The 99,765-nt window shown below is 59.5% G+C and carries 103 protein-coding genes and 1 pseudogene; 49 read left to right on the forward strand and 55 right to left on the reverse strand.

The features are described 5' to 3' along the window. From E4O98_RS00380 to E4O98_RS00400, 5 genes and pseudogenes are all read left to right on the forward strand, one after another. Nucleotides 1–311, forward strand: a 311-nt coding sequence (locus E4O98_RS00380) for a ribonucleotide-diphosphate reductase subunit beta (RefSeq protein ID WP_186562978.1), incomplete at its 5' end; no start/stop codon positions are given. A 74-nt stretch (nt 312–385) separates the two neighbouring features. After that, nucleotides 386–547 (forward strand): annotated as a pseudogene (locus tag E4O98_RS00385) (HNH endonuclease); the annotation flags it as partial. A 72-nt stretch (nt 548–619) separates the two neighbouring features. Then, nucleotides 620–1,267: an HAD-IB family hydrolase gene (locus tag E4O98_RS00390; RefSeq protein WP_228308870.1), complete on the forward strand. Its 648-nt coding sequence runs from the start codon at nt 620–622 to the stop codon at nt 1,265–1,267. A 252-nt stretch (nt 1,268–1,519) separates the two neighbouring features. Beyond that, nucleotides 1,520–2,467, forward strand: coding sequence for a hypothetical protein (locus tag E4O98_RS00395; RefSeq protein ID WP_248133900.1), 948 nt, complete (start codon nt 1,520–1,522; stop codon nt 2,465–2,467). A 106-nt stretch (nt 2,468–2,573) separates the two neighbouring features. After that, nucleotides 2,574–2,954, forward strand: coding sequence for a helix-turn-helix transcriptional regulator (locus tag E4O98_RS00400; RefSeq protein ID WP_032803685.1), 381 nt, complete (start codon nt 2,574–2,576; stop codon nt 2,952–2,954). Here the strand turns inward: E4O98_RS00400 and E4O98_RS00405 are convergent. The 4 genes from E4O98_RS00405 to E4O98_RS00420 form a co-directional block, all read right to left on the reverse strand. Further along, nucleotides 2,884–3,441, reverse strand: a complete 558-nt coding sequence (locus E4O98_RS00405) for an AAA family ATPase (RefSeq protein WP_032879814.1) — start codon at nt 3,439–3,441, stop codon at nt 2,884–2,886. The two genes, E4O98_RS00400 and E4O98_RS00405, sit on opposite strands and share 71 nt — an antisense overlap. Before the next feature lie 96 nt (nt 3,442–3,537). Beyond that, the gene (locus E4O98_RS00410) at nt 3,538–5,040 is read right to left on the reverse strand and encodes an amidase family protein (protein WP_032879813.1); all 1,503 of its coding nucleotides are present in this window, start codon (nt 5,038–5,040) and stop codon (nt 3,538–3,540) included. 100 nt (nt 5,041–5,140) lie between these two features. Next, entirely contained in the window at nt 5,141–5,647 is a 507-nt protein-coding gene (locus E4O98_RS00415) for a hypothetical protein (protein ID WP_248133902.1), read from the reverse strand. Between the two features lie 327 nt (nt 5,648–5,974). Beyond that, nucleotides 5,975–7,033: an MBL fold metallo-hydrolase gene (locus tag E4O98_RS00420; RefSeq protein ID WP_078822123.1), complete on the reverse strand. Its 1,059-nt coding sequence runs from the start codon at nt 7,031–7,033 to the stop codon at nt 5,975–5,977. Between the two features lie 122 nt (nt 7,034–7,155). Here E4O98_RS00420 and E4O98_RS00425 point away from each other — a divergent pair, with 122 nt between their 5' ends. From E4O98_RS00425 to E4O98_RS00440, 4 genes are all read left to right on the forward strand, one after another. Continuing rightward, nucleotides 7,156–7,806 (forward strand): TetR/AcrR family transcriptional regulator, encoded by a 651-nt coding sequence (locus E4O98_RS00425; protein ID WP_032879809.1) that lies wholly within the window; start codon nt 7,156–7,158, stop codon nt 7,804–7,806. Nucleotides 7,807–7,972: 166 nt separating this feature from the next. Beyond that, a complete protein-coding gene (locus tag E4O98_RS00430; RefSeq protein WP_248133904.1) occupies nt 7,973–9,082 on the forward strand; it encodes a diguanylate cyclase in 1,110 nt (369 codons plus the stop codon). A 211-nt stretch (nt 9,083–9,293) separates the two neighbouring features. Beyond that, nucleotides 9,294–10,613, forward strand: a complete 1,320-nt coding sequence (locus tag E4O98_RS00435) for a PAS domain-containing methyl-accepting chemotaxis protein (protein WP_078822126.1) — start codon at nt 9,294–9,296, stop codon at nt 10,611–10,613. A gap of 76 nt (nt 10,614–10,689) precedes the next feature. Then, a complete protein-coding gene (locus E4O98_RS00440; RefSeq protein WP_032879806.1) occupies nt 10,690–11,208 on the forward strand; it encodes a DUF1003 domain-containing protein in 519 nt (172 codons plus the stop codon). Here the strand turns inward: E4O98_RS00440 and E4O98_RS00445 are convergent. Further along, nucleotides 11,205–12,089 carry a LysR family transcriptional regulator gene (locus E4O98_RS00445; protein WP_248133388.1) on the reverse strand — a complete coding sequence of 295 codons (885 nt, stop codon included), beginning with the start codon at nt 12,087–12,089 and terminating at the stop codon, nt 11,205–11,207. The two genes, E4O98_RS00440 and E4O98_RS00445, sit on opposite strands and share 4 nt — an antisense overlap. A gap of 80 nt (nt 12,090–12,169) precedes the next feature. On the opposite strand from E4O98_RS00445, the gene E4O98_RS00450 reads away from it, so the two are divergent. Together E4O98_RS00450 and E4O98_RS00455 are read left to right on the forward strand one after the other, a co-directional pair. After that, the gene (locus E4O98_RS00450; protein WP_032881250.1) at nt 12,170–12,877 is read left to right on the forward strand and encodes a CTP synthase; all 708 of its coding nucleotides are present in this window, start codon (nt 12,170–12,172) and stop codon (nt 12,875–12,877) included. Continuing rightward, nucleotides 12,874–13,194 carry an antibiotic biosynthesis monooxygenase gene (locus E4O98_RS00455; protein ID WP_032879804.1) on the forward strand — a complete coding sequence of 107 codons (321 nt, stop codon included), beginning with the start codon at nt 12,874–12,876 and terminating at the stop codon, nt 13,192–13,194. Before E4O98_RS00450 ends, E4O98_RS00455 begins: the two co-directional genes overlap by 4 nt. Nucleotides 13,195–13,240: 46 nt before the next feature. On the opposite strand, the gene E4O98_RS00460 is transcribed toward E4O98_RS00455, so the two are convergent. After that, nucleotides 13,241–13,564: a DUF2025 family protein gene (locus E4O98_RS00460; RefSeq protein ID WP_005790675.1), complete on the reverse strand. Its 324-nt coding sequence runs from the start codon at nt 13,562–13,564 to the stop codon at nt 13,241–13,243. A 232-nt stretch (nt 13,565–13,796) separates the two neighbouring features. Here E4O98_RS00460 and E4O98_RS00465 point away from each other — a divergent pair, with 232 nt between their 5' ends. From E4O98_RS00465 to E4O98_RS00480, 4 genes are all read left to right on the forward strand, one after another. Beyond that, complete coding sequence (locus tag E4O98_RS00465) at nt 13,797–14,924, forward strand: glycerophosphodiester phosphodiesterase (protein ID WP_032879803.1); 1,128 nt, start codon at nt 13,797–13,799, stop codon at nt 14,922–14,924. A gap of 90 nt (nt 14,925–15,014) precedes the next feature. Continuing rightward, nucleotides 15,015–15,329: a PepSY domain-containing protein gene (locus E4O98_RS00470; RefSeq protein ID WP_032879802.1), complete on the forward strand. Its 315-nt coding sequence runs from the start codon at nt 15,015–15,017 to the stop codon at nt 15,327–15,329. Between the two features lie 145 nt (nt 15,330–15,474). Next, nucleotides 15,475–16,497, forward strand: coding sequence for a transporter (locus E4O98_RS00475; protein ID WP_032879801.1), 1,023 nt, complete (start codon nt 15,475–15,477; stop codon nt 16,495–16,497). Nucleotides 16,498–16,670: 173 nt separating this feature from the next. Continuing rightward, on the forward strand, nt 16,671–18,284 hold the full coding sequence (locus E4O98_RS00480) for an inorganic phosphate transporter (protein WP_248133906.1): 1,614 nt from the start codon (nt 16,671–16,673) through the stop codon (nt 18,282–18,284). Nucleotides 18,285–18,342: 58 nt separating this feature from the next. Here E4O98_RS00480 and E4O98_RS00485 read toward each other — a convergent pair whose 3' ends face one another. From E4O98_RS00485 to E4O98_RS00495, 3 genes are read right to left on the reverse strand one after another with little or no spacing between them, the layout of a single operon-like run. After that, on the reverse strand, nt 18,343–19,317 hold the full coding sequence (locus tag E4O98_RS00485) for a biotin-dependent carboxyltransferase family protein (RefSeq protein WP_148852583.1): 975 nt from the start codon (nt 19,315–19,317) through the stop codon (nt 18,343–18,345). Further along, a complete protein-coding gene (locus E4O98_RS00490) occupies nt 19,314–20,192 on the reverse strand; it encodes an allophanate hydrolase subunit 1 (protein ID WP_248133909.1) in 879 nt (292 codons plus the stop codon). The genes E4O98_RS00485 and E4O98_RS00490 overlap by 4 nt, the downstream gene beginning before the upstream one ends. A gap of 56 nt (nt 20,193–20,248) precedes the next feature. After that, entirely contained in the window at nt 20,249–21,007 is a 759-nt protein-coding gene (locus E4O98_RS00495) for a 5-oxoprolinase subunit PxpA (protein WP_032879797.1), read from the reverse strand. 105 nt (nt 21,008–21,112) lie between these two features. Here E4O98_RS00495 and E4O98_RS00500 point away from each other — a divergent pair, with 105 nt between their 5' ends. Further along, nucleotides 21,113–22,030, forward strand: coding sequence for a LysR family transcriptional regulator (locus E4O98_RS00500; RefSeq protein ID WP_078822133.1), 918 nt, complete (start codon nt 21,113–21,115; stop codon nt 22,028–22,030). Here E4O98_RS00500 and E4O98_RS00505 read toward each other — a convergent pair. Beyond that, nucleotides 22,027–22,923, reverse strand: coding sequence for a LysR family transcriptional regulator (locus E4O98_RS00505; RefSeq protein WP_248133911.1), 897 nt, complete (start codon nt 22,921–22,923; stop codon nt 22,027–22,029). The two genes, E4O98_RS00500 and E4O98_RS00505, sit on opposite strands and share 4 nt — an antisense overlap. A gap of 106 nt (nt 22,924–23,029) precedes the next feature. Here E4O98_RS00505 and E4O98_RS00510 point away from each other — a divergent pair, with 106 nt between their 5' ends. Then, nucleotides 23,030–23,788, forward strand: coding sequence for an SDR family oxidoreductase (locus E4O98_RS00510; RefSeq protein WP_228308879.1), 759 nt, complete (start codon nt 23,030–23,032; stop codon nt 23,786–23,788). 8 nt (nt 23,789–23,796) lie between these two features. On the opposite strand, the gene E4O98_RS00515 is transcribed toward E4O98_RS00510, so the two are convergent. Further along, nucleotides 23,797–24,234 (reverse strand): multidrug/biocide efflux PACE transporter, encoded by a 438-nt coding sequence (locus E4O98_RS00515; protein ID WP_248133913.1) that lies wholly within the window; start codon nt 24,232–24,234, stop codon nt 23,797–23,799. Nucleotides 24,235–24,321: 87 nt separating this feature from the next. Here E4O98_RS00515 and E4O98_RS00520 point away from each other — a divergent pair, with 87 nt between their 5' ends. Then, nucleotides 24,322–25,176, forward strand: coding sequence for a LysR family transcriptional regulator (locus E4O98_RS00520; protein WP_248133915.1), 855 nt, complete (start codon nt 24,322–24,324; stop codon nt 25,174–25,176). Between the two features lie 21 nt (nt 25,177–25,197). On the opposite strand, the gene E4O98_RS00525 is transcribed toward E4O98_RS00520, so the two are convergent. Genes E4O98_RS00525 through E4O98_RS00535 form a run of 3 tightly spaced genes read right to left on the reverse strand, consistent with a single transcriptional unit; the run spans nt 25,198 to nt 27,236 of the window. Beyond that, the gene (locus E4O98_RS00525) at nt 25,198–26,427 is read right to left on the reverse strand and encodes an RNA polymerase sigma factor (RefSeq protein WP_248133916.1); all 1,230 of its coding nucleotides are present in this window, start codon (nt 26,425–26,427) and stop codon (nt 25,198–25,200) included. Next, complete coding sequence (locus E4O98_RS00530) at nt 26,424–26,774, reverse strand: YciI family protein (RefSeq protein WP_228308881.1); 351 nt, start codon at nt 26,772–26,774, stop codon at nt 26,424–26,426. The genes E4O98_RS00525 and E4O98_RS00530 overlap by 4 nt, the downstream gene beginning before the upstream one ends. Before the next feature lie 42 nt (nt 26,775–26,816). Continuing rightward, nucleotides 26,817–27,236 carry a nuclear transport factor 2 family protein gene (locus tag E4O98_RS00535; RefSeq protein WP_248133918.1) on the reverse strand — a complete coding sequence of 140 codons (420 nt, stop codon included), beginning with the start codon at nt 27,234–27,236 and terminating at the stop codon, nt 26,817–26,819. Between the two features lie 145 nt (nt 27,237–27,381). Here E4O98_RS00535 and E4O98_RS00540 point away from each other — a divergent pair, with 145 nt between their 5' ends. Then, nucleotides 27,382–27,873: a GNAT family N-acetyltransferase gene (locus E4O98_RS00540; protein WP_032879790.1), complete on the forward strand. Its 492-nt coding sequence runs from the start codon at nt 27,382–27,384 to the stop codon at nt 27,871–27,873. 66 nt (nt 27,874–27,939) lie between these two features. On the opposite strand, the gene E4O98_RS00545 is transcribed toward E4O98_RS00540, so the two are convergent. Continuing rightward, nucleotides 27,940–28,422, reverse strand: coding sequence for a GyrI-like domain-containing protein (locus tag E4O98_RS00545; RefSeq protein WP_148852586.1), 483 nt, complete (start codon nt 28,420–28,422; stop codon nt 27,940–27,942). Nucleotides 28,423–28,618: 196 nt separating this feature from the next. On the opposite strand from E4O98_RS00545, the gene alaC reads away from it, so the two are divergent. Next, on the forward strand, nt 28,619–29,836 hold the full coding sequence (gene alaC, locus E4O98_RS00550) for an alanine transaminase (RefSeq protein ID WP_032879786.1): 1,218 nt from the start codon (nt 28,619–28,621) through the stop codon (nt 29,834–29,836). A 138-nt stretch (nt 29,837–29,974) separates the two neighbouring features. On the opposite strand, the gene E4O98_RS00555 is transcribed toward alaC, so the two are convergent. Both E4O98_RS00555 and E4O98_RS00560 read right to left on the reverse strand, forming a co-directional pair. Then, nucleotides 29,975–31,327, reverse strand: a complete 1,353-nt coding sequence (locus E4O98_RS00555) for a GntP family permease (protein ID WP_005790708.1) — start codon at nt 31,325–31,327, stop codon at nt 29,975–29,977. A gap of 84 nt (nt 31,328–31,411) precedes the next feature. Then, nucleotides 31,412–31,945, reverse strand: coding sequence for a gluconokinase (locus E4O98_RS00560; RefSeq protein ID WP_032879784.1), 534 nt, complete (start codon nt 31,943–31,945; stop codon nt 31,412–31,414). A 212-nt stretch (nt 31,946–32,157) separates the two neighbouring features. Between E4O98_RS00560 and E4O98_RS00565 the strand changes: the two genes are divergently transcribed. The 5 genes from E4O98_RS00565 (at nt 32,158) to E4O98_RS00585 (ending at nt 36,979) form a co-directional block, all read left to right on the forward strand. Continuing rightward, entirely contained in the window at nt 32,158–33,189 is a 1,032-nt protein-coding gene (locus tag E4O98_RS00565) for a LacI family DNA-binding transcriptional regulator (RefSeq protein ID WP_248133950.1), read from the forward strand. Nucleotides 33,190–33,547: 358 nt separating this feature from the next. After that, entirely contained in the window at nt 33,548–34,180 is a 633-nt protein-coding gene (locus tag E4O98_RS00570; RefSeq protein WP_248133920.1) for a glutathione S-transferase, read from the forward strand. 15 nt (nt 34,181–34,195) lie between these two features. After that, on the forward strand, nt 34,196–34,933 hold the full coding sequence (locus E4O98_RS00575; RefSeq protein WP_032879781.1) for an NAD(P)-dependent oxidoreductase: 738 nt from the start codon (nt 34,196–34,198) through the stop codon (nt 34,931–34,933). Between the two features lie 9 nt (nt 34,934–34,942). Beyond that, nucleotides 34,943–36,352, forward strand: coding sequence for an MFS transporter (locus E4O98_RS00580; RefSeq protein ID WP_223017839.1), 1,410 nt, complete (start codon nt 34,943–34,945; stop codon nt 36,350–36,352). Between the two features lie 132 nt (nt 36,353–36,484). After that, nucleotides 36,485–36,979: a hypothetical protein gene (locus E4O98_RS00585; protein WP_248133922.1), complete on the forward strand. Its 495-nt coding sequence runs from the start codon at nt 36,485–36,487 to the stop codon at nt 36,977–36,979. Between the two features lie 84 nt (nt 36,980–37,063). On the opposite strand, the gene E4O98_RS00590 is transcribed toward E4O98_RS00585, so the two are convergent. From E4O98_RS00590 to E4O98_RS00610, 5 genes are all read right to left on the reverse strand, one after another. After that, nucleotides 37,064–38,383, reverse strand: a complete 1,320-nt coding sequence (locus E4O98_RS00590) for a PAS domain-containing methyl-accepting chemotaxis protein (protein WP_078822307.1) — start codon at nt 38,381–38,383, stop codon at nt 37,064–37,066. Nucleotides 38,384–38,619: 236 nt separating this feature from the next. After that, nucleotides 38,620–39,561: an aliphatic sulfonate ABC transporter substrate-binding protein gene (locus tag E4O98_RS00595; RefSeq protein ID WP_248133924.1), complete on the reverse strand. Its 942-nt coding sequence runs from the start codon at nt 39,559–39,561 to the stop codon at nt 38,620–38,622. 62 nt (nt 39,562–39,623) lie between these two features. Further along, nucleotides 39,624–40,133: a sigma-70 family RNA polymerase sigma factor gene (locus E4O98_RS00600; RefSeq protein ID WP_032879778.1), complete on the reverse strand. Its 510-nt coding sequence runs from the start codon at nt 40,131–40,133 to the stop codon at nt 39,624–39,626. 108 nt (nt 40,134–40,241) lie between these two features. Next, nucleotides 40,242–41,033, reverse strand: coding sequence for a PhnD/SsuA/transferrin family substrate-binding protein (locus E4O98_RS00605; protein WP_032879776.1), 792 nt, complete (start codon nt 41,031–41,033; stop codon nt 40,242–40,244). Between the two features lie 9 nt (nt 41,034–41,042). Then, on the reverse strand, nt 41,043–41,972 hold the full coding sequence (locus E4O98_RS00610) for a fatty acid desaturase (protein ID WP_248133926.1): 930 nt from the start codon (nt 41,970–41,972) through the stop codon (nt 41,043–41,045). A gap of 300 nt (nt 41,973–42,272) precedes the next feature. On the opposite strand from E4O98_RS00610, the gene E4O98_RS00615 reads away from it, so the two are divergent. Continuing rightward, complete coding sequence (locus tag E4O98_RS00615; RefSeq protein WP_248133928.1) at nt 42,273–42,686, forward strand: GNAT family N-acetyltransferase; 414 nt, start codon at nt 42,273–42,275, stop codon at nt 42,684–42,686. Between the two features lie 130 nt (nt 42,687–42,816). Here the strand turns inward: E4O98_RS00615 and def are convergent, their stop codons facing one another. The 3 genes from def to E4O98_RS00630 all read right to left on the reverse strand — a co-directional run bounded on the left by def (nt 42,817) and on the right by E4O98_RS00630 (nt 44,674). After that, nucleotides 42,817–43,356: a peptide deformylase gene (gene def, locus E4O98_RS00620; protein WP_005790734.1), complete on the reverse strand. Its 540-nt coding sequence runs from the start codon at nt 43,354–43,356 to the stop codon at nt 42,817–42,819. Further along, nucleotides 43,353–44,309: a YihY/virulence factor BrkB family protein gene (locus tag E4O98_RS00625; protein ID WP_078822151.1), complete on the reverse strand. Its 957-nt coding sequence runs from the start codon at nt 44,307–44,309 to the stop codon at nt 43,353–43,355. The genes def and E4O98_RS00625 overlap by 4 nt, the downstream gene beginning before the upstream one ends. Nucleotides 44,310–44,488: 179 nt before the next feature. Next, nucleotides 44,489–44,674 carry a CsbD family protein gene (locus E4O98_RS00630; RefSeq protein WP_032879770.1) on the reverse strand — a complete coding sequence of 62 codons (186 nt, stop codon included), beginning with the start codon at nt 44,672–44,674 and terminating at the stop codon, nt 44,489–44,491. A gap of 197 nt (nt 44,675–44,871) precedes the next feature. On the opposite strand from E4O98_RS00630, the gene E4O98_RS00635 reads away from it, so the two are divergent. Further along, nucleotides 44,872–45,249, forward strand: a complete 378-nt coding sequence (locus tag E4O98_RS00635; protein WP_005790741.1) for a hypothetical protein — start codon at nt 44,872–44,874, stop codon at nt 45,247–45,249. Nucleotides 45,250–45,310: 61 nt separating this feature from the next. Here E4O98_RS00635 and E4O98_RS00640 read toward each other — a convergent pair whose 3' ends face one another. The 7 genes from E4O98_RS00640 to fadD2 all read right to left on the reverse strand — a co-directional run bounded on the left by E4O98_RS00640 (nt 45,311) and on the right by fadD2 (nt 55,472). After that, nucleotides 45,311–46,498: a multidrug effflux MFS transporter gene (locus tag E4O98_RS00640; RefSeq protein WP_103734755.1), complete on the reverse strand. Its 1,188-nt coding sequence runs from the start codon at nt 46,496–46,498 to the stop codon at nt 45,311–45,313. Nucleotides 46,499–46,508: 10 nt separating this feature from the next. After that, on the reverse strand, nt 46,509–48,239 hold the full coding sequence (locus E4O98_RS00645) for a thiamine pyrophosphate-binding protein (protein ID WP_032879769.1): 1,731 nt from the start codon (nt 48,237–48,239) through the stop codon (nt 46,509–46,511). A 14-nt stretch (nt 48,240–48,253) separates the two neighbouring features. After that, nucleotides 48,254–49,033 carry a phytanoyl-CoA dioxygenase family protein gene (locus E4O98_RS00650; RefSeq protein ID WP_148852596.1) on the reverse strand — a complete coding sequence of 260 codons (780 nt, stop codon included), beginning with the start codon at nt 49,031–49,033 and terminating at the stop codon, nt 48,254–48,256. Between the two features lie 64 nt (nt 49,034–49,097). Then, a complete protein-coding gene (aroA, locus tag E4O98_RS00655) occupies nt 49,098–50,450 on the reverse strand; it encodes a 3-phosphoshikimate 1-carboxyvinyltransferase (protein ID WP_248133930.1) in 1,353 nt (450 codons plus the stop codon). A 299-nt stretch (nt 50,451–50,749) separates the two neighbouring features. Then, nucleotides 50,750–51,538 carry an SDR family oxidoreductase gene (locus E4O98_RS00660; protein ID WP_103734752.1) on the reverse strand — a complete coding sequence of 263 codons (789 nt, stop codon included), beginning with the start codon at nt 51,536–51,538 and terminating at the stop codon, nt 50,750–50,752. Nucleotides 51,539–51,710: 172 nt separating this feature from the next. Continuing rightward, the gene (gene fadD1, locus E4O98_RS00665) at nt 51,711–53,402 is read right to left on the reverse strand and encodes a long-chain-fatty-acid--CoA ligase FadD1 (protein WP_005790755.1); all 1,692 of its coding nucleotides are present in this window, start codon (nt 53,400–53,402) and stop codon (nt 51,711–51,713) included. Between the two features lie 381 nt (nt 53,403–53,783). After that, complete coding sequence (gene fadD2 / locus E4O98_RS00670) at nt 53,784–55,472, reverse strand: long-chain-fatty-acid--CoA ligase FadD2 (protein ID WP_032879763.1); 1,689 nt, start codon at nt 55,470–55,472, stop codon at nt 53,784–53,786. Between the two features lie 210 nt (nt 55,473–55,682). Between fadD2 and E4O98_RS00675 the strand changes: the two genes are divergently transcribed. Both E4O98_RS00675 and E4O98_RS00680 read left to right on the forward strand, forming a co-directional pair. Further along, complete coding sequence (locus E4O98_RS00675) at nt 55,683–56,627, forward strand: alpha/beta hydrolase (protein ID WP_248129196.1); 945 nt, start codon at nt 55,683–55,685, stop codon at nt 56,625–56,627. A 56-nt stretch (nt 56,628–56,683) separates the two neighbouring features. Continuing rightward, the gene (locus E4O98_RS00680) at nt 56,684–57,154 is read left to right on the forward strand and encodes a MaoC family dehydratase (RefSeq protein WP_003193747.1); all 471 of its coding nucleotides are present in this window, start codon (nt 56,684–56,686) and stop codon (nt 57,152–57,154) included. 144 nt (nt 57,155–57,298) lie between these two features. Here the strand turns inward: E4O98_RS00680 and E4O98_RS00685 are convergent, their stop codons facing one another. Then, on the reverse strand, nt 57,299–57,766 hold the full coding sequence (locus E4O98_RS00685) for a PA2169 family four-helix-bundle protein (RefSeq protein ID WP_003175720.1): 468 nt from the start codon (nt 57,764–57,766) through the stop codon (nt 57,299–57,301). 204 nt (nt 57,767–57,970) lie between these two features. Here E4O98_RS00685 and E4O98_RS00690 point away from each other — a divergent pair, with 204 nt between their 5' ends. Continuing rightward, nucleotides 57,971–58,207 (forward strand): DUF3820 family protein, encoded by a 237-nt coding sequence (locus tag E4O98_RS00690; protein WP_005790761.1) that lies wholly within the window; start codon nt 57,971–57,973, stop codon nt 58,205–58,207. A gap of 10 nt (nt 58,208–58,217) precedes the next feature. Continuing rightward, complete coding sequence (locus tag E4O98_RS00695; protein WP_248092670.1) at nt 58,218–59,393, forward strand: aminotransferase class V-fold PLP-dependent enzyme; 1,176 nt, start codon at nt 58,218–58,220, stop codon at nt 59,391–59,393. A gap of 202 nt (nt 59,394–59,595) precedes the next feature. Here the strand turns inward: E4O98_RS00695 and E4O98_RS00700 are convergent, their stop codons facing one another. The 3 genes from E4O98_RS00700 to zwf are packed head-to-tail and all read right to left on the reverse strand — an operon-like array spanning nt 59,596 to nt 62,445. Continuing rightward, on the reverse strand, nt 59,596–60,261 hold the full coding sequence (locus tag E4O98_RS00700; protein ID WP_032803689.1) for a bifunctional 4-hydroxy-2-oxoglutarate aldolase/2-dehydro-3-deoxy-phosphogluconate aldolase: 666 nt from the start codon (nt 60,259–60,261) through the stop codon (nt 59,596–59,598). A gap of 17 nt (nt 60,262–60,278) precedes the next feature. After that, a complete protein-coding gene (gene pgl, locus E4O98_RS00705; protein ID WP_032879760.1) occupies nt 60,279–60,992 on the reverse strand; it encodes a 6-phosphogluconolactonase in 714 nt (237 codons plus the stop codon). Then, entirely contained in the window at nt 60,979–62,445 is a 1,467-nt protein-coding gene (gene zwf, locus E4O98_RS00710; RefSeq protein WP_032879759.1) for a glucose-6-phosphate dehydrogenase, read from the reverse strand. Before zwf ends, pgl begins: the two co-directional genes overlap by 14 nt. Before the next feature lie 219 nt (nt 62,446–62,664). On the opposite strand from zwf, the gene E4O98_RS00715 reads away from it, so the two are divergent. After that, nucleotides 62,665–63,525, forward strand: a complete 861-nt coding sequence (locus E4O98_RS00715; protein ID WP_169856377.1) for a MurR/RpiR family transcriptional regulator — start codon at nt 62,665–62,667, stop codon at nt 63,523–63,525. 121 nt (nt 63,526–63,646) lie between these two features. Here E4O98_RS00715 and E4O98_RS00720 read toward each other — a convergent pair whose 3' ends face one another. From E4O98_RS00720 to E4O98_RS00765, 10 genes are all read right to left on the reverse strand, one after another. Continuing rightward, entirely contained in the window at nt 63,647–64,492 is an 846-nt protein-coding gene (locus tag E4O98_RS00720; RefSeq protein WP_005790774.1) for a D-hexose-6-phosphate mutarotase, read from the reverse strand. Nucleotides 64,493–64,590: 98 nt separating this feature from the next. Beyond that, entirely contained in the window at nt 64,591–65,940 is a 1,350-nt protein-coding gene (locus tag E4O98_RS00725; RefSeq protein WP_078822158.1) for a carbohydrate porin, read from the reverse strand. 137 nt (nt 65,941–66,077) lie between these two features. Continuing rightward, nucleotides 66,078–67,241, reverse strand: a complete 1,164-nt coding sequence (gene ugpC / locus E4O98_RS00730) for a sn-glycerol-3-phosphate ABC transporter ATP-binding protein UgpC (protein WP_103734747.1) — start codon at nt 67,239–67,241, stop codon at nt 66,078–66,080. A 2-nt stretch (nt 67,242–67,243) separates the two neighbouring features. Beyond that, nucleotides 67,244–68,089: a carbohydrate ABC transporter permease gene (locus tag E4O98_RS00735; RefSeq protein WP_005790778.1), complete on the reverse strand. Its 846-nt coding sequence runs from the start codon at nt 68,087–68,089 to the stop codon at nt 67,244–67,246. After that, on the reverse strand, nt 68,082–68,990 hold the full coding sequence (locus E4O98_RS00740) for a sugar ABC transporter permease (protein ID WP_248133932.1): 909 nt from the start codon (nt 68,988–68,990) through the stop codon (nt 68,082–68,084). The genes E4O98_RS00735 and E4O98_RS00740 overlap by 8 nt, the downstream gene beginning before the upstream one ends. Before the next feature lie 166 nt (nt 68,991–69,156). Then, complete coding sequence (locus tag E4O98_RS00745) at nt 69,157–70,443, reverse strand: ABC transporter substrate-binding protein (protein ID WP_032879756.1); 1,287 nt, start codon at nt 70,441–70,443, stop codon at nt 69,157–69,159. A gap of 104 nt (nt 70,444–70,547) precedes the next feature. After that, complete coding sequence (locus tag E4O98_RS00750) at nt 70,548–71,807, reverse strand: AGE family epimerase/isomerase (RefSeq protein ID WP_248133934.1); 1,260 nt, start codon at nt 71,805–71,807, stop codon at nt 70,548–70,550. 185 nt (nt 71,808–71,992) lie between these two features. Further along, the gene (locus E4O98_RS00755; RefSeq protein ID WP_032879754.1) at nt 71,993–72,817 is read right to left on the reverse strand and encodes an ATPase; all 825 of its coding nucleotides are present in this window, start codon (nt 72,815–72,817) and stop codon (nt 71,993–71,995) included. Between the two features lie 126 nt (nt 72,818–72,943). Continuing rightward, complete coding sequence (locus E4O98_RS00760; RefSeq protein WP_032879753.1) at nt 72,944–73,942, reverse strand: NAD-dependent epimerase/dehydratase family protein; 999 nt, start codon at nt 73,940–73,942, stop codon at nt 72,944–72,946. A 52-nt stretch (nt 73,943–73,994) separates the two neighbouring features. Continuing rightward, complete coding sequence (locus E4O98_RS00765) at nt 73,995–74,888, reverse strand: LysR family transcriptional regulator ArgP (protein ID WP_032879751.1); 894 nt, start codon at nt 74,886–74,888, stop codon at nt 73,995–73,997. 100 nt (nt 74,889–74,988) lie between these two features. Between E4O98_RS00765 and E4O98_RS00770 the strand changes: the two genes are divergently transcribed. From E4O98_RS00770 to E4O98_RS00795, 6 genes are all read left to right on the forward strand, one after another. After that, nucleotides 74,989–75,588 (forward strand): LysE/ArgO family amino acid transporter, encoded by a 600-nt coding sequence (locus E4O98_RS00770; RefSeq protein WP_032879749.1) that lies wholly within the window; start codon nt 74,989–74,991, stop codon nt 75,586–75,588. A gap of 178 nt (nt 75,589–75,766) precedes the next feature. Further along, nucleotides 75,767–76,363 carry a Fe-Mn family superoxide dismutase gene (locus tag E4O98_RS00775; RefSeq protein ID WP_003212997.1) on the forward strand — a complete coding sequence of 199 codons (597 nt, stop codon included), beginning with the start codon at nt 75,767–75,769 and terminating at the stop codon, nt 76,361–76,363. 150 nt (nt 76,364–76,513) lie between these two features. Beyond that, nucleotides 76,514–76,723, forward strand: coding sequence for a hypothetical protein (locus tag E4O98_RS00780; RefSeq protein WP_146097885.1), 210 nt, complete (start codon nt 76,514–76,516; stop codon nt 76,721–76,723). A gap of 229 nt (nt 76,724–76,952) precedes the next feature. After that, nucleotides 76,953–79,004, forward strand: a complete 2,052-nt coding sequence (locus tag E4O98_RS00785; RefSeq protein WP_248133936.1) for a GGDEF domain-containing phosphodiesterase — start codon at nt 76,953–76,955, stop codon at nt 79,002–79,004. A gap of 126 nt (nt 79,005–79,130) precedes the next feature. After that, a complete protein-coding gene (locus tag E4O98_RS00790; RefSeq protein WP_032879743.1) occupies nt 79,131–80,459 on the forward strand; it encodes an imelysin family protein in 1,329 nt (442 codons plus the stop codon). A 220-nt stretch (nt 80,460–80,679) separates the two neighbouring features. Continuing rightward, on the forward strand, nt 80,680–82,134 hold the full coding sequence (locus E4O98_RS00795) for a TrkH family potassium uptake protein (RefSeq protein WP_032879741.1): 1,455 nt from the start codon (nt 80,680–80,682) through the stop codon (nt 82,132–82,134). Here E4O98_RS00795 and E4O98_RS00800 read toward each other — a convergent pair. After that, nucleotides 82,091–83,149 (reverse strand): AraC family transcriptional regulator, encoded by a 1,059-nt coding sequence (locus tag E4O98_RS00800; RefSeq protein WP_248133938.1) that lies wholly within the window; start codon nt 83,147–83,149, stop codon nt 82,091–82,093. The genes E4O98_RS00795 and E4O98_RS00800 overlap by 44 nt on opposite strands. Before the next feature lie 161 nt (nt 83,150–83,310). On the opposite strand from E4O98_RS00800, the gene E4O98_RS00805 reads away from it, so the two are divergent. From E4O98_RS00805 to E4O98_RS00815, 3 genes are all read left to right on the forward strand, one after another. Then, nucleotides 83,311–83,622 carry a DUF962 domain-containing protein gene (locus E4O98_RS00805; RefSeq protein ID WP_103734741.1) on the forward strand — a complete coding sequence of 104 codons (312 nt, stop codon included), beginning with the start codon at nt 83,311–83,313 and terminating at the stop codon, nt 83,620–83,622. A gap of 433 nt (nt 83,623–84,055) precedes the next feature. Next, complete coding sequence (locus tag E4O98_RS00810) at nt 84,056–84,238, forward strand: hypothetical protein (protein ID WP_032879737.1); 183 nt, start codon at nt 84,056–84,058, stop codon at nt 84,236–84,238. A gap of 103 nt (nt 84,239–84,341) precedes the next feature. Beyond that, the gene (locus E4O98_RS00815; RefSeq protein WP_005790807.1) at nt 84,342–85,538 is read left to right on the forward strand and encodes an MFS transporter; all 1,197 of its coding nucleotides are present in this window, start codon (nt 84,342–84,344) and stop codon (nt 85,536–85,538) included. Here the strand turns inward: E4O98_RS00815 and arfB are convergent. Next, nucleotides 85,535–85,948 (reverse strand): alternative ribosome rescue aminoacyl-tRNA hydrolase ArfB, encoded by a 414-nt coding sequence (gene arfB / locus E4O98_RS00820; RefSeq protein WP_003193787.1) that lies wholly within the window; start codon nt 85,946–85,948, stop codon nt 85,535–85,537. The two genes, E4O98_RS00815 and arfB, sit on opposite strands and share 4 nt — an antisense overlap. A 109-nt stretch (nt 85,949–86,057) precedes the next feature. Next, a complete protein-coding gene (locus tag E4O98_RS00825) occupies nt 86,058–87,476 on the reverse strand; it encodes an amino acid permease (protein ID WP_032879735.1) in 1,419 nt (472 codons plus the stop codon). A gap of 647 nt (nt 87,477–88,123) precedes the next feature. Here E4O98_RS00825 and E4O98_RS00830 point away from each other — a divergent pair. Next, entirely contained in the window at nt 88,124–88,261 is a 138-nt protein-coding gene (locus E4O98_RS00830; RefSeq protein ID WP_003237751.1) for a hypothetical protein, read from the forward strand. A 73-nt stretch (nt 88,262–88,334) separates the two neighbouring features. Next, nucleotides 88,335–89,294, forward strand: coding sequence for a hypothetical protein (locus E4O98_RS00835; protein ID WP_032879733.1), 960 nt, complete (start codon nt 88,335–88,337; stop codon nt 89,292–89,294). Nucleotides 89,295–89,485: 191 nt separating this feature from the next. Here the strand turns inward: E4O98_RS00835 and rluB are convergent, their stop codons facing one another. From rluB to E4O98_RS00865, 6 genes are all read right to left on the reverse strand, one after another. After that, on the reverse strand, nt 89,486–90,706 hold the full coding sequence (gene rluB / locus E4O98_RS00840) for a 23S rRNA pseudouridine(2605) synthase RluB (protein ID WP_005790814.1): 1,221 nt from the start codon (nt 90,704–90,706) through the stop codon (nt 89,486–89,488). A gap of 144 nt (nt 90,707–90,850) precedes the next feature. Then, nucleotides 90,851–91,042: a DUF1289 domain-containing protein gene (locus tag E4O98_RS00845; RefSeq protein WP_032879732.1), complete on the reverse strand. Its 192-nt coding sequence runs from the start codon at nt 91,040–91,042 to the stop codon at nt 90,851–90,853. Nucleotides 91,043–91,171: 129 nt separating this feature from the next. Next, a complete protein-coding gene (gene scpB / locus E4O98_RS00850) occupies nt 91,172–92,086 on the reverse strand; it encodes an SMC-Scp complex subunit ScpB (RefSeq protein WP_032879731.1) in 915 nt (304 codons plus the stop codon). A 12-nt stretch (nt 92,087–92,098) separates the two neighbouring features. Continuing rightward, entirely contained in the window at nt 92,099–92,797 is a 699-nt protein-coding gene (locus E4O98_RS00855) for a ScpA family protein (protein ID WP_164365898.1), read from the reverse strand. Nucleotides 92,798–92,917: 120 nt separating this feature from the next. Further along, nucleotides 92,918–93,547, reverse strand: a complete 630-nt coding sequence (locus E4O98_RS00860) for an L-threonylcarbamoyladenylate synthase (protein ID WP_003193796.1) — start codon at nt 93,545–93,547, stop codon at nt 92,918–92,920. 13 nt (nt 93,548–93,560) lie between these two features. Beyond that, the gene (locus tag E4O98_RS00865; protein ID WP_032879730.1) at nt 93,561–94,424 is read right to left on the reverse strand and encodes a PHP domain-containing protein; all 864 of its coding nucleotides are present in this window, start codon (nt 94,422–94,424) and stop codon (nt 93,561–93,563) included. Nucleotides 94,425–94,511: 87 nt separating this feature from the next. Here E4O98_RS00865 and E4O98_RS00870 point away from each other — a divergent pair, with 87 nt between their 5' ends. The 6 genes from E4O98_RS00870 (at nt 94,512) to E4O98_RS00895 (ending at nt 99,548) form a co-directional block, all read left to right on the forward strand. Then, nucleotides 94,512–95,108, forward strand: a complete 597-nt coding sequence (locus E4O98_RS00870) for a septation protein A (RefSeq protein WP_005790819.1) — start codon at nt 94,512–94,514, stop codon at nt 95,106–95,108. 1 nt (nt 95,109) lies between these two features. Then, nucleotides 95,110–95,409 carry a YciI family protein gene (locus E4O98_RS00875; protein ID WP_005790820.1) on the forward strand — a complete coding sequence of 100 codons (300 nt, stop codon included), beginning with the start codon at nt 95,110–95,112 and terminating at the stop codon, nt 95,407–95,409. 100 nt (nt 95,410–95,509) lie between these two features. Then, the gene (locus tag E4O98_RS00880) at nt 95,510–96,187 is read left to right on the forward strand and encodes a response regulator transcription factor (RefSeq protein WP_032879729.1); all 678 of its coding nucleotides are present in this window, start codon (nt 95,510–95,512) and stop codon (nt 96,185–96,187) included. A 103-nt stretch (nt 96,188–96,290) separates the two neighbouring features. Next, the gene (locus E4O98_RS00885) at nt 96,291–96,749 is read left to right on the forward strand and encodes an LTXXQ domain protein (protein WP_248133940.1); all 459 of its coding nucleotides are present in this window, start codon (nt 96,291–96,293) and stop codon (nt 96,747–96,749) included. A 65-nt stretch (nt 96,750–96,814) separates the two neighbouring features. Continuing rightward, nucleotides 96,815–98,158, forward strand: coding sequence for a HAMP domain-containing sensor histidine kinase (locus tag E4O98_RS00890; protein WP_248133942.1), 1,344 nt, complete (start codon nt 96,815–96,817; stop codon nt 98,156–98,158). A gap of 40 nt (nt 98,159–98,198) precedes the next feature. Further along, complete coding sequence (locus E4O98_RS00895; protein WP_248133944.1) at nt 98,199–99,548, forward strand: CoA transferase; 1,350 nt, start codon at nt 98,199–98,201, stop codon at nt 99,546–99,548. Nucleotides 99,549–99,765 lie beyond the last annotated feature (217 nt).

The following is a 99,765-nucleotide window of genomic DNA, read 5'->3' on the forward strand; positions in this document are numbered from 1 at the left end:
CGCACTTGTGGGATGCCGAGATGAAGGAAGAAGCGACCCAGATGATTCTGCAAGGGACTCAGTTGGAGATCGAGTACGCTCGCGACACCATGCCTCGCGGCGTGCTGGGCATGAACGCGGCGATGATGGAGGATTACCTCAAGTTCATCGCCAACCGTCGCCTGTCGCAGATTGGCTTGAAGGAAGAGTACCCAGGCACGACTAACCCGTTCCCGTGGATGAGCGAGATCATGGACTTGAAGAAAGAGAAGAATTTCTTCGAGACCCGTGTGATCGAGTATCAAACAGGTGGTGCGCTGAGCTGGGATTGATCCCTAAGCCAAGCAACACGATGAAGCCCTGACTTGTTCAGGGCTTTTTAATGCACGGTGAATTGCCACTTTTTGAAGCACATCGCGTCAAGCACCTTGCCCAGAAGGGTTCGGATCGCACCACCAATGCTGTAGCCTTGTGCCCCAACTGCCATCAGCGTTGTCACCGGTCGAGTGATCGGGACGCTTTCACCGAAGGGCTTTACGCCAAAATCGGAAGATTGGCACGGGAGTAGACTCCTGCTGTCACACCTGATGCACGCACAAAAAATACTAGATAGGACCGAGGCCAACCCGTGAACCCAGACATGCTCGAAGCCGGCCCCATCGACGCCAAAGTACTCTCCGTCTTTGACTTCGACGGCACCCTCACCCACCACGACAGTTTCGTGCCCTTCCTCAAGTTTGCCTTTGGCCCCGGTGAGTTTTATGGCCGGATGGTCAAGCTGGCGGTGCCTGGGCTGCGCTTCTTGGTGCGGCAGATCAGCCGGGATGAGTTGAAGGCGCAGTTGATTCGCACCTTTATGACCGGGGTGCAGAAGACGTGGGTGCAGCAGAAGGCCGAGGAGTATTGCCAGCGTAATTGGGCGCGGTTGATGCGCCCGGCGGGCGTGCTGTCGGTGGAGCAGGAGTTGGGCTCGGGGGCGGTGGTGACGTTGTGCTCGGCGTCGCCGGCGTTGGTGTTGCAGCCATTTGCCGATCGGCTTGGGATCAAGTTGATCGGGACTGAGCTTGAGGTGGTCGACGGGGTGTTGACCGGCAAGCTCACCGGGAATAATTGCCGTTGTGAGAACAAGGTGCTGCGGCTTGAGGCGGTGTATGGGGATTTGGGCGAGTATCGGCTGCGGGCCTGGGGCGATACGCGGGGGGATAGGGAATTGTTGGCGGCGGCGCAGGATGCGCATTTTCGGCACTTTCATGCGAAGAAGAAACGGCGGGCTCGGTTGCAGCGGTGATGCGGGTGGGTGGGGTTGGCGGAGGGGACCGAGGCGATCCCTTCGCAGCCTCGCTGGGGCTCGACAGCTCCCACATTTGATCCGTGCATCTTAGTGGAATGGTGTTTACGTCGTGGTTTTGAGGCCTACGCCGAGAGCCGTTGCAGACGCTTTTACCGTCAGGCTTCTTGAGCGGACGACGCGTTGCAGGTTCTTGCTGATATTTACACAGGATCCGGCTATTAATAGCCAAATTCCCACGGACCGAGCCCCATGAAATTCGACACGGCCTACAGCCTGGCTCTCGATGACAAGTTGTCGATCTACGACGTACGAGAGCTGAATTTCGACGAAACCGCTGACTTCGATTCCGACAAGGACCGCTTCCTCTGCCCCAACGACGCGTGCCGCGCAGCGTTCGACGCCGGCAATGTGTTGAGCACCTTCAACGCCAAGAACGTCAATTACCTGCGCACCCCACACTTCAAGAACAAACCCGGCACCCGGCATATCGAAGGCTGTCGCTATGCCAGCAGCCAAAAGACCGCGGCCGGTGAAAGTGAGGGCGAGCGCGAGGACAACTTCCCATCGGAATTGGTACTGACACGCCGTCAGTACGAACGTAAAACACCTGCTGCCGGCATCGATGGAGGCGCCCCACAAGAGCCAACGAAAACGCCTTCAAATCGCGTTGAGAAATCCCATGTCAGCAGCGACACAACCCCGGACAAAACCAGCGTGTTCGCCCATCCGGTGGAATGCTATGTGTCGAACATCGATGACAAGGACAAGCTCAAGGCCATGCCCTTGAAGATTGGTGAGCACACGGCGACTTACTGGTCGTTCTTCAAGAAAATCGAATACCTGCAAGACAACAAGGGCCTGATCTACTGGGGCAAGATCAAGGAAATCAAAGACTACACCAGCAGCTTTCGCATCGATTTCGAAAAGAAAGTGTGGCTCGACAAGAAGCCTTATTCGGTCAACGTCTACCTGAACAAAAAGCTCATCGAAAGCTACCGCAAGCGCACGGTTTTCCTGGAGCAGATCAAGGCAGCGGCCAGCAGCGAGCGACCGCTGTATTGTTTCTTCTACGGAGTGACACCGGAACTCAAGCAGGTGCCCAGCAAGAAAAACCCCGAGCAAACGTTCGGGGTATTCAGTGCGAATATCGAGAACCTGGATCATCTGATTATCCGGGAGGCGTCGGGAATGGAATAACTGGGCGTTGAAACAGCGACGAAAAAATCCAGATGATGAGCGGTACAAACAACTGTACAAAAACACAGTATAGTTGCGCCTCCCCCGTCGAACCTGGAGAACCCCCATGTCCTCTCTGGCAATGAGCTCTTTCGTAGAACAGCAGATCGTCCTGCACCAATTCACCGCCAAACACTGCGCACAGGCCCGCGTTATGCTGGGCTGGAGCCGGGAACATTTGGCTCGCCAGGCGGGCGTGGCGGTAGAGGCGATTCAACAATTGGAGGCCCACGGCGAAGTCGACGATGAAACCCGCCTGATCCTGGCGTTTTGCCTGGAGGCGCAAGGGCTGGTGTTCTTCCCGGGGTTTGCGCCGGGGTGGGGCATGAGTGTGCGCCGGTTTGACACCGTAACCGCCGAGCCCACAGCACCAGGCCTCATTTCTCGGTTGATGGGTTCAACAACGGCGTCAGTTGATTCACCAACTCCTCAACCGAATGGTGCGTAGCGTCCAGCCGGATCACCGGGCAGCTCAACGGTTTCAACCAGGTTTCATGCCGACGCAGGCTACGTAGGCTGTGATTGCCAGTATCGTAGCGTGCGGCCCAGGTGAGAAAGGCGACACTGTTTTGATGGCGGCTGCCACCTTCCAGAATCTGCTCCCCGTAGCGCTGCGCTTCTCGCAGGCGCAGGCGTTGCAGGCGCACTTGCGGTTCTACGCGCAGGAACACCACATGGGTGAATAGCGGGATCATCGCGTCGCCCCAGCCGCAGAGTGACCCCGACAATACCCAGCCTTGATGGCCGGCGGTGTGTTCCTGCAGCAGGCGGAGGCGTTCGTCCCGGAGCCGGGCGATGGAAAAGGGTTCGAGGGTTTGCTGCCAGTAATAGAAATCGGAGTCGAAACAGGCAATATTCAGGTGCTCGGCCAATACCTTGCCCAAGGTAGTGCAACCGGTGCCCGCTGCGCCGAGGATATGAATTCTGTATGCCATGGCGTCCCTCCATGGCATTGAGTGTAAACCGTGAAGTTTCAGGCCGGCAGGTTCAGTGCCCGGCACTCCTTTTGCGATGCAAAATGACCTGACCGATCAAAGCCCAGGCTTGGTTGCCGTTTGTGCGGCCTGCTCATACCCGTGGGCCACCGCCAACAACGTGGGCTCGCTCCAACGGGTGCCGAAGAAGTGGGCGGCCGTGGGTAAACCGTCTTCGTTCGTGCCGGAGGGTACGGTGATACCTGGGTAGCCGGCCGCTGCTACGCCGAAGTAACTGTTGGTATCAAAATCCGACACTATGGCGTCCAGTTTATAAGTCTTGATCGGCTCATCCACGCTGCTGCGAAAATCCTCGATCAGTTTTTCCCACGCCCTTTCGCGCTGTTCTGGCGCCAGTGTGGAGGCATTGATCTGCTTGAGCAGGGGCTGATGATCGGTATCTGTGCCGTCACGGTCTTCGTTGAACTTGATCAGCTCAGCCAGTGACTTGACTGGCAATCCCGTGCGCTTGGCCAAGTAGCCATTCAACTCTTCGTTTACATCCGATAACAACAGTTCTTCATAGCGTGACTCATCTGCCATACGCAGGTTAATCGGCACTAAAACCGCCCCTTGTGCCTCAAGCACCTCCAGTGCTTTGCTGAATTGCGCACTATTTTCCACAGCCTGAACTTCACCGTTTGCAGAAAACGTCTTGGGATATCCAATACGCTTGCCCTTCAACGCACCAGGTACCAATAACTGCGTGTAATCAACCCCTTCTGGAGCGCCCACGCTCGCCGGATCGTGGAGGTCGCGGCCAGACATGGCGTTGAGCATCAGCGCCGCATCGAACACCGACCGTGCCATCGGGCCCGGTGTGTCCTGGTGCTGGCTAGCCGGGATAATGCCATTGCGGTCCAACAAACCGACGCTGGGCTTGAGCCCAACCACACCATTGAATGCTGCGGGCACGATAATCGAGCCGTTGGTTTCGGCCCCCACCGCCAAGGGGGCCAACCCTGCGGCGACGGCTGCGGCCGAGCCGGAACTGGAACCACCCACCTGCGCGTCCGGATGATGTGGGTTGCGAGTCTGACCACCGCGGGTACTCCAGCCATCGGGAGCGCCGCGAAAACCGGCCAGCTCCGTCATGTTGGTTTTACCGAGAATCACGGCGCCCTGGCTGATCAGGTATTCAACTAATGGAGCGTTTTTACCCGCCGCCTCCCCTACCAGAGCAAAGGCACCTGCACTGGTTTGCATGCCTGCAGTCTCAATGGTGTCTTTGAGCAAGATAGGTATTCCGTGCAGTGGTCCGCGCACCTTGCCATTGGCCCGTTCCTGGTCCAGCGTGCGGGCGCTTTCAAGCGCTTGCGGGTTGAGTTCAATAACAGAACTCAGCTGCGGATCCAGCGTGCGGATGCGCTCCTGAAAATAATTGACCAGCCCTTGCGAGGTGATGCCTCCCGGTCGCGACATCTGCTCAGCCAGTTCGCGCACACTGGCATATTCCGTCCCGGCGGGGATAGGTTTTGAAATCGCTGGCGACGATTGAACAGGCAAAGTGTTATGTGCGTAGTTAACAAAAAAACTTACACCAGAGCCGATACCAAACATGAAATATCTCCTGCGAGAGGAAGAAATGGCGAAGGATCCCGATTGACCCAGGTGCCAGTCTAAAAACTCCCCTCCCGCCAAGAAGCGCGACATCGGTAGTTCATCCTGTTGGATTGTTCAGCACCTCCTGTACTCCCAGACGTCGAGCACTGCGGTATCCCAGTACGAGTGCCGTAAGGGAATCCTTCGACCACCGCGCACCGTAGAACCACAACACTGCACCATCCTCAAGCGGTTCGTTAAGCCTTGGGTAGCCACTCCAGCATGCGTCGTGGAAGGCGGCGTTCTGGCTATCGGTCACCAGAGCGTCCAGTTGGTACGCGCGCACAAGCTCATCGATTTCATTGCCGCCAGGGCGCGGATCATCGGCGTGGCGCGCAGGCACCGGCACCAAGTTGGTTCCGGCCCGGCGCAGAACATCCAACGCGCGCAAGAATGCCACCCCGTGTTCGATCGGTGTTTGATCATGCCCCCACCGCTGGGCGAACCCCACGCGCCTGCCGCTCAACGTCGAGGCAGCGCTGAAAGTGCTGTTGTTCTGTACCAGCGGCACCTCGACCATCACCGGCCCTGAGGGCTCCAGGCCGCTCAAGGCAATCAACGACAACGAGGGATCGCGCGTAGGTTTCAGGGGAAGAGCCGGTGCGTTATAGCCGGGGATTGGTATGCTGGTGGCCAAAGCAGGATCGGCACCAAAAGCGATGCTGCGTGAGTTTGTAGGGCCAGTAGCAGGATGGATACTCGCAGCGGGCTCCTCGAGACCCGGCGCCAATTGCTTGGATGGGCACGCCATGCCGACTCGCCAATATTTGCTACATTCACTTTCCATCGGAACTACCCCGAAAATAGATTCTCGGAGATCATCGCACCCTTGACTGGCGCCTGTCGCAGCCTTGAAACAGCTTGAAAACTCCTTTTTCCGCGGCCATCGCTGTCAGCTGGCGAGGCGCTCCTGCGTACCCTCAGTCTCCACCTCCAACCACCACGCATGGCCGCGCTCGGGCTGGTTCAAGCGAAACGCCTGCCCCATCGCCGGGGTGGTGATCGATACATTGCGCTCCCAGGCCAGGGCCATGATGCGGTCGAAGGGTTCGTGCCAGGCATGGAATGCCAGATCGAAGGTGCCGTTGTGAATGGGCAACAACCAGCGCCCTTTGAGATCGATATGCGCCTGCAAGGTTTGCTCCGGTTGCATGTGCACATGGGGCCAATCGACGTTGTAGGCGCCGGTCTCCATCAGGGTCAGGTCAAACGGGCCATACTGCTCGCCAATGCGCTTGAAACCATCGAAATAGCCAGTGTCGCCACTGAAGAAGATGCGCCGCGCATCGTCGATCATCACCCAGGAACACCACAGGGTCTGGTTGCTATCAAACAGGCCGCGTCCGGAAAAATGCTGTGCCGGGGTAGCGATAAAACGAATGCCATCGACTTCCGTGCCCTGCCACCAATCCAGCTGACGGACTTTATTGGCATCGATCCCCCATTTGATCAGCGTCTCGCCCACGCCCAGGGGCGCCAGGAAGTAGCGGGTCTTACCAGCCAGTTGCACCACAGCCTCGTGGTCAAGATGGTCATAGTGGTTGTGGGAAAGAATCACCGCCTCCAGCGGTGGCAACGCTTCAAGGCTGATAGGTGGGGCGTGGAAACGCTTGGGGCCTGCCCAACTGAACGGTGACGCGCGCTCGGCGAATACCGGATCGGTGACCCAGAATTTACCGCGCATCTTCAGCAGTACCGTCGAATGCCCAAGGCGGAACACCGTGTGGTCGGGTGCCGCCAACAACTGCTCGCGTGTCAGTGGCTGCACCGGGATCGGCCCCACTGGCCGCGTAGTGCGTGGTTTGTTGAACAGCATGTTCCAGAAAATGCGCAAGGTTTTGCCAAAACCGCCGTGTTGCACCGGGGCGTCATTGGTGAAGTGCCCCTGGTCCTGCCCGGCAGGCTGGAGCGCTGCAGGCGCAGGGTCGACACGGGTTGAAATCGTGGCCATTACCGAGTGACTCCTACAGTACGAAGAAGAATTACACTGCACAGTGTAGTTTCTACATTGCAACAAAATCCGGAGCAAGTAAACTGCTGAGTGTAATTTCCTGATTGAGTCGAATGCCATCCATGACTGCCCCCAAGCGCCTCACCGAGCGTAAACGCGATGCCATCGTGGCGGCGGCGATTGCCGAATTTCGCGAGAACGGTTTCGAGGTCACCAGCATGGACAAAGTTGCCGCCACCGCCGGCGTTTCCAAGCGCACGGTGTACAACCACTTTCCCAGCAAGGAAGAGCTGTTCGCCGAGATCCTGAGCCAACTGTGGGCCAGCAGCGTTGCCCAACTGGACGTGAACTACGCCAGCGACCAGCCGCTGCGCGATCAACTGCGCAAGTTGCTGGAAGCAAAAATGAAGATGATGTCGGACGCCAACTTCCTCGACCTGGCGCGCGTGGCCATTGCTGCCACCATCCATTCGCCCGAACGTGCGCAAGATATGGTCAATCGCCTCAGCGCACGGGAAGAAGGTTTTACCCAATGGGTGCGCGCTGCCCAGGAAGACGGCCGCCTCAACTGTACCGATCCAGCTTTCGCGGCTCACCAGATCCAGAGCCTGCTCAAGGCCTTTGCCTTCTGGCCGCAAATCACGCTCGGCCAGCCCACCCTCGATGTGGCCGCCCAGGCCAACGTCATCGAATCTGCAATCGACCTGTTCCTCGCCGGCTACGAAGTGCGCACCCCGCCCCTGCATCAGGACCTGTTGCCGGGGCGACATTAAAGGTCGCTTTTGGCGCATTCACCCGCTGTTTTGCGCAAATGGCCTGAAAGGACACTGATTATTCCTACAGGAATAATCGACAATATCGGCCGCTATTATCCGATCATCGACGCCGACCGTTGACGCACGCTGTCGCACCTGCAAAAAACACCTGACCCAGGACACTATGGAAAACAGACGAGGCAAAGGGCTTTCATTTGCCAGACGTATCTACAAGCCAAGGATCATCGGCCTGGGTATCGGTAGCATCAGCGTAATCGGCGCGTTGTATCCCTTGTCAATGCCAGGCTGGGTATGGGCGTTGTTGTTGTTCAATGGCCTTGCCTGGCCGCACGTGGCTTATCTGATCTCGACCCATTCGCCGTTTCCCTATCAGGCCGAACGGCGCAACCTGCTGTATGACTCATTGTCGGGCGGTTTCTGGGCAGCGGCCACCCAGTTTTCGCCACTGACGGCCGTCACCATTCTGTCGATGATGGCCATGAATAACGTCGCTGCCGGTGGCACACGCTTGCTCCTGCATGGGCTGCTCGCACAAGCCGCCGGCATCGCGATAGCCTGGAGCCTGTTCGGGGTCAAGTTCGATTCCAGCGTCAGCCTTTCCGAGGTCTACACCTGCTTGCCGATGCTGACGCTCTACCCGATGGCCATCGGCATGGTCTGTTATCAGTTGGCAATCAAACTGTCGCAACATAAACGCGCCCTCAGCGCCCTGAGCCGTATCGACAGCCTGACCGGCCTGCTCAACCATGGCTCATGGAAAGACCTGCTGAACCTCAAGTTCCATAAGTGCCAACAGCAACAAAGCCAGGCGACCATTGCCCTGATCGATATCGACCACTTCAAGCGTATCAACGATATGCACGGCCATACCGTCGGGGATGCGGTACTGCGCCAGTTGAGCCAGGAATTACGCCAGCACCTGCGCGAAGAAGACCTCGCCGGCCGCTACGGAGGTGACGAGTTCTGTGTGATCCTTCCGAAAATGCCCTTGCAAGATGCTGCGCGACTCATGGAACAGATGCGCGAAAAATTCAGTAACTACCGCACTGCGCACATCCCCGAATTACGCGTGAGCCTGAGCATCGGCCTGGCGGATTTTCAACCGGCCTTCAAGGATGCGGTCATGTGGCTCAACGCTGCGGATCGCGCGCTGTACGCTGCCAAGAACAGCGGCCGCAACCGCGTCAGGACCAGCGATCGAAGATCGCCTGTTCAGCCGCAGTTGTCTGATAACACCTCGTCCGAATCTTCGTCGGCGAGGCTGCCGCAATAGCATAATGCCGCCATTGGTCGGCTACCCGAAAATGCCCCTGCTCAAGCAGCGAACTTCTGGGCCGGCCGATCACTCTGAACCCCTTGTTCCACCCCCTCTGTCAGCATCAGGAAGCTGGCAATGAGCAAGTCAACCGTAAGGCCTGGGGCCCTACGGGGTCAGGCGCAAATACATGGATACCGCATATGCTTGCATGCCCGAGCCCTCTAACATGCTATTTAACACCCACAAGAAAACCATCAGCACCCTGCAACACAGCATTGCCCAACAGGCCAGCCTGCTGGATGCCATCGAGCGCTCCATGGCCGTCATCGAATTCGACCTGCAAGGCACTGTGCTGCGGGCCAATGAGAACTTCTTCAAGACCATGGGTTACCGCGCCGAACAGGTCCTGGGCCAGTCCCACCGGATGTTCTGCACCCCCGCGTTCGCCCGCAGCGCCGAGTACAACCAACTGTGGACGCAGCTGCGCAACGGCCAATTTCAGTCAGGCACCTTTGAGCGGGTGGGTGCCAAGGGTGATTCGGTGTGGCTGGAAGCCAGCTACAACCCGGTACGCGATGAAGCCGGTCACGTGACCAAAGTGGTGAAGTACGCCATGGATGTCACCCCACGCCTGCAAGCTGAAAGTGAAGCCAACGCCAAGCTGCAAGCCATCGACCGCGCCATGGCGATGATCGAGTTCAACCTCGATGGCACCATTATCACAGCCAACGCAAACTTCCTGCAGCGCATGGGGTACAGCCTGACGCAGATCCAGGGCAAGCATCACCGCCTGTTCTGCACACCCGAACTGGCCAACAGTGCAGCCTACAGCGAGTTCTGGAAACGCTTGAACCAGGGCGAGCTGTTCAATGGCCAGTTCGAGCGGGTGGATAAAAACGGCCAGGTGGTGTGGCTGGAAGCCAACTACAACCCGGTGTACGACGCCAGCGGGCGCCTGTGCAAAGTGGTGAAGTTCGCCTCCGATGTTACCGCCCGGGTACAACAACATGCCACCGAGGCGCAGAGCGCGGCCCAGGCTTATCACCTGTCATTGAGCACCCAGGAGATGGCCGAAAAAGGCGCCGAAGTGATCCAGAAAACCGCCACCGGTATGCGCGAAATTGCTCGGGATATCGACACATCCTCGCAACTGATCGCCAAGCTCGGCGAGCGCTCGCAGCAGATCACCGCCATCGTCAACACCATTCGCGGCATCGCCGACCAGACCAACCTGCTGGCTCTCAACGCCGCCATCGAAGCCGCACGCGCCGGCGAGCAGGGCCGTGGCTTTGCCGTGGTTGCCGATGAAGTGCGGCAGTTGGCGGCGCGCACCAGCGGCTCCACCGCCGAAATTTCCGGCATGATCGCCATGATCCAGGACGAAACCCGCCAAGCCATCGACAGCATGGACGCCACCCGCGACCGTGCCGCCCACGGCGTAGAACTGGCCAACCAGGCGGGCACAGTGATCCTGCAGATTCGCGAAGGCACCGGCGAAGCGGTCCAGGCGGTGAGCGCGTTCGCCAACGACCGGGGCAATCGCTGACCGGTTCTTCATGTCGGTGGCTGGTGGGCTCGGTCTATAGTGTTGGTTGTCTTTACGCTAAGCACTCGAGCCCGCCATGACCCCAGACAAACCCGAATCCGCCCCCACTGACCACTTGCGTTTCCACCGCGGTCACGCGCACCTGGCGCCGACCTTTGGCAACGACACCTTTGCCCTCAAAGCCGAGGCCTTCGCACGCTTTTTTGGTACCCCGACCTTCCTGGGCGCACAAACCGCGATCGTCGTGTTGTGGGTGGTGTTGAATGTGACCGGCGTCACCCACTTCGACGTCTACCCGTTCATCCTGCTCAACCTGGCCTTCAGCCTGCAATCGGCTTATGCCGCGCCGCTGATCCTGCTGGCCCAGACGCGCCAGGCTGCGCGGGATAAAGCTCAGTCCGACGCCGACGCACAGCATCGCGAAGCCCTCGCCACCGCCAACACCGAACGCCAGGCCCAGGCGGCCCAGACCACCAAGCAATTGATGGAACTGCTGGAGCAGAATACCCGGCTGACGGAAATGACCAAGCAACTGACCGAGCGCATCGAGACCCTGACGTGCGAAATGCATGCGCAGTTTGTGCGTAAAGCCTAACTTCGCCGCCCGCGCACATGCCGCCCCAGTTCATCAAACAGCGTGACCACCGAGCGCAATGCTCGGCAATCAGGCCGTGTCAACAGCCACAGCGCGGTGTCGTGCCCTACCAATGCAGGGCTCAGTGCTTGCAAGCCTTCGCCCATTAGAAAATCCGGCAACGCCGCCACACCCAACCCGGCGCGCACCAGTTCAGTCACCGACTGCATGCTGTTGCAGCAATAACTGGGACGCACACCTGGCAAATGTTCACGGCGCCAGGCTACCGTGGGGTGGTCGGGCAAAAAGTCGTCCGGAGCGATCCAGGCCAGGTCGGCCAGCGCCTGGCCTGCATGCCGATGAGCATAGTCGGCACTGGCGTACACTTGGTACGCAACAGTTCCCAGGCAACGTCCGACCAGATGCTCCGGCGGTTTGCTGGTCAGGCGCAGGGCAATATCCGCATCACGACGGCTGAGGTTGGCGAAGTCATTGGACGTGCTCAGTTCCAGGACCAGTGCTGGATAGGCCGGCATGAACTGCGCCAGGGCCGGCAGCAGCAACCCTTGCAACACCGAGTCGGTGCAGGTCAAGCGCACGGTGCCGCTGATCACTTCTCCACCCTGCTCCACACCAATGCGCGCAGCCTCCAATGCGAGTTCTGCGCGTTCGGCCTGTTGCGCCAGGTTGCTCGCCAGGCTGGTGGGCAAGTATCCGGCGCGGCTTTTTTCAAATAAGGTCTGGCCCAGGGCCGACTCCAACCGCCGCACCGCACGGAACACCGTAGACACGTCCACCCGCAGCAACGCTGCTGCCCGCGCCAGGGTGCCGCCACGCACCAGGGCAAGGATCAATGACAGGTCGGGGTAGTCAAGTTGATAGTGCGTGACTGCATTGAGCATGTGCGTAAATGCCAATATTGATTGCGCGAACGCCAATTTATAGTGGGTATCAGCACACCACAAGCCATGGGACATACACGATGACAGCCCCCGCCCTGCACCTCGCCCTGGTCGGCGACTACAACCCTGATGTGATCGCCCACCAGGCTATCCCGCTGGCGCTACAGCAGGCCGCCGCCGCCCTGGGTCTGAGCGTCCAGGTGCAATGGCTCGACACCGACACACTCACCTGCACCTCTGCCCTGCACGGTTTTGACGGCTTCTGGTGCGTCCCCGCCAGCCCCTATCGCGACACCGAGGGCGCACTGCGGGCAATCCGTTTTGCTCGTGAGCAAAGACGCCCTTTCCTCGGCACATGCGGTGGTTTTCAACATGCTGTATTGGAATATGCCCGTAACGTACTGGGTTGGGCCGATGCAGAGCATGGCGAGTTGGCTCCAGACGCTGAACGCGCCGTCATCACGCCCCTGAGCTGCTCCCTGGTAGAAGTGAACGACACCGTGCGCCTGGCCCCTTACACCCGTATTGCCCAAGCCTACGCCAGCGTGGATATCCACGAAGGCTATCGATGCCGCTACGGCATCAACCCCACGTTTGCTGGCGCACTGCTTGAAGGCAACCTGATTCCCACCGGCCACGATTCAGCGGGCGATCTGCGCGCCGTGGAGTTGCTCGACCATCCGTTCTTCGTCGCCACCCTGTTCCAGCCTGAACGCGCTGCGCTGAACGGCATCACCCCGCCCTTGGCACTGGCCCTGCTCAAAGCGTGTCGAGGGGCATTGGTATGATCGCCAAGACACCGGCCCCGCCTTATTACGCGGTGATTTTCAGCTCACTGCGTACCGATGGCGACCAGGGTTATGGCGAGGCCGCCTCGCGGATGCTGGCACTGGCGGCGGAACAACCTGGGTTTCTCGGGGTGGAGTCGGCGCGAGAAGATGGGTTGGGGATCACAGTGTCCTACTGGACCAGCGAAGCGGCGATCCTGGCCTGGAAACAGCAGGCCGAGCATCGGCAGGCGCGTGAGCGAGGGCGGGCCACTTGGTACACAGCGTTTCACACGCGGGTATGCAAGGTAGAGCGGGCGTACACCTACCCTCGTTGAAACACTACCCCTCATTTGACCCTCACCGACCAGAAAAAGCTGCGGGCTAGCTCACCAAACTGCGCAACGCACTGATCTGCGGGATCTCCACCCGGCGCATATACACCCGCAACGGTTCGGTGATGTTGATGCGGTCATCGATGTTCTGGTCCAGCAGCAACTGTATGCGTTCGCGGCACAGGGTCATGGTGTGGTCGGCGGCCGGTAGCCAGACGAATTCGGCGGTGGGAATGATGCCGTCATCGGCCACGTCCATGCCGAAGGCATCTTCGCTGAAACGCACGATGTACTGGCCGGTCTTGCGATTGAGGCCGACAAAACCCTGGAGTTGGTCGGCGGCCTGGCAGATAAGTTCTGAAGTGATGCGCATGGTAAACCTCACTGAAAAGTCCCATAGGGACTGGAAAGATGGTTTACACGCGTGGCAAAAAATACTGCCCTCTGACGGGGCAGCTATGGCCAAGAATACTGCAATGCAGCACAAAAAAACCGACAAAATTGGCTCGCGCGCACGTTAATGTCGGTTTGGTGATAGCGCCTTTCGCAATCAATTGTTAAAAAGGACACCTTCTCAAAGTTACCTCCACGAAAGGACTTCGCATATGCCTGTCACGTTTACCAAGAGCGCCTTGCTGCTGGCGTTGATGCTCGGCCTTGGCCAGGCACAGGCTGCCGACCCGGTCAGCCCGGCTGAATTGGCAACAAACGAAGGCATACCCTACCCTGCCGTGATCGCTCACCGTGGTGCTTCCTACGACGCACCTGAATCCACCGCCGCCGCCTACAAGGTTGCACGCGACCTGGGGGCCGACTACCTGGAACTGGACCTGCAACGCAGCAAGGACGGCGTGCTGTTCGCCCTGCACGACAACAACCTGCAGCGCACCACCGACGTGGCCACCAAGTTCCCCGAGCGCAAAGACGCGCCTGCCAACGAGTTCACCTGGAAAGAACTGCAAACCCTCGACGCCGGCAGCTGGTTCAACGCAGCCTACCCGGACCGCGCGCGCCCAGGCTTCGTTGGCCTGAAGATCCTGAGCCTGGACGACATCATCAAGATCGCCGAAGGCAACCCCTCGCACAAACCCGGCCTGTACATCGAGACCAAGGAGCCCAAGCAGTTCCCAGGGATCGAAGCCGACCTGAAAAACAAGCTGCTGGACAAGGGCTGGCTGAGTTCCGCCGGCTCCAAGCTGGGCAAGAGCAACACCGGCGTCGGCCAAGGCCGTGGCCGCGTGGTGCTGCAAACCTTTGAAGTTGCAAGCCTGCAAGAGTTGCAGAAAGAAATGCCCAACACACCGAAGATCCTGCTGTTGTGGGTGGGTGAAGGCAGTATCGAGCCCAAATCCAAAGTCACCTTCGCCGAGTCCGGTGAAACAACCAAGGCTGCCTACTACGCCAAGCAAGAACCGAAAGACGCCGCCGAATTCGAAAAATGGGTCGACCAGGCCAAAAGCCTTGGCGCCATCGGCACCGGCCCGTCGGCTGAACTGACCGACCACGGCGACCAGAGCTACACCGACCTGGTGAAGCCTGAAATGAACAAGCTGACCCACGACAAGGGCCTGTTGGTGCATGTGTACACCGTGGATGAGCCGGTGGATTTCGAGAAAGTCATGAAGGCCGGCGTCGATGGCATCTTCACCAACCGTGCCGCCGAGCTGCTGAAGTTCTACAAACGCTGGCCGTCGTCCAGTGTTCAGGACCTGCTCAACGACCATAAGTACTAAGGGCATTGGTGTCAGTGAGCCATTAAGGATGAGTTAAGTTGCGCCGGTTAATCTGGCGCCACTTAAACAGTTCACCCAAGAGGACACACCATGAAAACTTTGACTGCCCTGTTCGCTGCCACCGCCCTGACCCTGACTGCCGGTCTGGCCCAGGCGGATGTTCGTCCGGATCACATTGAAGGCCTGCTCAAGTCCGGCGCTGTGATGTCTTTCGACAAGCTCAACGCAGCAGCCGTGGCAACTCACCCTGGTGCTTCGATCACTGACACCGAACTGGACACCAAACACGGCGTCGCCGACCAGTATGTCTACGAAGTGGACCTGACCGATACCACCGGCAAGCGCTTTGAAGTGAAGCTCGACGCCAAGACCGGTGCTGTACTGGAAAACAAGCAAGACACCTGAGTTGCATCCCCAAAAAACGCGCCACCTTCGAGTGGCGCGTTTTTTTATGCGCGCCTCAAACCGTCACATAACCGTCATACCGCCTTGCAATGATTCGCCTAGGAACCTGTGAAACGTCCTACAGGCCCTTTCTCTGCGAGCCGCCATGAATCACAGCATCGACCACGCCCATCAGGACCCCGACCTGTTTGGCCTGCTTTACGGTTTCCGCTTTCGCCCCGGCGAAAAAGGCCAGCAGATTGACTCAGCCACCGCCCTCGCCGCCTTGCAGCAGCCACAAGATCCGGAAGAGTTTCTGTGGCTGCACTTGAACCTCGCCCACGCCGCGTGCGAGCGCTGGATGCAGGCGCATTTGTCGCTGCCGGAGGAATTTTTTGAAGCGCTGCATGAAGGCTCGCGCTCCACACGCATCGAACATGTGGACTCGGCCTTGTTGGCGGTGGTCAACGATGTGGTGTTCAACTTCAGCAGCATGGTGTCGTCGGATATTTCCACACTGTGGGTATGCGCGCGCAGCCGCTTGCTGATCAGTGCGCGCCTGCAACCACTGCATTCGGTGGATAAATTGCGCTCGTCGGTAAAAGCCGGTGAACACTTTCGCTCGCCCCTGGAACTGCTGGTGCATTTGCTGCGCGACCAGGGCGAAGTGCTGACCCAGATCGTGCGCAAGACCAGTATCAGCGTCGACCATATCGAAGATCAGTTGCTGTCTTCGCGCCTATCCACCAATCGCGCCGAACTGGGCGCTGCACGCCGTGTATTGGTGCGCCTGCAACGCCTGCTGGCGCTGGAACCGGGCTCGCTGCTGCGCCTGCTCAACCGTCCGCCGCAATGGCTACAAAAGGAAGACGTGAAGGAGTTGCGCAAATCCACCGAGGAGTTTGCGCTGATCATCAACGACCTGACGGCCCTGGGCGAACGCATCAAGCTGTTGCAGGAGGAAATCGCCGCCAACCTCAATGAACAAAGTAACCGCACGTTGTTCACCCTGACGGTGGTAACGGTGCTGGCGCTGCCGATCAATATCATCGCCGGCTTTTTTGGCATGAATGTGGGTGGGGTGCCGCTGTCCCAAGACCCGGAAGGTTTCTGGATATTGGTGGCGCTGGTCGCGACTTTTACCTTGATTGCTGGGCGGTGGGCGTTCCGAAAGCGCAAGGACTACTAACATTGAAATGCAATCAAACTGTGGGAGGGGGCTTGCTCCCTCCCACATTTAAACCGCACTGATTTGTAGACCGGCGGCACACGAGATTGCGCCAAACACTGATCTGTCGCAGCACCCTTGTAACATTCTGCAATGATCATTAAGGCCATCCTCCTCACACTGGATGCTCCGGCATGGCCACCCCTTCCCTGACTGCCTCCCCCCACGCTTCACCCTCCTCCCAACCCCGGCTGGACACAAAACCAGGCTTGTTGACGGTGATCATGTTCTTCGCCGTACTTGCGATGGGCCTGCTGTTCACCGCCTACAGCCTGATGCACGACATGCACGAAATGGGCGCCAAGCTCACCACCTGGACGCCATTCCTATTGCTCGGCGTGGCGTTGTTGATCGCTCTGGGGTTTGAGTTTGTCAACGGCTTCCATGACACCGCCAACGCAGTGGCGACGGTGATCTACACCAACTCGCTGCCACCGCATTTTGCGGTGGTGTGGTCGGGCTTTTTCAATTTCCTCGGCGTGTTGCTTTCCAGTGGCGCGGTGGCGTTCGGCATCATTGCCCTGCTACCGGTGGAGCTGATTTTGCAGGTCGGTTCATCGGCCGGGTTCTCCATGATCTTCGCCTTGCTGATCGCCGCGATCCTGTGGAACCTGGGCACCTGGTGGCTGGGCTTGCCAGCCTCGTCGTCTCATACCCTGATCGGCTCGATCATTGGCGTAGGCGTAGCCAATGCCCTGATGCACGGACGTGACGGCACCAGCGGTGTGGATTGGAGCCAGGCGATCAAGATTGGTTATGCCTTGTTGCTGTCGCCGCTGATTGGCTTTGCGTTTGCCGCCTTGCTGTTGCTGGCCCTGCGCGTCTTTGTCAAAAACCGCGCGCTGTACAAGGCACCCAAAGGCGACACGCCGCCGCCCTGGTGGATTCGCGGGATGCTGATTGTTACTTGCACCGGCGTGTCGTTCGCCCACGGTTCCAACGATGGGCAAAAGGGCATGGGCCTGATCATGCTGATCCTGGTGGGCACCTTGCCGATGGCCTACGCGCTGAACCGCACCATGCCTGCCGATCAGTCGCTGCAATTTGCCGCCGTCGCTGAAGTGACCCAGGCTGCCTTGGTCAAAGCAGCGCCGCAGCCGGCACCGGGCGATTCACGTGCCACCTTGTCGACCTACGTTCGCACCAAAGAGGCCACGCCGGAACTGGTGCCCGCACTCGCCGCCATCACCGGCCATATCGGCGAAGAAGTGAAAAGCTATGGTTCCCTCGCCGCCGTACCGGCCGAAGCCGTCGGCAACGTGCGTAACGACATGTACCTGACCAGCGAAACCATCCGCCTGATGGACAAAGGCAAGGTCGGCAACTTCGACGCCGACACCCAGGGCAAGCTGCAACTGTTCAAGCAACAGATCGACAACGCCACGCGCTTTATACCGCTGTGGGTGAAGATCGCCGTGGCCATTGCCCTTGGCCTGGGCACCATGGTCGGCTGGAAGCGCATCGTGGTGACGGTGGGCGAAAAAATCGGCAAGACTCACCTGACTTACGCTCAAGGCGCTTCGGCCGAAACGGTGGCGATGCTGACCATCGGCGCGGCGGATATGTTCGGGCTGCCGGTGTCGACCACCCATGTATTGTCCTCGGGTGTAGCCGGGACCATGGTCGCCAATGGCGGGGGGTTGAAGATGAGGACCATCCGCAATTTGTTGATGGCGTGGGTGTTGACCTTGCCGGCGGCGATTTTACTGTCGGGTAGCCTCTACTGGCTTTTTACCCAATTGTTCTGACACACAGAAAATCAAAATGTGGGAGCAAGCCCCCTCCCACATTTGGTTTTGTGTTTCTTCAGGGTGTGAAGAGTCCGGCCATGGCCTTCAAGCGCTTTTTGTAGACCCGCCGCGCCTCCAGCGCTTGCTCCAATGTCACCGCCACAAACCCCGCCCGTTGGTTGGGCTGCATCTGCCCGATCAAGTCCAGGTCGGCGCTGATCACCGTGCCGATCATCGCGTAGCCACCGCCCGACACCGCATCGCGATGCAGCACAATCGGTTCCAACCCCGCCGGTACCTGAATCGAACCAATCGGGTAGCAACTGTCGACGATGTTGGAGGGGTCGGAGCCCGCGCCAAACGGCTGTTCCCGCGGCTGGAAGCTCAATGCGCTGCCGCCCTTGAAGCGATAGCCGATGCGATCGGCCTCGGAGCCCACCGTCCACGGCTCGGCAAAAAAGCTGCTTTTTGCCGCGTCGGTCAAGCGCTCGTAGTACAGCCCCGGCACTACGCGCAACGTGACATCACCGCCCACCGAACGACGCAACGCCATCGGCAAGCTGTTGCCCGCACGCCCCGCACCGCTGGCCGTCCCGATAGGCAACAGATCGCCCTCCTGCAAGCGCCTCCCGTGAAACCCACCGAGAGCACCAAGGGTGTAGGTGGAGCGGCTGCCAAGCACCAACGGCACGTCGATGCCCCCGGCAACGGCGAGGTAAGTCCGCGCGCCGGCCACGGGAAACTCAAAGCGCAGCACCTGCCCGGCGCGCACGGCGAAGGCGGTGTCCTGATGCACCACTTCGCCGTCCAGGCGCGGCGACATCAAGGCGCCGCTCAACGCTATCAGCGCGTCGTGATGGAACTCCAGCTCAGGCCCGATCAGCGTGCATTCCAGGCCAGCCGCGCCCACTGGATTGCCGACCAGATGGTTGGCTGCACTCAGCGCGTATTGGTCCAGCGCCCCCGATGGCGGAATGCCCAGGTGGTAATAACCTTCGCGCCCCAGGTCCTGCACGGAGGTGGCGAGGCCGGGTTTGAGCACCTTGATCATGCCAGCGCCTCCTGCAGGGTTTGCGGATAGCCAATGGGATCGGCGAGAAAGGCATCGAGGGAAAATTCGACCGGGCGAATGCGCAAGTCGAAACGCCCGGCTTCCACCTCGGCGACGGCCAGGTCGTAAGCCTCCCGGTCCATCGGCTTGAACTGCACGATGTCGCCAGGACGGAAGAACACCATGTGCTCCTTGAGGTAGGCCAACTGCTGCTGCGGGTCGTAGATCGGTGCCGGGGTCACGCCGAACATCTGGTAACCGCCGGCACCGCGAACCGAATAGATACACCCAAAGCAGCCGCCATGGCCCAGGGTCAGTTTCGGCGTGTCGGTGCGCGGCCGCAGGTACTTGGGCACCTGCAATTGCCGTTCGCACTCGACCATCTGGAACATGAACGGCAGCCCCGCGACAAAGCCGACCATCGACACAAACCAGGGTGCGCCACTGTGGGCGGCGATAAACGCGTCCACGTCGGCCAGGCCGTTGATACGGGCGGCGTATTCAAGGTCAGTGCCGCCGGGGTCCTGGTGACGGTCACGAAAACGCATCAGGGTTTCGTGGGTCCAGGGGTCGTTATAGAGCACCGGGATCTCGATGATGCGCGTGTGCAGCGTGCGCTCGGCCACCGCCTGGGCTTCGGCGCTTTGCACCGCGTCGAGCAGCACGTGAGGCGCGATGCGGTCGGGGTCGAAGCGAATCTGGAAGGATGCATTGGCCAGGCACACATCCAGCACGCCTTCCAGCGCCAGGCGTTCCACGGCGCGGGTCACCGCCATGCCCTTGAAAAAAGCCTCCAGGGACATGCTGTCGCTGACCTCGGCAAACAGGTGTTCATCACCGCCGAAGCTGTAGCGGATGGGGGACGTTTCAGCCATGTCTGTTCCTCTTGGAATCATTGTAGAAAGGCAGGCAAAAAAGTGAGGTAAGGCTCTTATTGGGGGGGCCGGACTTCAATACCGGCCTGGTCCAACGCTTCGCGGGTGGCTTGCACCAAGTCCAGGGCGCCAGGGGTATCGCTGTGCAGGCAGATGGAATCGAATTCAATCACCAGGTCTTCGCCTTCCACGGTACGTACCAGCCCGCTCTGACAAGCGCGCAGGACACGGGCTGCAACGGTGGCAGCGTCCAGTGCACGCACATTGCGGGTGAACACGATGGAGCCGCTCAGATCGTACTCACGGTCGGCATAGAACTCGCGCACGACCGGCTGTCCCAGTTCCTTGGCAATGCGCCAGATCACCGAATTGGGCATGCAGTACAGCAACAGCGTCGGCTCGATGATTTGCAGGTTTTGCACCAATAGCCGCGCAGCCTCTTCATCGCGGGCCAGGTGCATGTAGAGCGCGCCGTGGGGCTTGATATGTTGCAAGGTCAGGCCTTGGGCGCGGGCCATTTCACGCAGCGCGCCAAGCTGGTAGAGCATATCGTCCACCAGCTCTTGGGCCGGTGCATGGATATGCCGACGACCGAAGCCCACCAGGTCGCGAAAACCCGGATGAGCGCCGATAGCCACCCCCAATTGCTTGGCGCGCTCGACAGTGCGGCGCATGGTGCCGGGGTCGCCGGCGTGAAAGCCGGTGGCGATATTGGCCGAGCTGATGTGAGCCATCAGCTCTGCGTCGACGCCGTCGCCGATAGTCCAGGGGCCGAAGCTTTCGCCCATGTCCGAATTGAAATCCACTGCCCGCATCAAGATTGCTCCGCCATAAGTGATGCCAGGAAAGTAGGCTCGGGCTTGACCCCTTGGGAAGATCTATTATCAGATAGCCCATCTTCTGAAAATCAGATACTGACCATGTCCCTTACCTTGCGCCAGGTTCGCTACTTCGTCGCCACCGCTGAAATCGGCCAGATTTCCCAGGCAGCGATTCACCTGAATATTTCCCAGTCGGCGGTGACCACGGCGATCAAGGAGCTGGAAGCCATGCTCGGCGTGCAGTTGTTCGTGCGCTCGGCCCAGGGCATGAACCTCACCGACGCCGGTCGACATTTTCTCAACCGCGCCTATGTGGTTGTGCGCAGCGTGGAAGACGCCCTGAACAGCCCGCTGCCGGATTACCGCGCCAGCGGCGTGCTACGGGTGGCGGCGAGCTACACAGTGCTGGGTTATTTCCTGCCGCACCATTTGCAGCGCATGGAGCATTGGCATCCGGACGTGACTATCGAGGTGTTCGAGCAGGAACGTCAGGCCATCGAACAGGGCCTGCTCGATGGCCAGTTCGACATGGCCGTGGTGCTTACCGCCAACCTCACCCACGCGGATATCGTCTCTGAAATCCTGTTCAACTCCGAACGCCGCCTGTGGCTGCCCAGCCATCACCCATTGTGTGAACGCGGAGCCGTCAGCCTGGCGGACGTGGCGCAAGAGCCCTACATCCTGCTGACCGTCGATGAAGCCGAACACAGTGCCATGCGCTATTGGGAACAGGCCGGGCAAACCCCCAGGGTGCGGCTGCGCACCAGCTCGGTGGAAGCGGTGCGCAGCATGGTTGCCAATGGCAGCGGCGTGGCGATTCTGTCGGATCTGGTGCACCGGCCCTGGTCGCTGGAAGGCAAGCGCATCGAAACCCTGACCGTCACCGACCCGGTCACGCCCATGAGCGTCGGCCTGGCCTGGCACCGCGAGCGCGCGTTTACCCCGGCGATGCAAGCCTTCCGCGATTACTTCCACGATGCGTTCCTGGCGCCGCAGCAGTTGTCGGCGCGCCGTTAAAGATGGGCTTGCAGGGTGGCGGTCAACCAGTCCATGAACACCCGCACCCGCAGCGGTAAATGCCGCTGGCCGGCGTACAGTAAATACACGTCCAGAGGCGGTGCCTGGTAATCCGGCAGCACCGCTACCAACTCGCCACTGGCCAATAAATCGCGGATCCCGAGTTGGGGCACTTGGGTAATGCCAAAACCCGCCAGGCACGCCGACTGATACGCATCGGTGCTGTTGACGGTCACCCTTCCTGCCATCGGCAAACGTTGCACCTTGTTGCCCACCAGGTATTCGAACCCTGCCGAGCGTGCGCCCAGGGGCCGCACGTAATGTACCAATTGGTGATTCGCCAGGTCAGCCAATGTCGCAGGCATGCCGTAACGGTGCAGATACGCCGGGCTCACGCAGTTGACCATCGGCATGCTGCACACCCGTCGCGCCACCACTGTTTGGTCGGGCTGGGCACCGACGCGCACGACACAATCGAAACCTTCCGCGATCAGGTCCACCTGGCGGTCCGAGCCGCTGATCTCGATGTCGATCAGGGGGTGGCGAGTCATGAACGTGGGCAAGTTCGGCACGATCAAACCCCGCGCCATGACATTGGGCATATCCACCCGTATGCGCCCGGCCAGTTGGGTTTCATCCTGGCGAAACAACCCTTCCAGTTCTTCCATATGCGCCAGCAGATCCTTGCTGCGCTCATACAACACACGCCCGTCTTGGGTCGCCTGCACCTTGCGCGTGGTGCGTTGCAACAGCTGTGCGCCGAGCAACTCCTCCAACGCCTGCACATGCTCGGATACCGTAGAGCGTGGCAAACCCAGGCTTTGGCCGGCCTGGGTAAAGCTCGATAACTCAGTGACGCGTACGAAGGTGCGCAGCAGCTCAAGCTTGTTCATTGGATTGTTCGCCTTATCCGGCCAGTGATTCCGATATCAGCCTGTTTATCACGTCATGACCGGACAAATACACTCAGTTCCACTAACTATCACTGAGGACTGCACCATGACCCGTAAAATCGCACTCATCACCGGCGCCAGCCGTGGCCTGGGCAAAAGCGCTGCGCTGCACCTGGCTGCGCAAGGCGTAGACATTATCGGCACCTACCACAGCGCCGCAGGCGAGGCCCAAGCCGTAGTTGCCCAAGTGGAGGCATTGGGTGGCCGCGCCGCCATGCTGCAACTGGACGTGAGCCAGAGCGCAAGCTTCGATGGGTTCGTCGGCCAGGTCGGCGCGTTGCTCAAGGATATTTTCGCTCAGGATCATTTCAATTTTCTGATCAATAACGCAGGCATCGCTGCCCACGCCAGCTTCGCCGAGACCACCGAAGCCCAGTTCGACCAGTTGGTGGCGATCCACGTCAAGGCGCCGTTTTTTCTCACGCAAAAACTGCTGCCGTTGATCAGCGATGGCGGACGCATCATTAACATATCCAGCGGCCTGGCGCGGTTCAGCCTGCCGGGGTATGCAGCCTATGCGTCGATGAAGGGAGCGGTCGAAGTGCTGTCGCGCTACCAGGCCAAAGAGCTGGGCCCACGCGGTATTACCGTGAACACCCTGGCACCGGGCGCGATTGCCACCGACTTCGGCGGCGGCGCGGTGCGCGACAACAGCGATGTGAATGCCATGGTCGCCAATAACACGGCCTTGGGCCGCGCCGGTTTGCCGGACGACATTGGCGGGGCGATTTCGACATTGCTGGCCGATGGCAGCCATTGGATCACCGGCCAGCGGATCGAGGCGTCGGGCGGGATGTTCCTGTAGGCGCCCACCTACAGGGCTACTGGGGTTTTATCGACGATTTTCTCGCGCAACACGTCATAACCCCAGTGGTACACATAGGTGTACGGCAGGAAGAACAGCAGCACACCAATGTCGAGGATGAACGCCTCCAACAGGCTGATCTTCATCAAGGTCGCAATCAACGGCACTGCCAGCAGGATCAGGCCGCCCTCGAACAACAGCGCGTGCAGCACCCGGGGCCAGCCACTGTTGGCCAGTTGCAGGTGTGTTTTGAGGCGGTCGAACAGGCTGTTGAAAACCACGTTCCAGCTCAGGGCCAGCAGGCTGATGCCCAGGGTCACTGCGCCCATCTCCAGTGCCGGCCTGCCGGTGATCCACACCAACAGCGGCGTACAGATCAACAAGGCCAAGCCTTCAAAACCCAGGGCTTGGAAAACACGTTCAGTAATCGACTTGGTAGGGTTCATGACCCGGCTCCGTGAATGACGATGGTTGCCATGATCAGGCTTTGTCTCGATACTTCATAACCAATAACCATCGAGCAAGGCGATAGTATGGCCTCCCACGAAGTGCTCCAGGCGTTTGTCCAGGCCGCTACCCAAGGCTCGTTTTCCGCCGCTGCGCGCAAGCTGGGCAAAAGCCAGTCGACTGTCAGCGCGGCGGTGGCCAGCCTTGAGATTGACCTGGACGTTGTGCTGTTTGATCGCAGCAGCCGCAAACCCACCTTGACTGCGGCGGGGCAGGTACTGCTGCAACGGGCCGAACAGGTGCTGGAGGCCAGCAGTCGCCTGGAGTTGGCCGCCAGTCAGCTATCCCAAGGGTTGGAGCCGAAGTTGAGTATCGCCATGTCCGATACTTACCAATCGGATCGATTCGAAATCGCCCTCACAGCCTTCGAGCAACGCTATCCGGACCTTGAGCTGGAATGCCTGATCGCCGAATGCGAAGACCTGATCGCGCTGGTACAAAGCGGCCGGGCACAGATTGCGTTTATCGAGAAACAAGAGATTTACCCGCCGGATCTAACCTTCTCCTGCGTGGAAGAACGCACGGAAATCGCGCTGTTCGTTTCGCCTAAACACCCATTGGCTGGCCTGGACAGGGTGCTTGCGCACGTCTTGCAGCAACACCGGGAACTGCGCTTGGCGAGCATCATCAACCCCAATGAAAACCGCAGCACTCAGCGTGTGTGGTCGGCACCGAGTTACCTGATGTTGATGGAGATGGCGCAACTGGGTTTTGGCTGGGCACCGATTCCACGCTGGCTGGTGGAACGTTTTGGCGGCAATCAGTTGGTCGAACTCAAGGTTCGCAGTTGGCCGCGCTCGGTGGCGGTGGATGCGTTGTGGTCACGCCAACACCCACCGGGGCCTGCTGGGAGTTGGTTGCTGGGCAAGATGCTCGACTGAGCCCCTCCCACATTTGGATAGTCATTGTCTGGGGGAATTGAGTTCGGCGAGGCGGCGCATGATGAAGCGCTTTTCCGGGACTTGTTGGGTCAGCGACAGGGCTTTTTCGTAAGCTGCACGGGCCTCTTCAACCCGTCCCAACTGCCGGCAAAACTCCCCGCGGGCTGAATGCGCCAAGTGGTAATCGTGCAAGTCACCGCGTTGCAAAATGCCCTCCACCAGCGCCAACCCCACCAATGGCCCCTGCTCCATCGCCACCGCAACTGCCCGGTTCAATTCGATCACCGGCGAGGGTACCGCTCTGAGCAGTACATCGTAGAGCCCGATAATCTGTCGCCAATCGGTTTCCCCGGCGCAGGCAGCCTCGGAGTGCACCGCCGCAATCGCCGCCTGCAAGCAATACGGCCCGAAGCACCGGGTGCTCAGCGCCTGCTCCACCAGGTTGCAGCCTTCAGCTATCAACGATGTATCCCACAGCCCACGGTCCTGAGCATCCAGCAGCACCAGTTCGCCGTTGGCCGAGGTGCGTGCGGGCCTTCGCGACTCATGCAACAGCATCAACGCCAACAAGCCCATGACCTCCGGCTCCGGCAGCAATTGCATCAGCAAACGGCACAGGCGAATGGCCTCCAGGGTCAAGTCTTCGCACGTCAGGTCCGCCCCAGTGGAGGCCGTGTAGCCCTCGTTGAACACCAGGTAAATCACGCGCAACACGCTATCCAATCGCTCGGGCAATTCGGCTCGGGACGGCACTTGGTAAGGAATTTTCGCATCGCGGATCTTGCCCTTGGCGCGCACGATGCGCTGGGCGATGGTGGCAGGTGTGGCCAGGAACGCGTGGGCGATTTGCTCGGTGCTGAGGTCGCAGATCTCACGCAGGGTCAGCGCGGCCTGGGCATCAGGGGCCAGCGCCGGATGGCAGCAGGTGAAGATCAGGCGCAGGCGGTCATCTTCCACGTCGTCATCGCTCCAGTCAGCTGCCTGCAGCGTGTCGGCCTGCTCTTGCAGCAACGGGGTAAACCGCGCCTGGCGACGCAGGCGATCGATGGCTTTGAAGCGGCCGGTCGATACCAGCCAGGCCCGTGGGTTATCCGGTATGCCGTCCTCGGGCCAGCGCTGCACGGCGACAAAAAACGCCTCATGCAGCGCCTCCTCGGCCAGGTCGAAATCACCCAGCACGCGAATCAGCGTGGCAAGCACACGCCGTGACTCACTGCGGTAAATGGCTTCGACCTGACCACTGAGCGTCATTGCGGCAGGTTCAGTTCGCGCACCGGGCGCACTTCCACACTGCCGACCCGGGCCGCCGGAATGCCACCCGCCACCTGGATCGCTTCGTTAAGGTCCCTGGCGTCGATCAGGTAGAACCCGGCGAGCTGCTCCTTGGTTTCGGCAAACGGCCCGTCGGTGATCGACAACTTGCCATTGCGCATACGCACGGTGGTGGCGGTGGCCACCGGCTCCAGCGGCTCGGCGGCCAGCATTCGTCCGCTGGCCTGGATCGCTTCGGCGTAAGCAAAACACTCCGAGTCGTGCGGGCTGTCGGCCGAGGTGTGCAACACCTGTTCGTCGCTGTAGATCAGGCACAGGTATTTCATGGCGTTCTCCGTGTTCGGATGACTGACTATAGTTCGCGGCGCTCAGGGTTCCAGGTCAAACAGCGCCGTGCCGCTTTGCATATCAAAGGGCGCCGACCAGTGTTCATGCACCACTTTCCATTGGCCATTGATGCGCTGGTACCCAGCGGTCACGCGCATCCAGCAGGCTTTCACCTCACCATCGGGCCCGGCACCGCCGCAGTGGGCCAGCCAGTGAGCGAACGCGCTGTCTGGCGCTTGGACGATATGCAGTTCATGAAACTCGAAGATACCGGGGCCGGGGCAATGCTTCATACATTCTTCCCAGTGCGCGTGGTAGGCCGCCCTGCCTTTGAATTGCAAAGCGGTTACGGCATCGAACGAGACGATATCGTCGGCGTAAAAGCTGACAATCTTGTCGATATCGCGACTGACGACGGCTTGTTTCCATTGCTCGATCAGGTGGTTGATGGCAGTGCTCATGGCGATGACTCCTTGGGGTGGAAAATCACGTAGGACACTCTTAGTCGAATGGCCTTCGTGCCAATCGACACACCACGGAAAAATAATTTCCCATAGGTCAAACCCGATAAACTGAGCCCTTCTTTGCAGCCGTTCGGATAGCCCGATGCAAACCCGCCTTGTTGCCTACGAGGCGCTCAATGCTGTGCAACAACAGCAAGTGGGCGCCATCGAAGTTCATCCTGAACAATTGCCGTTTAGCGGAGATATCTACTGCGCCCTTAATACCTTGCTGGCCAACCCAAGCCCTGGGGTCAAAGGCTTTGCGTTTTTGGCAGACGACATTCCCGTGGCCTTCCTGCTGCTCAAGCGCCCCCCCTGCCTGCCCCATTGGGCCGATGAACACAGCGCCACGCTGCATGCGTTGCAGGTGGATCGCAGTCAGCAGGGGCTTGGGTTCGGCAAGGCGTGTTTACAGGCACTACCGGCCATCGCGCTCGCGGCATGGCCGCAGATCAAAGGGTTGGAGTTGTCTGTGGACACGCACAACCTGGCGGCGATGGGGCTGTATCTCGGGGCGGGATGGGTGGACAGCGGCGAGGCCTACAAGGGACGGGTCGGGTATGAGCGCCGGTTGCGCTGGATATTCAGTTCATAACGGTAATGTCACGTAAACAGGACTTTCACGCGCGCCTGTCGTGTTTACGTGACATCGAATGCGGAGTCAGCCCCGCTCTCCAACCGGTAGCCAGATTTCCACCGTCCCCGTGCCCTTCCTCCCATCGAAATCTGCGCTATAGCGCTCGAAATCCGCCCCCATCACCTTGTAGCCCGAATGCGGCAGCCATTCGAACATGATGCGTTCGTAGGTTTGCTCAAGCGCCTGCACCGGCCCGTAATGGGGGAACACGGCATAGTTGAGCGGGGGGATTTCGATGAACTCGAAGTTGCTGGGCACATCGCCCTTGGTCGGGACTTCAACCCCCGCCATGTAATCGAATTCGCCTTGATGGGGGTTGTGGCATACCCCATAGGTCACCCCACCCACGCGCTTCTTGATGTCCTTGATGCAGGTGTCGAACAACTCCCACAACCGTGGGATATCGCCCACGGTGGCCTTCGAATAACGCCCTTGCACACCGGCGATCACCAGCGCTTTGCCGGCTTCCATGCGTGGCTCCAACGGTTGTTTTGTCTGCTGATCCATACGAACAGTCTCCTTCTTATGAGGGAACAAACCCGCATCGAGTATAGGGGCATATCCGCGCCACACTCCATGTAGAAATTTTTCCTACGCATCTGGACAACTTGCCATCATCGCCCGTATTGTCAGCCTCGCAGGCCACCGCAGTGGCCGACGTCGCTCGGACGGTTCCGGGCGCTTACGTACTCTCGAGGCAACAATGGCCGACCAAGGTTCGCCGCGCCGCTTTGCGCGCATAGATCGACTCCCCCCTTACGTTTTCAATATCACTGCCGAGCTGAAGATGGCTGCGCGTCGGCGCGGCGAAGACATCATCGACTTGAGCATGGGTAACCCCGACGGCGCCACGCCACCGCACATTGTGGAAAAAATGGTCACCGTCGCCCAGCGTGAAGACACCCACGGCTACTCCACCTCCAAAGGCATTCCACGCCTGCGCCGGGCGATTTCGCGCTGGTACAAGGACCGTTATGAAGTGGATATCGACCCCGAGTCGGAAGCCATCGTCACCATCGGTTCCAAAGAGGGTCTGGCGCACCTGATGCTGGCCACCCTGGACCAGGGCGACACCGTGCTGGTGCCCAACCCCAGCTACCCGATTCACATCTACGGTGCGGTGATTGCCGGTGCCCAGGTACGTTCGGTGCCGCTGGTGCCGGGCGTGGACTTTTTCGCCGAGCTGGAACGGGCAATTCGCGGCTCGATCCCCAAGCCAAAGATGATGATCCTGGGCTTCCCGTCCAACCCCACTGCGCAGTGCGTGGAGCTGGATTTCTTCGAGCGAGTGATCGCCCTGGCCAAGCAATACGACGTGCTGGTGGTGCACGACCTGGCCTACGCCGATATCGTCTACGACGGCTGGAAAGCCCCCTCGATCATGCAGGTACCCGGCGCCAAGGACATCGCGGTGGAGTTTTTTACCCTGTCCAAGAGCTACAACATGGCCGGCTGGCGCATCGGGTTCATGGTGGGCAACCCCGAACTGGTCAACGCCCTGGCGCGGATCAAGAGCTACCACGACTACGGCACCTTCACACCGCTGCAAGTCGCGGCGATTGCTGCGCTGGAAGGCGATCAGCAGTGCGTCAAAGACATCGCCGAGCAGTACCGCCAGCGCCGCAACGTGCTGGTCAAGGGCCTGCATGAGCTGGGCTGGATGGTGGAGAACCCCAAGGCGTCGATGTACGTCTGGGCAAAAATCCCCGAACAGTATGCCGCCATGGGCTCGCTGGAATTTGCCAAGAAGTTGCTGCTGGAGGCGAAGGTGTGTGTGTCGCCGGGGATTGGTTTTGGCGAGTATGGCGATGATCACGTACGCTTTGCGCTGATCGAAAACCAAGACCGGATTCGCCAGGCGGTGCGCGGGATTCGTGGCATGTTCAGGGCGGATGGGCTAGTACCCAAAGCCAGCGTCTAACTCGGTCAAAATGTGGGAGGGGGCTTGCTCCCGATAGCAGTGGTTCAGTCGATACATCTGGTGACTGATCCACCGCCATCGGGAGCAAGCCCCCTCCCACATTTGATTGGGTTTTCACCCCAGACTGTGCGGTGTGGCTTACACCACCAACGACAGCAACATGATGAAGATCAGCGCCACGATCGACAGGATGGTCTCCATCGCCGTCCAGGTCTTGAACGTCTCGGCCACGGTCATGTTGAAGTACTGCTTGACCAGCCAGAACCCCGCATCGTTGACGTGCGACAAGATCAACGAACCCGCGCCCGTCGCCAGCACCAGCAACTCGCGGTTGACGCCCGGAATCATGCCGACCACCGGCACCACAATGCCTGCACCGGTAATGGTCGCGACCGTCGCTGAACCGGTGGCGATACGAATCACCGCCGCCACCAGCCACGCCAGCAGGATCGGGTTGATCTGTGCGTTCACTGCCATATGACCGATCACATCACCCACGCCGCTGGTCACCAGCATCTGCTTGAAGCCACCACCGGCACCGATGATCAGGATGATCGCGGCGGTCGGCGCCAGGCTGGCGTCGAGCAGCTTGAGGATCTGCTTGGAATGGATGCCCTGGCGATGGCCAAAGGTGTAGAGCGACAGCAGCAACGCCAGCAGCAAGGCGGTGATCGGGTGGCCGATCATGTCCATCCAGTTGCGCACCACGTTGCCTTCGGCAAAGGCGATGTCGGCAAAGGTTTTGAGCAGCATCAGGAACACCGGCAAGAGCACGGTGACCAGGGTGATGCCAAAGCTTGGCAGCGACTTGTTATCCGTCTCGCGGGCCAATTGATCGACCAGTTCCTGGGACGGGTTGCCCGGAATGTACTTGGCGATAAATGTACCGAAGATCGGGCCGGCGATGATGGCGGTTGGCAGTGCGACGATCAGGCCGTACAGAATGGTTTTGCCGATATCTGCGCCAAACACGCCGATCGCCAGCAGCGGGCCCGGGTGCGGTGGCACCAGGCCGTGTACCGCCGACAGGCCGGCGAGCAACGGGATGCCGATCTTGATCAGCGACACGCCGGTACGCCGTGCCACGATAAACACCAGCGGGATCAGCAGCACAAAGCCGATCTCGAAGAACAGCGGGATGCCCACCAGGAACGCGGCGAACATCATGGCCCACTGGACCTTCTCTTTGCCGAAGGCGCGGATCAGGGTCTGGGCGATCTGATCGGCACCGCCGGATTCGGCCATCATCTTGCCGAGCATCGTGCCCAGCGCGAGGATAATGCCGACAAAGCCGAGCACGCCGCCGAAACCGTCCTGGAACGCCTTGATGATCTTGTCCACGGGCATGCCCGAGGTCAGGCCGAGGAAACCGGCCGCGATGATCAGTGCAATGAACGGGTGCACCTTGAACTTGGTGATCAGAACGATCAACCCGATGATAGTGACCACTGCATCTAGCAGCAGGTAAGACTCGTGGGACATGCCAAACATGGGGGGTCTCTCCTGTTTGTTGTTGTTATTAAAGCGGGTGTTGAATTTCCTGCCGGGGATAGCGCTATCTTTTCCGGCAAAAAATTAATGAGTTGGTTCAAAGCCGTGCTTAAGCCACCAGGCGTTGGTCTGCTCGGCCAGTTCCTCGACGCTGTCTTCACTGGCGTTGAGCGCCAGGGTCAGCGGCTCGCCCTTGGGCGACTCCAGGGTGGCGAACTGGCTGTCGATCAGGCTGGCCGGCATGAAATGGCCGGGCCGGTGGGACACGCGGTCGGCGGCCACTTCGCGGGTCAGCTCCAGGAAGACAAAGCCCAGGCCCGGCGCGGCTTCGCGCAGGTGGTCGCGGTATTTCTTTTTCAGGGCTGAACAGGTGAGCACAGGATGCTCGCCCGCTGTGAGCGACCGGCGCAGTTCATCGCACAGGATGTCGAGCCAGCCGGCGCGATCGTCGTCGTTAAGGGGGTGGCCGGCGCTCATCTTTTCGATGTTGGCGGCGGGGTGAAAGCTGTCGCCTTCAATGGCAGTGGCGCCGTTCAGGCGGCACAGGGCTTCGCTGACGCTGGACTTGCCACAGCCGGAAACACCCATGATGACCAGGGCGGTAACAGGTTGACTCATGAAACACCTCAGGACGCAGATAGCGCTACCTTTGCACAGCATAAGGCTAGTGCAAAAACAGGCTTTTCCCGCGCCGACTTGTCATTTTTATGGAGTGACGCGTGCATCTGCTCCAATCATTCGAACCGGATCAGGCAACCCTAGGTTCAATAATTTGCAGCCCTTTGGAGACAGCGCTACCTTAGTGCCTCGATTTTTGTTTGGCAAGCCGCCTGATGACCTCCAAGAACGATAAAAATACCCGCACGACGGGCCGCCCTACCCTCAATGAAGTTGCACGCCTGGCCGGGGTCAGCCCAATCACCGCCTCCCGCGCCTTGCGCGGTATCAGCACCGTGGCCACCGAACTGGTGGAAAAAGTCCAGCAGGCCGCCGCCGAACTCAGCTACGTGGTCACCCCCGCCGCTCGCGCCCTGGCGTCGGCCCAGAGCCAATCGGTGGTGGTGCTGGTGCCGTCGCTGTCCAACTTGTTGTTTATCGAAACACTGGAAGCCATCCATCAGGTACTGCGGCCCAAGGGCTTTGAAGTGCTGATCGGCAACTCCCATTATTCGCGCGATGAAGAAGAAAACCTGTTGCGCAACTACATGTCTTACCAGCCACGGGGGTTGCTGTTGACCGGATTCGACCGCACCGAAAGCGCGCGACGAATGGTCGAGACCAGCAATGTGCCGTGCGTGTACATGATGGATCTGGACCCCAATGCCGGGGTGAACTGCGTGGGTTTCTCACAGTTGGCAGCAGGCGAGACGGCAGCGGCACATTTACTGTCCCGGGGGCGCAAGCGCCTGGCCTACATCGGCGCGCAGTTGGATCAGCGCACGTTGTTGCGCGGTGAAGGTTTCCGCCGCGCCTTGCAGCAGGCGGGCATGTACGACCCAGCGCTGGAACTATTGACGCCACGGCCCTCTTCCGTGGGCCTGGGCGGCGAACTGTTCCTGCAATTGCTGGCAGCGCATCCGGATGTGGATGCGATCTTCTTCGGCAACGATGACCTGGCCCAGGGCGCACTGCTTGAAGCCATGCGTCACGGCATCAAGGTGCCGGAGCGTGTCGCGGTGCTGGGCTTCAACGACTTGCCCGCGTCGGCATTCATGGTGCCGCGCCTGAGCAGCATCAGCACGCCACGAGAAGCCATTGGCCGCAGGGCGGCGGAGCATTTGTTGACCATCATGGCGGGCAACAAGATCGCCAAGCCGGTGGTGGATATGGGGTTTGAGTTGCAGGTGCGGGAGAGCACCTGACCCGCTCGTTCCCACGCTCTGCGTGGGAACGATCAGAAGTCTGCCTGTGTTAATGGCGGCTGTGCGTAGGGCACTTTCGGGTGCGCCGGCTTTGAGTGTCCACCGGTCTACTAACCTGCGTACAGCTGCCACCCTCATTTAACTCGCTGCTCGGCAAGGCCATGGACCAGCACACACCACGCTGCTGAGACCTTACTCGGTCCAAATGTGGGAGGGGGCTTGCTCCCGATTGCAGTGGGTCAGCTATCTGTAAGTTGACTGACCCACCGCTATCGGGAGCAAGCCCCCTCCCACATTTTTTAACCGTGCCCACTTTACCCCTGCTAGATTGACCACTTTCCATCGCCAGGGAAGCACCATGGGACATTCACTGAAAATCTTGGGCCGCACGTCCTCCATCAACGTGCGCAAAGTGTTGTGGACCTGCCAGGAACTGGGCATCGACTACGTGCGTGAAGACTGGGGCATCGGCTTCAAGCCCACCCAGTCCACCGAGTTCCTCGCTCTGAACCCCAACGCGCAGATACCTGTGCTGATCGACGACCACGGCGTGCTGTGGGAGTCCAACACCATCTGTCGCTACCTCGTCGGCCTGTACCAACGCCACGACCTGCTGCCTGTCGAGCCCGCCCCCCGGGCGCGTGTCGAGCAATGGATCGACTGGCAAGCCGTGGAACTCAATCGCGCCTGGAGCGACGCTTTCACCGCATTGGTACGCAACAACCCCGACGGCCTCGACGCGGCGCAAATCGCCGCCGCGGTGCAGCTATGGAACGACAAGATGGGCATTCTCGAACAGCAGTTGGCCAAGACCGGTGCCTATGTGGCCGGCGAGGAATTCACCCTCGCCGATATCTTGATCGGCCTCTCGGTACACCGCTGGCAGGCAACGCCCATGCAGCGTCCGCCCTACCCCGCCATTGCCGCCTACTATCAGCGGCTCAGCCAGCACGCCGGTTTCAAGACCTTCGCCCTCGACGGCCACAACTAAGCACAGGGACCCCACGTGAACGGACTCAACGTACTACTCACCGGCGCCTGCGGCAGAATCGGCAAGACATTTTTCCAGGCCTCGCAAGACCGCTACCGCTTCACGCTCACTGACCGCATCGCGCCGGATTTCGACCTGGGTGGACACCGTTTCGTACACGCCGACCTCAGCGATAAATCCAGCCTGGCGACCCTGCTCGAAGGCATCGACGTAATCGTGCACCTGTCGGGTATCCCCCACGCCAGTGCCTCATTCAACGAATTGCTGCCCAACAACATACTCGCTACCACCTACCTGTTCGAAGCTGCCGTGGCCGCCGGCGTGCAGCGCCTGGTATTTGCCAGCAGCGCGCAAACCATCGAAGGCTACCCGGTGGATCGCCAGATCACCCCCGGTATGCCGGTGATGCCCGCCAATATGTATGGCGTGAGCAAATGCTATGGCGAGGCGTTGTGTGGCTACTACGCAGCCAAGACGCCGCTGTCGACCATCGCCCTGCGCATCGGCGCTTTTGAATTCCCCGAAACCCACGACCTGAACAACGCCCGCGACCTCAGCGCGTGGCTCAGCCCGCGGGATGCCGTGCAACTGCTGCAACGCTCAGTGGAAACCGTCGGCGTGAAGCACCTGATCGCCCACGGTATTTCCAACAACCGCTTCAAGCGTCTGGATTTGAGCGAAACCACACGTGTGCTGGGCTACCAACCGCTGGATGATGCGTTCCAGGTATTTGAAATCCCCATCACTTACTGAGTTTTCACCATGCCCGCCCAATCCACCACCGACGGTATCGACCCGCTCCGCGCCGCCCATATCAGCGCGCGCATCGATCGCCTGCCCGCCGTGGCCACCATCTGGCGCCTGGTGGCGCTGCTGTCCATCGGTGGTTTTTTCGAGCTGTATGACCTGTTCCAGACCGCCTATATCAGCCCCGGCCTGATCAGCGACGGCATTTTTAATACCGGCAGCCAGGGCGTGTTTGGCTTCTCGGACCAGGCTGCGTTCGCCTCGGCAACCTTCCTCGGCCTGTTCCTCGGCGCCAGCCTGCTCAGCCCCATCGCCGACCGCTACGGGCGCCGGGCGATCTTCACCTTTGCATTGATCTGGTACACCGTCGCCACAGTGCTGATGGGTATTCAAACCTCCGCCCTCGGCATCATCTGCATGCGCTTTGTGGTGGGCATCGGCCTGGGCATCGAACTGGTGACTATCGATGCCTACCTCTCGGAACTGGTGCCCAAGCGCATGCGCAGTTCGGCGTTTGCCTTTGCGTTTTTCATTCAGTTTCTGTCGGTGCCCGCCGTGGCCTTGATGTCGTGGTGGCTGGTGCCCCAGGCGCCGTTCGGCATCTCCGGCTGGCGCTGGGTGGTGTTGAGCAGCGCGGTGTTTGCGCTGTTTATCTGGCAATTGCGCAAGCGCCTGCCTGAATCGCCGCGTTGGCTGGCACAGAAGGGCCGTTTCGAAGAAGCCGGTGCGATCATGGACAACCTGGAAACACGCTGCCTGAAAGATCACGGCAAGCCCTTGGATGAGCCGCAACCCGAAGCCGTCAGCGTTCAAGGCAGCGGCCGTTTTGCCGATATCTGGCAACCGCCCTACCGTCGCCGCGCCTTGATGCTGATTGTGTTCCATGTGTTCCAGGCCATCGGTTTTTTCGGCTTCGGCAATTGGTTGCCGGCGCTGCTGTCGGGCCAGGGTGTCAGCGTGACCCACAGCTTGATGTACGCCTTTATCATCACCCTCGCCTACCCGCTGGGGCCGTTGCTGTTTGTGAAGGTGGCCAACCGCTTTGAAAACAAATGGCAGATTGTCGGTTCCGCCATGGGCGCGGTGATTTTCGGTAGCCTGTTCGCCCTGCAAACCAGCGCACTGGGGCTGATTTTCTGCGGGGTGATGATCACCTTCTGCAATGCCTGGCTGAGTTTCAGTTATCACTCGTACCAGAGCGAATTGTTCCCCACCAATATCCGCGCACGGGCCGTGGGGTTCTGCTATTCGTTCAGCCGCCTATCTACGGTGTTCAGCAGCCTGTTGATCGGCTTTATCCTCGAACACCTGGGCACGCCAGGGGTGTTGGCGTTTATCGCCAGCAGCATGCTGATCGTGATGATTACCATCAGCTGGTTCGGGCCGCGTACGCGTAACCTCGCGCTGGAAAATATCGCCCACTGACGGCAATGCTTGGCCGCCTGCGGCAGAGTGCTTGCCGCAACGGCCACACGACCCCCAGTAAATAGAGGGTATCGCAACCGGCACACTATTTGCTCCAGCTGTGGAACCGAACATTTACACAGGTGACCGATCATGCTGGTTAACAACAACACCCAAGCCATGTCGACCGTCCAACAGATCAAGCGACCCGATATGGACCCCGCCAACGCCGCCGCCAGCGCGTTGTACAGCGGCGCCCTGCAGGCTGCGCAGCAGAGCATCACGGTGCCATCTGCGCAGAAGGAACTGGACAAGGCCAGTGATCGCATTGACGAAGCGTTCGCCAAGACCCGTGTGCAACTGCAAGCCACGGCGTCCAGCGACGTGCCGGCATCCAGCGCTGCCGGCTCAGCCCGCAGTGAGTTCACCGATTACATGACCAAGACCCCGGCCGAGCGCATTCGCGATCAATTGCTCAAAGAACGGGGCCTGACGTTGGAAGAACTGAACGCCCTGCCGGTGGAAGAGCAAAACGCCTTTGCCAAGCAAGTGTCCGAGCGGCTTCAGCAGCAGCAACAGCAGCAGGTAGCAGCAAAGACGGTTGACCCACAGGCGCAGACGGTGAAAGAGACCCTGGCTGCTATCTAAGCTGCACAGTAGACCAATGCCATCAGGGGCAAGCCCCCTCCCACATTTGGATCTCCTTTGACATGGGATCAGCAGAGTTTTCGACTATTGCAGTTGCAGCGTCGAATTGAACTGACTGATTGCATCCACCACATGCCGCGAGCCTTCCTGAATTTCAAGAATCACCTGCCCCGCTTCGTTGGCCAGTTCCACCCCAAGCCCCGTGCGGCTCAAGCTCGACTGCATGCTCGTCACCGCACTCAATGACAGGTCGTGGTTCTTGCGCACCACATCCACTATCTCCACCGTCGCCTGGCTGGTGCGGGCCGCGAGGCTGCGCACTTCATCGGCCACCACAGCGAACCCGCGTCCATGCTCGCCGGCTCGCGCCGCTTCAATCGCGGCGTTGAGCGCCAGCATATTGGTTTGTTCGGCAATGCTGCGGATGGTCTGCACGATGGCGCCGATGATGTCGGACTGTTTGTTGACCGCATCGATGCTGTGGGCAGCCTGGTTCAAGTCGCTGGAGATGGCCTCGATGATCTGTACCGTTTGCTGCACCACCTGCGAGCCCTTGCGGGCGCAGGCGTCGTTTTGTACGGAGGTGGCGTGGGCCGAATCAGCGGCGGTGCGCAGGGTGGTGACCTGGTCGGTGATGTCGCTGGCAAATTTCACCACTTTGTACAGGCGCCCATTGGTATCGAATATCGGGTTGTAGGACGCCTCCAGAAACAAGGTCTTGCCGTATTTGTTTTTACGCTCGAAGCGATGGGAGTGGTATTCGCCGCGATTGAGGGAGGCCCAGAATGCCTTGTAGGCCGGCGACTCCACTTCACTGCGATGACAGAACATGCTGTGGTGCTGGCCGATGATTTCCTCCCGTGAGTACTGCACGGTACGCAGGAAATTGTCGTTGGCATTCAGGATCTGGCCCTGGGGCGTGAACTCGATTACCGCCATGGAACGGCCAATGGCGTCGATCAGGCTCTGGTTTTCGTGTTCATGGTGCACCCGTGCAGAAATATCCGACGCCACTTTGATCACACTGCGTACCTGGTTGTCGCTGTCCAGCACCGGCATGTAGCTGGCTTCAAGCCATACCTCTTCACCGCGCTTGTTCAAACGCATGAAGGTGCCACTGAGCGCCTCGCCCCGCGCCAGGTCACGCCACAACTTGCTGTATTCGTCGGTGTGGGTGTAGGCCTCATCGCAGAAAATGCGGTGATGTTTACCGCGGATCTCATCGACGCTGTAACCCATGCTCTTGCAGAAATTTTCGTTGGCTTCGAGGATCACGCCTGTGCGATCAAACTCGATCATCGCCATGGAACGGCTGATGGCTGCGAGCTTGGCATTGGCTTCGGTGAGGGCACAGGAAAAACGCTGGATTTCTTGCAGGTCGGATTTGTGCTGGCGGTTGAACATGGTCAGATCACCCTTGAGTCCCGGCGCCTGAACGACGCATTCCATTCTTGTGTAGGTAAACCTTCACGGGGAAATAACCATTCAAAACGCTTTATAGGCCAAGCATCATTAACGGTCCTGGGTGAGCATAGACAGGGGTTGGCGCTATGCAAGGCCACTAATCAGCCAGCATTGCCAACCGGGCGCTGGCGGCGCGCACCCCATGTTCTGAAATGCGCTCAATCGATGAGAGGGGCTTATTCGGGCTTGAAGACAATCTGCTGCACGTCGACCTTTCTAGGGATCAGGCCGTTGGCAAAAAACAGGTCCGCCGTGCGCTGCTGATTGGCGACGTCGATCGTCTGCAACGGACGGATCGGCGCGGGCGAGCGGTGCTCGAAGTAGCTTTTGACCACCGCCGGTGGCAGGCCAAGGGTGCCGGCCATCAATGCGATGCTTTCATCGGGTTGGTCGAGTGATAGTCGCTGCGCCTTGCCGAGGGTCGGGATAATGGTGGCGATGGCCTGGGGATGTTGCTGGGCGAACGGGCCGTTGACCACAAAAAAACTGCCGGCAGGGTTAAGGCCCTGGCCATCACCCAGCACGCGAGCAGAGCCGTCGACTACGGCGGCCGAGTAGTACGGGTCCCAGACCACCCAGGCATCGACCTTGCCTTGTTCGAAGGCCGCACGGCCGTCAGAAGGCGACAGGTACACCACGTTCACGTCCTTCCATTGCAAACCGGCGCGCAGCAGGTTCTTGAGGAACAGGTTGTGTGCACTGGAGCCCTTGAGCAACGCCACGCGCTTGCCCTTGAGCTCCGCGACGTTCTGCACGGTGCTGGCCTTGGGCACCAGCACCGCTTCGGTCTTGCCGTCGTTGGGCTCGACGGCGAAGTACTGCAAGTCGATGCCTGCCGCCTGGGCAAAGATCGGCGGGATGTCGCCGATATTGCCGATGTCCAGGCTGCCGGCGTTGAGTGCCTCGATCAGCGGCGGGCCGCCGAGGAATTCGGTCCATTGCACCTGGGTGCCGGGCAGCGCAGCTTCGAAGAGCTTGTGCTCACGGGCGAGCACCATACTCACCGAGCTTTTCTGGTAGCCGATGCGCAGGGTGGGAGGTTCGGCGGCGGGCGCAGGCTGGGCGAAGACGGTGAGTGCCAGCAGCGAACCCCCTAGTAGTTTTTTCAGTTTTTTCATGGGTTGCCTCATGGTCGTGATCGTGAGCGGATTGGCCGTGTGCAGTGAGTCAGGCGTGGCGTTCATTCCAGGCACAACCGCAGGCGGCCGTTAAGGGCGCGGGCCATGTAATCACTGACCGAGCGCTGGGAAACTCCTAGTTCGGCCGCGATCGCGGGGTACGTCAGGCCATTGAGTCGGGACAACAGGAACGTCGCCCTGACCTTGGCCGGCAGGCCGTCGAGCCACTGGTCGACGGCCTGCAGCGCCTCGCACGTCTGGGCCAGGTTTTCGGGGGACGGCACGCTAAAGGCTTCATCGTTATCCAGGGCGTCGAGATAGGCGCGCTCCAGGTCACGTCGCCGCCACAGCTGATACATCAGGCGCTGGGCAATCGTGGTGAGCAAGGCGCGAGGCTGACGGATCGGGGCGACGTCGAGTGCGCTCAGGAGCTGGACAAAGGTGTCGGCGGCGATGTCTTCGGCATGTGCACGGGAATCGAGTTGACGATACAAGCGGCTGCACAACCAGGCGTAATGGCTGCGGAACAGTGCGCCCACGTAGGCGGGGTGAGAGGTGTCGGCGCCGGACATAGTGGCTCCTGTCGAGTAGGGTGCGCGTTATGTCCGGTGTTCCGGTAGAGCGATCCTAGCAAGGCCTCTTATTCTTTAATAATATTTAAAATGCATTTTTATATAGCTTTATTGAATATACGTATAGCCAAGGCTGGCGGCTTGCCGTTGGTAATCCAACAGCACCTGATAGTCGTCTTCGCTAGCGGGGAGCACGGCTTGCACACCAAGGGTTTGCGCCACCTGCGGCAGGTCTTGCAACGCCAGGTTCATCGCTTCGCGGACCTGCTTCAGCTGCACATCGCTCAAGCCCGGCGGGCCGATATAGGGCAAGGTCGGGCTCGGCGCGCTGCGGGTAACCATGCGCAAACCCGCGACCTCTTCGGGCACGAAACGCGCCAGGTAGTCGTAGGTCACGCTGTCGATGGCAGCGAGGTCCGCGCGATCTTCACGCAGCCAGCGCAGGCTCTCACGGTGGGCACCGCTGACGGCGACGCTGGCGAAGAAACGCCCGTCGCGCTGCAACGGTGCCAGGCAGTGGCGCAGTAGGTTCATGCCACTGTTGGAGTCGTGGCCGTTGATCACCCCGCGGCTGTTGTAGAACTGCGCCAGGATAGTACGTGGGTTGTCAACGCGGCTCAGCAACAGGCTGCAGTGTTCGCCATTGCTGCTATGGGGCAGCTCGTAGCGGGGGCGACCGACGACGCGAACCTGGCCACGCAGTTGGGTCATCAGCGGGTAGCCGCAGGTTTGGGTGACGAGCAATTCTGGCGCCAGCCACAGGCCGGGCAAGTCGAGGTGGTCGGCGTTACGCCGATGCAGGCCCAAGCGCTCAAGGATGCGCGCAAGCCACTGTTGATTGGCTTGCTCGATGGGCTCCGGGGCGACATACATGCGCAACTCGGCATAGTGCTCACTCATGGGCATCTCTCAGGCAAAGGGGTGCCGAGGGCTGTCGATAGCCTTGAGGCCATGGCGGCCGATCAACTGGCCGTAGCCCTTCACCAGGAACCCACCGCTGCGCGCGAGCCACTGCTCGCGACGGGCGCGATACACCCTCGGCAGCAAGAACCAGGGAAGTTTCGGCAGGTCGTGGTGCACCAGGTGCAGGTTGTTGTTGAGGAACAGCCAGCGCCAGGGCCAGGACGCTTCGTTGAGCACCGTGCGCTGTTCCGGCCGCGGATGCGGGCGGTGTTCATAGTAGGAACGGATCGACGCCAGCGACAAGGCCGGCACGCTCACCAGCAGCAGGTAATGCCACACCGGCAAGGCACTGTAATGGGCGATAAAACCCAGCATCAACAGGGTCACGGCGCCGTGGGCCAGCCACATCGGCCAAACCTCTGGCAGGCGCTGCCATTGATCGTGCACCAACCGGCTGATGGCCAGGGGTGCCGCCAGCAGCAAGCGACCGAGCACGGTCTTGGTCAGCCAATGCACGCTGCGTTGCAAGCGCGAGCTGGCGTCCCACTGCTGTTGGTTAAGGTAGCGGCTTTCCGGGTCGATGCCGGGCAGGGTCAGGTCTTCGTCGTGATGATGCAACAGGTGGCTGTCGCGATACAGGGTATAGGGGTACCAAACGGCAAACGGCGCGTAACCGAGCAGTTTGTTCACCAACGGCAAACGGGTGGGATGGCCGTGCAGCAACTCGTGTTGCAGCGACAGCCAGAGGGTCACCAACGGGATCAGCAACAAGGTGCTGCACCACAGGCCCAGCCAGTGGCTGGCAAGCAACACACCGAACCAGCCGGCATACACGCCGAGCAACAGCAGCCAGGTCGGCCATTCGGTCTTCGCGGTAAAACTTGCAGCCAGGGCTTGAATTTCCCGTCGGTGGCTCAGGTCAAGGTAGTTGGCCATCGGCAGCTCAGAGCAGGTGTTTCCTACTCTGTGCCGCGAGACGCGCCAATCTTGCAGATCCTTTGGTTCTAAGCTTGTAACTCAGTGACCGAACAGGCCAGTCTCGGACTTCTTGGCTTTCTTGTCCGCACGCTTTTCATCGGCGGTCTTTGCCGGTTTTTTCTTCGCGGCTTTCTTTGAATCCATACCTTTGGCCATGATGCATGCTCAACTTAAGGGGATGTAGCACTGGGTATACCACCTATTGCCCGGCAGAAGGCGCTTATAATCCCCAGCCCTGACCCTGCTGGCCCAAAGACCATGCCCGAACTGCACATCGAACCGCTGGCAGAGCCTCTGTGGCCACTGTTGAACAAGTTTTACCGCAGCCACAACTCTTCGATGAAGGCCCTCAAGGGCGGCCTTTTGTGGGTAGCTCGCGACGGCGAGATCGTGGCTGGGTTGTGCTTGAGCCCGGTGGTGGGTGGGCAGTGGCTGACGGGGGTGTTTGTCGATCCGGCCTATCGCGGCCAGGGGTTGGCGGCACGCTTGATTGAGCAGGCGGTAGCCGGAGTGGAGGGTACGGTGTGGCTGCTGTGCCATCCGGATCTGGAGGGGTTGTATCAGCGTATGGGGTTCAGTCAGGACACGCTGCTGCCGCAGTTTCTCAGCGAGCGGTTGGTGCGCTACAAACGGAACAAGCCGATGATTGCGATGGGGTTCTCAATCACCTGAATGATGCCGGATAAAAATGTGGGAGGGGGCTTGCTCCCGATGGCGGAGTGTCCGTCGCTGAAATGTCGACCGGTCCACCGCTATCGGGAGCAAGCCCCCTCCCACATTGGGACCTCGGGAAGCCTGGTGTTTATTCGTCAGCTGTCGGATCCAATTCCGGAAACATCACTTCGATAAACCCGAACTTGCTGAAATCAGTGATCCGCGACGGGTACAGCCGACCGATCAAATGGTCGCACTCATGCTGCACCACCCGTGCATGAAAGCCGTCGGCAAAACGCACAATCGGCTCGCCCTTGGGGTCGAAACCTTCGTAGCGGATCTGTTGATAACGGTTCACGGCGCCGCGCAAACCCGGCACCGACAGGCAGCCTTCGAAGCCCTCTTCCAGCACCGGGCTCAGGGGCGTGATAAGCGGGTTGATCAGGATGGTCTGCGGTACAGGCGGCGCCTCCGGGTAGCGTTCGCTGGCCTCGAAACCAAAAATCACCAGTTGCAGGTCGACACCAATCTGCGGTGCAGCCAGGCCAACACCGCCCACGTGTTCCATGGTCTGGAACATGTCGTCGATCAGTTGCCACAACTCGGGGCTGTCGAACATTTCCGGCGGTACCGGTGGGGCGATACGCAGCAGGCGTTCGTCGCCCATTTTCAGGATTTCACGGATCATCGCGGCACTTCTTCAGGAGTGGGCTTGGAGTGGTCCCGGCCTAGGCCCGAGACGTGCTGTTTTTCATCGGTGTGACCGGGTTCGTCAAACTCCTTTTCACCTGGGTCCTTGCCTTCGGCCGACATGTGTTCGATCACGGCATTCATCTCCGCACCCAGCAGTAACACGGCGGCGGAAATATAGAAGTACAGGAGCAGGACAATGATCGCGCCGATGCTGCCATACATGGCGTTGTAGTCGGCGAAGGTCTTGACGTAATAACCAAAGCCCAGGGAAGCCACGATCCACACCACCACGGCCAACACCGAGCCTGGGGTAATGAAGCGGAATTTCTGCTCGACGTCCGGCATCACGTAATACATGAGTGCCACGGCGAACATCAGCAGGATCACGATCAATGGCCAGCGCAGGATGGTCCACAGGGTGACGACGAACTCCTGCATGCCGATCTGCCCGGCCAGCCACTCCATGACCTGCGGGCCAAGCACCATCAGCGCAGCGGCGGCCAGCAACATGCCGGCAATGCCGACGGTGTAGAAAATCGACAGGGGGAAGCGCTTCCAGATCGGCCGGCCTTCGACGACGTCATAGGCCGCGTTCATCGCACTCATCATCAGGCGTACGCCCGCAGAGGCGGTCCACAGCGCGATGACGATACCAACCGAAAGCAGGCCGCCCTTGGACTGTTGCAACTGGTCGATGACCGGGTTGACCTGCTCCAGCGCCTGGGGCGGCAACACCAGCTCCGACTGCAGGCGCAGCCAGGTGAAGAAGTCCGGCAGATGCAGGAAACCGATCAGGGCAATCAGGAACAGCAGGAAGGGAAACAAGGAGAACAGCATCTGGTAAGCCAGTGCCGAAGCGTAGGTAGGCATCTCGTCATCGACGAATTCCTTGACGGTGCGTATCAGCACCTTGTGCAGCTTGAGACCATCGAGTACCGGAAAAATCATAGCGTCTCCTTTCGCCGCAAAGAGGTTGAGTTCGTGGGCGACTCAGGGGCCGTTTTCTACATCAAAGTAGCCCATTTGGCGACTTTGAAACAATTTCCAAAATTTAGTTGCAACAGTTCACACAAAAACGGCCATCCGTGGATGGCCGCCATACTGCTGGGCAAACCCAGGAGAACGCCTTATTCGGTGGCTTTTTTCACCGCGTCCTTGGTTTTCCCGACTGCTTGCTGCGCTTCACCTTTTTTCTCTTGGATCACGCCTTCAGCACGCAGCTTGTCGTTGTCTGTGACTTTGCCGACACCCTGCTTGATGTTGCCGACCGCTTCGTTCGCCAAACCTTTTGCCTTATCCGATGTGCTGCTCATGGTATTTCTCCTGGAACAATCGAGGGTTTTGGTCATTACGTAGAGGTTGACCCAGGGCGCTTCGGCAGAGTTTCAATTATTTTCGCGAGGCATTTTATCGCCTGCCGCAGGTTTGGCTTTATGTTTTGCGGCCAACCCACGAGAATGCCCGGCACATTCAGGCTGCAACGCTGAATAACAGATCCCGTAGGAAGGTTATGAAACTCAATAAAGCACAGGCTATCGCCCGCAGAAACCAGGAACTGGGCGGTGCCGTACTCGGCGTCAACAACTGCCATTTCACCGACCTGGACCACAAGCGCAACATCTGGTGGTTCGACCTGCCCGTTGCGCGGATTGCCGTGGGCCAGTACGAGTGGATCCATCTGCTGATGCATAACGCCGAGACGGACCAGTTGTTGCACCTGAAGGTGCCGACTGTGTTTCTGCGCGAAAAGCTGGAAGGGTTGGTGGTACGCAATGCGGGCAAGCGCAAGCCGGAGATAACCCTGGAACTTAGCGCCGACAAGGACTCGTTCCTCAAGGATGTACGCCCGGCGGGTGCCGGCGTGAGCTTTGCCCAGTTCACTCTGTAACCATCGCCCCTAACCGGCGAGAGCGTGACTGCTGTGCCAGCAGTCAGGCTCTCGCGCACTTTCAGGCGGTTGCCACTGACCGACCGGCAATACGCTGAGCCAGGGCGATGGCAAACAGGCAAAACAGCGACATGACCAGTATCCCCATCATCAGCCCCATGGCGGTGCTGGTGTGCCCCTCAGAGAAAAAGAACAGCGCCACTGCCGCGCCCGCCATCTTGATCGCGCCTTGCAGCGCACTCCCGGTACCGGCATGTTTTGCCTGGCCATGCAGACTGATCCCCAACAGCAAGGGTGAGGACAGGCCACAGCCGAGAGCGACCAAAAAGCCATACGCCACCAGCGCCGGGGCCGTGACCAGTTGGAATGCCTGGAGAACCAGCGGAGCGAGCGCCGCCAACACCGTCAGCGCCACCAGGGACGTCATCAGGATGCGCTCAGGCGAGTAACGATTCAAAAACCGCTTGGTCAGGTAAGAACCCAAGACGATACCCGCAGAGTAGCCAACGAACAGCAGGCCGTTTTCCTGGCTCTGCAGATGGAACTGCAATTGATAGATGAATGGGCTCGCGGTGAAGTAGCCGATGGTGATCGCAAACAGTACCGCAGAGACCAGGCTGTAAACCATGAAGTTGAAGTCGCGCAGCAGTACTTTGAAACCCTCAAGCCGTTTGGAAGGCACGCCCTGCAGCGGAGCTGTTTCAACCAGTGTGGCCTTGATAAATACGGCGCCGAGCAGCGTGATCAGGGTCAGTGCGTAGAAATTATATTGCCAAGGAAGTGCAGCAGTAATAAAACCACCCAGCACCGGCGCAAGCGCAGGCGAGACCTGGGACGCCATGGAGAACACCGTCAGCGATTTGGACAACTCGGTTTTATCTTTGAACGTATCGCTCAATATTGCCCGGCTTATCACGGGGCAACCGCCAGCACCGATGCCTGTTAACAAACGAAACAGATAGAGCGCCTGAATACTGTCCGCCGTCGACGTCAGGTAATTGCCCAAGGCGCCGAGGGCAAGGGAGACCATAATCACCGGTACCCGCCCTTTTCTATCGGAGATCGGCCCATACACCAACTGGGACAGTGCAAAGCCTGCCAGATAGAAGACCACCAGGTTTTGGGACTGCGCGTCAGTTACCGAAAATACCCGTGCAATCTCCGGCAAGGCGGGGTTGTACAAGTCAATGGAAAACAACCCCAATACCAGGATCAGGCAGGAGTTGGTGATCACCATTCTAGAATTCACGACAGGCTCCTTACAGTAATGGATGGTCTTTCAAGCGTGTGCCGTATTCGCTATTGGGCGTGGTATGTCGCCCGTCGCATTTGACTTCAATCAGATGAGGTGCGGCGGTGCTCATGATGCTTTCAATACAATCTTGCAAGGCCTGTGGGGAGTCCACGCACGTCGCGCTCACGCCCAGGCTCTGGGCAAACAGGCACCAGTTGTAATCGGGAATTTGCGTCAGCGCGGCTAAGTTGTCTTTGTTATTGAAGTAACTTGCCGAATAGGACCGGTTATTGAAAACGACGAAGACGATATTCAACCCATGTTTCGCGGCGGTCGATAGCTCAAGGCCCTGCATCAGCATGCAGCCATCACCGGTAATCACCATGGTTTTGCCATCGGGGCGGGCGAAACTTGCACCGATGCCTGCCGGGATACTCCAGCCCATCGGGCCTAATGTGGTTGCCGATAAATAGGCCGCCGCCCCCCGCGCGGTCCAGTAGTGGCCGAAGAAGGATCGATGGGAGCCCGAATCGACACACACCACGCCATCACTGGGGAAAAACGCTTGCAGCACCGGGATATAGGCGGCGGGATGGTCGGCAAGATTGCCCGTAGCTTTGGCATCGACCGGGTAATGCAGCGGCACCCGTTGAAGATCATTCGACCATCTGGAGCGACTCTCCTGGCTGGCCTCCAGCTCTTGTGCGTGAACCTCGCTGACCAGCCTCAGGAAACCCTCCCCCGTCGCCACCACACCGTGATCAATATCAAGATACCGTCCCAGATAATCTGGGTTCTCATCCACCTGGATCGCGCCAAATTGAGGCCTTAGCTCATGGGACCAGAGCATGGTGCTCCATTGAGTGGTATCGAGCCCAAGGAGAATCACACCGTCCACACCGCCCTTGAACGCCTCGATAGCGCGCTTGTTTCCCGAATAACCGTAAACGCCCAAAGCGTTGGGATGGTCCTCCGGGAACAGCCCTTTGGCGCTCAAGGTGGTCGCGACCGGAATCGAAAAGCGCTCGGAAAATGCCAGGAGCGCAGCGCCAACCTTGGAGTTTTTGCAACGTAGCCCCGCGAGAATGACGAGATTGGTCGAGCGCTTGAACACGGCCTTGATCGCCGCGCTTTTGATCTTTTCAACGGCAAGCGCTTGGTTGCTCCACGACTCCAGTACGTTGGCGGCGATATCGGCGCGGCTCGTGGATTTCTCGTACAGTGCTTCCTTGCTGACGGCCAAGTAGGTCGGGCCTTTTTCCAGGCCTTTCAACAACCGCACCGATTCGCGCAAAAACGCCGACAAGGGTTGCCCTGCCTTGACCTCGAGGGCACTGCGGGTGATGGGTTTGAATACATCACACAGATTCACGCCGGTTTGGCTCCCGTCCTGCAGCACGTTTTGCATTTCCAGCGATGACGCAATCTGGCCCGACAAGAGCAAGACCGACTGGTGGTCCGTGTAAGCGGAAGCGATCCCGGTCAGCGCGTTGGTAACACCCGGCCCGCCTATCACCAGGCACACCCCGAATGTTTCACTGGCACGCGCATAGCCTTCGGCCATATAGGACGCGCCTGTTTCACACGCTGTAACCACCGGTTCAATGTCAAGCGTTGTAGAGCCATCACTGGGATAACAACGCATAAACGCATTGATCAACTTGCCAGGCACCATGAAGAAGTGCGTAACCCCCAAAGACTGAAGTTGGCGAAGAATGTAATGTGCACCGGTTTCGCCAGTACTTTGCAATTCCATTGCAAATCCCCTGTTCAGATCTCGATAAATGTGATGTTCTCGCCCTTCATCTTCAACACGGCATCTTGTGAAAAAGAAGAGGGGTAGCGCACATTGGGCATATCGGCAAAATATGGCTTGGGGCTGTTGGGCAAATAGTCCGAAACATGCAGGCTGCGCTCAGCCCGGGCACGCAGGTAGGTAATGTAGGATGCGTTATGTTTGGTCGAAGCAGAAACAGTCCATTGAATGGCCAGCTTTGTTTCCACAGGCGTCTGATCCGGCGCACTGCTGCGATGAGTTACTCGATTATCCCAAATAACCAGATCGCCGGCCTTACTCATGATCGTGCGCTCGAATTTTACCGGTTCGGCGAGCCTGATCTTGACTTCATCTTTACTGAGCTTGTGCGATCCCGGCAGTAAGGTGATGCCGCCGCCCGACACAGGATCATTATCTTGAAGATAATAAGCACACTGTAAGAATTCGGGAAATGCGCTAGGCGAAATCACTTCATCGGGAAGAAAGTACGCATCATTGTGCCATGGTATATAAACGCTCTCGCGCACCGTAAAATTCGGTAACAGCGAAAAATCCGACTGAAAAATATCCTTTATCGCCTGAATAGCACCAGGATGGAGCAGTGCATTGACCATATCACTAAATTGCAGAAACGCTGTTGGCAACAGCGTGCTCTGCTCGGTCTCTGCCAAACTATGGACATACGTTTTACGCAACTTTTCCACCTGCTCGCTGCAGAGTACTCCTGGAATAACGACGTACCCATCCCGTTCAAGCTTTTCTCGAAAGTTCATGATCTATAATCCGTTATATAGAGGGTGACCCAGGCCACCCTCCCTTTAATTCAAAGATAAAAAGTCAGACTTCAACATGCTTGGCGGCTGTCGAGCTTTCTTCAAACGACACTCCCAGACGTTCAAACTCCTGGAAGAAATCCGGAAAGGAACAATGAACGTCTTGATAACCATCCAACTCATTAAGCTGTTGGCACCGCAAGGAAGCCACAAACAATGACATGAAAATTCGATGGTCACCCCAGGCTGACAACACTGCATCACCGGCGTAACTCGGTTCACCACGAATAACGAAGCCATCGTAGACGCCGTTTTTAAACAACGGCTGTATGTCCACACCCATTTTCACCAGCTCGGTCACCATCGCCTCAATGCGTGGCGACTTGTGCAAACGCGTAATGGAGCCGCCGGTCACTTTGAACTCACCCTGCACATAAGCACCGATCGCCGCCAGTGTCGGCACAATATTGGGGTAATCACTCGCATCGAAATGATACTTTCCTTTTAACTCAGCCAACTTATTAACAATGCGTACTTCATTGGCAGCGTCATTGAACTCAACATTGACGCCCAGCGCCTCGGCCACTTTGAGAATCGCACGCTCGCCCTGCAAACTCTTGCTGTTCATGTTCTTGAGCGTCAACTCGCCCGGAAAGATGATGCCGGCCGCGATCAAATAGGACGATGAGGTGTAGTCACCGACGATCGTATAGTTCGCGCTGCGATAGTGGCCGGGATACACCGTAATTTGTGAATAGTCAGCGTTCACCTCATAGCTGATCCCCGCGGTGCTGAGGGTTTCCAAAGTCTGCTTGATATACGAAAGCGACAGAATTTCACCGCGAATATTCACCACCGTAGGTTGTTTGGCGAGGGGGGCGCAGAACAGAATCGCAGTGATGAATTGCGAGCTGATATTGCCCTCAATCGTACACTCTCCCCCTTTATAACCCCCCCAGTTCACAATCGGGGCCTTGCCACTGTGGTTGATGCATGAAATATGGGCCCCCAGCCCTTCCAGGGCGACAAACAAAGGCTCCATGACACGCCCCCGCAGAACTTCATCACCGGTAATAACCGCCGGCGTCGTTGTAAAGCACGTCAACGCAGCAAACACTCGAAATACCAACCCGGAGCCTAGAGCGTCGATCACCTTCTTTTCGGGCTTGATCAAGCCGCCTGTGCCAGTTACCACTAATCTGCCTGGTTGCTCCACAATAATTGCACCAATACTACGACATGCCTTTTTCATTGTTTCGGTTTCAAGGCAACGAAGGTCGTTGTAAATATAAGAAGTTCCCGAGGCGAGGCTGGCGGCAATAATTGCCCGTTGTGTTTCAGGTTTTGAGGACGGGATGGTGGCGATAGTGCCGATCGATGAGGTAGGAAAGACTTTCAAGCGTTTTTGGGTCGACATGCATTGCTCCCTAAGACAGTAGATCCAATGTGATCGGCGAGCGGGCATTACGCTCACCGACGCGACAGAAATATCTTGTTACAACCACTAAAAACCTATCCTAGGGTTTAACGCGTTTCAAATAACAAAATGGAATAAGATTGGATCCAATCTATGACTCATTGAATTTTTTCGTTTTACTTCAGTCCGTTACGGCACACAAGAAAAAGCAAAACCCATAAAAAAACCGCCATCGCTGGCGGTTTAAATTTTAAAAACTCTACTATTTCATATGGCACAACGACATCTTTGGCTATCCATTAGAAGATACCCGGATAGGCGCCGCCATCGATAAGGATGTTCTGACCGGTCACATAGGCAGCCTGATGACTGCATAAAAAAGCGCACAATGCAGCGAACTCAGCCGGGTCACCAAAGCGCCCCGCCGGAATGGTTGCCAGTCGACTTTCAGCCATAGCGTTCACTGTTTTTCCTGAACGCTCTGCCGCCACTTGAAAGGTATTTTCCAATCGCTCGGTTTTGAACGCACCGGGGAGAATATTATTGATCGTGGTGTTTCTCGACGCGAAGTCTTTCTGACGCGCCAAGCCCGCCACAAAACCGGTAAGCCCACATCGGACTGAGGTTGAAAGCCCCAATGCATCCAGGGGCGCTTTAACCGCGCCGGAAGTTATATTGATTATCCGGCCGAAGCCTCGACCTGCCATGGAATCGATCACTGACTTGATGAGTTCGATAGGTGCCAACATATTGGTATCAATTGCTGCACGCCACTCTTGATCGGTCCATTCACGAAAGTTCCCAGGCTTGGGCCCCCCGGCATTATTGATCAATATATCAACTTGCGGGGCAGCATCGACCAATGCCTGGCGAATCGAAGGGTCAGTAATATCACCTACCACCGTGATGACTTCTCCCTCAGGGTTTCTGAGTTTCAAACGCTGTGCGGCAGCCTCTAAGTCAGGCGCCCCCCGTGCGTTAATCACGATGTTTACCCCCTCGTCCGCAAGCGCCTGGGCACAGCTATAACCCAACCCTTTACTGGCAGCGCAGACGACAGCCCATTTACCTCTAATCCCTAAGTCCATCATCACTCCTCGATCAGCCGTCAACTTGCAAGCGTCGCGTATTTAGCGAGCGTGCGTCGTTATTAGTCGATATCACACAAGCCCGTGGAGTGACAAGCCGGGCATTACGCCGCGCCAGAGGCAAAAAAATACCCCTCAGCGAGGGGTACTTTTCAATTCACGCTTTACCGGGCTATTTCTTCACACCCAGCTTTTTCAGTTCTTCATCACGCAATTCACGCCGCAGAATCTTGCCGACGTTAGTTGTAGGCAACGCATCACGGAACTCAACAGCCTTGGGCACCTTGTAGCCGGTGACGTTGGCGCGCATGTGCTCCATCACCTGGTCCTTGGTGAGGGTGGCGCCTGGCTTGACCACGATGAAGATCTTGATGTGCTCTCCGGACTTCTCGTCCGGCACACCGATGGCTGCGCACTGCAACACGCCCGGCAGGCCTGCCAGTACGTCTTCCAGTTCGTTGGGGTAGACGTTGAAGCCGGAGACCAGAATCATGTCTTTCTTGCGGTCGACAATGCGCATATAGCCGTCTGGCTGGATGATCGCGATGTCACCGGTTTTCAGCCAACCTTCGCTGTCGAGCATCTCGGCGGTGGCGTCTTCGCGCTGCCAGTAGCCCTTCATGACTTGCGGGCCCTTGACGCACAGCTCGCCGGTTTCACCCAGCGCCAACTCGGTACCGTCGTCGGCGATGACTTTACACACTGTGGACGGTACCGGAATGCCAATGGTGCCGATCTGGATATGCTGGATCGGGTTCACCGTGGCCACCGGGCTGGTTTCGGTCATGCCGTAGCCTTCGCAGATACCACAGCCGGTCACGGCCTTCCAACGCTCGGCGGCCGCCAATTGCAGGGCCATGCCGCCCGACAGGGTGACTTTGAGCGCGGAGAAATCGAGTTTGCGGAAGGCTTCGTTGTTGCACAGCGCCACGAACAGGGTATTCAAGCCGACGAACCCGCTGAACTTCCACTTCGACAGTTCCTTGACCATCGCCGGCAGGTCACGCGGGTTGCTGATCAGGATGTTGTGGTTGCCGATCAGCATCATCGCCATGCAGTGAAAGGTGAAGGCATAGATGTGGTACAGCGGCAGCGGTGTGATCAGGATCTCGCAGCCTTCGTTGAGGTTGGACCCCATCAACGCCTTGCATTGCAGCATGTTGGCGACGAGGTTGCGGTGGGTCAGCATCGCGCCCTTGGCCACACCGGTGGTACCGCCGGTATATTGCAACACCGCCACATCGCTGCTGGCCGGGCTGACATCATTCACCGGCTGGCCATGGCCCTTGGCAAGCACGTCATTGAACGTGATGGCCTGGGGCAAGTGATAGGCCGGGACCATCTTCTTCACGTACTTGATCACGCTGTTGATCAGCAGGCGCTTGAACGGCGACAGCAGGTCGGCGACTTCAGTGACGATCACATGCTTGACGGCGGTCTTGGGCACGACTTTTTCAGCCAGGTGCGCCATGTTGGCCAGGCAAACCAGGGCCTTGGCCCCGGAATCATTGAATTGATGTTCCATTTCCCGCGCGGTGTACAGCGGGTTGGTGTTGACCACGATCAGGCCGGCACGAATGGCGCCGAACACGGCGACCGGGTATTGCAGGACGTTGGGCAGTTGCACGGCGATTCGATCGCCAGGCTTCAAGTCGGTATGCTGTTGCAGATACGCGGCAAATGCCCCGGACAATTCGTAGAGTTCACCGTAGGTGATGGTCTTGCCCAGGTTGCTGAAAGCCGGTTTGTTGGCGAAGCGCTGGCAGGACTGCTTCAGTACCGCCTGAATATTCGGATACTCGTCTGGATTGATCTGTGCAGCAATCCCGGCGGGGTACTTATCCTTCCAAAAGTCTTCATTCATGGAAGCCCACTCCTCAGCGACGCGAATTCATCATCGCATTTGATGCGATTATTATTGGTGTATGTTTTTAGGTGAATCTGGCGCTTTCAAGCAGGCCGAGACGTCACAAAGCGCGCCGAGAGTAGCAGCTTTGCCGAGGGCCGCCTAGAGCCAAAAGAGGGCCCTACAGTCATAAACATGACTCAAGAATATCCAATGGTCACTTTTAGAGCAAAAATTCTATATCAATGAAATACGCTCTGGAATGGGCTTTCCTGGGCGACGGATAACAAATGTGGGAGGGGGCTTGCTCCCGATAGCGGTGGATCAGCCAAAGACTCTGTTGACTGACACACTGCTATCGGGAGCAAGCCCCCTCCCACATTTTGACCCTATTTCAATTCAGGCGATGTCGCGAAGCTCGCGCCGCAGAATTTTCCCCACCGGCGTCATCGGCAAAGACTCCCTCAGCACAATGTGCTTGGGCACCTTGTACCCCGTGAAGTTGGCCTTGCAGTACGCCTTCAGCTCCTCAAGGCTCACCCCTTGGGCCCGCGCTACCACGAACAGCTTCACCGCCTCCCCCGTGCGCTCGTCCGGCACGCCGATCACCGCGCAGCTGGCTACGGCCGGGTGGGCCATCACCACATCTTCGATTTCGTTGGGATAGACATTGAAGCCGGAGACGATAATCAGGTCTTTCTTGCGATCAACAATGCTGACATAGCCGTCGGTGTCGATCACGGCAATGTCACCGGTCTTGAGCCAGCCTTCAGCGTCCAGGGTTTCGGCGGTGGCCTGGGGTTGCTGCCAGTACCCCTTCATCACCTGCGGGCCCTGGATGCATAACTCGCCGCGCTCACCCAACGGCAGTTCGTGCCCTTGATCATCAACCACTTTCATGGCGGTGCCCGGCACCGGAATGCCCACGGTCCCCAGGCGCGACAGGCCGCCGTACGGGTTGGTGCTGGCCACCGGTGAAGTTTCGGTGAGGCCGTAGCCTTCGCCGATGGAGCAACCGGTCAGCGCCTTCCACCGTTCCGCCGTGGCCTTGACCAGAGCTGTGCCGCCGGAGTTGGTGATCTTGAGATGGGAGAAATCCAGGCTCTTGAAATCCGGGTGATCCATCAACGCCACAAACAGGGTGTTGAGCCCCAGCAGCCCGGTGAAGCGCCACTGCTTGAGCTCCTTGATAAAGCCGCCAATGTCCCGTGGGTTGGTGATCAGCACGTTGTGGTTGCCGGACACCATCATGCACATGCAGTTCGCCGTGAATGCATAGATATGGTACAGCGGCAGCGGTGCGATCATGACCTCCTGCCCTTCCTTGATCAGCGGGTGGCCGTCTTCACCCAGTTGCGACATGCACGCCCGCACCTGCTGCATGTTCGCCACCAGGTTGCCATGGGTGAGCATCGCGCCCTTGGCCAGGCCGGTGGTGCCGCCGGTGTATTGCAGCACGGCAATATCGTCCAGGGTTACCGGATGGCGCGTCACCCCAAGGCCCGCGCCCATGCGCAACGCACGCTTGAACGACACAGCCCGTGGCAGGTGGTAGGCCGGGACCATCTTCTTCACCTTGTCGACCACGGTGTTGACCAGCCAGCCTTTGGCGGCGGGCATGAAGTCGCCCATCCTGGCTTCGATCAAGTAGTCGATCTCGGTGTCGGTGCAGACCTCCTGCACCCGCGAACCGAACAGGTTGAGGTACACCAGCGCCCGCACACCTGCGTCCTTGAACTGGTGGCGCATCTCGCGGGGGGTGTACAGCGGGTTGGTATTGACCACGATCAGCCCGGCGCGCAATGCGCCGAATACCGCAACCGGATAATGCAGCACATTAGGCATTTGCACCGCGATGCGCTCGCCAGGCTTGAGGTCGGTGTGCTGTTGAAGGTAACCGGCGAACGCCGCACTCTGGCGTTCAAGCTCGGCGTAGGTCAGGGTAATGCCCATGTTGCTGAACGCCGGACGGTCGGCAAAGGTCTTGCAGGAACGCTCGAAAACTTCGATCACCGACTTGTAGGTTGTGAGGTCGATGTCATTGGGAACGCCCGCTGCGCGTTTGTCATTCCAGAAATCAGGTTGCATTATTCTTGTCCTCTTACCTGAGTATGTCCGGCCGCTTTAAGCGTTTATAAAAAGCGGAGCTTTGGGGACGTTAGCAGCTATGAGCAAACAGGCAAATACGCTAAATCGTGTCATTGATTGTATGAATCTTGCGTCTAACGTGTAGGCAGATACCCCGCAACTCTGCGAATGAGCTATACACTGCAACGCCCCTGAGCAAAGGAAGCCGCCATGACCCACAGCACCTTCTGGCTGACCGCGAATGACCACAGCCGCCTGTACGTCAATCAATGGCTGCCAGACACCCCGCCCAAGGCGGTGGTGATGCTCTCCCACGGCATGGCCGAACACAGTGGTCGCTATGCTCGCCTGGCCGACGCCTTGTGCAGCGCCGGCTACGGGGTGTATGCGCTGGACCAGCGCGGTCATGGGCGTACTGCCGATGAGGGCACCCTGGGGCTGTACGCTGAAAAGGATGGCTGGAACAAAGTGGTCGGCGACCTGGCCAGCCTCAACCAGCATATCGGCCAGCAAAAACCGGGCCTGCCGATTATTTTGCTCGGCCACAGCATGGGCAGCTACATCGCCCAGGGCTATTTGCTGCACCACAGCGCCAGCCTGCATGGCGCGATTCTCAGCGGTTCGAATTTCCAGCCGGTGGCGTTGTATAGCGCGGCACGGCTGATCGCACGCATCGAACGCATGCGCCAGGGGTTGCGCGGCCGCAGTGCGTTGATCGAGTTCCTGTCATTCGGCTCGTTCAACAAAGCGTTCAAACCCAATCGCACCGCCTGCGACTGGCTGAGCCGCGACCCGGACGAAGTCGACAAGTACATCAACGACCCGCTCTGCGGTTTTCGCTGCACCAACCAGTTATGGATCGACCTGCTGGGCGGCTTGCAGCAAATCAGCAAAGCGTCCAATCTCGCGCAGATCGACCCGGGCTTGCCGATCCTGGTGATGGGCGGCGAATGTGATCCGGTAAGTGAAGGCAAGCGTCTCAAGGACCTGGCCCATGCCCTGCGTGAGGCCGGCTGCCAGAACATACAATTGAACCTCTACCCGCAGGCGCGGCATGAAGTATTCAACGAAACCAACCGTGATGAAGTCACCGCCGACCTTCTGAGCTGGCTGGAACAGGCGCTGACGTTGCGCAGGCCAGCCCGCTGCGAATAGTTTTTGCTTTAAAATCAGCCGATTAATTACCGATAAGCCACAGGATGCACCTTTAGATGACCCAGGTAACCAACACCCCGTACGAGGCGCTCGAAGTGGGCCAGACCGCCAGCTTCAGCAAGACCGTCGAAGAGCGTGATATCCAGTTGTTTGCCGCCATGTCCGGCGACCACAACCCGGTGCACCTGGATGCCGAATACGCCAAGGCAACCATGTTCAAGGAGCGCATTGCCCACGGCATGTTCAGCGGTGCGCTGATCAGTGCGGCCGTAGCCTGCGAGCTGCCTGGGCCGGGCACGATTTATATCGGCCAGCAGATGACCTTCCAGAAGCCGGTCAAGATTGGCGACACCCTTACCGTGCGCCTGGAAATCCTTGAAAAACTGCCAAAGTTTCGCGTACGCATCGCTACACGCGTATTCAACCAGCGTGATGAGTTGGTGGTAGATGGCGAGGCAGAGATTCTGGCGCCTCGCAAGCAGCAGGTGGTGACGTTGACCGAGTTGCCGCCGATCAGCATTGGCTGAGGCTGACTGCAATCTCTGCATTTACACAATACAAATGTGGGAGGGGGCTTGCCCCCCGATGGCGGTGAGTCAGTCACTGAATAGGTCGACTGATTCACCGCTATCGGGAGCAAGCCCCCTCCCACAGTTGCTACAGTGCGGGTCTTACGACTGAGCACGAGCCTGGTTACGCAGGGCTTTTACCTGGTCGTGGTTGCGCTGTACGCCGTGGTACTGACGCTCCACCAGGTCACGAATACCCAGCAGGTTGTGCTTGTTGATCTTCTCGATCGCTTCACGGTAAGCCTTCAGTGCGTGGTCTTCACCGCGCTCGGCTTCGTTCAGTACCGCTTCTTCATCCTTGCCAGTGACCATCGACTTCACGTCGACCCAGCCACGGTGCAGAGCACCTGCTACGCTGCCGGAATCTTCCGGATCGCCACCCAGGGCACGCACGGCGGTTTTCAATTCAGCGGCGGCAGTGGCGCAATCAGCAGAGCGCTTGGCAAACAGAGCCTTGAGTTCCGGATGCTTGATATCTTCAGCGCATTCCTTGAAACCCTTTTGGCCGTCGATGCTGGTTTCGATCAGGTCGTTCAGTACGGAGATCGATTCTTTATTGATGTCAGTCATTTTTCAATTCCTTGTACGGGTTAGAAGGGTGTCTTGGTTATTGCAGCGCCCGTGCCAGGTTTTTAAGAATTAACTTATCCTTTAATTTCAACAAGTTATGAAATATTGAACCATCTGTATGTGCGTTATTTGCATGATCTGTCATTTGGCCTTCATGCAGAATGCCTGTATTTTCGAAGACCTCGCCTCAATCCCGCGAAGCTCATGAATCCTGAAAAACTCGAACTGCTGATCACCCGCGAAATGCCCTTCGGCAAATACAAGGGCCGGATCATCGCCGACCTGCCTGGCCCCTACCTGAACTGGTTTGCCCGTGAAGGTTTCCCCCACGGCGAATTGGGCGGTCTGCTGGCCTTGATGCAGGAAATCGACCACAACGGCCTGGCCGAACTGCTCGAACCACTGCGGGCCAAACACGGCAAACCTGCCCCCCGCCATTAAGAGACTCGCCATGCCAAGGAATGCCGACAACGAACGCCACTGGCACACCATCGCCCAGTGCTATGACCTGCAACCCGGGCCGATCAACCTGGAAAACGGCTACTTCGGGCGTATGAGCCGTGCAGTGCAGGCGCAATACCTTGAGCACATCAGCTTTATCAACCGCAGCAACTCGGTGCATGTGCGCCAACGTTTCGAGCAAGGTGAAAACGTCGAGATTCGCCGCACGCTGGCGGCATTGATTGACGTCGACCCCGAGTCGATCGCCTTCACGCGCAACGCTACCGAAGCCTTACAGTCGCTGATCCGCAACTACAACCGCCTGCAACCCGGCGACCAGGTGCTGATCAGCGATTTGGAGTACGACACGGTCAAGGGCGCCATGCGCTGGCTTGCCGATGTTCGCGGCGTGGAGGTGATCGAGGTGTCACACACCCACCCGGCCAGTTTCGACAGCCTGGTGCAGACGTATAACGAGGCGTTCGCGCAGTATCCGCGTCTTAAACTGATGGCCCTGACGCATGTCACTCACCGCACCGGCCTGGTGATGCCCGTTGCGGCCATTGCCAAGGCCGCACGCGAACAGCATATCGACGTGATCCTCGACGGCGCCCACGCCCTGGGCCAGTTCGAGTTCAACCTGGCTGAACTGGGCATCCAATTCGCGGGGTTCAACCTGCACAAATGGATGGGTGCACCGCTGACCCTGGGCTTTTTATATATCGCCCCCGAGCGCCTGGCCGATATCGACCCGGACATGGGCGAGTTTCACTACCCGGCCACGGATGTGCGCGCTCGTACGTCCTACAGCACACCGAACTTTCCCGCGCTGATGACCTTGCCGTTGGTGTTTGAAGAACATCGGCAATTGGGTGGCGCCGCGGCCAAGGGTGCGCGGGTCAATTACCTGCGGGATCTGTGGGTAAACCAGGTGCGCCCCTTGCAGGGTATTGAAGTGCTGACCTCGGATGATCCGCGGCTGTATTGCGGGATCACCGCGTTCAAGTTCCTCGGGCGGGATCAGCAGGTGATGGTGGATCGTATGCTCAGGGACTACGACTTGTTTACCACCACGCGTGTGGGTGCGTCGTTTGGCACCTGTATTCGGGTGACACCAGGGTTGGTGACATCGGCAGCGGACATCGACGTGCTAGTCAACGCCATTAACCAGTTGAGCACAGATTAAACATGTGGGAGCTGGCTTGCCTGCGATGGCGGTGTATCAGCGCAAGAGATGTCAGCTGACCCACCGCTATCGCAGGCAAGCCAGCTCCCACAGTTGAACATCGGTGTTCTTGAGGTTTCTGCAGGCAAAAAAAAGCGGCACACCGACCAAGTGCACCGCAAAAATGCCGTTAAGCACAGCAACAACGATTCTGTAAATCCGCTTAGTCCAGCAGCGCCAGCGCCTGTGCGGTAACTTCCTGGATGCGTGCCCAGTCGCCGTTCCTGACCCACTCAGGATCAAGCATCCAGCTACCGCCCACGCACATCACGTTTTTCAACGCCATGTAGCTTTTGATATTGGCCGGACCGACGCCGCCGGTCGGGCAGAATTTCACTTCGCCAAACGGGCCGCCCAGCGCCTTGATGGCCGCGACGCCGCCGCTGACTTCGGCCGGGAACAACTTGAAGCGGCGGTAACCCAGGCCGTAGCCTTCCATGATACCGGAGGCATTGCTGATGCCCGGCAGCAGCGGGATCGGGCTGTGTACCGAGGCTTCCAGCAGGTCGCGGGTAATGCCAGGGGTGACGATAAATTGCGAGCCCGCCACTTCGGCCGCTTCGAGCATGTGACGATCAAGCACGGTACCGGCACCGGTGCACAGCTCAGGACGTTGCTCACGCAAGACCTGAATGGCCTTGAGGCCGAACTCGGAACGCAGGGTCACTTCCAACGCGGTCAAACCGCCAGCTGCCAGGGCATCGGCCAGCGGCAGGATGTCCTGCTCGCGGGCGATGGTAATCACCGGCAGGATCCGCGCCTTGGCGCAGAGACTGTCGATCAAGGCAACTTTATCCGCCATGGACACGGTCGGTTGAGGGCTTTTCATAGCGGCTGATCCTTGGCTCATGGGCACCAGTAAATCTCGAGAGTAGGTTGCAAAAACGCGCGAATCGGCATGGCAGCAACATCGTCGCTGGCCAGCGCGGCGCTCAAGGTGGTCAATTTCGAACTGCCGGAAATAGACAGCACGGTGTAGTTGGCCGTCGCCAGCAGCGCACGACTCATGGTCAGGCGCTGGTGCGGCACGGTTGGCGCCAGCATCGGCCAGCAACGGCGAGTACCGTCGGCCTTCAGTGCCTCTGCCAGGTTGGGGCTGTTGGGGAACAGCGAGGCGGTGTGGCCGTCATCGCCCATGCCCAGCACCAGCACATCAATGCCGGGCAGTTCGGCCAGCAGGCGATCGGCCTGCTCGGCAGCGTCTTCAAGGTTGGCGGCGGCACTGTACAGGCTGAGGAACCTGGCCGCGGCTGCCGGGCCTTGCAGCAGGTGCTGCTTCAACAGGCCGGCATTGCTGTCGGCGTGTTCGACCGGTACCCAGCGTTCATCGGCCAGGGTGACGGTGACCCTGGACCAGTCCAGCCCCTGCTTGGCCAGGTTCTGGAAAAACGCCACGGGGCTGCGTCCACCGGACACCACCAGCGTCGCCTCGCCACGGGCGCTGATGGCAGCGCGCAGTTGTTCGGCCACGTCATGGGCCAGGCCATCGGCCAGCAGCGTGGGCGTACGGTACTCATGGGCAGTAACGCCCTGAGGCAGTTTCAATTCAGATATCGCCATACCACGACCTCCCATCCCGCGTAATCAGTGCAATCGAGCTCATCGGCCCCCAGGACCCCGCCGCATACGGCTTGGGTGCATCACCGGACTTTTTCCAGCCGGCGATCAACTGGTCACACCACTTCCACGCAGCTTCGATTTCATCTTTGCGAACAAACAGGTTCTGATTGCCGCGCATCACTTCCAGCAACAACCGCTCGTAGGCATCCGGGATGCGTGCGCTGCGATAGGTGTCGGAAAAATTCAGTTGCAGTGGCCCGCTGCGCAGTTGCATGCCCTTGTCCAGGCCCTGCTCTTTGGTCATCACGCGCAAGGAAATACCTTCGTCCGGTTGCAGGCGAATGATCAGCTTGTTGCTGATCTGCAGGCGCTGCTCGGGGGCGAAGATGTAGTGGGACGGTTCCTTGAAATGGATGACAATCTGCGACAGCTTTTGCGGCATACGTTTGCCAGTACGCAGGTAGAACGGCACCCCGGCCCAACGCCAGTTGCGAATATCGGCACGCAGGGCGACGAAGGTTTCGGTGTCGCTCTGGGTGTTGGAATTGTCTTCTTCCAGATAACCCGGCACGGCTTTGCCCGCACTGTAGCCGGCAATGTATTGGCCGCGTACCACCTGGGTGGTCAGGCCCTCGGGGCTGATCGGCGCCAGGGCCTTGAGCACCTTGACCTTCTCGTCGCGGATACTGTCGGCGGACAGGTCGGCCGGCGGGTCCATGGCGATCAGGCACAGCAACTGCAGCAGGTGGTTCTGGATCATGTCACGCAGCTGGCCGGCCTTGTCGAAGTAGCCCCAACGGCCTTCGATGCCGACCTGCTCGGCCACGGTGATTTCCACGTGTGAAATGTAGTTCTGGTTCCACTGGGTTTCGAACAAACTGTTGGCGAAACGCAGGGCGATCAGGTTCTGGACGGTTTCTTTGCCCAGATAGTGGTCGATACGGTAGGTGCGGTTTTCCGGGAAAAACTGCGCCACCGCATCGTTGACCTTGCGCGAGGATTCCAGGTCAGAACCGATGGGCTTTTCCAGGACCACGCGGGTGTTTTCCGCCAGGCCCACCTTGGACAGGTTCTCGCAGATAGCCCCGTACACCGCCGCGGGGGTAGCGAAGTAGGCGATCAGGCGTTGTTCGCCGCCGACCTTCTCGGCAAGGGCGACGTAGTCGTCAGCCTTCATGAAGTCGACATGCACGTAGGCCAGGCGCGCAAGGAAGCGCGCGGCCACGGCCTCGTCGAGTTCCTTGCCGACGTATTTACGCAATTCTTTTTCGATATGGGCCAGGTGTTGCTGCTCGCTGCCGGCTTCACGGGCCAGGGCCAGGATGCGTGTATCGTCGTGCAGCAGCCCGGCGCCATCGAGTTGATAGAGGGCAGGAAATAACTTGCGCAGCGCCAGATCACCCAAGGCGCCAAACAGGGCAAAGGTGCAGGGTTCTACGGTTATCGAAGGCATGATGTTTGTTCTTTTATCAAGTTAAGCTACAAATACCTTTTTTCAAGGCATCACTCAAGGAAAAATGTAGTAATAACCACAACATTTTCCGGAAATACGCATTGCGAGTGGTGGTGTTCAGCTACCCTCAGTAGGATAGGCCACCGCGAAAAGCCAGTCGTCGATTGGTTGCCGCCCTTTATTTGCATCGTCGCCCGAAGGAAAGACTGAATGGACCGCGTGCGAAATCTTCTGGAACAGATCCGGAACCGCCTCGAAGAATTAAACAAGGCCGAGCGCAAAGTCGCTGAAGTCATCCTGCTCAACCCGCAGCAGGCTACACGCTTCTCGATCGCCGCCCTCGCCCAGGCCGCCTCGGTCAGCGAACCGACGGTCAACCGCTTCTGCCGTTCGTTCGGCGTCAGCGGTTACCCTGAACTTAAATTGCAGCTGGCGCAAAGCCTGGCCAGTGGCGCCGCGTATGTCAGCCGTGCCGTGGAGGCCGATGATAACCCCGAGGCCTACACCCAGAAGATCTTTGGCAGCGCCATTGCGTCCCTGGACAGCGCTTGCCAGGCCCTGGACCCGGCGCTGATCAGCAAGGCGGTGGACTTGTTGATCCAGGCGCGCCAGATCCACTTCTTCGGCCTGGGCGCCTCGGCGCCGGTGGCCATGGATGCGCTGCACAAATTTTTCCGCTTCAACCTGGCAGTGACCGCTCATGCGGACGTGCTGATGCAGCGCATGATCGCTTCGGTAGCGCATACCGGCGAGCTGTTCGTGATCATTTCCTACACCGGACGCACACGCGAACTGGTGGAAGTGGCGCGTATCGCCAGGGAAAACGGTGCGTCAGTGTTGGGCGTGACCGCCGAAAACTCGCCGCTTGCCAAGGCCAGTACAGTAAGCCTGAACATCCCGTTGCCGGAAGACACCGATATCTACATGCCGATGACTTCTCGGATCATCCAATTGACCGTGCTGGATGTGCTGGCGACCGGCATGACCCTGCGTCGCGGGGTGGATTTCCAGCCGCATTTGCGCAAGATCAAAGAGAGTTTGAATGACAGCCGGTATCCGGTGGGGGATGAGTTCAACTAAGCCTGGACCTGTGTTGGCTGCACTGGCCTCATCGGGAGCAAGCCCCCTCCCACAGTTTGATGTGTGAATACCTTCAAATGTGGGAGCTGGCTTGCCTGCGATAGCGCCATCAGCCACACCGCTAAGCTCCAGCCCGAGCCTGCAGACTCAAATGCGCCCTCTCCCCCGGCGCCAGGCTCGCACCGGCCATCGCCGACTCCACGCACACAAACCCCGACGCCTCGTTAAAGCTCACGCCCAACAGCGGTCGGCTACCTGGATGCCACACCACCGTGTCGGCGCTGTCGCCGGTGTCGATGCACAATTCACGCTGCCAGGCGTGGTCCTTGAGCTGTAGTTCGCCCTCATGCTGGAACACCCGCTGGCAACCGCCATCGACCCGCAGTTCACCTTCCTGCTGGCAGACCTGACGGTTGAGCTGATCATAACCTTGCGCGCCGTCGAGCCCAGACAGCGCTACCTCGTCAACGTGACCAATACGCCAGTAAGCGTGCAAAGCATGGCTCAACTGGCACGGCAACTCGTCCTGGTGCTCGGTGCTCAGGCGCAGTTCCAGGGTTTCGCCCAAGTGCGCGTGCAAGTCCACCTGCCAGTCGCACAATTGCAATTGCCAGTGCAGGCGCACGCCATCGTCATCGGTGCTGCTGTCGAGCAGCTTCCAGTCAATCAGGCGCGCCCAGCCATGGGACGGCCACGCGTTTTCGCTGGGGTGACGGCCATACCACGGCCAGCACACCGGTACGCCACCACGGATAGCCCCGACTTGCGGCCATTTGGCGGCACACCACAGCCACGGCTTCTGGCCCGTCGGTTGAAAGTGCAGCAATTGCGCACCCTGGCGACTGAACACCGCCTGGCACAGGGGGTGGTCGATCACCAACACATCGCGCATCTGAAAGCGCTCCCAGGCGAACACCGGTCGCTCGCGCAGGGATTTGAAAAAGCGTTGCAGCGGTTGCTCATGCATGTGCACAGGTTCCGAATATCACAGTGCAAGCCAAAAAAAAGCGGATAGCCATGGCTACCCGCAAATGCGCACAGAGAGAGGAGCTTATCGCAACAGCGTTAGAAGGTAGACTGAATTTTCAGGCCGGCGACCAAGGCGTTGTCGACTTGATCCACACCACCTGGGTGGGTGATGTATTGCAGGTTAGGGCGTACGGTCAGCCAATTGGTGACATGGAAGCCGTAGTTGATTTCGTAGTTGTATTCGGTACCTTGCAGCGGCATGTAACCGGCCTGGCTGTAGTCAGTAAAACCACCTGCCGCGTTACGCAGCTCTGCGGTTTTCTTCACGTCATCGTTGACATGGATACGGGCAAAACCGATGCCGATGTCATCCTTTGGACGCGCATCGAACGGGCCCTTGTACACAAACATCAGCGACTGATAGTTGTCGATGAAGTTGGTGTCCTTGTCGTGGAAGGTGACGTTAGCCGCAACGTTCAGACCACGGGAGGCATCACCATTGTGAGTGGTGAGTTGCTGTTGCACCACGCCCCAGTAGCCGCTTTTGCTGTTGCGAACGCGCAGGGCATCGCCAGTGGCGCCAGCGTCGCCGCCATTGACGTCTTCGCGCACATCATCAGCGTCAGCCGTGCTCTTGTAGTAACCCACGCGGTACTCGCCCGGCAGGCCATTGACCTTCGGCGACCACACCAATTCAACTGGCAACACGGTGCCCTTGGTACCGCTGCCGCTGAGCTTGAAGCCGTTGCCCATTTCGGTTTGCGATGGGTTCTGGTTGTACGCGCCAATTTGCGCATACAGTTCAGGCGTGATGTGGTATTTCACACGCAGAGCGGCCTGGCTGACGGGCCAGTTGTACCAGATGTTGGTGGCCCAGTTACCCACTTGGGAACCGCAGAACGCCAGGTTCTGGAACTCGCAGGGGAAGGTGTTGAAGTCTTCGCCTTCACCGAAGTAACCGGCTTTGACGTCCAGCTTGCCGTCGAGGAACTGATGCTGGATCCACAGTTGGGTCAGACGCACCATGTGGCCACGGCCATACACTTCCTGCGATGAACTCAAGGTGCCAGCACGCGGGTCACCAACACGGTCGTTGGAGATGTTCTCGCCATTACGATTGGTCAACTGGATCTTGGCCTGGGTGTTATCCCAGCCCCACAGTTTTTGCAGGTCCAGTGCCACGCCAAGACCAAACTGGTCAGAGTAGCGACCGGTCTTGTCGTCGTTATAACCGCCGTGGGCGTTGTAGCCCATCTCCCCAACGTAGTCGGCCTTGATGTCGATACCTTGCTCGATCAGCTTGGTACGCTCACCGCCCCAATCGCCGGTCATCCATTTGGAATCGGCACTGAAGGCTTCATCCGCCATCGCATTGGCGGACAAAACCAGGGCTGCTACCGCTGACAGCTGGCAGATCAGCCGGGTGTTGTTGTGTTGCTTTTTCATCCCTACATCCTCGTCTTTATTGTTATTAAACTGTTTTTATCTAACGCGGGTTACATTTTTTAACTAAAACAACTGGTTATCTTCTTTTTCCTGTGGGAACCGGGCTTGCCCGCGATGCAGGCGCCTCGGTCCTGCAGTTACAACGCGGTGACGCCATCGCGGGCAAGCCCGGCTCCCACAGATGCCCCCAGTGAGCCAGCAGTCCCCAATCGCTCACCGGTCTTGGCGTCAAACAGCAACACCTTGGCCGGGTCGAATTGCAGCGTCAGTGTCTCACCCACCTGCGGCGCGACGTCCGGCGCCAAACGGCAGCAGACCTTGGTGTCGTTGAGCTGCACAAACACCAGCGTGTCCGGGCCGGTCGGCTCGGTCACCTGCACTTCGGCACGAATACTCGACGAGCCATTGCCCTCGCCCGCCGCCAACACGATCTGCTCCGGGCGCAGGCCGAGGATCACATCGCGGTCTTCAAGCCCGGCGTCATTCATGCTCAGCGGCAACTCGCAACGGGCCTGGCCGCTGTCCAGCAGCGCGACCAGGCGACCGTCCTTGCGTTGCAGGCGCAAAGGCACGAAGTTCATCGGTGGTGAACCGATAAAGCTTGCCACAAACAGGTTGGCCGGGTCGTTATAGATTTCTTTCGGCGTGCCGAATTGTTGGATGATGCCGTCCTTCATCACCGCCACTTTGTCGCCCAGGGTCATTGCTTCGATCTGGTCGTGGGTGACGTAGACGGTGGTGGTTTTCAGACGCTGGTGCATCAGCTTCATTTCGGTGCGCATCTCGACGCGCAATTTGGCGTCGAGGTTGGACAGCGGTTCGTCGAACAGGTAGATCTTCGGCCGGCGCGCCAGCGCTCGGCCCATGGCCACACGCTGCTGCTGGCCACCGGACAGTTGGCCCGGCTTGCGGTTGAGCAGGTGTTCGATCTGCAGCAGCTTGGCCACGCGTGCGACTTCGGCGTCGATGTCGGCTTGCGGCATCTTGCGAATCTTCAGGCCGAACTCGATGTTCTCGCGCACGCTCATGGTCGGGTACAGCGCATAGGACTGGAACACCATGGCGATGTCGCGATCCTTGGGGCTCATGCCGCTGACATCCTGGTCGCCGATCATGATCGCGCCGCCGGTGATGGTCTCAAGGCCGGCGATGCAGTTCATCAGCGTGGACTTGCCGCACCCCGAAGGGCCGACCAGGATCAGGAATTCGCCTTCCTTGATCGACAGTTCGATGTTCTTCAAGGTGTCGGGCAGGCCGGCGCCGTAGGTTTTGTTTACATTGCGAAGTTCAAGCGTAGCCATGATTACCCCTTGACCGCGCCGGCCGTGAGGCCGCGCACGAAATACTTGCCTGCGATCACATAGACCAGCAGGGTCGGCAGCCCGGCAATCATCGCCGCCGCCATATCCACGTTATATTCCTTGGCCCCGGTGCTGGTGTTGACCAGGTTGTTCAGCGCCACCGTGATGGGCTGCGAGTCGCCGCTGGAGAACACCACGCCGAACAGGAAGTCGTTCCAGATCTGTGTGAACTGCCAGATCAGGCAGACCATGATGATCGGCGTCGACATCGGCAGAATGATCTGCCGGAAGATGGTGAAGAAACCCGCACCGTCCAGGCGTGCCGCCTTGATCAGCGCATCCGGGATGCTTACGTAGTAGTTACGGAAAAACAGCGTGGTGAACGCCAGGCCGTAGACCACGTGGATAAACACCAGGCCGGTGGTGGTGCTGGCCAGGCCCATCTTGCCGAGGGTGAACGACGCGGGCAGCAGCACGGTCTGGAACGGCAGGAAGCAGCCGAACAGCAACAATCCAAAGAACAGTTGCGAGCCTCGGAAACGCCAGAACGACAACACATAGCCATTCAAGGCCCCGATGGCGGTGGAAATCAGCACGGCTGGAACGGTGATCTTGATCGAGTTCCAGAAGTAACCATCCACAGTGGCCCAGGCCTTGACCCAGCCGATGCCACTGACCACGGTCGGCCAGCTCAGCAGGTTGCCGCTGCTGATGTCTTCGGGAGTCTTGAAGCTGGTGAGCAGCATCACCACCAGCGGCACCAGGTACAGCAGCACGGCGAGGATCAGCACCGCATAGATCGCGATACGACTCAGGCTGATGGCAGGTTTGGAGGCGAGACTAGTCATTACGTTTGGTCCTCAGCTCGGAGTAGAGGTACGGCACGATGATCGCGAGGATCGCACCGAGCATCAGGATTGCACTGGCCGAGCCCATGCCCATCTGGCCACGGCTGAAGGTGAACGAGTACATGAACATCGCCGGCAGATCGGACGAATAGCCCGGGCCACCCGCGGTCATCGCCGCCACCAGGTCGAAGCTCTTGATCGCAATGTGCGCCAGGATCATCACGGCACTGAAGAACACCGGACGCAGGCTGGGCAGCACCACGCTCCAATAGATGCGCGGCAGGCTGGCACCGTCGATCTGGGCGGCGCGGATGATCGATTGATCAACCCCACGCAGGCCAGCCAGGAACATCGCCATGATAAAGCCCGAGGCTTGCCACACAGCGGCGATCACCAGGCAGTAGACCACGCGGTCGGGGTCGATCAGCCAGTCGAGACGGAAGCCTTCCCAGCCCCAATCCCGCAGAAGTTTGTCCAGGCCCATGCCCGGGTTGAGCAGCCATTTCCAGGCGGTACCGGTGACGATCATCGAAAGCGCCATCGGGTACAGGTAAATGGTGCGGATAAAGCCTTCGCGGCGGATTTTCTGGTCGAGGAAAATCGCCAGCGTCACGCCGATCACCAGGGTGATGCCAATGAACATGCCGCCGAATACGGCCAGGTTCTTGCTCGCCACCCACCAGCGGTCGTTGTCGAACAGCCGCTGATACTGCGCCAGGCCCGCCCATTTGTAGCTGGGCAGGAACGTGGAAGTGGTGAACGACAGCACGAACGTCCACAGGATGTAGCCGTAAAAGCCTACCAGCACGATGAACATGCTCGGCGCCAGTACCAGTTTGGGTAGCCAGCGTTGCAGCACATCGAACGGCGAGGCCTTGCTGAACACAGCAACAGAACTCATGGGAAAATCCACTACAGGGAAAAAGGACTACAAGGTGAGTCTCTTGTCGAACGCGGTTTGTGTGGAAGCTGGCTCGCCTGCGATGGCATCACCTCGGTGTCACCGGTACACCGAGTTGTCTGCATCGCGGGCAAGCCCGGCTCCCACAAAAATCCGCTACCAAGTGTTACTTGGCCGACTTGATCGCAGCACCCAGCTTCTTGGCGGTGTCGGCCGGGTCGGCTTTCGGGTCGTTGATGTAGTTGGTCACTACGTCAAAGAACGCACCTTGCACCGCCAGGGTAGTGGCCATGTTGTGCGCCATGCTTGGCTGCAGGCCGCCCGTCTTGGCGTCGGTCAGGAAGTCCTTGGCGGCGGTCTGGGCGCAGGAGTCGAAGCCGTAGGAATCCATCTTGGTCAGCATGTCGTTACGCACAGGGATCGAGCCCTTGTTGATGCTGAACACTTTCTGGAAGTTTTCACCCAGCACGACTTTGGCGATGTCCTGCTGGCCAGCAGCAGTGCCTTTGTCTTTCTGCTTGAACACCGCCAGGGAGTCGATGTTGTAGGTGAAAGCTTTGTCGGTGCCCGGGAACGCTACGCACTCGTAGTCCTTGCCGGCGACTTTCTTGGCGGCAGTCCACTCGGACTTGGCCCAGTCACCCATGATCTGCATGCCGGCCTTGCCGTTGATGACCTTGCCGGCTTCGAGGTTCCAGTCCTGGCCTTTGCCGTCGACATCCATGTAGGTCGCGACTTTCTTCAGCTCGGTGAGTGCCTTGACCATTTCCGGGCCGGTCAGCGCGCCGTTATCCAGGTCGACCAGGGCTTTCTTGTAGCCATCAGCCCCCATGACCGAGAGCACTACCGCTTCGAAAACGGTGCTGTCCTGCCAAGGCTGGCCGCCGTGGGCAAGCGCAATGAAACCTGCAGCTTTGAGCTTGTCGCCGGCTGCGTAGAATTCTTCGAGGGTGGTTGGGTTCTTGGTGATACCGGCTTTCTTGAAGACTTCCGGGTTGATCCACAGCCAGTTCACGCGGTGAATATTCACCGGTACGGCTACGTAGTCACCGTCGTACTTCACGGTGTCGGAGACTTTCTTGTCGAGCAGGGAATCCCACTTTTCTTCTTTGGCGACGTCTTTGAGCACGTCGGTATCGAGCAGGCCAGTGGACGCCCATTCCTGAATGTCGGGGCCTTTGATCTGGGCTACGCCCGGTGGGTTGCCGGCAACCGCACGGCTTTTCAGCACGGTCATGGCCGTGGCGCCACCGCCACCTGCAACGGCACCGTCTTTCCAGGTGAAGCCGTCTTTCTCAACTTGGGCCTTCAGGACATCCACAGCCGCTTTTTCACCACCGGAAGTCCACCAATGCACCACTTCCACCGTACCTTTGGAGTCGGCGGCAAATGCACTGAGGGGAAACAACGAGGCAATGGAAATAGCGACGGCGAGGCGATTAATCGCGTTCATCTGAGTACCTTTTCTTGTTGTTATGCATGCAAGTCTAGAGCTTGCGCTGCACGGAGTTTAAACAGGGATTTTCCAGGCGCAGGTAACAAAGGGACGCACAAATGTCACCACTTGGTGACATAACGCCCGTTGCCCAATGCACTGGCCAGGCTGGGTGCCAAGGGTAACGCAGGCAGCACGACCGCTTGCCAGGCATGGTACAGATCAGGTTTGCCGCCCCAGATTTTGCTGCTGGGTTGGTTGTGCGGGCTGAGTTCGTGGTGCCAACTGCCATGGAGCCGATCGATGAAGTGGGTTTCACAAAACTCCCAGATGCGTCGATACCAGATCTCGTAATGCAGTTCACCGGTACGTTTGAGCAGTGCCTGAGCAGCGGCGCTGGCTTCTGCGTGGGTCCAGTGCAAGCGCTCGCGTACAACCGGGCGCCGACTCCAATCCAAAGTGTAGACAATGCCCGGTGCACCATCCACGGCCCAGGCATATTCACAGGCGCTGGCAAACAGTCCTTTGGCGTCGTCAACCAACCAAGCCGGCGTATCCAGCCCGGCCTGCAGGCGCGCAGCTTCCAGGTGCAGTAGCAGCCGCGCCCATTCGAAACCGTGGCCGGGGGTTATGCCGTAAGGGCGAAACCCATCAGCGGGGTTATCTTCGTTGTAGCCCAGTAGAGGTTTCCACTGCGCGTCAAAGTGCTCGATCACCATGAACTGGTTGCTGGCGGCGTGGGTGTGGATCACCCGCTCGACGATGCGCAGCGCACGGTCCAGCCAACGGCTGTCAGCGGTGACATCGGCCAGGGCCAGGAAGGCTTCGGTGGCGTGCATGTTGCTGTTGGCGCCGCGATAGCCTTCGACACCACTCCAGTCCCGGGCGAAAGATTCAAGCATGACGCCCTCCTCCTCGCTCCAGAAGAACTGGTCGATGATATGAATGGCGTCGTTCAACAAGTTTTGCGCACCCGGCGCGCCAGCCACCACCGCAGAGCTGGCGGCCAGGGCCACGAATGCATGCAGGTACGCTGCTTTGCCGGTGTTGCCATCCAGGGCTTGGGGCGCGGCGAACCAGCCACCGTGCTCACTGTCGCGCAGCGGGCCGCTGAGAGCCGTCACGCCATGCGCCACCAGCTCGGCATAACCGGGCAGCCCCATCGCATGGGCCATGGCGAAGCTGTGGGTCATACGGGCGGTGTTCATGGTTTCGGCGCGGGCATCGGCGGGCAACTGGCCTTTATCGTCGAGGTTGCCGAACCCGTCCGGCAGGCGCGATGCCTTGGCGAACGCCAACAGGCGCTGGCCTTCAGCGGCGAGCCAGGCGTGGTGGGCAGGTGCATTCAGCCAACTGCTGGCAGGCAGTGGATGGGTGGTCATGGGTGGCCCTTATTGTTTTTTGTGGGATGACCGGAGTCTAAACAAGGGCGCGGTAGGGGCAAGTAACGAAGGGGAGAACAAATGTCACTATCTGGTGACAATCAATCTCCAAGTGAAAATCCAAAATGTGGGAGGGGGCTTGCTCCCTCCTACATTTAGATCTCATTCAAAGGCCATAACTTCGTTCATTGACCCAGCGGTGTGGCCGCAGCAGGCGCATTGAGGCGCTGGTTCAGATTCTGCACCTGGCTCTGCAAGGTGGTGATATTGCGCGTGGTCTGGATGCGGAACACATCAAACTCCTTGTTGGTCGGCGCATCGACGTTGGCAGGCTGGTTTTCCTGGGCACTCTTGAGTACCAGCAAATCCTGCTCAAGACGGGCGATGGCGGCGCCTGGATTGCCCTGCTTCTTCAAGGCTGCCACATCAGTGGACAAGTCCTTGATCTCACCTTGGGCCGCCTTGAGGCTGGCGACAGCGTCGGTCAGGGCCTGCACCTGGCCTTGCAGCTTGGCATTGGCAGCCGTCAGTTCGGTGGTACTGGCGCTCATCTGGGCCAGGCGACTGTCCAGCTCGGTGGCTTGGCCGGCGACGCCCAACTGTTGCTTGCCCTGCTCCTGCAACTGGGCTTGCAACTGCTTGATCTGCAATTTCAGCGCCTCGCTGCCGTTGTTCACGCTGGCTTCGCTGGCCACGACCTTGCCGGAAATATCCTGCAGGCGCCCCGCCGCTTCCTCGCTGATGCGGGCGAAGCTTTCCTGGGTGGCGACCAGCTGCTGGCCCATCAGGGAAATCTGCTGGAAGCTCCACCAGGCCAGGCCGGCGAAAGCAATCAGCAATGCGCCTACCAACGCCCACAACGGGCCGGTGCTGGCACTTTTAACTTTGACCACTGGTGTGGTTCGCGAGCGCACCGAAGTGGCGGCAGTCGGCACGAAATCATCGTCGTCCCCGAGGTCTGCCCGCAGGCTGGGCACGTTGTCGAAGTCGTCTTTTGCATCGTTACGCATGAATCTACCTTGAATCAATGAGGTGGCTGCTCAGAGGCCGAGCGGCGCAAGTATAAACCGTGCTCCAGACGCATAGGTCGACACGGTCCGGCGAATTCGGTTCCCGATGTGTTGCTGGTTATGAACTTACTTGAGGCCCGGATCCTGGGCTTTCCACCAACTGCAGAACTCATCGAGCGCGGCCCACAGGGTGACCTTGGGGTCGTAGTCCAGATAATGCCTGGCACGGCTGATGTCGAGGGTGAAATCTTTGTTCATCACCTGCATGCCCAAACGCGATAACGAAGGCTCCGGCCGCCCCGGCCACATCGCACAGAACGCCTCATTCAAGGCCGCCACGCTGTAGGACAAACCGTAAGACCGATAACGGGTCACTTGGGGCAGCTCCATTTGCCGCATCACATAATTGACCACATCCCATATAGGCACCGGTGCGCCGTTGCTGATGTTGTACGCCTTGCCCAGCGCCGAGCCGGGTGCGAGCAGGCTGCTGAGCAGCGCTTCATTGAGGTTGTGCACGCTGGTGAAGTCGACCTTGTTCAGGCCGTCGCCGACAATGGCCAGGCGGTTCTTGCGCTGCATCTTCAACAGCCGCGGGAAGATGCTCATGTCGCCGGCACCGGTGACAAAACGCGGGCGCAACGCCAACACCTCAAGACCGAACTCCTGGGCACCGAAGACCTTCTGCTCGGCCAGGTATTTGGTGGCGGCATAAGGATGCTTGAAACGCTTGGGCACCTGCTCTTCGGTGATGCCTGAATGGTCGCGGCCGTCGAAGTAGATCGACGGCGACGACAGGTGCACCAGTCGCCCCACGCGCTGCTTGAGGCAGGCTTCAACCACATTTTCAGTCACCAGCACATTGCCTTGGTGAAAGTCCTGATACTTGCCCCACAACCCGACGGCACCGGCGCAATGCACCACGGCTTCAACGTCGCGGCACAGGTCACGCACCAGGTCGGCATCATTCAAGTCACCCTGGATAAACTCGGCACCGCGCCGGACCAGGTGTTCGACACCCTCGGCGCGTCGCCCGTTGACCCGCACATCCAGGCCCTGTTCAAGGGCAAAACGCGCAAAGCGCCCGCCGATGAAGCCGCTCGCGCCGGTGACCAGAATTTTCATGTAGTACTCCGTGTTCTTTCGTTTTTCATCGCTGTGGCCTTGACGCCCGCCATCACTTCAACGGCACCAACCAGTGGCCACAAACCTGGGCCAGATGGTCGGTCAACAAGCCCAACAGTTGCCCGCCACTGCGCCAATGATGCCAGTACAGCGGCACATCGATGGGCTTATCTGGCAATAACTCCACCAATACGCCGGTTTCCATCTGGTCGCGCACCTGTAACTCGGGCACCAGGCCCCACCCAAGACCGGCTTCCGTCAGGCGAATAAAACCTTCGGACGACGGGCATAGATGGTGCTCAAAACCTCCGTTCACCCCGAGGGAAGCCAGGTAACGGTGTTGCAGGAAATCATCCGGGCCGAACACCAGCGCCGGCGTGCGCGCCAATTGATCGGCGCGCACGCCCGCCGGAAAATGCCGGGCAATAAACGCCGGGCTGGCCAGCGCCCGATAACGCATGGCGCCCAGTAACAGGCTGCGAGCACCGGCCACCGGGCGCTCGCTGGCACAGATACAGGCCGCAACCTCACCGGCGCGCATACGCTTGAGGCCCACAGTCTGGTCTTCGACCACCAGGTCCAGCAGCAAGTGCTGTTCGGCGCAGAAGTCGCTGATGGCCTCGGCCCACCATGTGGCCAGGCTGTCGGCATTCAGGGCGATGCGCAAGCGCTCGGGCATACCCTCCTCGTCCAGCGCCGGCACCTGGCTTTGCAGGTCACGCTCCAGCAAACGCACCTGTTGCACATGGTTGAGCAGGCGTCGGCCGATGTCGGTAGGGGTTGGGGGCGAGGCCCGTACCAGCACCGGCTGCCCGATACGCGCCTCCAGCAGCTTGATGCGCTGGGAGATCGCCGACTGCGACAGCCCCAGCACCTGGGCACCGCGCTCGAAGCCGGCTTGTTCCACCACCGCCGCCAGGGCGGAAAGCAACTTATAGTCGAACATCAGTTTTCCTAATGAGCGATCAGCAATATTGGTTTTTCTTATACAGGTCAGACCCGCACCATAGCCAGCATCGTTTAAGCATCAACAAGGATCCTTCAGTATGTGGCAGAGCTATATGAACGGCTTGCTGGTGGCCCTCGGGCTGATCATGGCAATCGGCACCCAGAACGCGTTCGTCCTCGCGCAAAGCCTGCGCCGCGAGCATCACTTGCCCGTCGCGGCCTTGTGCGTGATCTGCGATGCGCTGCTGGTGGCCGCCGGGGTGTTCGGCCTGGCCACCGTGCTGGCCCAGAGCCCGATACTGCTTGCGGTGGCACGCTGGGGCGGCGCAGCGTTCCTGCTGTGGTATGGCGCATGTGCGCTACGCCGGGCCTGTTCGAAACAAAGCCTGGATCAGGATGCCACTCTCAAGACCCGCTCATTGCGCGCGGTCCTGTTGAGCGCGCTGGCGGTGACCCTGCTAAATCCCCATGTGTACCTGGACACCGTGCTGCTGATCGGTTCCCTGGGCGCGCAACAAACGCAGCCGGGGGCTTACGTGGCCGGTGCCGCCAGCGCTTCGTTCCTGTGGTTCACCACCCTGGCACTCGGCGCGGCGTGGCTGGCACCCTGGCTCGCACGCCCGGCCACCTGGCGCCTGCTGGACTTGCTGGTGGCGGTGATGATGTTCTCGGTGGCCTACCAATTGATCAGCGCCTGACCAATAGTTGAAAACGCGCTGGAACCTCTATCCCACACAGTTGTTGCGTGGTTATGCCGCACCCCCGGTGCTATGATCGGACCCCTGCGCCGCAAAGAGTACAAACTCCCCGGCGCATGTTTGGCCGCCCGTGATCGGCCTTGCGCTCACCGCAACTGACCTGATTAGGAGAATCATCATGGCTTTCGAATTGCCGCCGCTGCCCTACGCACACGATGCCCTGCAGCCGCACATCTCCAAGGAAACCTTGGAATACCACCACGACAAGCACCACAACACCTATGTCGTGAACCTGAACAACCTGGTGCCTGGCACCGAGTTCGAAGGCAAGACCCTGGAAGAAATCGTCAAGTCTTCCTCGGGCGGCATCTTCAACAACGCCGCTCAGGTCTGGAACCACACCTTCTACTGGAACTGCCTGGCGCCAAACGCCGGCGGCCAACCAACCGGCGCACTGGCTGAGGCCATCAATGCGGCGTTCGGTTCGTTCGACAAGTTCAAGGAAGAGTTCACCAAGACGTCCGTCGGCACCTTCGGTTCCGGTTGGGGCTGGCTGGTGAAAAAGGCTGACGGTTCCCTGGCCCTGGCCAGCACCATCGGCGCCGGCAACCCGCTGACCAGCGGCGACACCCCGCTGCTGACCTGCGACGTATGGGAACACGCCTACTACATCGACTACCGCAACGTGCGTCCAAAGTATGTGGAAGCGTTCTGGAACCTGGTCAACTGGAAGTTCGTGGCTGAGCAGTTCGAAGGCAAGACCTTCACTGCCTAAGCAGCGCGTTCAGTAAAAAGAGCCCGGCGATTGCCGGGCTTTTTTGTGCTCGCCAGGCAGACCGCCCGGAAATAGCGGAACTCAACAGTAACAATTCACCACACAAACGCCAGGAGGAATAAACCTCCTAAACCAATGTGGAGAATGACGATGGATCCTATTTCGATGGCAGCAGGGGTTATGGGTGCAATCCCAATGGTGGCGGGTATTGCTGATAAAGGGATGGATCTGGCAAACGGCGCAATGGGCGCGGGACACAAAGTCCTGGACATGGCAAACAAAGTCCTGGACATGGTCGGTGAAGGCGCCAGGATCGGTGGGGAACAGCCAAAGCCCCAGGGTCAGATCAATTTTTCTTAAATCGTCACCCACTCGAAGGCGGATCTCCTCCGCCTTCTCTCCTGCCGAGCGTGCAGCCCCTAGCCTTTCCTGTTTACGACAAGCCCGAATATCCGCGGGCGCCCACCTGCGTTTATCCAGCTCAAACCTCAATTGAGCTCAGCCCCCAATGTCCCTTTGACTGCCATCCTCAGATTGCCAATACTCATGGCATATTGACGGCCACCCGCATGAGACAAGGAATGCCCCTTTGAAGCTGGAACTCAAAAACAGCTTGTCGGTGAAGTTGCTACGGGTTGTGCTGCTGTCGGCCTTGATCGTCGGCGTGGCGTTGAGCGTGGCGCAGATTGTTTTTGATGCCTACAAGACGCGCCAGGCTGTGGCTGGCGATGCGCAACGTATCCTCGACATGTTTCGCGACCCCTCGACCCAGGCCGTCTACAGCCTGGACCGCGAGATGGGTATGCAAGTGATCGAAGGGTTGTTCCAGGACGACGCCGTGCGCATGGCCTCCATCGGTCATCCCAACGAGACCATGCTGGCGGAAAAAAGCCGCGCGTTACAGCAATCCCCCAGCCGCTGGTTGACCGACCTGATTCTTGGCCAGGAACGCTCCTTTACCACCGCATTGGTCGGCAAAGGCCCCTACAGCGAATATTACGGCGACCTCAGTATCACCCTGGATACCGCCACCTATGGCAGAGGTTTTCTGGTCAGCTCGGTCATCATCTTTATCTCGGGCGTATTGCGCGCCCTGGCCATGGGGCTGGTGCTGTACCTGGTGTATCACTGGATGCTGACCAAACCGCTTTCACGGATTATCCAGCACCTGACATCGATCAACCCGGACCGCCCCAGCGCACACAAGATCCCTCAGCTCAAGGGCCACGAACGCAACGAACTGGGGCAGTGGATAAACACCGCCAACCAGTTGCTCGAGTCCATCGAGCGCAATACCCACCTGCGCCACGAGGCCGAATCCAGCCTGTTGCGCATGGCCCAATATGACTTCCTGACCGGCCTGCCCAACCGCCAGAAGCTGCAGGAACAGCTGGACAAGATCCTCACTGACGCCGGCCGCAGGCAGCGCCGGGTGGCGGTCTTGTGCGTTGGGCTGGATGATTTCAAGAGCGTCAACGAACAATTCACCTACCAGGCCGGCGACAAACTGCTACTGGCCCTGGCCGATCGCCTGCGCGCCCACAGCGGACGCCTCGGCACGCTTGCCCGCTTGGGAGGCGACCAGTTCGCCCTGGTGCAGGCCGATATCGACCAGCCTTACGAAGCCGCCGAACTGGCGCAAAGCATTTTGGATGACCTGGAGGCGGAGTTCGCACTTGAGCATGACCTGATCAGGCTGCGTGCCACCATCGGCATCACGCTGTTCCCTGAAGATGGCGACAGCACCGAGAAGTTGCTGCAAAAAGCCGAGCAGACCATGACCCTGGCCAAGAGCCGCTCGCGCAACCGCTATCAGTTCTACATCGCCAGCGTCGACAGCGAAATGCGCCGGCGCCGCGAATTGGAAAAGGACCTGCGCGATGCGCTGAGCCGCGACCAGTTCCACCTGGTGTACCAGCCGCAAATCAGCTACCGCGACCATCGCGTAGTCGGCGTAGAGGCCCTGTTGCGCTGGCAACACCCGGAACACGGCCTGGTACCGCCGGATCTGTTTATTCCGCTGGCGGAACAGAGCGGCACCATCATCCCGATCGGCGAATGGGTGCTGGACCAGGCGTGCCGGCAACTGCGCGAATGGCATGATCAGGGCTTCACCACGCTGCGCATCGCCGTCAACCTGTCCACCGTGCAACTGCACCACACCGAGTTGCCGCGGGTGGTCAACAACCTGATGCAGATCTATCGCTTGCCGCCCCGCAGCCTGGAACTGGAAGTGACCGAGACCGGCCTGATGGAAGACATCAGCACCGCCGCCCAGCACCTGCTGAGCCTGCGTCGCTCCGGGGCGCTGATCGCCATTGATGACTTCGGCACCGGTTATTCATCCCTGAGCTACCTGAAAAGCTTGCCGCTGGACAAGATCAAGATCGACAAAAGCTTCGTCCAGGACCTGCAGGATGATGACGATGACGCAACGATCGTGCGCGCCATTATCCAACTGGGCAAAAGCCTGGGTATGCAGGTGATTGCCGAAGGCGTGGAGACCGCCGAACAAGAGGCGTACATCATCTCCGAAGGCTGCCATGAGGGTCAGGGTTATCACTACAGCAAACCGCTGCAGGCGCGGGAGCTGGCGGCTTATTTGAAGCAGTCCGAGCGCAATAGCGCGGTGAGTCTGTGAATTAACCAACCAATACCAAATATTTCCCGCGTATAAGCCTTTACACAAAATGCAAATCTTTCGCATTATGTCGCAGCTTTTGCGCTCCCCGCGCGCCCTATTCACACTCGAAGCAGGATGTTCGCCATGATTCGTATGCCCCTGGCCACCGCCAGTCTGCTGGCCATTGCCATTTCTCTCGCCGGTTGTGGCGAAGGTAAAGACAAGGCCGCCGCGCCTCAAGCACCCGCCGCCGCCAGCACAACCGCACCGGCTGCCGGCCAGGTCGACGAAGCAGCCGCCAAGGCGGTTGTCGCGCACTACGCAGACATGGTGTTTGCGGTATACAGCGATGCCGAATCCACCGCAAAAACCCTGCAGACCGCGGTCGATACCTTCCTCGCCAACCCGAACGACGAAACCCTGAAAGCGGCCCGTACCGCCTGGATCGCCGCGCGCGTCCCGTACCTGCAAAGTGAAGTGTTCCGCTTCGGCAACACCATCATCGACGACTGGGAAGGCCAAGTGAACGCCTGGCCCCTGGACGAAGGCTTGATCGACTACGTCGACAAGTCCTACGAGCACGCCCTGGGTAACCCGGGCGCCAACGCCAACATCATTGCCAACAGCGAGATCCAGGTCGGCGAAGACAAGATCGACGTCAAGGAAATCACCCCGGAAAAACTCGCCAGCCTCAATGAGCTGGGCGGTTCCGAGGCGAACGTTGCCACCGGCTACCACGCCATCGAATTCCTGCTCTGGGGCCAGGACCTCAACGGCACCGGCCCAGGCGCGGGCAACCGTCCGGCCTCTGACTACCTGACGGGTGACGGTGCCACCGGCGGTCACAATGAGCGCCGCCGCACTTACCTGCGCGCAGTGACTCAACTGCTGGTCAGCGACCTGGAAGAAATGGTCGGCAATTGGAAACCCAACGTCGAAGACAACTATCGCGCCACCCTGGAGTCGGATCCGGCTACCGACGGCCTGCGTAAAATGCTGTTCGGCATGGGCAGCCTGTCTTTGGGCGAGCTGGCCGGCGAGCGCATGAAGGTGTCCCTGGAAGCCAATTCGCCGGAAGACGAACATGATTGCTTCAGCGACAACACCCACAACTCGCAGTTCTACGACGCCAAGGGCATCCGCAACGTTTATCTGGGTGAATACACCCGCGTTGACGGCACCAAGCTGACCGGCGCCAGCCTGTCGTCCCTGGTAGCCAAGGCCGATCCGGCTGCCGATGCCGCCCTCAAGGCGGACCTGGCGGCAACCGAAGCGAAGATCCAGGTCATGGTCGACCGCGCCAACGCCGGCGAGCACTACGACCAGTTGATCGCCGCAGGCAACGACAAGGGCAACCAGATCGTACGCGACGCGATTGCCGCCCTGGTCAAGCAGACCGGTTCGATCGAGGCCGCTGCCGGCAAGCTGGGCATCGGTGACCTGAACCCGGACAGCGCTGATCACGAGTTCTGATCCCTGCGGTACTGAAAAAGGCGACCTTGTGGGAGGGGCGGTGCGACGGTTCGACTTGCTCCCGATAGCGGTGGATCAGCAGATACATTCTGCGCTGATCAGCTGCTATCGGGAGCAAGTCCCTCCCACATTTTGCTCCGTGTAACCTCAAGCACTCTGGTTTACATGCCCAGCACCGTCGGTAGAATGGCGCCTCTGCCCAATCACCCGAGCGAACTTCATGGCGTTGCCGACCCTACGTATCATCGGTTTCATCATCGGCATCTTCCTGATCACCCTTGCCGTCGCCATGGTCATCCCGATGGCCACCCTGGTGATCTTCGAACGCACCAGCGACCTGCCCTCATTCCTGTGGGCCAGCCTGATCACCTTTATCGCCGGGTTGGCCCTGGTCATCCCCGGTCGCCCGGAGCATGTGCACTTGCGCCCCCGGGACATGTACCTGCTGACCGTCAGCAGTTGGGTGGTGGTGTGCATCTTCGCCGCCCTGCCCTTTTTGCTGACCCAGCACATCAGCTACACCGACTCGTTCTTTGAAAGCATGTCCGGCATCACCGCCACCGGCTCCACCGTGCTGAGCGGCCTGGACAGCATGTCGCCGGGCATCCTGATGTGGCGTTCGCTGCTGCACTGGCTCGGCGGTATCGGCTTTATCGGCATGGCGGTGGCGATCCTGCCGCTGCTGCGTATTGGTGGTATGCGCCTGTTCCAGACCGAATCCTCGGACCGCTCGGAAAAGGTCATGCCCCGCTCGCACATGGTGGCGCGGCTGATCGTGGCCGCGTATGTGGGCATCACAATCCTCGGCAGCCTGGCATTCTGGTGGGCCGGAATGGGTTTGTTCGATGCGATCAACCACGCAATGTCGGCGATTTCCACCGGCGGGTTCTCCACCTCGGATGAGTCCCTCGCGCACTGGAAACAACCGGCCGTGCACTGGGTCGCGGTGGTGGTGATGATCCTCGGCAGCTTGCCGTTCGCCCTGTATGTGGCCACGTTGCGCGGCAACCGTCGAGCACTGATCAAGGACCAGCAGGTGCAAGGCTTGCTCGGCCTATTGCTCGTGACCTGGCTGGTGCTCGGCACCTGGTACTGGTGGACCACCGACCTGCATTGGCTCGATGCCTTGCGCCATGTGGCGCTGAATGTGACTTCGGTAATGACGACCACTGGATTTGCACTGGGGGACTACAGCCTGTGGGGCAACTTCTCACTGATGCTGTTCTTTTACCTGGGCTTTATCGGCGGCTGCTCGGGCTCCACGGCCGGCGGCATCAAGATCTTCCGTTTCCAGGTCGCCTATATCCTGCTCAAGGCCAACTTGAACCAGTTGATCCACCCACGTGCGGTGATCAAGCAAAAGTACAACGGTCATCGCCTCGACGAAGAAATTGTGCGGTCGATCCTGACCTTTTCATTTTTCTTTGCCATTACCATCTGCACCATCGCCCTGGCCTTGTCACTGCTGGGCGTGGACTGGATGACCGCGCTGACCGGTGCCGCCAGCACCGTGTCCGGCGTCGGCCCGGGCCTGGGTGAAACCATCGGCCCGGCCGGCAACTTCGCCACCCTGCCGGATGCAGCCAAGTGGATTCTGTCGCTGGGCATGCTGCTGGGTCGACTGGAGATCATTACCGTGTTTGTGCTGTGTATTCCGGCATTTTGGCGCCACTGACCGACGACATTTCCTGCAGCCGTGCCCGGTACTCGCCGGGCGTGGCATTGAACCAGCGGCGAAACGCGCGGAAGAAGTTGCTCGGGTCGGCGAACCCCAGCAGGTAGGCAATTTCCAGCAAGGTCATGTTTGGCTGCGCCAGGTATTGCTCGGCCAGCTCGCGGCGGGTGTCATCGAGCAAGGCCTGGAAACTGGTGCCCTCCTCCTGCAAACGTCTTTGCAAGGTACGTTGGGACAGATGCAGTGTCTGGGCCACCGCTTCGCGCTTGGGCTCCCCCTGGGGCAGCAGGCGGCACAACACCTGTCGCGCGTTGTGGGTGACGCGACTTTCAGAGAAACGCGCCAGGTATTCACCGGCAAAACGATCATGCAATAGCGCCATGGCCTCGTTGGCCGTGGGCAGCGGTGCATCCATGTCGGCTTGCTCGAAGATCAGCGCGTCATAGGGCGCATTGAATTGCAGCGGCGCATGGAAGGCCTGTTTGTACGGCGCCAGGTCCGCTGGTTGATCGCCCTGCAGCAGCACTTTGCGCGGTTGCAGGGTGCGCCCGGTAAGCCAGCCGCACAGCGCCAGCGCACTGGCCAGCGAGGCTTCGGCGCTTTGCCGGGTCGGCGGCAGATGATCGCCATGCACTGTCAGAATCAACGCATAGCCTTCGGGTAAGAGTCGGAAGCTCAAGTCGGCGCTTTCGGCGATGATGCGCTGGTAGCGCACCAATCGCATAAAGCCTTCAGCCAGAGTGTTGCTGGACATCAGTGCATAACCGGCAACATGGAACGAGGCCGGCCGCACCACCTTGCCCATGTTCAAGCCAATCGCCGGGTTGCCTGACACCTCCACCGCCCGCTGCCACAGGCGGGTCATGGAATCCTGGGGAAAACGCGCGTCCGGGTCACTGAGGGCGGCATAGTCCAGGCCCAGTTGCTTGAACAACGCACGGCAATCCAGGCCGTCCATTTCCAACGCCTTGACTATCCCCATCCCCCAGCTTGCAGAAGTTGTTCGTTCGCTCATGGCGTCTTCTTATTGAAAGCAGGCTCAAACGGCAGCCAGGAAGCCAAGGATACTAAAGTGGCATCTATTGTCACTGGCTGATACCACTGATCACTCTAGACTCAAATAAGCTCCCCGCCGAACACCTGTTGGGCGGCACAACAACCAGAGGGCCGGCCACCGTGGAAAACACCAGGAAATTCAACAGCTTTTCCGAGTTTTACCCGTACTACCTGAGCGAACATGGCAACAGCACCTGCCGGCGCTTGCATTTCATCGGCACCACCCTGGTGATCGGTATCCTCGCGTACGCCATAGGCCGGGGGTCACTGCTCCTGTTGCTGGCCTTGCCAATCGCTGGCTACACCTTTGCCTGGATTGGCCACTTCTTTTTCGAAAAGAACCGTCCGGCGACCTTTCAGCACCCGTTCTATAGCTTGCTGGGGGATTTCGTGATGTACCGCGACATGATCCTGGGCAAGGTACCGTTCTAGGGGGCGTTCTCAATTAGTTTCCCCGTCGCGCCGGGCGACAACGCGGCGGGGAAACTAATTGAGAACGCCCCTAGGTGTGACCTCATGTCACTTGCGTCGCAAGTATGAAAAATTGTGCATCCGCCGAGATAAAAGTCTTTTTGTCATTTACGGTGCTGTATCCTGCCAAGGCTTTTTGAGAGCGCGCAATCACCTGCGATTGAAAACAGACCTTGCGAGGAGCGACGACGATGCACGAGATACCTAATCTCCCCTTCCCAAGCCTGCACCCAACCGAGCAGCCAACACCGCAGCAGGCCAGCAACAAGCAGCCTGCGACCAAAGAAGCAAAACCAGTCGACAGCAAACGCCAAGACTGACGCCGTACCAGACCGTGTGGAAAGCGCACCTTTGAGCGCTTTCCACACTGCCTGAATCATTCGAGACGCTCATCATGACCACAACCCTTCCCGATACGCCGGATGCCGCCGTGCTCGACGCTGCCTTGCAGATGGTCGAAGTCTGGAACCGCCTCAGTGCAGACAAGCAAGCCGCACTGCTCAAGCGCTTCGGCACCCAGGAAAATGCCCTGGCGGCCCTGGTGACGACTCAATTGCTGGCTCCCGCCCAAGCCTGATGCATCTTTGATCCGAGGTTTTACATTTTTGCCGCCCTGCCCGGCCTGCGCGCCGGTATCATTAGCAGCCTATCTTTACCTGCTGCGACAGTGGACCTCTCCCATGCCAGATACCCAGCGACCCATGGCCGTCACGCTGCAAGTCGTTTCCATCGTGCTGTTTACCTTTATCGGCTACCTGAATATCGGCATCCCCCTGGCTGTACTGCCGGGCTATGTGCATAGCCAATTGGGCTATGGCGCCGTGATCGCCGGGCTGGTCATCAGCGTGCAATACCTGGCGACCCTGTTGAGCCGCCCCTATGCCGGCAAGATTATCGACAACCTGGGCAGCAAGCGCGCCGTGCTGATTGGCCTGGTGGGCTGCGGTTCAAGTGGCGTGTTCATGTTGCTGGCGGCGTGGTTTTCCAGCCTGCCGGCAGTGAGCCTGGGCAGCCTGTTGATCGGTCGACTGGTGCTGGGCAGCGCCGAAAGCCTGGTGGGTTCAGGCGCGATCGGCTGGGGCATCGGCCGCGTTGGCGCGGCGAACACCGCCAAAGTCATCTCCTGGAACGGTATCGCCAGCTACGGCGCGCTGGCGGTCGGCGCACCATTGGGGGTGCTGTTGGTCAGCCGGTTCGGGCTGTGGAGCATGGGCGTGAGCATCATTCTGCTCGCCGTGCTGGGCGTGTTGTTGGCCTGGAAAAAACAAGCCGCGCCGATTGTACCCGGCGTACGTCTGCCGTTCATGAATGTGCTGGGCCGCGTGTTGCCACACGGTTGCGCGCTGGCGCTGGGCTCCATCGGCTTTGGCACCATCGCCACCTTTATCACCCTGTATTACACCACCCAGCACTGGGATAACGCGGTGTGGGCCTTGAGCCTGTTCGGCGCCAGTTTTATCGGCGCACGCTTGCTGTTTGGCAATTTGATCAACCGCATTGGCGGCTTTCGCGTCGCGATTGCCTGCCTGTCGGTGGAAGTCCTCGGCCTGCTGTTGCTGTGGCTGGCGCCGGATGCCCAACTGGCGCTGGCTGGCGCGGCGTTGAGCGGCTTCGGCTTTTCCCTGGTATTTCCGGCGCTGGGCGTGGAGGCGGTCAACCTGGTGCCCGCCTCCAGCCGTGGCTCGGCGGTAGGCGCCTATTCGCTGTTTATCGACTTGTCCCTGGGCATCACCGGGCCACTGGCGGGCGCCGTGGCAGCAGGTTTCGGCTTTGCATCGATCTTCCTGTTCGCCGCCCTCGCCGCCGCCGCCGGTTTGCTGCTGAGTCTGTACCTGTACCGCCAGGCACCCAAGGCCCGGGAAACGCGCGATGCCTAGAAGTCGACCTTGCCTCGCCCGGCCTTGATGCTGCCGCGCTTGGTCTTGGACTCCAGGCGGCGCTTCTTGGACCCCAGGGTGGGCTTGGTCGGACGGCGCTTTTTCTCGACCTTGGTGGCGCTCTGGATCAACTCCACCAGGCGCTCCAACGCATCGGCACGATTCTGCTCCTGGGTACGGTATTGCTGGGCCTTGAGCACCAGCACACCTTCGCTGGTAATACGGCTGTCGCGCAGCGCCAGCAGGCGCTCCTTGTAGAACTCCGGCAAGGACGAGGCAGGAATGTCAAAACGCAGGTGCACTGCGCTCGACACCTTGTTGACGTTCTGACCACCGGCACCCTGGGCGCGAATGGCGGTCAGCTCGATCTCGGCATCGGGCAGCTGTACGTTATTGGAAATCACCAGCATGAGTAACACGGTCCTCCGGAAGAAGCCCTAGGATACGCGAATGCACCTTGGCCATCCCCTCAAACAACAAACCCGGCACAAGGCCGGGTCTGCTTAACAACATTGACGCTTACTTCACCGCAGGGACCGCCATATCCACGGACTGCTGCGCCCGCTTGTTCTTGATCCAGTAACACACCCCCATGAACGCCACCCACACCGGGATCGCGTACACCGAGCGGTCAATGCCTGGAATCATCAACATGGTGCCCAGGATAAACACCACGAACGCCACACAGATAATGTTGCCATACGGATACCACAGCGCCTTGAACAGCGGCACCTGGCCGGTGCGATTCATGTGCTGGCGGAACTTGAAGTGCGAGAAGCTGATCATCGCCCAGTTGATCACCAGCGTGGCCACCACCAGCGACATCAGCAGTTCCAGCGCGTTATGGGGCATCAGGTAGTTCATCAGCACCGCCACCAGGGTTATCGCCGCCGAGGCCAGGATCGAGCGCACCGGCACGCCACGCTTGTCGATCTTCGCCAGGGCCTTGGGCGCGTCGCCCTGCTCGGCCATGCCCAGCAACATACGGCTATTGCAGTAGGTGCCGCTGTTGTACACCGACAGCGCCGCCGTCAGCACCACGAAGTTGAGGATATGCGCGGCGGTATTGCTGCCCAGCATCGAGAACACCTGCACGAACGGGCTGCCACTGTAAGCATCGCCAGAGGCGTTGAGAGTCGCCAGCAGGCTGTCCCACGGCGTCAACGACAACAGCACCACCAGGGCACCGATGTAGAAAATCAGGATGCGGTAGATCACCTGATTGATCGCCTTGGGGATCACGGTGCGTGGTTGATCGGCTTCGGCGGCGGTAAAACCAAGCATTTCCAGGCCGCCGAACGAAAACATGATGATCGCCATGGCCATCACCAACCCGCCAACACCATGGGGGAAAAACCCGCCGTGGTCCCACAGGTTGCTCACCGAGGCTTGCGGGCCGCCGCTGCCACTGACCAGCAGGTAGCTGCCCAAGGCAATCATGCCGACAATTGCCACCACCTTGATGATGGCAAACCAGAACTCGGCTTCACCGAAGACCTTGACGTTGGCCAGGTTGATCACGTTGATCAGCACGAAGAAAGCCGCCGCAGACACCCAGGTCGGGATCTCCGGCCACCAGTAGTGCACGTATTTGCCGACAGCGGTCAGCTCCGACATACCCACCAGAATGTAAAGAATCCAGCAGTTCCAGCCCGACAGAAAGCCGGCGAAACCGCCCCAGTATTTGTGGGCAAAATGGCTGAACGAACCGGCTACCGGCTCCTCGACGATCATCTCGCCGAGCTGGCGCATGATCATGAAGGCGATAAAGCCGCAGATGGCATAGCCCAGGATCATCGACGGGCCGGCGGATTTGAGCACCCCGGCCGAGCCCAGGAACAGACCGGTGCCGATGGCGCCACCGAGGGCGATCAACTGGATATGCCGATTTTTCAGGCCGCGTTTCAGCTCGCCTGAAGAGGAATGGGTTCCACTCATGAAAGGGTCTCACGCAAGGTTTGAGGATATGAATGCAGGTTGCTGCCTTGAATTACCAACTCAAGCAGCGCCGTTCAAACCCCAGCGCAGGCACCAGGAGTACAGCGTCTTTCTAATGGTCATACGTCACCTGTTTGTTTTTATCTGTGACGAAATCGAACCCGTCCGGCTCGTGGCCAGGCGGAATGATCAGGGGGATCGAACCCTGAGGTCTTGGCCTTTTGCGTGGGTACGCAAGGGGGGTCACAGTAAAACGCGGCGCATTGTACACCGCTCGACAGCTTCGGCACGCCCCAACAGAGTGCACGCGACAAACTGTCAGCCAATCCTTACAGCTACAGGTCGCCCAAGACTCCCGGGGCAAATTCGTAAACTTATCGTTACAATGCGGAAACACTGCGTTACAGCCAGGTTTTACGGCCAGCCAACGGAAAATTGTCAGTGGGGATCTTCTGAATAAACGGTTCAGCCAATACGCTGTTTTTTCTGAATAAAAAATAGCTCGCCAAAAACAGAAGAAAAAATCCAAATGAAACCGTGTCAATAAATTTTTTGCATTTTGAAACACTCTCTTCTAGGTTCTTTCCACTTGCCCACGAAGCCTGCGGGCAAGCCGTTCTCAATCAACGTCCTCTAGGAGATACACCATGCAAGCACTGGAAAAAGACCTGGAAACCGAACTGCAACTCGACGATTGGTTTGAAGCGCCGACCCATGAGGCCGCCGTTGAAATGATGCAAGCCGATGCCGTTGTGCCTTTCGGCACCGCGATGTGGCCTTTCTAATACCCGGCAGGCATCCGGCAGGTGCTGTGCACGGCACCTGCCCCCTTACCCAAGGCACAGAAGGACACCCGTCATGGACAAGGCCCGCGCCGTCGAACACTTTCTCTACTACCTCGCACACCACCCAGCCCTCAGCGGCCTGAGTCGCCCCACCGTGCTGCTGGGCCATACCGAACGCTACGACGCCATCGCCCAGGCCATCACCCACGGCAGCGCCGCCCGCTTCAACTTCCAGTTGCAACGCCTGGACCTGGCTCCCAGCGAAGCCCTGGTGCAAGCCATCGAAGACTGTGACCTGTACCTGTTTCTCTACGACTCTTCCACCCTGCCCAACCCACGCGCCGAAGGCCCGGACTTTATCCGCGCCCTGCACGGCGTGATGGCCGAGCACTGGAAGAAATCCCTGCTATTCAAGGATTATGGTGATTACTTCTACGACACCTTCAGCGTCGAGCCACAGCGTATTGCCGACCTTAACGCCACGCTGATCCGACGCATGTCCCAGGCCAATGTACTGAGCTTTACCGACAAGCACGGTTCACGTCTTGAAGCGCCGATGAGCAGCATCAAGAAGTGGACCAATATCAACGGCGTCGGCAACCACGACCTGGCCCCCGGCGAAATCGCCACCCACAGTGAAGCCATCAACGGCCAGGTGCGGTTTGTCGGTACCTTCCTCAGCACTATTCCGTTTGCGCGCAAATACGGCGTGCTGCAATCACCGCTGGAATTGTGGATCGAGAACTCGACCATTTGCAGCGTGGCCAGCGACGTGCCGGGGCTGGCGGATGATTTCAACAAGTACCTGAATGCCAACCCGTCCAACCGTCGGGTGGAGGAGCTAGGGATTGGCACCAACGAAGGGGTCAAGGATCTGTATGCGCGCAATGCCGGGTTCGAGGAGCGCCATTGCGGGCTGCACCTGGGCCTGGGCGGCGGGCAGAAAGGCAGTCATCACTTGGATTTGATCTTTGCCAGTGGGGTGTTGGCGCTGGATGACAAGCCAGTGTTTGATGGCTCCTTTGCCTTTTAAAAGATCATCAGACGTGTAGATATCCCTGTGGGAGCCGGGCTTGCCCGCGATAGCGGTGGGTCAGTTAGCACAAAGGTGACTGGCTCACCGCTATCGCAGGCAAGCCAGCTCCCACAGTTGATTGCATTTCAAATTCAGATCAAAAAAAACGCCAACCCTAGGGTTGGCGTTTTTATGCAGCGCTTAACGCATCACTGCGGCTTCTTGCGACCAAAACCAGGACGCTGACCCGAACCTGCCGGGGCGCCACGGCGCTTGCCAGATGGTTCATCAGCTACCAGTTTCGGGCCAGGGCGCTTGTTCGCCGCTGGCTTGGCTGGACGCTTGGTACTGGCATTGTCGGCCGGGCGATCGGCTTCACCACGGTTGCTGCGACCGCCGCTTGGCGCTTCGCCACGGGCCGGGCGCGGTGTGCGTGGTGCACGATCACCTTCCTGGCGGGACGGTGCGGTTGGGCGACGCTCACCTTCGATCTGCGGCTCGCGAGAAATACGACCGCCGGTTGCCGGTGCATTCAGCGCCGGGCGCAGGGTGCGAGCCACGCGCTCGGTACGCGCAACAGGGCGCGACGATTTACGCTGCATACGCTCAAGCTTGTCTTTGCTCTTGGCGTTCATCTGCGGCATGGCGACCGGCGTCAGGCCAACTTCGGCGCTGAGGATGTCGACTTCGTACTGGCTCATTTCGCGCCAGCGGCCCATCGGCAGGTCGGAGTTCAGGAACACCGGGCCGAAACGCACGCGCTTGAGGCGGCTGACCACCAGCCCCTGGGATTCCCACAGGCGACGCACTTCACGGTTACGCCCTTCCATCACCACGCAGTGGTACCAGTGGTTGAAACCTTCGCCGCCTGGCGCCTGCTTGATGTCGGTGAACTTGGCCGGGCCGTCTTCCAGCACCACGCCGGCCTTGAGGCGTTCGATCATCTCGTCATCGACTTCACCGCGTACACGCACGGCGTATTCACGATCCATCTCGTAGGACGGGTGCATCAGGCGGTTGGCCAGTTCGCCGTCAGTGGTGAACATCAGCAAGCCGGTGGTGTTGATGTCCAGACGACCGATGTTGATCCAGCGGCCTTCCTTGGGCTTGGGCATCTTGTCGAACACGGTCGGACGGCCTTCCGGGTCGTCACGGGTGCAGATTTCGCCATCGGGCTTGTTGTACATGATCACGCGGCGCACCGATTCGGCGGCCTCTTCACGCTTGATGACCTTGCCATCAATGGTGATTGCATCGTGCAGGTCGACGCGCTGGCCGAGGGTAGCCTCGACGCCGTTGACCTTGATGCGCTTCTGGGTAATCCAGGCTTCGACGTCGCGGCGCGAGCCCACGCCGATACGCGCCAGCACTTTTTGCAGCTTTTCGCCTGCTGGGCCGATTTCCTGGTCTTTCTGGTCTTGGTCATTCATCGTAAGCACCTCCCGGTGGGTCGATTCAGGCGTGGCCTGAGGGGTCTTGAAAGCGGGGCCTTGGCCGAATAGGTCGGCAAGGGGTCGCGAATCATACGCGCATGGCGCGTGTTGCGCATCACAGACTAGTCGATAACGCCCAAGTCATTTGCTTTTCCGCCGACCGGTGGCACCCAGCGCCAGCAATCGCAGCTCGGCTTCAGCCAGCACCGTGCGCTTGTCGACTTTGTCGAGCTTCTTCCAGGCGCGGATTTCGCGCTTGCTGCGGCCACAACCGACGCAGATGTCGTCGGCGAACTTGCAGATGCTGATGCACGGGTCTTTGGTGGAACTCATGTTTTCTCCCAGACAGTGGAGATCCAATGTGGGAGGGGGCTTGCTCCCGATAGCAGTGGATCAGTTGATGCATCTGCTGCCTGACACTCCGCTATCGGGAGCAAGCCCCCTCCCACAGTTTTTATTGCGTCAGTCTTCGAGTTGGCGGCGTTCGTTTTCGATGGCTTCGGCCAGCGCCCGGGCTTCGTCTTCTTCGTCGCTCAGCGGCGGCTGTTCCAGGGCGGCGACGGCGGCCAGCAGTTTTTCCCGGGCATCGGCGACGCCGAGGATGTCTTCTTCGACTTCGGGCTCGGGTTCAACGTTCACCTCGGTCTGCGGCTCGTCGGCAGCATCACGCAACAGGTCGTCAAAATCAGTCTTGATCCCTTGCTCCATATCATCGAGCTCCAACAGCAGCGTATGGAAGCTGGTTTCGTCCTTGGGCTCCTCCGGCTCGGCGCTGGCATCGGCCAGTTCCTGCAGGCTTTGCGGCACCGGCGCATCGTCGAAGTCGAGCACCGGCTCGGCCTCCATTTCGCGCAGTTCAGCCAGGGGCGGCAGGTCGTCGAGGTTCTTCAGGTTGAAATGATCGAGGAACACCTTGGTGGTGGCGAACATCGCCGGTTTGCCGGGCACGTCGCGGTAACCCACGATGCGGATCCACTCGCGCTCCAGCAGGGTCTTGACGATATGGCTGTTGACCGCCACACCACGCACGTCCTCGATTTCGCCACGGGTAATCGGCTGGCGATAGGCGATCAGCGCCATGGTTTCCAGCATTGCCCGCGAATAACGCTGCGGCCGCTCTTCCCACAAGCGCCCCACCCACGGCGAAAACTTCTCACGGATCTGCAGGCGATAACCCGACGCCACTTCGCGCAACTCAAAGGCACGGCCGTCGCAGGACTTGCGCAGGATCTCCAGCGCCTTCTTGAATACCGGCGGCTCCGGGCGTTCAGCTTCTTCAAAGAGTTCGAACAGGCGCTCCAGGGATTGCGGTTTGCCCGAGGCCAAGAGAAAGGCCTCCAGCAAGGGTGCCAGTTCGCGGGGTTCAGTCAGATTCATCGATTCAGCTCGTTATTCGGCTCGCGCCCGCACGTGGATAGCCGCAAAAGGCTCATTCTGCACCAGCTCGACCAAGGATTCCTTGACCAGTTCGAGGATCGCCATAAAGGTCACCACCACACCTAGTCGGCCTTCTTCGGCGGTGAACAGCTCCACAAACGGCACAAACCCACCGCCCTTCAGGCGTTCCAGCACATCACTCATGCGCTCGCGGGTAGACAGCGCTTCGCGGCTGACCTGGTGGCTTTCAAACATATCGCCACGGCGCAGCACCTCGGCCATGGACATCAGCAATTCTTCCAGGCTCACGTCCGGCAGCAATTTGCGCGCACGGGCCTCGGGTGCGTCGAGCTTGGGCACCACCACATCACGGCCCACGCGGCTCAGGCCGTCAATGCCTTCGGCGGCGGCCTTGAAGCGTTCGTACTCCTGCAAGCGGCGGATCAGTTCGGCGCGCGGGTCATCCTCTTCGGCTTCGACGGTCTCCGAACGCGGCAACAACATGCGCGACTTGATCTCGGCGAGCATGGCGGCCATCACCAGGTACTCGGCGGCCAGCTCCAGGCGCACCGACTGCATCAGCTCGACGTAGCCCATGTACTGACGGGTGATTTCTGCCACCGGGATGTCGAGGATATTGATGTTCTGCTTGCGAATCAGGTACAGCAGCAAGTCCAGCGGGCCTTCGAAGGCTTCCAGGAAGACCTCCAGGGCATCCGGTGGAATGTACAGGTCCAGGGGCATTTCCATGACCGCCTGGCCATAGACCATGGCGAACGGCAGTTCCTGCTGGGCGCCGGCCTGGGGATCAGCGGTTTCCACGGCCGACATTCAGGCCTCGACCATAAATGGCGCCGGATCGCCACAGCCCACACGCACCACTTCAGGCTCGCCGTCAGCCAGGTTGATCACCGTCGAGGCTTTGTTGCCGCCGTAGCCGCCATCGATGATCAGGTCGACATGCTTTTCCAGCAGGCGCCGCATTTCGTAAGGGTCGTACAACGGTTCGGTTTCACCGGGCAGGATCAACGACACGCTCATCAGCGGCTCACCCAGCTCGGCCAACAGCGCCAGGGCTATCGGGTGTTCCGGCACGCGCAGGCCGATGGTGCGCTTCTTGGGGTGCAATAACAGGCGCGGCACTTCGCGGGTGGCATTGAGAATGAAGGTATAAGGCCCCGGCGTATGGGCCTTGAGCAGGCGGAACGTACCGGTGTCGACCTTGGCGAACAGGCCCAGTTGAGACAAGTCGCTGCAAATCAGTGCGAAGTTGTGCTTGTCGTCCAGCTGGCGCAGGCGCCTTACACGCTCGACCGCGCCCTTGTCGCCGATCTGGCAACCGATGGCGTAGGACGAATCAGTTGGATAGATCACCACGCCGCCGGCTCGGATGATCTCCACGGCCTGTTTAATCAGGCGCGCCTGAGGGTTTTCCGGATGAATCTGGAAGAATTGACTCACGTGCTCTACCTGTTCAGACGGTGGCAATAATGGGGTCATGCTTGAATCGCCCCCACAACAGCGGCAGATCTTCCGGGACCTGGCGATACTCGCCAATCTCGGACCAGCCGCCTGGGCCATGAAAATCACTGCCGGCACTGACCAGCAGACCAAATTCGCGAGCAAGGATCGCCAGGCTGCCGACCTGTTCCGCCGGTTGATGCCCGTTGACCACCTCGATCGCGTGGCCACCCGCACAAATATAGTCGCTGATCAGCTTGCGGCGCTTGCTGCGGGTGAAATCGTAATGCCAGGGATGCGCCAGGCTGACCCAGGCCCCGGAAGCCCGCAAAGTCTGGACGGTGTCTTCCAGGGTCGGCCAATGCAGCTTCACATCGCCCAACTTGCCGGCCCCCAGCCATTTGCGAAAGGCTTCGGCGCGATCCTTGACATAGCCTTCGCGCACCATCCAGTCAGCAAAGTGCGGACGGGCCGGTGCGTTGCCGCTGTCCCCCAGTTCCTGCTGGATGGCACGAGCGCCGTCGAGGGCGCCGGGCATACCTTTAAGGCTGAGCTTGCGGCTTATTTCTTCGGACCGCAGCCAGCGGCCATCGTGCAATTGGGCAATGGCCGCCACCAACGGCGGGGCATTCTGATCGAAACCGTAGCCAAGTACATGAATGGTGGCGCCGCCCCAGGTGCAGGACAATTCCACCCCGTTGACCAGTTGCATGCCCAAAGAATGCGCGGCTTCGCGGGCTTCATCGAGACCCTCGAGGGTGTCGTGGTCGGTCAACGCCAGCACTTGCACGCCTTTTTCAAACGCACGCGCAACCAGTACCGCGGGCGCCAGGGCGCCGTCGGAGGCCGTGCTGTGGCAGTGCAAATCAACATTCACGTGGGTATGTAACCTCAAGTCAGCTGGCGCTATCGCAACCAAGGATGTTTGTTATTATGCCGCCACATCCAGCTTCTGGCTCTTACTGTGAAACAATTCATCGACTTCATCCCGCTGTTGCTGTTTTTCATCGTTACCAAACTCGACCCCAGGGTCATCGAAATCGCCGGTCACGAGCTGTCGTTCGGGGGTATCTACAGTGCCACTGCCGTATTGATCATCAGCTCCATCGTGGTCTACGGCGCCATCTTCATCTCCCAGCGCAAGCTGGAAAAAAGCCAATGGCTGACCCTTATCGCCTGCCTGGTCTTTGGCGGACTGACCCTGGCCTTCCACAGCGAAACCTTCCTTAAATGGAAAGCCCCGGTGGTCAACTGGCTGTTTGCCCTGGTCTTTATCGGCAGCCACTTCATCGGTGACCGCCTGCTGATCAAGCGGATCATGGGCCACGCGCTGACCTTGCCGGAACCGGTGTGGGTGCGCCTGAACGTGGCCTGGATCGTGTTTTTCCTGTTCTGCGGTGCCGCCAACCTGTTCGTGGCCTTTACCTTCCAGGACTACTGGGTCGACTTCAAGGTGTTCGGCAGCCTGGGCATGACCGTATTGTTCCTGATCGGCCAGGGGATCTACCTGTCGCGTCACCTGCATGACACCGCGCCTACCACGCCGAAAACCGAGGACTGACATGCTCTACGCCATCATTGCCACCGATATTGCCAACTCGCTGGAAAAACGCCTGAGCGTACGTCCTGCCCACGTCGAGCGCCTTAAACAGCTGCAAGCCGAAGGCCGTATCGTACTGGCCGGCCCGCACCCGGCGGTCGACAGCAATGACCCGGGCGACGCCGGTTTCACCGGCAGCCTGATTGTCGCCGAGTTCGCCTCCCTGGCCGACGCCCAGGCCTGGGCCAAGGCCGACCCCTATGTCGCAGCAGGCGTCTACGCTGATGTGGTGATCAAGCCGTTCAAGCAAGTCCTGCCTTGAACCCGGCTGCGTCGAACCTAATCGTTTCGGCGCACTCCTAATGGCTCACGGCGGCACCGGTGGGGTCGTCGCCGTCGACAATGGCTAAATCGAGTGAGTCATGAGCGAGCTGTTACTGATAGATGATGACCAGGAGCTCTGTGAGCTGCTGAGCAGTTGGTTGAGCCAGGAAGGCTTCCAGGTGCGCGCCTGCCACGATGGCCTGAGCGCCCGCAAAGCCTTGGCCGAAGCCGCCCCGGCGGCGGTGGTGCTCGACGTGATGCTGCCCGACGGCAGCGGCCTGGAGCTGCTCAAGCAACTGCGCAACGACCACCCGGAACTGCCGGTGCTGATGCTCTCGGCGCGGGGCGAACCCCTGGACCGCATCCTCGGCCTGGAGCTGGGCGCCGACGACTACCTGGCCAAGCCTTGCGATCCGCGCGAACTGACCGCCCGCCTGCGTGCCGTATTGCGCCGCAGCCACCCGACCGCGGTCTCGACCCAGCTTGAGCTGGGCGACCTGTGCTTCAGCCCGGTGCGCGGCGTGGTGAGCATCGATGACCAGGAGTTCACCCTGACCGTCTCCGAAAGCCGCCTGCTCGAAGCCTTGCTGCGCCAGCCCGGCGAGCCCCTCGATAAACAGGAACTGGCGCAGATCGCCCTGGGCCGCAAGTTGACCCTTTACGATCGCAGCCTGGACATGCACGTCAGCAACCTGCGCAAAAAGATCGGCCCGCACCCGGATGGCCGGCCGCGGATCGTGGCGCTGCGCAGTCGCGGCTACTACTACAGCCTCTAGAGGCAGCCTTACCAAATCTTTACCCTCCGCTGACGGCGGCTGACCTTGCGCTGCGTAACCTACTCACATCCGGACTCACCGGAATAGAGACAGGAGAATCACCATGCGCAAGACCCTTATCGCTTTGATGCTCGCCGCTGCACTGCCTACCGTTGCCATGGCCATGCCTGAAGGCCCAGGCCCGATGGGCGGCCACGAAGGCCACATGATGGACGGCCCGGGCCACGGTGAACACGGCCCGCGTGGTAAAGGCGGCCCGTTCAGCCAGCTGGACTTGAGCAAGGAACAGCGTGAGCAGATCCGCAAGCTGATGGGTGACCAATGGCACGCTCGCAAAGACCTGACCCAAAAGTACCTGGACAAACTCCCGGCCGCTGACCAGAAAGCCATGCAGGACGAGATCGCCGCCGGCAAGCAGAAAACCCAGGCCAATATCCGCGCCGTGCTCAAGCCTGACCAGCAGAAGCAATACGACGAGATCGTCAAAAAGCAAGCCGAGCGCCGCGCCGAGTGGAAGCAATTCCAGGAATGGAAAGCCCAGCAAGCGCAAAAAGCGCAATAATGCAAACGTAATGCCTACGGCCCAGTGGTTCACACCACTGGGCTTTTCCTGTTTGAGGGTTTCCTGTGCGTTCATTGTTCTGGCGTATCCTGGCGAGTTTCTGGCTGGCCATCGCCCTGGTTGGCGGGTTGTCGATTCTGCTTGGGCATATGCTCAACCAGGACGCCTGGATTCTCAGCCGCCACCCAGGCCTGAACAACCTGGCGCAAGAGTGGACGCAACTCTACGAAGCCCAGGGTGAGGACGCCGCCCAGGACTTGCTGCAACAGCGCAAACGCCAGTACCACATCGATGCGCAAGTGCTTAACGAGAGCGGTGAGCCGGTGGTGCGCGGTACCTTCCCGCGTCGCGCCGCCGCCTTTGAAGCCCGGCAGAATGACAGCCAGGACGGCCACCTGCCCTGGCGGCGCCTGACCGCCGAGTACACCAGCGACAAAACCGGCGACACCTACCTGCTGATCTACCGCATTCCCCACCCGGAGTTGGAAGCCTGGCACCGCAGTAGCCTGCTGTGGCCGCTCAGTGCCCTGGCAATCACCCTGGTGGTGTTGACCCTGTTCAGCCTGCTGGTGACCTTGTCCATCACCCGCCCACTCAGCCGCCTGCGCGGCGCGGTGCATGACCTGGGGCAAACCACCTATCAACAAAACAGCTTGGCGCAACTGGCCAACAGGCGCGACGAATTCGGTGTGTTGGCCAATGACTTCAACCGCATGGGCGCGCGCCTGCAAAGCCTGATCGGTAGCCAGCGCCAGTTGCTGCGCGACGTGTCCCACGAACTGCGCTCGCCCCTGGCACGCTTGCGTATCGCCCTGGCCCTGGCCGAGCGCGCCAGCCCCGAAGAACGGGAAAAACTCTGGCCGCGCCTGACCCGCGAATGCGACCGCCTGGAAGCCTTGATCAGCGAAATCCTGGTCCTGGCGCGGGTCGACGCCGACAACGCCAGCGCCGAAGACATTGACCTCAACCCATTGCTCAAGACCCTGCAAAAGGACGCCCAGCTCGGCGCGCCCGAGCAAGTGGTGCACCTCAGCACCGACGTCGACCTGCGGCTCAAGGGCTGGCCGACCATGATCGAGCGCGCCGTGGATAACCTTCTGCGCAATGCCCAACGCTTCAACCCGGCCGGCCAACCGATTCAATTGCAGGCCCAGCATCAAAACGGGCGCATTCTGATCAGCGTACGCGACCACGGCCCCGGCGTTGAAACCGAACACCTGGGCCAACTGGGCGAGCCGTTTTACCGTGCGCCGGGCCAGACTGCGCAAGGTCATGGCCTGGGCCTGGCCATCGCCCGCCGTGCTGCCGAGCGCCATGGCGGCACCCTGATCCTGGCCAATCATCCCGACGGCGGTTTTATCGCCAGTATCGAACTGCCCTTGATCCCAGGGGCTGCCACACCGGTGTGATGTTCTTCTATAGTGGCCCTTCTCTTACGGAGGGCCTTAGATGACTGACCTGCTGACTCCCATCCAAGCTGCACTCGATTTACCGCACATTGCGCTGCCCGAGACCTCGGCAGGCGCACTGCCCTCGTCCTTCGCCGTGACCGACCTGGCCGTCGCCAGCATCGGCGCCGCTGGCCAGGCTGTTGCCCAGTTGATCCAGCAACAGACCGGGCGGCTGCCCAGCGTCAGCGTGGATCGGCGTCTCGCCTCGCTGTGGTTTTCTTCGTCGATTCGCCCAGTGGGTTGGCAAGTACCGCCGCTGTGGGACCCAGTGGCCGGTGACTACGCCAGCGCCGAGGGCTGGATTCGTCTGCACACCAATGCACCCCATCACCGTGCAGCGGCCGAACGGGTGCTTGGGCCTGTGGCCGACCGCGCCGAGATGGCGATCAAAGTCGCTACATGGAACGCCGCAGAACTGGAACAGGCCATTGTCGACGCCGGCGGTTGTGCGGCGCAGATGCGTACGTGGCAAGCCTGGCAGCAGCATCCGCAAGGCTTGGCGGTGAATGCCGAAGAGTTGATACAGCGTCAGGTCTTCGACACTGGTATCGACAAACCCTGGCTTGGCTCACCTGCGCGCCCGCTGGCCGGTATCAAGGTGCTGGACTTGACCCGCGTATTGGCCGGCCCCGTGGCCAGTCGTTTCCTCGCCGGATTGGGTGCAGATGTACTGCGCATCGATTCGCCAACCTGGAACGAACCGGGCGTGGTACCGGAAATGACCCTGGGCAAGCGCTGTGCCCGCCTCGACCTGAAAAGCCCTGAAGGCCGGCAGGTATTCGAAGCCTTGCTCAAGGACGCTGACGTACTGTTCCATGGTTACCGCGCCGATGCACTGGAACAGCTGGGTTACACCCTCGGCGAGCGCCAACATATCGCCCCCGGGCTGATTGACGTCAGCCTCAATGCCTATGGCTGGAGTGGCCCGTGGCGTAACCGTCGCGGTTTTGACAGCCTGGTGCAGATGAGCAGCGGGATCGCCGAGGCGGGCATGGCCTGGAAGCAGGCGGATACGCCCGTGCCGCTGCCGGTGCAGGCGCTGGATCACGCTACCGGTTACCTGATGGCCGCCAGTGCGATCCAGGCCTTGAGCGAGCGGTTTGCGTCAGGTCGGGGCGGTTCGGCGCGGTTGTCACTGGCGCGCACGGCCAAGTTGCTGGTGGACGCAGGGCAGGTGCCGCAGCAGGCAGCGTTGCGCGGCGAAGACATCAATGATCAAGGCTTGGTGGTAGAGCAGACCACCTGGGGCCAGGCCCATCGGTTACTGGCGCCGCTGAGCATCAGTGGCACGCCGTTGCAGTGGGATTTGCCGGCAGGGGAATTGGGCGCGCACCGGCCTCAGTGGTGAACTGAAGACCGCCATCGGGGGCAAGCCCCTCCCACTTTTGAATGTATTCACACATCAAATGTGGGAGGGGGCTTGCCCCCGATGAGCATGGGTATCTACACAACTTCGTAGCAGTCACCAGTAACCACGATGCGAAGCGAGGCGCTCTTGATCTGCTCTTGATCTGCTTTTGATCTTAGGCGCCCCGTTAAACCACGCTGGCCGGAATTCGACAGGG

The organism is Pseudomonas sp. W2Jun17, from assembly GCF_023127795.1.
Taxonomy (GTDB): Bacteria; Pseudomonadota; Gammaproteobacteria; order Pseudomonadales; family Pseudomonadaceae; genus Aquipseudomonas; species Aquipseudomonas synxantha_A.

What these genes read in the sequence shown, in the direction of transcription:
- E4O98_RS00740 (WP_248133932.1), bottom strand. Translation starts at nt 68,990, where the DNA reads ATGAGTTCTGTTGCTGTGTTCAGCAAGGCCTCGCCGTTCGATGTGCTG.
- E4O98_RS00830 (WP_003237751.1), top strand. Translation starts at nt 88,124, where the DNA reads ATGCAAGCACTGGAAAAAGACCTGGAAACCGAACTGCAACTCGACGAT.
- E4O98_RS00755 (WP_032879754.1), bottom strand. Translation starts at nt 72,817, where the DNA reads ATGCGTAACGATGCAAAAGACGACTTCGACAACGTGCCCAGCCTGCGG.
- E4O98_RS00700 (WP_032803689.1), bottom strand. Translation starts at nt 60,261, where the DNA reads ATGAAAAGCCCTCAACCGACCGTGTCCATGGCGGATAAAGTTGCCTTG.
- E4O98_RS00560 (WP_032879784.1), bottom strand. Translation starts at nt 31,945, where the DNA reads ATGAGTCAACCTGTTACCGCCCTGGTCATCATGGGTGTTTCCGGCTGT.
- E4O98_RS00470 (WP_032879802.1), top strand. Translation starts at nt 15,015, where the DNA reads ATGAAAACTTTGACTGCCCTGTTCGCTGCCACCGCCCTGACCCTGACT.
- E4O98_RS00490 (WP_248133909.1), bottom strand. Translation starts at nt 20,192, where the DNA reads ATGGCTGAAACGTCCCCCATCCGCTACAGCTTCGGCGGTGATGAACAC.
- zwf (WP_032879759.1), bottom strand. Translation starts at nt 62,445, where the DNA reads ATGCCTTCGATAACCGTAGAACCCTGCACCTTTGCCCTGTTTGGCGCC.
- E4O98_RS00570 (WP_248133920.1), top strand. Translation starts at nt 33,548, where the DNA reads ATGGGACATTCACTGAAAATCTTGGGCCGCACGTCCTCCATCAACGTG.
- E4O98_RS00735 (WP_005790778.1), bottom strand. Translation starts at nt 68,089, where the DNA reads ATGACTAGTCTCGCCTCCAAACCTGCCATCAGCCTGAGTCGTATCGCG.
- def (WP_005790734.1), bottom strand. Translation starts at nt 43,356, where the DNA reads ATGATCCGTGAAATCCTGAAAATGGGCGACGAACGCCTGCTGCGTATC.
- E4O98_RS00480 (WP_248133906.1), top strand. Translation starts at nt 16,671, where the DNA reads ATGGCCACCCCTTCCCTGACTGCCTCCCCCCACGCTTCACCCTCCTCC.
- E4O98_RS00825 (WP_032879735.1), bottom strand. Translation starts at nt 87,476, where the DNA reads ATGAGTGGAACCCATTCCTCTTCAGGCGAGCTGAAACGCGGCCTGAAA.
- E4O98_RS00460 (WP_005790675.1), bottom strand. Translation starts at nt 13,564, where the DNA reads ATGCGCATCACTTCAGAACTTATCTGCCAGGCCGCCGACCAACTCCAG.
- E4O98_RS00590 (WP_078822307.1), bottom strand. Translation starts at nt 38,383, where the DNA reads ATGTTCAACCGCCAGCACAAATCCGACCTGCAAGAAATCCAGCGTTTT.
- E4O98_RS00495 (WP_032879797.1), bottom strand. Translation starts at nt 21,007, where the DNA reads ATGCGGGCAGTGGATTTCAATTCGGACATGGGCGAAAGCTTCGGCCCC.
- rluB (WP_005790814.1), bottom strand. Translation starts at nt 90,706, where the DNA reads ATGAATGACCAAGACCAGAAAGACCAGGAAATCGGCCCAGCAGGCGAA.
- E4O98_RS00605 (WP_032879776.1), bottom strand. Translation starts at nt 41,033, where the DNA reads ATGAGTGAGCACTATGCCGAGTTGCGCATGTATGTCGCCCCGGAGCCC.
- E4O98_RS00390 (WP_228308870.1), top strand. Translation starts at nt 620, where the DNA reads ATGCTCGAAGCCGGCCCCATCGACGCCAAAGTACTCTCCGTCTTTGAC.
- E4O98_RS00595 (WP_248133924.1), bottom strand. Translation starts at nt 39,561, where the DNA reads ATGAAAAAACTGAAAAAACTACTAGGGGGTTCGCTGCTGGCACTCACC.
- fadD1 (WP_005790755.1), bottom strand. Translation starts at nt 53,402, where the DNA reads ATGAATGAAGACTTTTGGAAGGATAAGTACCCCGCCGGGATTGCTGCA.
- E4O98_RS00530 (WP_228308881.1), bottom strand. Translation starts at nt 26,774, where the DNA reads ATGAAATACCTGTGCCTGATCTACAGCGACGAACAGGTGTTGCACACC.
- E4O98_RS00835 (WP_032879733.1), top strand. Translation starts at nt 88,335, where the DNA reads ATGGACAAGGCCCGCGCCGTCGAACACTTTCTCTACTACCTCGCACAC.
- E4O98_RS00720 (WP_005790774.1), bottom strand. Translation starts at nt 64,492, where the DNA reads ATGCATGAGCAACCGCTGCAACGCTTTTTCAAATCCCTGCGCGAGCGA.
- E4O98_RS00775 (WP_003212997.1), top strand. Translation starts at nt 75,767, where the DNA reads ATGGCTTTCGAATTGCCGCCGCTGCCCTACGCACACGATGCCCTGCAG.
- E4O98_RS00475 (WP_032879801.1), top strand. Translation starts at nt 15,475, where the DNA reads ATGAATCACAGCATCGACCACGCCCATCAGGACCCCGACCTGTTTGGC.
- E4O98_RS00760 (WP_032879753.1), bottom strand. Translation starts at nt 73,942, where the DNA reads ATGAAAATTCTGGTCACCGGCGCGAGCGGCTTCATCGGCGGGCGCTTT.
- E4O98_RS00425 (WP_032879809.1), top strand. Translation starts at nt 7,156, where the DNA reads ATGACTGCCCCCAAGCGCCTCACCGAGCGTAAACGCGATGCCATCGTG.
- E4O98_RS00540 (WP_032879790.1), top strand. Translation starts at nt 27,382, where the DNA reads ATGCAAACCCGCCTTGTTGCCTACGAGGCGCTCAATGCTGTGCAACAA.
- E4O98_RS00790 (WP_032879743.1), top strand. Translation starts at nt 79,131, where the DNA reads ATGATTCGTATGCCCCTGGCCACCGCCAGTCTGCTGGCCATTGCCATT.
- E4O98_RS00745 (WP_032879756.1), bottom strand. Translation starts at nt 70,443, where the DNA reads ATGAACGCGATTAATCGCCTCGCCGTCGCTATTTCCATTGCCTCGTTG.
- E4O98_RS00765 (WP_032879751.1), bottom strand. Translation starts at nt 74,888, where the DNA reads ATGTTCGACTATAAGTTGCTTTCCGCCCTGGCGGCGGTGGTGGAACAA.
- E4O98_RS00695 (WP_248092670.1), top strand. Translation starts at nt 58,218, where the DNA reads ATGCCAAGGAATGCCGACAACGAACGCCACTGGCACACCATCGCCCAG.
- E4O98_RS00445 (WP_248133388.1), bottom strand. Translation starts at nt 12,089, where the DNA reads ATGCTCAATGCAGTCACGCACTATCAACTTGACTACCCCGACCTGTCA.
- E4O98_RS00615 (WP_248133928.1), top strand. Translation starts at nt 42,273, where the DNA reads ATGCCCGAACTGCACATCGAACCGCTGGCAGAGCCTCTGTGGCCACTG.
- scpB (WP_032879731.1), bottom strand. Translation starts at nt 92,086, where the DNA reads ATGAATCTGACTGAACCCCGCGAACTGGCACCCTTGCTGGAGGCCTTT.
- E4O98_RS00725 (WP_078822158.1), bottom strand. Translation starts at nt 65,940, where the DNA reads ATGAAAAAGCAACACAACAACACCCGGCTGATCTGCCAGCTGTCAGCG.
- E4O98_RS00600 (WP_032879778.1), bottom strand. Translation starts at nt 40,133, where the DNA reads ATGTCCGGCGCCGACACCTCTCACCCCGCCTACGTGGGCGCACTGTTC.
- E4O98_RS00810 (WP_032879737.1), top strand. Translation starts at nt 84,056, where the DNA reads ATGACCACAACCCTTCCCGATACGCCGGATGCCGCCGTGCTCGACGCT.
- E4O98_RS00770 (WP_032879749.1), top strand. Translation starts at nt 74,989, where the DNA reads ATGTGGCAGAGCTATATGAACGGCTTGCTGGTGGCCCTCGGGCTGATC.
- E4O98_RS00650 (WP_148852596.1), bottom strand. Translation starts at nt 49,033, where the DNA reads ATGAACTTTCGAGAAAAGCTTGAACGGGATGGGTACGTCGTTATTCCA.
- ugpC (WP_103734747.1), bottom strand. Translation starts at nt 67,241, where the DNA reads ATGGCTACGCTTGAACTTCGCAATGTAAACAAAACCTACGGCGCCGGC.
- E4O98_RS00610 (WP_248133926.1), bottom strand. Translation starts at nt 41,972, where the DNA reads ATGGCCAACTACCTTGACCTGAGCCACCGACGGGAAATTCAAGCCCTG.
- E4O98_RS00680 (WP_003193747.1), top strand. Translation starts at nt 56,684, where the DNA reads ATGACCCAGGTAACCAACACCCCGTACGAGGCGCTCGAAGTGGGCCAG.
- E4O98_RS00645 (WP_032879769.1), bottom strand. Translation starts at nt 48,239, where the DNA reads ATGGAATTGCAAAGTACTGGCGAAACCGGTGCACATTACATTCTTCGC.
- E4O98_RS00450 (WP_032881250.1), top strand. Translation starts at nt 12,170, where the DNA reads ATGACAGCCCCCGCCCTGCACCTCGCCCTGGTCGGCGACTACAACCCT.
- E4O98_RS00515 (WP_248133913.1), bottom strand. Translation starts at nt 24,234, where the DNA reads ATGAACCCTACCAAGTCGATTACTGAACGTGTTTTCCAAGCCCTGGGT.
- E4O98_RS00535 (WP_248133918.1), bottom strand. Translation starts at nt 27,236, where the DNA reads ATGAGCACTGCCATCAACCACCTGATCGAGCAATGGAAACAAGCCGTC.
- E4O98_RS00885 (WP_248133940.1), top strand. Translation starts at nt 96,291, where the DNA reads ATGCGCAAGACCCTTATCGCTTTGATGCTCGCCGCTGCACTGCCTACC.
- E4O98_RS00750 (WP_248133934.1), bottom strand. Translation starts at nt 71,807, where the DNA reads ATGACCACCCATCCACTGCCTGCCAGCAGTTGGCTGAATGCACCTGCC.
- E4O98_RS00675 (WP_248129196.1), top strand. Translation starts at nt 55,683, where the DNA reads ATGACCCACAGCACCTTCTGGCTGACCGCGAATGACCACAGCCGCCTG.
- E4O98_RS00845 (WP_032879732.1), bottom strand. Translation starts at nt 91,042, where the DNA reads ATGAGTTCCACCAAAGACCCGTGCATCAGCATCTGCAAGTTCGCCGAC.
- E4O98_RS00525 (WP_248133916.1), bottom strand. Translation starts at nt 26,427, where the DNA reads ATGACGCTCAGTGGTCAGGTCGAAGCCATTTACCGCAGTGAGTCACGG.
- E4O98_RS00435 (WP_078822126.1), top strand. Translation starts at nt 9,294, where the DNA reads ATGCTATTTAACACCCACAAGAAAACCATCAGCACCCTGCAACACAGC.
- E4O98_RS00630 (WP_032879770.1), bottom strand. Translation starts at nt 44,674, where the DNA reads ATGAGCAGCACATCGGATAAGGCAAAAGGTTTGGCGAACGAAGCGGTC.
- E4O98_RS00685 (WP_003175720.1), bottom strand. Translation starts at nt 57,766, where the DNA reads ATGACTGACATCAATAAAGAATCGATCTCCGTACTGAACGACCTGATC.
- arfB (WP_003193787.1), bottom strand. Translation starts at nt 85,948, where the DNA reads ATGCTGGTGATTTCCAATAACGTACAGCTGCCCGATGCCGAGATCGAG.
- E4O98_RS00500 (WP_078822133.1), top strand. Translation starts at nt 21,113, where the DNA reads ATGTCCCTTACCTTGCGCCAGGTTCGCTACTTCGTCGCCACCGCTGAA.
- E4O98_RS00465 (WP_032879803.1), top strand. Translation starts at nt 13,797, where the DNA reads ATGCCTGTCACGTTTACCAAGAGCGCCTTGCTGCTGGCGTTGATGCTC.
- E4O98_RS00485 (WP_148852583.1), bottom strand. Translation starts at nt 19,317, where the DNA reads ATGATCAAGGTGCTCAAACCCGGCCTCGCCACCTCCGTGCAGGACCTG.
- E4O98_RS00440 (WP_032879806.1), top strand. Translation starts at nt 10,690, where the DNA reads ATGACCCCAGACAAACCCGAATCCGCCCCCACTGACCACTTGCGTTTC.
- E4O98_RS00410 (WP_032879813.1), bottom strand. Translation starts at nt 5,040, where the DNA reads ATGTTTGGTATCGGCTCTGGTGTAAGTTTTTTTGTTAACTACGCACAT.
- E4O98_RS00795 (WP_032879741.1), top strand. Translation starts at nt 80,680, where the DNA reads ATGGCGTTGCCGACCCTACGTATCATCGGTTTCATCATCGGCATCTTC.
- fadD2 (WP_032879763.1), bottom strand. Translation starts at nt 55,472, where the DNA reads ATGCAACCTGATTTCTGGAATGACAAACGCGCAGCGGGCGTTCCCAAT.
- E4O98_RS00585 (WP_248133922.1), top strand. Translation starts at nt 36,485, where the DNA reads ATGCTGGTTAACAACAACACCCAAGCCATGTCGACCGTCCAACAGATC.
- alaC (WP_032879786.1), top strand. Translation starts at nt 28,619, where the DNA reads ATGGCCGACCAAGGTTCGCCGCGCCGCTTTGCGCGCATAGATCGACTC.
- E4O98_RS00880 (WP_032879729.1), top strand. Translation starts at nt 95,510, where the DNA reads ATGAGCGAGCTGTTACTGATAGATGATGACCAGGAGCTCTGTGAGCTG.
- E4O98_RS00395 (WP_248133900.1), top strand. Translation starts at nt 1,520, where the DNA reads ATGAAATTCGACACGGCCTACAGCCTGGCTCTCGATGACAAGTTGTCG.
- E4O98_RS00555 (WP_005790708.1), bottom strand. Translation starts at nt 31,327, where the DNA reads ATGTTTGGCATGTCCCACGAGTCTTACCTGCTGCTAGATGCAGTGGTC.
- E4O98_RS00545 (WP_148852586.1), bottom strand. Translation starts at nt 28,422, where the DNA reads ATGGATCAGCAGACAAAACAACCGTTGGAGCCACGCATGGAAGCCGGC.
- E4O98_RS00780 (WP_146097885.1), top strand. Translation starts at nt 76,514, where the DNA reads ATGGATCCTATTTCGATGGCAGCAGGGGTTATGGGTGCAATCCCAATG.
- E4O98_RS00510 (WP_228308879.1), top strand. Translation starts at nt 23,030, where the DNA reads ATGACCCGTAAAATCGCACTCATCACCGGCGCCAGCCGTGGCCTGGGC.
- E4O98_RS00520 (WP_248133915.1), top strand. Translation starts at nt 24,322, where the DNA reads ATGGCCTCCCACGAAGTGCTCCAGGCGTTTGTCCAGGCCGCTACCCAA.
- E4O98_RS00625 (WP_078822151.1), bottom strand. Translation starts at nt 44,309, where the DNA reads ATGATTTTTCCGGTACTCGATGGTCTCAAGCTGCACAAGGTGCTGATA.
- E4O98_RS00895 (WP_248133944.1), top strand. Translation starts at nt 98,199, where the DNA reads ATGACTGACCTGCTGACTCCCATCCAAGCTGCACTCGATTTACCGCAC.
- E4O98_RS00400 (WP_032803685.1), top strand. Translation starts at nt 2,574, where the DNA reads ATGTCCTCTCTGGCAATGAGCTCTTTCGTAGAACAGCAGATCGTCCTG.
- E4O98_RS00455 (WP_032879804.1), top strand. Translation starts at nt 12,874, where the DNA reads ATGATCGCCAAGACACCGGCCCCGCCTTATTACGCGGTGATTTTCAGC.
- E4O98_RS00505 (WP_248133911.1), bottom strand. Translation starts at nt 22,923, where the DNA reads ATGAACAAGCTTGAGCTGCTGCGCACCTTCGTACGCGTCACTGAGTTA.
- pgl (WP_032879760.1), bottom strand. Translation starts at nt 60,992, where the DNA reads ATGGCGATATCTGAATTGAAACTGCCTCAGGGCGTTACTGCCCATGAG.
- E4O98_RS00635 (WP_005790741.1), top strand. Translation starts at nt 44,872, where the DNA reads ATGAAACTCAATAAAGCACAGGCTATCGCCCGCAGAAACCAGGAACTG.
- E4O98_RS00800 (WP_248133938.1), bottom strand. Translation starts at nt 83,149, where the DNA reads ATGAGCGAACGAACAACTTCTGCAAGCTGGGGGATGGGGATAGTCAAG.
- E4O98_RS00875 (WP_005790820.1), top strand. Translation starts at nt 95,110, where the DNA reads ATGCTCTACGCCATCATTGCCACCGATATTGCCAACTCGCTGGAAAAA.
- E4O98_RS00420 (WP_078822123.1), bottom strand. Translation starts at nt 7,033, where the DNA reads ATGGCCACGATTTCAACCCGTGTCGACCCTGCGCCTGCAGCGCTCCAG.
- E4O98_RS00580 (WP_223017839.1), top strand. Translation starts at nt 34,943, where the DNA reads ATGCCCGCCCAATCCACCACCGACGGTATCGACCCGCTCCGCGCCGCC.
- aroA (WP_248133930.1), bottom strand. Translation starts at nt 50,450, where the DNA reads ATGTCGACCCAAAAACGCTTGAAAGTCTTTCCTACCTCATCGATCGGC.
- E4O98_RS00405 (WP_032879814.1), bottom strand. Translation starts at nt 3,441, where the DNA reads ATGGCATACAGAATTCATATCCTCGGCGCAGCGGGCACCGGTTGCACT.
- E4O98_RS00690 (WP_005790761.1), top strand. Translation starts at nt 57,971, where the DNA reads ATGAATCCTGAAAAACTCGAACTGCTGATCACCCGCGAAATGCCCTTC.
- E4O98_RS00815 (WP_005790807.1), top strand. Translation starts at nt 84,342, where the DNA reads ATGCCAGATACCCAGCGACCCATGGCCGTCACGCTGCAAGTCGTTTCC.
- E4O98_RS00430 (WP_248133904.1), top strand. Translation starts at nt 7,973, where the DNA reads ATGGAAAACAGACGAGGCAAAGGGCTTTCATTTGCCAGACGTATCTAC.
- E4O98_RS00660 (WP_103734752.1), bottom strand. Translation starts at nt 51,538, where the DNA reads ATGGACTTAGGGATTAGAGGTAAATGGGCTGTCGTCTGCGCTGCCAGT.